The 115,343-nt window shown below is 69.2% G+C and carries 81 protein-coding genes and 2 pseudogenes (1 of these 83 running past the window's edge); 39 read left to right on the top strand and 44 right to left on the bottom strand.

The annotated features are described in order from the left end of the window. The 3 genes and pseudogenes from ENSA7_RS33825 to ENSA7_RS45550 form a co-directional block, all read left to right on the top strand. Positions 1-107, top strand: partial view of a hypothetical protein gene (locus ENSA7_RS33825; protein ID WP_106093540.1) — the final stretch only. 1,219 nt of this gene lie to the left of the window's left edge; only the last 107 of its 1,326 coding nucleotides appear in the window; the start codon falls outside the window, past its left edge; it ends in the stop codon at positions 105-107. Next, positions 107-739 carry an HD domain-containing protein gene (locus ENSA7_RS33820; RefSeq protein WP_219908108.1) on the top strand — a complete coding sequence of 211 codons (633 nt, stop codon included), beginning with the start codon at positions 107-109 and terminating at the stop codon, positions 737-739. The genes ENSA7_RS33825 and ENSA7_RS33820 overlap by 1 nt, the downstream gene beginning before the upstream one ends. A gap of 42 nt (positions 740-781) precedes the next feature. After that, positions 782-1,303: pseudogene (locus ENSA7_RS45550) on the top strand (Uma2 family endonuclease); the annotation flags it as partial. 58 nt (positions 1,304-1,361) lie between these two features. On the opposite strand, the gene ENSA7_RS33810 reads toward ENSA7_RS45550, so the two are convergent. Continuing rightward, positions 1,362-3,239 (bottom strand): DUF2330 domain-containing protein, encoded by a 1,878-nt coding sequence (locus ENSA7_RS33810; RefSeq protein WP_106093539.1) that lies wholly within the window; start codon positions 3,237-3,239, stop codon positions 1,362-1,364. Positions 3,240-3,365: 126 nt separating this feature from the next. Between ENSA7_RS33810 and ENSA7_RS33805 the strand changes: the two genes are divergently transcribed. Next, on the top strand, positions 3,366-4,538 hold the full coding sequence (locus ENSA7_RS33805) for an extensin family protein (RefSeq protein WP_146158453.1): 1,173 nt from the start codon (positions 3,366-3,368) through the stop codon (positions 4,536-4,538). Between the two features lie 14 nt (positions 4,539-4,552). Further along, positions 4,553-6,193, top strand: a complete 1,641-nt coding sequence (locus ENSA7_RS44500; protein WP_181234370.1) for a hypothetical protein — start codon at positions 4,553-4,555, stop codon at positions 6,191-6,193. Positions 6,194-6,244: 51 nt separating this feature from the next. Here ENSA7_RS44500 and ENSA7_RS33795 read toward each other — a convergent pair whose 3' ends face one another. Together ENSA7_RS33795 and icmF are read right to left on the bottom strand one after the other, a co-directional pair. Continuing rightward, positions 6,245-7,825 carry a serine/threonine protein kinase gene (locus ENSA7_RS33795; RefSeq protein ID WP_146158452.1) on the bottom strand — a complete coding sequence of 527 codons (1,581 nt, stop codon included), beginning with the start codon at positions 7,823-7,825 and terminating at the stop codon, positions 6,245-6,247. A 5-nt stretch (positions 7,826-7,830) separates the two neighbouring features. Beyond that, positions 7,831-11,178: a fused isobutyryl-CoA mutase/GTPase IcmF gene (gene icmF, locus ENSA7_RS33790; RefSeq protein WP_106093563.1), complete on the bottom strand. Its 3,348-nt coding sequence runs from the start codon at positions 11,176-11,178 to the stop codon at positions 7,831-7,833. A 381-nt stretch (positions 11,179-11,559) separates the two neighbouring features. Here icmF and ENSA7_RS33785 point away from each other — a divergent pair, with 381 nt between their 5' ends. The 7 genes from ENSA7_RS33785 to ENSA7_RS33755 all read left to right on the top strand — a co-directional run bounded on the left by ENSA7_RS33785 (position 11,560) and on the right by ENSA7_RS33755 (position 19,629). Further along, entirely contained in the window at positions 11,560-12,960 is a 1,401-nt protein-coding gene (locus tag ENSA7_RS33785; RefSeq protein ID WP_181234369.1) for a serine/threonine protein kinase, read from the top strand. Positions 12,961-13,406: 446 nt separating this feature from the next. Next, positions 13,407-14,585, top strand: a complete 1,179-nt coding sequence (locus tag ENSA7_RS33780) for a 30S ribosomal protein S1 (RefSeq protein ID WP_106093535.1) — start codon at positions 13,407-13,409, stop codon at positions 14,583-14,585. A 112-nt stretch (positions 14,586-14,697) separates the two neighbouring features. Continuing rightward, positions 14,698-15,027: a hypothetical protein gene (locus tag ENSA7_RS33775; protein ID WP_146158451.1), complete on the top strand. Its 330-nt coding sequence runs from the start codon at positions 14,698-14,700 to the stop codon at positions 15,025-15,027. Further along, positions 15,024-15,557: a DUF6036 family nucleotidyltransferase gene (locus tag ENSA7_RS33770; protein ID WP_106093533.1), complete on the top strand. Its 534-nt coding sequence runs from the start codon at positions 15,024-15,026 to the stop codon at positions 15,555-15,557. The genes ENSA7_RS33775 and ENSA7_RS33770 overlap by 4 nt, the downstream gene beginning before the upstream one ends. 49 nt (positions 15,558-15,606) lie before the next feature. Then, the gene (locus tag ENSA7_RS33765) at positions 15,607-16,125 is read left to right on the top strand and encodes a DUF1993 domain-containing protein (protein ID WP_106093562.1); all 519 of its coding nucleotides are present in this window, start codon (positions 15,607-15,609) and stop codon (positions 16,123-16,125) included. Between the two features lie 111 nt (positions 16,126-16,236). After that, complete coding sequence (locus ENSA7_RS33760; RefSeq protein ID WP_146158450.1) at positions 16,237-17,043, top strand: hypothetical protein; 807 nt, start codon at positions 16,237-16,239, stop codon at positions 17,041-17,043. A 42-nt stretch (positions 17,044-17,085) separates the two neighbouring features. Continuing rightward, the gene (locus ENSA7_RS33755; protein ID WP_106093531.1) at positions 17,086-19,629 is read left to right on the top strand and encodes a glycoside hydrolase family 31 protein; all 2,544 of its coding nucleotides are present in this window, start codon (positions 17,086-17,088) and stop codon (positions 19,627-19,629) included. A gap of 11 nt (positions 19,630-19,640) precedes the next feature. On the opposite strand, the gene ENSA7_RS33750 is transcribed toward ENSA7_RS33755, so the two are convergent. The 10 genes from ENSA7_RS33750 to ENSA7_RS33700 all read right to left on the bottom strand — a co-directional run bounded on the left by ENSA7_RS33750 (position 19,641) and on the right by ENSA7_RS33700 (position 29,707). Next, positions 19,641-21,278: a hypothetical protein gene (locus ENSA7_RS33750; RefSeq protein WP_106093530.1), complete on the bottom strand. Its 1,638-nt coding sequence runs from the start codon at positions 21,276-21,278 to the stop codon at positions 19,641-19,643. A 168-nt stretch (positions 21,279-21,446) separates the two neighbouring features. Beyond that, complete coding sequence (locus ENSA7_RS33745) at positions 21,447-21,998, bottom strand: alpha/beta fold hydrolase (protein ID WP_106093529.1); 552 nt, start codon at positions 21,996-21,998, stop codon at positions 21,447-21,449. Continuing rightward, positions 21,999-22,268 (bottom strand): hypothetical protein, encoded by a 270-nt coding sequence (locus ENSA7_RS33740; protein WP_146158449.1) that lies wholly within the window; start codon positions 22,266-22,268, stop codon positions 21,999-22,001. A 60-nt stretch (positions 22,269-22,328) separates the two neighbouring features. After that, the gene (locus ENSA7_RS33735; RefSeq protein WP_106093527.1) at positions 22,329-22,922 is read right to left on the bottom strand and encodes a hypothetical protein; all 594 of its coding nucleotides are present in this window, start codon (positions 22,920-22,922) and stop codon (positions 22,329-22,331) included. A 112-nt stretch (positions 22,923-23,034) separates the two neighbouring features. Continuing rightward, positions 23,035-23,670: a hypothetical protein gene (locus ENSA7_RS33730; protein WP_106093526.1), complete on the bottom strand. Its 636-nt coding sequence runs from the start codon at positions 23,668-23,670 to the stop codon at positions 23,035-23,037. An 8-nt stretch (positions 23,671-23,678) separates the two neighbouring features. Next, complete coding sequence (locus tag ENSA7_RS33725) at positions 23,679-24,926, bottom strand: serine hydrolase domain-containing protein (protein ID WP_106093525.1); 1,248 nt, start codon at positions 24,924-24,926, stop codon at positions 23,679-23,681. A gap of 96 nt (positions 24,927-25,022) precedes the next feature. Beyond that, a complete protein-coding gene (locus ENSA7_RS33720; protein ID WP_106093524.1) occupies positions 25,023-26,750 on the bottom strand; it encodes a hypothetical protein in 1,728 nt (575 codons plus the stop codon). 13 nt (positions 26,751-26,763) lie between these two features. Continuing rightward, positions 26,764-28,443 (bottom strand): Ig-like domain-containing protein, encoded by a 1,680-nt coding sequence (locus ENSA7_RS33715; RefSeq protein WP_181234368.1) that lies wholly within the window; start codon positions 28,441-28,443, stop codon positions 26,764-26,766. Positions 28,444-28,604: 161 nt separating this feature from the next. Continuing rightward, the gene (locus ENSA7_RS33705; RefSeq protein WP_244924003.1) at positions 28,605-28,976 is read right to left on the bottom strand and encodes a tetratricopeptide repeat protein; all 372 of its coding nucleotides are present in this window, start codon (positions 28,974-28,976) and stop codon (positions 28,605-28,607) included. Positions 28,977-29,236: 260 nt separating this feature from the next. Then, positions 29,237-29,707 (bottom strand): hemerythrin domain-containing protein, encoded by a 471-nt coding sequence (locus tag ENSA7_RS33700; RefSeq protein ID WP_181234366.1) that lies wholly within the window; start codon positions 29,705-29,707, stop codon positions 29,237-29,239. 102 nt (positions 29,708-29,809) lie between these two features. On the opposite strand from ENSA7_RS33700, the gene ENSA7_RS44495 reads away from it, so the two are divergent. The 4 genes from ENSA7_RS44495 (at position 29,810) to ENSA7_RS33680 (ending at position 34,697) form a co-directional block, all read left to right on the top strand. Continuing rightward, positions 29,810-30,085 (top strand): hypothetical protein, encoded by a 276-nt coding sequence (locus ENSA7_RS44495; protein WP_106093519.1) that lies wholly within the window; start codon positions 29,810-29,812, stop codon positions 30,083-30,085. A 180-nt stretch (positions 30,086-30,265) separates the two neighbouring features. Beyond that, positions 30,266-30,517, top strand: a complete 252-nt coding sequence (locus tag ENSA7_RS33690) for a GlsB/YeaQ/YmgE family stress response membrane protein (RefSeq protein WP_106093518.1) — start codon at positions 30,266-30,268, stop codon at positions 30,515-30,517. Between the two features lie 200 nt (positions 30,518-30,717). Then, the gene (locus tag ENSA7_RS33685; protein WP_106093517.1) at positions 30,718-32,796 is read left to right on the top strand and encodes a S8/S53 family peptidase; all 2,079 of its coding nucleotides are present in this window, start codon (positions 30,718-30,720) and stop codon (positions 32,794-32,796) included. Between the two features lie 746 nt (positions 32,797-33,542). Beyond that, complete coding sequence (locus tag ENSA7_RS33680) at positions 33,543-34,697, top strand: hypothetical protein (protein WP_146158447.1); 1,155 nt, start codon at positions 33,543-33,545, stop codon at positions 34,695-34,697. 203 nt (positions 34,698-34,900) lie between these two features. On the opposite strand, the gene ENSA7_RS44490 is transcribed toward ENSA7_RS33680, so the two are convergent. After that, on the bottom strand, positions 34,901-35,053 hold the full coding sequence (locus ENSA7_RS44490) for a hypothetical protein (protein WP_181234365.1): 153 nt from the start codon (positions 35,051-35,053) through the stop codon (positions 34,901-34,903). 321 nt (positions 35,054-35,374) lie between these two features. Between ENSA7_RS44490 and ENSA7_RS33675 the strand changes: the two genes are divergently transcribed. Together ENSA7_RS33675 and ENSA7_RS33670 are read left to right on the top strand one after the other, a co-directional pair. Next, entirely contained in the window at positions 35,375-36,025 is a 651-nt protein-coding gene (locus ENSA7_RS33675) for a hypothetical protein (protein WP_146158446.1), read from the top strand. A 6-nt stretch (positions 36,026-36,031) separates the two neighbouring features. Next, the gene (locus ENSA7_RS33670; protein WP_219908106.1) at positions 36,032-36,829 is read left to right on the top strand and encodes a radical SAM protein; all 798 of its coding nucleotides are present in this window, start codon (positions 36,032-36,034) and stop codon (positions 36,827-36,829) included. An 8-nt stretch (positions 36,830-36,837) separates the two neighbouring features. Here the strand turns inward: ENSA7_RS33670 and ENSA7_RS33665 are convergent, their stop codons facing one another. Both ENSA7_RS33665 and ENSA7_RS33660 read right to left on the bottom strand, forming a co-directional pair. Beyond that, a complete protein-coding gene (locus ENSA7_RS33665; RefSeq protein ID WP_106093514.1) occupies positions 36,838-39,693 on the bottom strand; it encodes a serine/threonine-protein kinase in 2,856 nt (951 codons plus the stop codon). Next, positions 39,690-40,550, bottom strand: coding sequence for a methyltransferase domain-containing protein (locus ENSA7_RS33660; protein WP_106093513.1), 861 nt, complete (start codon positions 40,548-40,550; stop codon positions 39,690-39,692). The genes ENSA7_RS33665 and ENSA7_RS33660 overlap by 4 nt, the downstream gene beginning before the upstream one ends. A gap of 90 nt (positions 40,551-40,640) precedes the next feature. Between ENSA7_RS33660 and ENSA7_RS33655 the strand changes: the two genes are divergently transcribed. From ENSA7_RS33655 to ENSA7_RS33630, 6 genes are all read left to right on the top strand, one after another. Next, a complete protein-coding gene (locus ENSA7_RS33655; RefSeq protein ID WP_106093512.1) occupies positions 40,641-41,870 on the top strand; it encodes an FIST signal transduction protein in 1,230 nt (409 codons plus the stop codon). Positions 41,871-41,878: 8 nt separating this feature from the next. Then, the gene (locus tag ENSA7_RS33650) at positions 41,879-42,307 is read left to right on the top strand and encodes a hypothetical protein (RefSeq protein WP_106093511.1); all 429 of its coding nucleotides are present in this window, start codon (positions 41,879-41,881) and stop codon (positions 42,305-42,307) included. A 4-nt stretch (positions 42,308-42,311) separates the two neighbouring features. Beyond that, complete coding sequence (locus ENSA7_RS33645) at positions 42,312-43,649, top strand: penicillin-insensitive murein endopeptidase (protein ID WP_146158445.1); 1,338 nt, start codon at positions 42,312-42,314, stop codon at positions 43,647-43,649. A gap of 35 nt (positions 43,650-43,684) precedes the next feature. Further along, positions 43,685-45,094, top strand: a complete 1,410-nt coding sequence (locus tag ENSA7_RS33640; RefSeq protein WP_106093509.1) for an NlpC/P60 family protein — start codon at positions 43,685-43,687, stop codon at positions 45,092-45,094. Between the two features lie 84 nt (positions 45,095-45,178). After that, entirely contained in the window at positions 45,179-47,293 is a 2,115-nt protein-coding gene (locus ENSA7_RS33635; RefSeq protein ID WP_106093508.1) for a DUF1592 domain-containing protein, read from the top strand. Between the two features lies 1 nt (position 47,294). Continuing rightward, on the top strand, positions 47,295-48,695 hold the full coding sequence (locus ENSA7_RS33630; protein ID WP_106093507.1) for a DUF1552 domain-containing protein: 1,401 nt from the start codon (positions 47,295-47,297) through the stop codon (positions 48,693-48,695). Positions 48,696-48,731: 36 nt separating this feature from the next. Here ENSA7_RS33630 and ENSA7_RS33625 read toward each other — a convergent pair whose 3' ends face one another. Then, positions 48,732-49,574, bottom strand: a complete 843-nt coding sequence (locus ENSA7_RS33625) for a hypothetical protein (RefSeq protein ID WP_181234364.1) — start codon at positions 49,572-49,574, stop codon at positions 48,732-48,734. Positions 49,575-49,662: 88 nt separating this feature from the next. Here ENSA7_RS33625 and ENSA7_RS33620 point away from each other — a divergent pair, with 88 nt between their 5' ends. Then, the gene (locus ENSA7_RS33620; protein WP_181234363.1) at positions 49,663-50,901 is read left to right on the top strand and encodes a cytochrome P450; all 1,239 of its coding nucleotides are present in this window, start codon (positions 49,663-49,665) and stop codon (positions 50,899-50,901) included. Positions 50,902-51,029: 128 nt separating this feature from the next. Then, on the top strand, positions 51,030-52,982 hold the full coding sequence (locus ENSA7_RS33615) for a hybrid sensor histidine kinase/response regulator (RefSeq protein ID WP_106093504.1): 1,953 nt from the start codon (positions 51,030-51,032) through the stop codon (positions 52,980-52,982). An 8-nt stretch (positions 52,983-52,990) separates the two neighbouring features. On the opposite strand, the gene ENSA7_RS33610 is transcribed toward ENSA7_RS33615, so the two are convergent. The 4 genes from ENSA7_RS33610 to ENSA7_RS33590 all read right to left on the bottom strand — a co-directional run bounded on the left by ENSA7_RS33610 (position 52,991) and on the right by ENSA7_RS33590 (position 59,883). After that, on the bottom strand, positions 52,991-54,430 hold the full coding sequence (locus ENSA7_RS33610; RefSeq protein ID WP_181234361.1) for a right-handed parallel beta-helix repeat-containing protein: 1,440 nt from the start codon (positions 54,428-54,430) through the stop codon (positions 52,991-52,993). A gap of 30 nt (positions 54,431-54,460) precedes the next feature. Further along, positions 54,461-55,735, bottom strand: a complete 1,275-nt coding sequence (locus ENSA7_RS33600) for a CaiB/BaiF CoA transferase family protein (RefSeq protein WP_106093502.1) — start codon at positions 55,733-55,735, stop codon at positions 54,461-54,463. Beyond that, a complete protein-coding gene (locus ENSA7_RS33595; RefSeq protein WP_181234360.1) occupies positions 55,728-58,289 on the bottom strand; it encodes a M1 family aminopeptidase in 2,562 nt (853 codons plus the stop codon). Before ENSA7_RS33595 ends, ENSA7_RS33600 begins: the two co-directional genes overlap by 8 nt. Positions 58,290-58,431: 142 nt before the next feature. Next, positions 58,432-59,883, bottom strand: coding sequence for a M17 family metallopeptidase (locus ENSA7_RS33590; protein WP_244924002.1), 1,452 nt, complete (start codon positions 59,881-59,883; stop codon positions 58,432-58,434). A gap of 168 nt (positions 59,884-60,051) precedes the next feature. On the opposite strand from ENSA7_RS33590, the gene ENSA7_RS42750 reads away from it, so the two are divergent. Further along, a complete protein-coding gene (locus tag ENSA7_RS42750) occupies positions 60,052-61,245 on the top strand; it encodes a hypothetical protein (protein WP_146158443.1) in 1,194 nt (397 codons plus the stop codon). A 9-nt stretch (positions 61,246-61,254) separates the two neighbouring features. On the opposite strand, the gene ENSA7_RS33580 is transcribed toward ENSA7_RS42750, so the two are convergent. The 3 genes from ENSA7_RS33580 to ENSA7_RS33565 form a co-directional block, all read right to left on the bottom strand. Continuing rightward, on the bottom strand, positions 61,255-63,522 hold the full coding sequence (locus ENSA7_RS33580; RefSeq protein ID WP_244924001.1) for a vWA domain-containing protein: 2,268 nt from the start codon (positions 63,520-63,522) through the stop codon (positions 61,255-61,257). Positions 63,523-63,616: 94 nt separating this feature from the next. Continuing rightward, entirely contained in the window at positions 63,617-64,789 is a 1,173-nt protein-coding gene (locus ENSA7_RS33575) for a pectin acetylesterase-family hydrolase (RefSeq protein WP_146158442.1), read from the bottom strand. Between the two features lie 174 nt (positions 64,790-64,963). Then, positions 64,964-65,401, bottom strand: coding sequence for a hypothetical protein (locus ENSA7_RS33565; RefSeq protein ID WP_146158441.1), 438 nt, complete (start codon positions 65,399-65,401; stop codon positions 64,964-64,966). Positions 65,402-65,526: 125 nt separating this feature from the next. On the opposite strand from ENSA7_RS33565, the gene ENSA7_RS33560 reads away from it, so the two are divergent. Beyond that, the gene (locus ENSA7_RS33560; RefSeq protein ID WP_106093497.1) at positions 65,527-66,672 is read left to right on the top strand and encodes a hypothetical protein; all 1,146 of its coding nucleotides are present in this window, start codon (positions 65,527-65,529) and stop codon (positions 66,670-66,672) included. 117 nt (positions 66,673-66,789) lie between these two features. Further along, positions 66,790-67,386, top strand: a complete 597-nt coding sequence (locus tag ENSA7_RS33555; RefSeq protein WP_106093496.1) for a GAF domain-containing protein — start codon at positions 66,790-66,792, stop codon at positions 67,384-67,386. A gap of 22 nt (positions 67,387-67,408) precedes the next feature. Here the strand turns inward: ENSA7_RS33555 and ENSA7_RS33550 are convergent, their stop codons facing one another. Both ENSA7_RS33550 and ENSA7_RS33545 read right to left on the bottom strand, forming a co-directional pair. Beyond that, positions 67,409-68,560, bottom strand: coding sequence for an AAA family ATPase (locus ENSA7_RS33550; RefSeq protein WP_106093495.1), 1,152 nt, complete (start codon positions 68,558-68,560; stop codon positions 67,409-67,411). Between the two features lie 83 nt (positions 68,561-68,643). After that, positions 68,644-69,741, bottom strand: coding sequence for a formylglycine-generating enzyme family protein (locus tag ENSA7_RS33545; protein WP_181234359.1), 1,098 nt, complete (start codon positions 69,739-69,741; stop codon positions 68,644-68,646). Positions 69,742-69,786: 45 nt separating this feature from the next. Between ENSA7_RS33545 and ENSA7_RS33540 the strand changes: the two genes are divergently transcribed. Further along, positions 69,787-71,631: a UbiD family decarboxylase gene (locus ENSA7_RS33540; RefSeq protein WP_106093494.1), complete on the top strand. Its 1,845-nt coding sequence runs from the start codon at positions 69,787-69,789 to the stop codon at positions 71,629-71,631. A 27-nt stretch (positions 71,632-71,658) separates the two neighbouring features. Here the strand turns inward: ENSA7_RS33540 and ENSA7_RS33535 are convergent, their stop codons facing one another. The 3 genes from ENSA7_RS33535 to ENSA7_RS33525 all read right to left on the bottom strand — a co-directional run bounded on the left by ENSA7_RS33535 (position 71,659) and on the right by ENSA7_RS33525 (position 74,597). Beyond that, positions 71,659-72,567, bottom strand: a complete 909-nt coding sequence (locus ENSA7_RS33535) for a Vgb family protein (protein ID WP_146158440.1) — start codon at positions 72,565-72,567, stop codon at positions 71,659-71,661. Between the two features lie 285 nt (positions 72,568-72,852). Next, on the bottom strand, positions 72,853-73,878 hold the full coding sequence (locus tag ENSA7_RS33530) for a multiheme c-type cytochrome (RefSeq protein ID WP_106093492.1): 1,026 nt from the start codon (positions 73,876-73,878) through the stop codon (positions 72,853-72,855). Next, entirely contained in the window at positions 73,875-74,597 is a 723-nt protein-coding gene (locus tag ENSA7_RS33525; RefSeq protein ID WP_146158439.1) for an OmpA family protein, read from the bottom strand. Before ENSA7_RS33525 ends, ENSA7_RS33530 begins: the two co-directional genes overlap by 4 nt. 164 nt (positions 74,598-74,761) lie before the next feature. Here ENSA7_RS33525 and ENSA7_RS33520 point away from each other — a divergent pair, with 164 nt between their 5' ends. Together ENSA7_RS33520 and ENSA7_RS33515 are read left to right on the top strand one after the other, a co-directional pair. Further along, entirely contained in the window at positions 74,762-76,174 is a 1,413-nt protein-coding gene (locus ENSA7_RS33520) for a cystathionine beta-synthase (RefSeq protein WP_106093490.1), read from the top strand. Then, entirely contained in the window at positions 76,174-77,358 is a 1,185-nt protein-coding gene (locus ENSA7_RS33515) for a cystathionine gamma-synthase (protein WP_106093489.1), read from the top strand. The genes ENSA7_RS33520 and ENSA7_RS33515 overlap by 1 nt, the downstream gene beginning before the upstream one ends. Before the next feature lie 35 nt (positions 77,359-77,393). Here the strand turns inward: ENSA7_RS33515 and ENSA7_RS33510 are convergent, their stop codons facing one another. The 4 genes from ENSA7_RS33510 to ENSA7_RS33495 all read right to left on the bottom strand — a co-directional run bounded on the left by ENSA7_RS33510 (position 77,394) and on the right by ENSA7_RS33495 (position 82,821). Continuing rightward, positions 77,394-78,263: a tetratricopeptide repeat protein gene (locus tag ENSA7_RS33510; protein WP_106093488.1), complete on the bottom strand. Its 870-nt coding sequence runs from the start codon at positions 78,261-78,263 to the stop codon at positions 77,394-77,396. After that, complete coding sequence (locus ENSA7_RS33505) at positions 78,260-79,636, bottom strand: ATP-binding protein (protein ID WP_106093487.1); 1,377 nt, start codon at positions 79,634-79,636, stop codon at positions 78,260-78,262. Before ENSA7_RS33505 ends, ENSA7_RS33510 begins: the two co-directional genes overlap by 4 nt. Positions 79,637-79,733: 97 nt before the next feature. Then, on the bottom strand, positions 79,734-80,984 hold the full coding sequence (locus tag ENSA7_RS33500) for a hypothetical protein (RefSeq protein ID WP_146158438.1): 1,251 nt from the start codon (positions 80,982-80,984) through the stop codon (positions 79,734-79,736). A gap of 97 nt (positions 80,985-81,081) precedes the next feature. Continuing rightward, on the bottom strand, positions 81,082-82,821 hold the full coding sequence (locus ENSA7_RS33495; protein ID WP_106093485.1) for a peptide-N-glycosidase F-related protein: 1,740 nt from the start codon (positions 82,819-82,821) through the stop codon (positions 81,082-81,084). 89 nt (positions 82,822-82,910) lie between these two features. Here ENSA7_RS33495 and ENSA7_RS33490 point away from each other — a divergent pair, with 89 nt between their 5' ends. Next, a complete protein-coding gene (locus ENSA7_RS33490) occupies positions 82,911-83,909 on the top strand; it encodes an NADP-dependent oxidoreductase (RefSeq protein ID WP_106093484.1) in 999 nt (332 codons plus the stop codon). A gap of 73 nt (positions 83,910-83,982) precedes the next feature. Here the strand turns inward: ENSA7_RS33490 and ENSA7_RS33485 are convergent, their stop codons facing one another. Together ENSA7_RS33485 and ENSA7_RS33480 are read right to left on the bottom strand one after the other, a co-directional pair. After that, on the bottom strand, positions 83,983-84,363 hold the full coding sequence (locus tag ENSA7_RS33485) for an AgmX/PglI C-terminal domain-containing protein (RefSeq protein WP_146158437.1): 381 nt from the start codon (positions 84,361-84,363) through the stop codon (positions 83,983-83,985). A gap of 5 nt (positions 84,364-84,368) precedes the next feature. Beyond that, the gene (locus tag ENSA7_RS33480) at positions 84,369-85,091 is read right to left on the bottom strand and encodes an OmpA family protein (protein WP_146158436.1); all 723 of its coding nucleotides are present in this window, start codon (positions 85,089-85,091) and stop codon (positions 84,369-84,371) included. A 286-nt stretch (positions 85,092-85,377) separates the two neighbouring features. Between ENSA7_RS33480 and ENSA7_RS33475 the strand changes: the two genes are divergently transcribed. Next, positions 85,378-86,379, top strand: coding sequence for a hypothetical protein (locus ENSA7_RS33475; RefSeq protein ID WP_106093481.1), 1,002 nt, complete (start codon positions 85,378-85,380; stop codon positions 86,377-86,379). On the opposite strand, the gene ENSA7_RS33470 is transcribed toward ENSA7_RS33475, so the two are convergent. The 5 genes from ENSA7_RS33470 to ENSA7_RS33450 are packed head-to-tail and all read right to left on the bottom strand — an operon-like array spanning position 86,376 to position 94,059. Beyond that, positions 86,376-88,214: a HEAT repeat domain-containing protein gene (locus tag ENSA7_RS33470; RefSeq protein ID WP_106093480.1), complete on the bottom strand. Its 1,839-nt coding sequence runs from the start codon at positions 88,212-88,214 to the stop codon at positions 86,376-86,378. The two genes, ENSA7_RS33475 and ENSA7_RS33470, sit on opposite strands and share 4 nt — an antisense overlap. Beyond that, positions 88,211-89,752 carry a hypothetical protein gene (locus ENSA7_RS33465; protein WP_106093479.1) on the bottom strand — a complete coding sequence of 514 codons (1,542 nt, stop codon included), beginning with the start codon at positions 89,750-89,752 and terminating at the stop codon, positions 88,211-88,213. Before ENSA7_RS33465 ends, ENSA7_RS33470 begins: the two co-directional genes overlap by 4 nt. Positions 89,753-89,762: 10 nt before the next feature. Then, positions 89,763-90,980 carry an AAA family ATPase gene (locus ENSA7_RS33460; protein WP_181234358.1) on the bottom strand — a complete coding sequence of 406 codons (1,218 nt, stop codon included), beginning with the start codon at positions 90,978-90,980 and terminating at the stop codon, positions 89,763-89,765. Between the two features lie 13 nt (positions 90,981-90,993). Beyond that, positions 90,994-92,433: a hypothetical protein gene (locus tag ENSA7_RS33455; RefSeq protein WP_106093478.1), complete on the bottom strand. Its 1,440-nt coding sequence runs from the start codon at positions 92,431-92,433 to the stop codon at positions 90,994-90,996. Positions 92,434-92,439: 6 nt separating this feature from the next. Further along, complete coding sequence (locus ENSA7_RS33450) at positions 92,440-94,059, bottom strand: hypothetical protein (protein WP_146158435.1); 1,620 nt, start codon at positions 94,057-94,059, stop codon at positions 92,440-92,442. Positions 94,060-94,255: 196 nt separating this feature from the next. Between ENSA7_RS33450 and ENSA7_RS33445 the strand changes: the two genes are divergently transcribed. Genes ENSA7_RS33445 through ENSA7_RS33435 form a run of 3 tightly spaced genes read left to right on the top strand, consistent with a single transcriptional unit; the run spans position 94,256 to position 97,711 of the window. Further along, a complete protein-coding gene (locus ENSA7_RS33445; RefSeq protein ID WP_181234357.1) occupies positions 94,256-95,575 on the top strand; it encodes an FHA domain-containing protein in 1,320 nt (439 codons plus the stop codon). A 16-nt stretch (positions 95,576-95,591) separates the two neighbouring features. Continuing rightward, on the top strand, positions 95,592-97,034 hold the full coding sequence (locus ENSA7_RS33440) for a serine/threonine-protein kinase (RefSeq protein WP_106093475.1): 1,443 nt from the start codon (positions 95,592-95,594) through the stop codon (positions 97,032-97,034). Positions 97,035-97,036: 2 nt separating this feature from the next. Further along, positions 97,037-97,711 (top strand): hypothetical protein, encoded by a 675-nt coding sequence (locus ENSA7_RS33435; protein ID WP_146158434.1) that lies wholly within the window; start codon positions 97,037-97,039, stop codon positions 97,709-97,711. Here ENSA7_RS33435 and ENSA7_RS33430 read toward each other — a convergent pair. After that, positions 97,696-98,262: pseudogene (locus ENSA7_RS33430) on the bottom strand (serine/threonine-protein kinase); the annotation flags it as partial. The gene ENSA7_RS33435 and the pseudogene ENSA7_RS33430 overlap by 16 nt on opposite strands. Positions 98,263-99,114: 852 nt before the next feature. Beyond that, positions 99,115-99,456, bottom strand: coding sequence for a hypothetical protein (locus tag ENSA7_RS33420; RefSeq protein WP_106093471.1), 342 nt, complete (start codon positions 99,454-99,456; stop codon positions 99,115-99,117). A 223-nt stretch (positions 99,457-99,679) separates the two neighbouring features. On the opposite strand from ENSA7_RS33420, the gene ENSA7_RS33415 reads away from it, so the two are divergent. After that, positions 99,680-99,955: a hypothetical protein gene (locus ENSA7_RS33415; protein ID WP_106093470.1), complete on the top strand. Its 276-nt coding sequence runs from the start codon at positions 99,680-99,682 to the stop codon at positions 99,953-99,955. An 812-nt stretch (positions 99,956-100,767) separates the two neighbouring features. Continuing rightward, a complete protein-coding gene (locus ENSA7_RS33405) occupies positions 100,768-101,589 on the top strand; it encodes a hypothetical protein (RefSeq protein WP_106093468.1) in 822 nt (273 codons plus the stop codon). Between the two features lie 630 nt (positions 101,590-102,219). Here the strand turns inward: ENSA7_RS33405 and fabD are convergent. After that, on the bottom strand, positions 102,220-105,687 hold the full coding sequence (fabD, locus tag ENSA7_RS33400; protein WP_106093467.1) for an ACP S-malonyltransferase: 3,468 nt from the start codon (positions 105,685-105,687) through the stop codon (positions 102,220-102,222). Beyond that, positions 105,684-115,343 (bottom strand): SDR family oxidoreductase (locus ENSA7_RS33395; protein ID WP_146158433.1); only part of this gene is annotated, 9,660 nt, incomplete at its 5' end. The genes ENSA7_RS33395 and fabD, both read right to left, overlap by 4 nt.

Here is a 115,343-nt window from a genome sequence, read left to right as displayed (position 1 = left end):
TCGGCGGGACCACGATGAACGCCCAGATCGCCGCGGCCGAGATCGACGGCGACGAGCTGGTGCTCGGCCTGCAGCTGTCGCCGGCCCCGGCCAAGCGGGGGCGATGATGAGCACTTCGCCCGATCCTGCGACCCGCTGGGCGACGCTGCGCGGCGGCGATCCGCGTGAACCTGCGCTGCTGCGCGAGGTCGCGGCCCGCTACGCCGAGCCACACCGGGCCTACCACGGCCTGAGCCACCTCGACGCGCTCGCGCGGCTGTACGCGGACGTGGACCGCGGGCCTGGCTGGGTCCACCCCGCCGAGGTCAAGCTCGCGATCTTGTTGCATGACGCCATCTACGAGCCGGGCCGCAGCGACAATGAAGCCCGCAGCGCCGCGCTGGCGGGCGAGCTGCTCGCGGGCTGGCCGGTCGAGATCAGCCGGGTCCAGGCCATGATCGACGCGACCGCGGCCCACGACCGCGCCGACACCAGCGGCGATCCCGACCTCGCCCACTTCCTCGACGCCGACATGGCGATCATCGGGGCGCCACCCGCCGTGTACGACGCCTACGCGCAGGGGGTGCAGCGGGAGTTCGCCAAGATCCCAGCCGCGATGTTCCGCGCGGGGCGGCGCGCGTTCGTGGCCGCCCAGCTGGCCCGGGCGTCGCTGTTTCAGACCGTGTTCTTTCGTGATCGCTACGAACGCCAGGCCCGCGAGAACCTCCAGCGCGAGCTGGCTGCGCTCACGACCACGTGAAGCGCCGCCAGCGTCCCGAGCGACTGAGCTATCATCGCGTTCGTGACTGGCTCCGCGCGCCGCCGCTACAGCTACGCGGCCTATCTCGAGCTCGACGAGACCAGCAACGTCAAGCTGGAGTACTTGAACGGCGAGATCTTCGCGATGGCCGGCGGGACCCCCGAGCACGCCGCGCTCGCCATGAACATCGGCATCGCGCTGGCCGCCGTTCGCGACCACGGTTGTCACATCTGCAGCTCGGACCTCCGGATCCGCGTCCTCGCCACCGGGCTCGCCGCCTACCCCGATGTCACGATCGTGTGCGGCCCGATTGAGCGCGAGCCCGCCAGCCAGACTACGATCACGAACCCCACGATCATCGTGGAGGTCCTGAGCGACAGCACCCAGGACTACGACCGCGGGGCCAAGGTCGAGCACTATCGCCAGATCCCGTCACTGCGGGCCGCCCTGCTGGTCTCGCACGATCGCGCCTCGATCGAGGCGTGGCGGCGTGGCGAAGACGGCAGCTGGTCGCGCTCCGAGCACGGCCGAGGGGCCGTGCTCGAGCTGCCCGGAATTGGCGTGCAGCTGGCCGTCGACGAGGTCTATCGCGGCGCCCTCACGGACGCCCGCGAGTGGACGCTCAGTCGCGGCGACGCCGGCGGACGCCCCGACCGACCGACAGGCCGATCGATCCGAGCAGACCCAGCAGCCCGAGGCCGCCGAGGTCGCGCTCCGAGTTGGTGCCGGTCGAGCACGCGCAGGACGACCCTTCCCCGTTGATCCCCGGGCCGGAGGTCCCGTCATCGTTGCCCGTCCCGCCACCGCCGTCGCCGTCGCCGTCGCCGTCGGTGGAGTCACCGTCACCGCCACCGTCTCCGTCACCATCACCGTCTCCGTCACCATCGCCGCCGGGCGGCCACCCGTTGCTCTGGTTCCAGTCCGCGAGCAGCTCGTTGATGAGATCGGTCCGATCGCTCAGGTTCTGGTTGGGTCCGACCATCACGCCGAGCTCGACGTCCTCTTCCCACGGCATCTCGTCGCCGCCGACATCCGGCCACACGTTCGGGCTCGGCATGTAGATCTCGCGCCCGTCGGGCAGCGTGAACACGGCCCCGCCCTCACACAGCAGCTCGCGCGTGGCGATGCGGGTGTTGTCGACGTCAGCCAGCTCGGTGTTGGTGTGGAAGATCGGGTCGACGGTCATCTCGTTGGGCGAGATCGTCGTGTACATGCGGGTCAGGTACGGCCAGGTGTCGAGCAGCTCACCGGCGTGGATGCCAGGCTGGATCACCCGCTGATCGAGCGCAGCCGAGAACGCCGCGGCGTCCCACGCCATGTCGTCGATCAGGCCGGCGTAGCAGAGCATGCAGCTGTAGAAGTCACCTGGCTCGACGCCGTCGGGCACGGGCAGATACTGGGCCATGAGCCCCTCGACCAGCGGGTGCATGGAGCACTCGATCGCGTTCCCGTCGTTGAAGCAGCTCATCAGCCCCTGCAGCTCCAGCTCGTCGCCGACGGCCTCCGGGGTGTTCTGCATGCCCGCGAACGGGGCCGCGTTCCAGTTGAATTCGACCAGCCCGCTCTTCGAGACCACGCCGCTGCCGCCCGCGTACTCGGTCACGAACGCGTTGCCCTCGGCCGCGAACGCGTCGACCGCGAGCGACACGACCTCTTTGTAGTTCGCCCCCAGCGACAGCCAGTTGATCTTGAGCGGGTTGACCAGCACGTGGCGGTAGTTGGACGGGATCGCCCGGGCGTCGGACAGGAAGAACACCCGCACGTTCATGTCCTCGGCCGCGGCGATCCGGGTCAGCTTGAGCGGCACGCAGGGCTCGTCGCCGTCGTACTTCAGCACGATCGGGTGGATCTCCGACACCTCGGTGTTCATCGCCAGCTTGAGCGCGACGAACAGGTAGCCGGCCTGCAGGTACTCGTCGAGGATCGGCTCGGCCGCTGGATCTTGCTGGTAGTCGTTGTCGCCCAGCCAGGTCATGACCCCGGCCACGTCGCCGCCTTGCAGCACCGCGATCTCGTAGGCGCCGACGACCTCCTGGAAGACCACCATGGGATCGCCGTCACCGTCGCCGTCGCCGTCGCCGTTGTCGCCGTCACCGTCGCCCGTGCCGCCCGGGTCGCCGTCCTCGCCCGAGTCCCCGCACGGCTCGCTGAAGGTGTTGAAGCCGTAGATCGGGACCGTGCCCGCCAGCATGTTCTGAAACAGCGCCTCGGACCCGACAGAGAACTCGGGCACGACCTGCATCGGGATCACCCACGCGAACTTGTCGGCGTCGGCCTCGGGGTCGTACTGGATCTGGATGTGGGCCTCGACGCTGGTCTCATCGATGATGAACAGGATGTTCTCGCCGGTCTGGTCGACGGGCATCGACATCGGGCCGTTGTCACAGAAGGTGCCACCGCAGGCCTCCGCCGTGGGTGCCCCGAGCAGCACGAAGGGCACCGCGGCGAGCATGGCTAGAGGGGTAATCGAGGCCGCGAAGGGTGCGAAGATGCGCTTCATGCTGGAACTCCGGTGAACATGTACCCCGACCGTGGCGAAGCGATCATGGCCACGACGATTTTGTCGTCCCGCTGCTCGAATTCGCGCAGCTGTGTGGGCGGCGCCGCAGACGTCTATGATCCGGAGATGCCGGGTTGGACTCGTTCACCATCGATCGTCGCGTTGCTGGGAGCGACGGGGCTGTGCGCCTGTCTCGAGATCGAGATCCGGCCGCTCGGGGACGATGGCACCAGCTCCGACAGCGGGCCCACCAGCGAGGCCGGCGACTCGAGCGACTCAGTCGGCGACGGAGACGACGGCGACGGAGACGACGGCGACGGCGACGGCGACTCCGGCGATGGTGACTCCGGCGATGGCGACGGCGATCCCAGCGCCTGTGATCCCACTCCGTCGAGCTGGGATCCATGGATCGGCGGACCGTGCGTGAGCGACCTCGACTGTGCCTACGAGGGCAGCGCGTGCCTGCGCGAGGACGAGGGCTGGCCGTGCGGGACCTGCTCGCAGCCCTGCGAACAATTTTGCCCGGACATCGACGGCGCGCCCGAGAGCTTCTGCGCCGATCAGGCCCTCGTGGATCCGTTCGCGCCCGACTCGGGGGCGTGCCTGCAAAAGTGCGATCCCAGCTTGCTCCCTGGTGGCGGCTGTCGGCCTGGGTACGGCTGCACGCTCGTCGAGCGCCACGCCGATCCCGGGGTCTGGGCCGCCGTGTGTCTGCCCAAGGAATTCGCGCCGCCGCTGAGCGAGTGTCAACAAGCCCTCGACGACGCGGGCTTGCTGTGGGTCCCCGCTCACATCCCGCTGGATCACCCCGACACCAACCCCGAGCTGGACTGCGTGATCGATGAGCCGGTGCGCCTGTACTCGCCGATCAACGGGATCGACTACCGCTATGTCAGCAGCGAGAAGCCCAGTCCGCTGCTGGTCTCGTGCGAGATGGCGCTGGCGCTCGACATGCTCAGCGAGCTGCTGCAGAGCAAGGACGCGATCGAGGTCGCCCACATCGGCACCTACAACTGCCGGGTGATCGCCAACACCAACACGCTGTCGGAGCACAGCTTCGCCCACGCGATCGATCTGGGCGGCTTCACGCTCGAGGGCGGGCAATACCTGTCCGTGTTGGATGACTGGGAGGACGGCGTCGCCGAGCCCGTCACCTTCGCGGGCCAGTGGCTGAAGGATCTGACCGACCAGCGCCACGAGCAGGGGATCTTCAACATCATCCTGACGCCTGAGTACAACGCCGCGCACGACAACCATTTCCATGTGGATCTCACCCCGGGCGCCGACTTCTATGAGTGACGTATACTGGCGCGGTGACGCTGGCCTGCCGTTCTCGATCGCTGTTGCTGCTCGTTTGTGCTGGCGTGCTCAGCTGCGCGGATGATCGTGCGGACGTTGGCGAGGCTGACGCGAGCACCGAGACTGGGGATGGCGATGGCGATGGCGATGGCGACGGTGACGGTGGAGATGGGGATGGCGACTCCGGCGATGGCGATGGCGATCCCGGGGACGGCGACGGCGACGGCGACGGCGACGGCGATGGCGATGGCGATGGCGACGGCGACGGCGACGGCGACGGCGACGGCGACGGCGACGGCGACGGCGACGGTGACGGCGACCAGGAGTGTGTCCCAGACGCGCTGATCCACGCCCCTGCCCCGGTCGATCTCGACGGTCTGCACGCGGTCCCGATCGACATCCTCGACCTGGACGCGAGCTTCGAGTTCGATGTCGCGGGCGGCACGGCGTACGTGGTCGGCACCCTCAGCTTCCAGGTTGGCGACGAGGGCGGGCACCCGCTGCTCGATCTACGTCAGACCCACGAGTCGCTCGTGCTCGACGGCGAGCTGATCGACAACGCCCTGCTCGCGCGCCACGACTTTGGCGCTGGCTGGGCGCAGGGCTTCTCGATCCTCGCGGTCGAGCTCGAGGCCTGCTCCGTCCACGAGCTGGAGTTCGGGTACCCGCTCGCGCTGCCCGACGCGCCGTTCGCCTCGGGGCTGAGCTTCGCGCCCGCGCCTGCCCGCGTGTACTTCGACCTGTTCATGTCGGATCTCAACCCGGGCCGCTACCTCGAGTCATGGCTGCCGGCCAACATGCCCTGGGATCGGCACCCGCTGCACATGGGCCTGAGCCTCAGCGGAGCAGGTGAGCCGCATGAGCTGCTCAGCAACGCCGAGGTCGAGCAGCTCGCGCCGCACGAGTGGCAGCTCGAGTACGGCGACGCGACCACCGCGATGGCCCCGATGGTGCTGATCTTCCCGGCCGCGGATCTGGACGTGGCCAGCGGCGTCCACGTGGCCGCCAACGGCCAGGACATCCCCTACGAGATCTGGGTCAACGACAACCTCGGGACCCCGCCCGCCGCCTACGTCCCGCAGCTGATCAGTGACCTCGACGCGTTCGTGACCTCGACCGGCGACTACCCGCACCCGCGCGCGACCGCCTACCTGTACCAGACCAACCGCTCGATGGAGTACGCGGGCGCGACCACCTCCTCGCCCGCCGCGTTTGGCCACGAGATGTTCCACAGCTTCTGGGCCCGCGGCCTCGAGCCCGCGACCTACTCCGACGGCTGGATCGACGAGGCCTGGGACATGTTCAACACCACGAACGGCGTCGCGTTCGTGCCGATCGCGTTCAACTGGAACGCGGGGCCCGTGCAGCTGTTCGATCCCCACCCGTTCGCCCGCGATACCCCGGATGCCTCGTACTCGAGCGGGCGCCTGCTGTTCGCCGGGCTCGCCGACGTGCTCGGGGTCGACGTGCTGCGCGGGTCGATGGCTGACTTCTACGTGGCGGGTCCGGTGCCGCGATCGATCACGACCGCGGAGCTCGAGCGGTTCTTGTACTGTGAGAACGGCGAGCTGCCGGAGATCCGCCAGGCGTTTCACCGGTTCGTGTACGGGCTCGGCGGCGTCGCGGCGGCGCCGGATCTCGACTACTGCGGCTGAGTCTTTCGACGAAGTGCCACGGTCGCTGCTCGGGTCCTGTGGCCCGCTCGATCAGTGCTTGAACGGGTTCTTGAGATCGCTGGCGTCCTCGTCCTCGAACACCGGAGCTGCGTTGCTGCTCTCCGGGCGCGACGACGCGGACGAGCGCTTCGACGAGCGCTTGCCCGGCCTGGCCGGCGCGAGCTCGTAGCTGAAGTGCTTGTCCGCCCGGTTGGGGATGACCTCGATCTCCAGCGTCTGATACCCCTCGGCCTCGAGCCGCAGCGCGACGGCCTGCTCGGACAGCGGAAACTCGATGCCAGCCTCGGCGTCGCTGTAGCCTCGCAGCCCGCCGTCCTTGGCGTCGATGATCCGCGCACGCACGTTGGTCTCGAAGTGGATCGTCGCGCGCCCAGCCACCTCCGGGGTCGCGGCCTCGGCTGTCGGCGCGGGCGAGGTCGGCTCGGCGACGGCGGCAGGCGCAGCGACCACGGCTGGCTGATCGGGACCCGGCTCGGCGACGGGCGTCCGCGCGCCGAGCAGCACGATCGCCGCGATCCCACCCGCGAGCAACAACCCGCCGAGACCCAGCCACAGCCCGCGCGAGCTCCCGCTCGGCGGCGCCGCTGCGACGGTCACGGGCGGCGCCGTCATCGAGGCCGACGCCGACGCGATCGGCCGCGCGACCGACTGCCCCTGATAGCTCATGGCCGCGCTCTGGTCGGGTGCGGCGAGCCCCTCGTCCACGACCCCGACGGCCGCGGCCCCGGTCCCGACCGCCTCGATCGCGCCGATCAGCTCCGCCATCGAGTGAAACCGCAGCGCCGGATCCTTTTGTAGCGCCTTGAGCACGATCGCCTCGGCCTCGGGCGGGATCCCAGCGTCGGGCGCCCGCGCGCGCGGGGGCTTGGGCGCGTTGTACATGTGCTTGGTCAGCACCTCGCCGAAGTTCTTGCCCCGAAACGGCGCGCGCCCACACAGCAGCTCGTACATGATGATGCCGACGGCGTAGATGTCGACGCTCGGATGCCCCGAGTTGCCCATCGCCTGCTCGGGCGCCATGTAGCGCGCGGTCCCGAAGATCATGCCGGTCTTGGTGAGGCCCAGCTCGTCGTTCTGGGCCTTGGCGATCCCGAAGTCGAGCACCTTGATGAAGTCGGGGTCGCCCCCGCGCGTGACCCGAAAGCAGTTGTCGGGCTTCATGTCGCGGTGGATGACGCCGGCCGCGTGGGCCGAGCCTAGCGCCCGGCAGACCTGCACGATCAGATGCCGGACCCGCGCCCACTCGATCCGTTTCTCGCGCTTGAGCAGGACCCGCAGATCCTCGCCCTCGAGGTACTCCATCACGAAGAACACCGAGCCGTCGGGCGTGTCGCCGAAGTCGCTGATCTCGATCACGTTCGGGTGCGAGATCAGCGAGGTCGACCGGGCCTCTCGCAAGAACCGCTCGCGCAGGTCCGGGCGCTGAGCCACCTCGCGGTCGAGCACCTTGATCGCAAACTTCTTGCCGATCGTCGTGTGCTCACCCAGGTAGACCGTGCCCATGCCACCAGCGCCGATCGGCCTCAGCACCCGGTAGCGCCCAGCCAGCACCGTGCCGGTCAGGTCCTGGCTCACGTGGGCTCGTTGGGGATGCGGAGGCGCGTCGGTCATGGCGTTCACATGTTGCGGCGGTACTCGCCGCCCACTTCGAACAGCTTGCGGGAGATCTCACCGAGCGAGCACACCCGGGCGACGTCCATCAAGCACTCGAAGGTGTTGCCGCCGCTGAGCGCGACCTGCTCGAGCTTGGCCAGCGCGGCCTCGCGCTGATCGGCGTGGCGAGCCTGGTACGCGCGCAACCGCTTGATCTGATCGTTCTTCTCGTCGGCGCTGGCCCGCGTGAGCGCGAGCGCGTTGGCGACCTCTTCCCCGCTCTGCTCGGGGTTCTGGAACGTGTTGACGCCGACGATCGGCAGCTCGCCCGTGTGCTTGAGCCGCTCGTACTTGAGGCTCTCGTCCTGGATCTTGCCGCGCTGGTACTGCCGCTCCATGGCCCCGAGCACGCCGCCGCGCTCGTCGATCCGCAGGAATTCTTCGAGCACGGCCTCCTCGACCAGCTCCGTCAATTCCTCGACGATGTAGCTGCCCTGCAGCGGGTTCTCGGTCCTGGCCAGGCCCTGCTCCTTGGTGATGATCATCTGGATCGCCATGGCCCGGCGCACGCTGGCTTCGGTCGGGGTGGTGATCGCCTCGTCGTAGGCGTTGGTGTGCAGGCTGTTGCAGTGATCGTAGTAGGCGAACAGCGCCTGCAAGGTCGTGCGGATGTCGTTGAAGTCGATCTCCATCGCGTGCAGCGAGCGACCGCTGGTCTGGATGTGATACTTGAACTTCTGCGAGCGCTCGTCGGCGTCGTACAGGTCGCGCATCGAGATCGCCCAGATCCGCCGAGCGACCCGGCCGATCACCGTGTACTCGGTGTCGAGACCGTTGGAGAAGAAGAAGCTGAGGTTGCGGGCGAAGTCGTTGACCGCCATGCCCCGCGATCGGTAGTACTCGACGTAGGTGAACCCGTTGGCGAGGGTGAACGCGAGCTGCGAGATCGGGTTGGCCCCGGCTTCTGCGATGTGATAGCCGCTGATCGACACCGAGTAGTAGTTCTGCACCCGCTTGCGAATGAAGTACTCCTGAATGTCGCCCATCATCCGCAGGGCAAATTCGATCGAGAAGATGCAGGTGTTTTGGCCCTGATCTTCCTTGAGGATGTCGGCCTGCACGGTCCCCCGGACCTGACGGAGCGTGGCGTCGCGCAGCTGCTCGTACTCTTGCTCGCTGGGCGCCCTGCCCTGCTTGGCCGTGAACTGCTCGACCTGCTGATCGACGGCCGCGTTCATGTAGAACGCCAAGATGATCGGCGCGGGCCCGTTGATCGTCATCGACACCGAGGTGCTCGGCGCGCACAGATCAAACCCGGCGTAGAGCTCTTTGGCGTCGTCGAGGGTGCACACGCTGACGCCGCTCTCGCCGATCTTGCCCCACACGTCGGGCCGCTCCTCGGGGTCCTGGCCGTAGAGCGTGACCGAGTCGAACGCGGTCGAGAGCCGCTTGGCCGGCTCGCCCTCCGACAGATACTTGAACCGCTCATTCGTGCGCGCCGGGCCGCCCTCGCCGGCGAACATGCGCTTGGGATCCTCGCCCTCGCGCTTGAACGAGAACACGCCGCCCGTGAACGGGAAGTGGCCGGGCGGGCCCTCGAGCAGCATGTAGCGCAAGGTCGCGCCGGGCTCGTCGTCGCTCGGCAGCGCGACCCGGGGCACGCGGCTGTCCGACAGCGTGATCGTGTGGGTCGGGTAGCGGATCTCGCGGTCGCGGATCCGCATGACGTACTCGTCGGCGGCATACTCGGCCCGCAGCTTGGGCAGCAGCGCCAGGGCCTGGCGGGCGTCGCCGTCGAGCTTGGCCTCGGCCGCGGTGATCTGCTCGTCGAGCCAGGTCAGCGTGGCCTGACCCAGCGTGGCTGCAGATCCTGCCGCGAGCTCGCGAACGTGACGCAGGTGCGCGAGCTCCCGGACCGCGGTGATCTGCTGGCGAACCTTGGACTTGTAGGCCCGGACCGTGTGCACGACCTCGGCGAGGTAGTGGATCCGCGCAGGCGGGATGATGTCCCGGGTGCTCGACGCGATCGCGCGCTGATCCGCCGGAATGCCGGACACCCAGTCGGGATCGCCGAGCTCGCTCAGCTTGGCACACAGCGCCACGTACAGGCCGTTGACGCCGCTGTCGTTGAACCGGCTGGCGACCGTGCCAAACACCGGTAGCTGCTCGTCGTCGACCCCATGAAACAGGTTGCGGTTGCGGCGGACTTGCTTGCGGACGTCTCGCAGCGCGTCCTTGCTGCCCTTGTGCTCGTACTTGTTGATCGCCACGAAGTCGGCGACGTCGAGCATCTCGATCTTCTCGAGCTGACTCTGCGCCCCGTACTCCGCCGTCATCACGTACAGGCACAGATCCGCGAGATCATCGATCGCCGCGTCGCCCTGGCCGATCCCCGAGGTCTCGACCAGGATCAGCTCGTAGCCAGCCAGCTTGCACAGCTGCACGGCGTGCTTGGTCGCCGCCGAGATCTCGGCCCCCGACGTGCGCGTGGCCATGCTGCGCATGAACACGTTGCCGTGGCGGATGCTGTTCATGCGGATCCGATCGCCGAGCAGCGCGCCACCGGTGCGGCGGCGGGTCGGGTCGACCGAGATCACCGCGATCTTGCGGTCCGGGTTCTCGCGGGCGAACCGGGCCACGAGTTCGTCGGTGAGCGAGCTCTTGCCCGCGCCGCCGGTCCCGGTCAGGCCCAGCACGGGCACGTTCGGCACCGGGTGCGCCTCGATCGTGCTCAGCAGGGCCTCGCTCGCCTCGGTGGCGCGGCCGTCGATGTGATCCTCGAGCACGGTGATCAGCTGGGCCAGGCGCGGGACCCCCGGATCCGGATCGCCCTCGGCCAGGACCGGCCGGGCGGGCTGGACCAGCAGCTTGAACGCGGCGACCGGATCGGCGGGCGCGGTCGAGAAGTCGGCGCCCGCGATGATCATGTTGATCATCCCGTCGAGCCCGTGGCGGCGCCCGTCCTCCGGTGAGAAAATTCGGTTGATCCCGTACGCGTGCAGCTCGTCGATCTCGCGCGGCACGATGACCCCCCCGCCGCCGCCCCAGATCGTGATGTGGGGCGCCCCCTTCTCGCGCAGGAGGTCATGCATGTACTTGAAGTACTCCATGTGACCACCCTGGTAGGAGCTCACCGCGATCGCTTGCGCGTCCTCCTGGATCGCCGCGTCGACGACCTCGGCGGCGCCCCGGTTGTGACCTAGGTGGATCACCTCGGCGCCCTGGGCCTGTAGGATCCGACGCATCACGTTGATCGCCGCGTCGTGGCCATCGAACAGGGCCGCGGCCGTGACCACGCGGATCTTGTGGTTGGCGCGGGGGCCAGCGCTGGGTTCCGTGGGCGATTTCGCGGAGGCTGCAACCGTGGGCATGGGCACGGCCAGGGTACGGAGCCGGCCAACGCCGTACAAGCGTGAAACCGCGCGGGGGCCCCCTGTGCGAGGGAATTCGCGGTTTTTCGGGTGCCCGACCTCGGGCAGGGGTTCGCGAATGGGGCGCCCGATCTGCCGACAGAGGACTCACGGTGCCAGCGAAAAGCGCGCACTCACGCAAAGAAATACGAGCACTGAGGCCGCTGTGCCCTAAACTCTGCCCCGCTTTCCTGGAATACTTGGGCCAGGGCCAGACACCTGGCATCGATCCCGACAAGTCACGAACTTCGCCTTCCCATGCCTAAGCGATCAGAAGGGCGGCCACCTCAGCGGCGACCGCAAGCAGCCTCGGCCTCGCGTCGCGAAGCGTCGGGTTCGAGCATGAGCATGGAGATGGTGTTCAACGACGACGTCGGTCACAAGATTGCCGGACGCTACGACATCACCCGCGTCATCGGCGAAGGCGGCATGGGCGTGGTCTACGAGGCCTACGACACCCAGGTCGACCGCAGCGTGGCGATCAAGGTGGTGCGCAGTGAGTGCCTGTCCGACCGCAAGTTCCTGACCCGGTTCAAGCGCGAGATGGAGGTCACGACGCGGCTGCGTCACCCCTCCACGATCCGCGTGTTCGAGCACGGCTCCGCCGAAGACGGCCGGCCCTACATGGTCATGGAGCTGCTCACGGGCGAGAGCCTGGCCGAGCGGCTCGAGCGGGGTCGGATCCCCGAGATCGAAGCCCTGCAGTACGCCCGGCAGATCGCCGAGAGCCTGTCGGAAGCGCACGAGAACGGGATCTTCCACCGCGACCTCAAGCCCGACAACATCTTCATCGAGAGCGTCGGGGTCAGCACGGTCGTCAAGGTGTTGGACTTCGGCATCGCGGGCGGTCTCGACGCGACCAAGCTGACCCGCGCGGGCGAGGTGTTTGGCACCCCGCAGTACATGTCGCCGGAGCAGTGCAACGGCCTGCCGCTCGACCACCGCACCGACATCTACTCGCTCGGCTGCATCCTCTACGAGATGATCGAGGGTCGGCCGCCGTTCTCGGCCGAGTCGCCAATGGCGACGATGCTCAAGCACGTCAAGACCAAGGTCCCGACCCCGCGGCACTGCTGCCGCGAGACCGCCAAGGTCCTGATGATGGCGCTGCGAAAAGATCGCGGCAAACGGATCCAAGACTGCGGTCGGTTCGCCGGCCTGCTCGGCGAGTGCATCGGGGCCGCGCGCGCCCGCGACGAAGGCCGGCCCTCGCCCAACCCCGACGGCCCGCTGCGCCGCAGCTCCAACACGACCGGCCCGATCTCCGCGACCGACACCCCGATCGGAACCGGCGTCACCACCCCCGTCCCGATGCCGACGGGCCTGAGCACCGCGAGCAAGCTCGTCATCGGCGGTCTCGGCGTCGCCTTCGTGATCATCGTCAGCGCCATGCTGTTCGGGTCCAGCAAGACCGACGACGGCGATCCCGGCGCGATCGACACCCCGGGAATGGCCGCCTCCGACCCGAGCAAGAGCCCGATCGACGTCGACGACCTGCCCAAGAACCGGGCCATGATCGCCAGCAACGTCGAGGGCTCGAAGGTCTTCCTGGACGACGAGTACAAGTGCGACACCCCCTGCACCCTCGAGGTGCCCGTTGGTGACGCCCGCGACCACGAGATCATCCTGCGCAAAGATGGCTACATCGAGGTCATGACCAAGTGGCGGCCCCGCTCGGTCACCGAGCGCCCCCCGCAGCTCCCCGACCTCAAACCAGCCGACTACGAAGTCGAGCTGCCGTAATAGACCCCCACAGGCGGCTTCGCACTTCGCGGTCACTCGCTTCGCTCGCTCCCAGCGGGGTGGCTGTTTGCGACCGCATGTGTGGCCCCCTGGAAGGGGGCTCCGGTCTCGTGAGCGGGGGCTCGAGTCTCCGGCTTCGCACTTCGCGGTCACTCGCTTCGCTCGCTCCCAGCGGGTTGGCTGTTTGCGACCGCATGTGGCCCCCTGGAAGGGGGCTCCGGTCTCGTGAGCGGGGGCTCGAGTCTCCGGCTTCGCACTTCGCGGTCACTCGCTTCGCTCGCTCCCAGCGGGGTGGCTGTTTGCGACGGCATGTGTGGCCCCCTGGAAGGGGCTCCGGTCTCGTGAGCGGGCGCTCGAGTCTCCGGCTTCGCGGTTCGCGGCCGCGCTCCCCGCTCTCCAACCCGCCGGCTACGAAGCGGGGCTGAAATAGAGTACACACATCGGTCATGGCGCAAGATGAGGATTTCGCGGCGATGTTCGAGACTTCGCTGGCGACGGGCGGGGGCGGGACTTACAAGCGGCTCTCGACTGGCGACAGCGTGCAGGTCACGGTGGTGCAGATCGGTAAAGACGCGGTGTTCGTGGACGCTGGCACCCGGGCCGAGGCAGAGATCGCCCGCTACGAGCTGGAGAACGAGCACGGTGAGCTGACGGTCAAGGTCGGCGATCGGCTGCGCGCGACGGTGGCCGAGGGCGGCGACCACCCCAAGCTGGTGATGCGCTTCAACGCGGGCAGCGGGCTCGCGGGGCTGGAGACGGCGCTCGAGGCTGGGGCGCCGATCGAGGGCACCGTGACCAAGGCGGTCAAGGCTGGGCTCGAGGTTCAGATCGGCAAGATCCGGGCGTTTTGTCCGGCCTCGCACGTGCACATCTCGTTCACGCCCGACATCTCGATCTACGAGGGGCAGACGATGCAGTTCAAGGTGCTCGAGATCCGCGACAACGGCCGCTCGGTCGTGGTCTCGCGCAAGGCCCTGCTGCAAGACGAGCGGGCGATCACGGGCCGCGCGACGCTCGAGAACCTGAGCGTGGGACAGATCGTGGAGGGCACGGTGCAGGCGACCCAGCCGTACGGGGCGTTCATCGATCTCGGCGGCGTCGAGGGGCTGATCCACGTGTCGGAGCTCGGCCACGGCCGCGTGGATCGGGTCGAGGACGTGGTCACGGTCGGCGAGCAGATCCGCGTGAAGGTGCTGAGCATCGAGCAGACCGCCGAGGGGGCCACGCGGATCGGGCTGTCGCTGCGCCAGGCCACGCAGCTGGCCGAGGGCACCCAGACCGCCAGCGCCGGGGGCAACGACAAACAAGTCGTGGACGCCGAGGTCGTGAAGGTCGAGGCGTTCGGCGTGTTCGTCGAGACCGCGACCGGCGGCGGCGTCGTGCCCACCCGCGAGCTTGATCTGCCCCCGGGCGGCGACCCCCGCAGGGCGTTCCCGGTCGGCAAGCAGGTCCGGGTCGTGGCGATCGGCACCGACGAGAAAGGCCGCACGCGGTTCTCGATGCGCCGGGTCGAAGAAGAAGAGGCCCGCAGCAACTACCGGCAGTTCCGGGCCAAGCAGAGCGCGGGCGCGACCGACAAGGTCGGCAGCTTCGGCGACCTGCTCAAGTCCAAGCTCAGCGACTGAGCTGTTTTCAGCTTGGGCGAGGCTGTCTTCAGCTCGGGCGAGGTCTCTCCCCCCACTTGCCGGCGCGGCGAGGAGCCTCGCCCGAGCTGAAAACAGTTCTATGATGCTGCAGGTGGCGATCGACCCCCATCGCTTGGCTGAGGCTCGCAGCTTGGCCGCGCATCGGCTGATCGCCGCGCGACTCGCCGACGAGCCCGAGCTGGTGGACACGGCCCGGGCCCGCGTGGCGGCGTGGCTCGGCGATCGCAGCGTCGCGCGGGCGTACGCCGAGGCCTGGCGGGAGCTCCTCGCCAGGGATATCGCCGGGATCGCGGCGGCGATCACCGATCCCAGCGAGCACGGCCGCGCGCTGCGACAGTGCACGCCCTTCGCCGGGGCCCTCGATCCGCGCACGCGCTGGCAGCTGTGGGCGCGCGTCCGCGAGGAGCTCGAGGCGCAATGAAGCGCGCGCAGCTCGAGCACCTGATCCGAGCCTGCTCGACGATCGCCGAGGACGACGAGATCATCATCATTGGCAGTCAGTCGATCCTCGGCCAGTTCCCCGACGCGCCCGAGGAGCTGCTGATCTCGAACGAAGCCGACGTGTACCCGCGCAACTTCCCCGAGCGCGCCGAGCTGGTCGACGGGTCGATCGGCGAGCTGTCCCCGTTCCACCAGACCTTCGGCTACTACGCCCAGGGCGTGGGTGAGCAGACCGCAACGCTCCCGCAACAGTGGCAGCAACGCCTGATCCCGGTCGCCAACGCGCGCACCCGTGGGGCGACGGGCTGGTGCCTCGAGATCCACGACCTCGTGGTCTCGAAGTACGCGGCCAACCGCGAGAAGGATCGTGAGTTCGTGCGCGCGGTGATCCGCCACTCGCTGGTCGAGCGCGAGACGCTCGACCAACGTCTGCGCCAGACCGAGCTCGACCCCCGGCTGCGCTCGCTGATCCTAGGCCTGGTCGAGCAGGACTTTCGTGACGCCGCGTGATCCCGCTCGGGGATTGACCGACTCGCGCAGACGCTGGATCGTCGCGCCGATGTCCCTCTACCAACACAGTGTCGTCCAAATGTCCTCGATGCTCCGCAACCTCGACGGGTGCCTCGACAAGGCCATCGCGTTCGCGCAGGCCAAGGAGTTCTCAGCTGACGACTTTGTCGGCTTTCGCCTGGCGCCCGACATGCGGCCGCTCTCGTATCAGGTTCAAGTTGCCTGTGACATCGCCAAGTTCGCGGGCGCGCGGCTCGCTGGCGTCGAGGCCCCTTCCAACCCCGACACCGAGACGACCATGGCCGAGCTCAAGGCCCGGATTGCGTCCACGCTCGAGTTTCTGAAGAGCGTCGAGGAGCGCGCGGTCGATGGCGGAGCCGACCGTGAGGTTCGGCTGAGCTTCCTCCCCGGGATGGGGATCAAGGGCGCCGATTATCTGCGCCAGATGGCGATACCCAACTTCTACTTTCACGTGACTACGGCCTACGCGTTGCTGCGCTCGGCCGGGGTCGGTGTGGGCAAGCGCGACTACATCACCGAGCTGGCGCTGTACCCCGTCACCGACTGAGCAGCTCTCAGCTCGGGCCAGGCTGTGCCAGACACTGCGCCCCGTGGCCTGCGGCACTGCGAAATCTTGCGCACGTCCCGCGAGCCATGGCGGCGTGATAATTTGCCCAGCATGGAAAAGGTCATCGCACATTCCAAATGGGTGGTTCTGGCGATCGGCTTGGCGATGTCGACCGTGGTTGGCTGCGGGCTGTTCGACTCTGGGATCACCGATGGCGAGGTCTGCGACGCCGACAAGGACTGCACGTCAGAGGCGTGCACCAGCTACGGCCTGTGCTCCCACAGTCGCTGTGAGTGCCCGAGCGGAAACTGTGCCGAGGCCGGCGAGGTCACGTCGGACTGCCGCGATGGCTGGCGCTGCGTTGGCTACGACTCGATCCTCGACCCGCTGTTCGACCCCGTCAAAGAGTTCTTCGGCGCCAAGTCCAACGAGCACGACGGGTACTGCCAGCCGACCTGCGAGGCGGGCTGCCCCGAGCACTACGTGTGCGGCGAGGGCGGCGAGTTCTGCTCGCCGGACGAGGACTGGATCTATCCCGTGCCAACCGTGACGTGGACCGGCGACGCGACCGGTGAATTCAGCGGGCGCGACCAATCCACCACGGTCGTCATCGAGGAAGGGTCGACGCTGACCTTGACCGGGACCGGCAGCTCGCCGCAGGGCAACGCGATCGTCGAGTACAGCTGGGAGACCGTCTCGGGGGCCGCCGACTACATGGACTTCGCGGGCCCCACGATCGAGACCACCGTGCCGAGCGGGAGCTATCGACGGGTCGAGCTCAGGGTCGTCGACGACGCGTCGCGGTCGGGGATGGTCACCGTGATCTTCGAGTCCTGCCGCGGTGCGGGCACGACCTGCGGGTACGAGGGCTCGGGCTGCTGCAGCAGCTGTGACGACGCGAGCAACACCTGCCTGTGATGCCCGCCCGCGAGCGGGCGAAGAGAGGGTAAAACCACGGGCATGCGCCGCGCGCCGATCGTCCTCACCGTCGTGTTGGTCTCGAGCTTGGGGTGCAACACCGGCCCCGGCCCCGCGGTCGAGTCTGGCGAGACATCCGACACCAGCACGACCGGCGATGGCGATGGCGACGGCGATGGCGACGGCGACGGCGATGGCGACGGCGAGCCAGCGGAGATCACCCTCGAGTGGATCGAGGCCACCCCCGAGCTCCGCCTGCTCCGCGGCGACGAGGTCCTGCTCAGCTTCGGCCCCAACGCGTTCGCGCTCGGCGAGGTCGCGGCGATCAACGACAGCAGCAGCTACGACCCGCTGTTCGTCGAGCCCGACGCGTGGCGGATCGTCGCGTCGGCCCAGACGCTGACCAACACCCCCGAGCAGATCGAGGCCACGCTGACCTACACGAGCGGCGCCACGGCCCAGCTGATCGTCGATCGCCTGGCTCCCGGTCGCTACGAGGCCCGTTGGACCCCCAACCCTGGCGGGCCCGTGCACGCGATGCTGCGCTTGGCGCCCCAGGTCGACGCCGAAGAGGGCTTCTACGGGCTCGGCGAGCTGTTCGACCAGCCGGAGCACCGCGGGACCCTGCGCGCGCTCGCGCTCGAGTTCGATCCAACCCTCGAGAGCAGCAACAACGAGGCCCACGTCCCGGTCCCGTTTCTGACCGGGACCCGCGGCTGGGGCCTGTACATCAACGACGATCACGTCAGCAGCTTCGACGTGGCCAAGACCGCCAGCGACACGGTGATCGCCACGGTCGGCACTGGTCCAGACACGCCGAGCGGGCTGCACTTTTACCTGTTTGCCGCCGACCACCCGCTCGACATCACCGGGCACTACTACGCCGTCAGCGGCTACCCCCACGTGCCGGCCCCGTGGGCGTTGGGCCCGTGGATCTGGCGTGACGAGAACCAAGATCAGGCCGAGGTCGAGGCCGACATCCAGACCCTGCGGGATCTCGATCTCGCGACCTCGGGGATCTGGGTCGATCGGCCCTACGCCAGCGGGGTCAACAGCTTCGACTTCGAGCCCGCGCAGTTCCCTGATCCGCAGGCGATGATCGACCAGGCTCACGCGATGGGCCTGCGCTTCGCCCTGTGGCACACGCCCTACCTCGACGCCGATGATCCGGCCGTCGCCGCGCTCCGGCTCGAGGCCGAGGACAACGGCTACTTCCCGCCCGACACCGCGCTGCTGACCTCGAACTGGGACGAGCCGATCGACTTCACCAACCCGGCCGCGTACACGTTCTGGCAGGACCAGGTCCAGCTCTACACCAGCATGGGCGTGGAGGGGTTCAAGCTCGACTACGGCGAAGACGTGACCGTTGGGATCAACGGCGTGCGCACGGTCTGGAGCTTCGCCGACGGGTCGAGCGAGCGGACCATGCACAAGCACTACGCCCGCCTGTACCACCGGGCCTACCAGGAGCTGCTGCCGGACACGGGCGGGTTCCTGCTCACGCGCACGGGCACCCACGGTGATCAGGCCAACGTCGATGTGATCTGGCCCGGCGATCTCGACGCGACCATGACCCGCCACGGTGAGGTGTTCCAGCGCTTCGGCAGCAGCTACACGGGCGTGGGTGGGTTGCCAGCGGCGATCGTCGCGGGCCTGTCGCTGGGGCCGAGCGGGTTCCCGCTGTTTGCGTCGGACACGGGCGGCTACCGCCACTCGCCGCCGACGCCCGAGACCTTCGTGCGCTGGTGCGAGTACTCGGCGCTGATGCCCGTCATGCAGATCGGCACCAGCAGCAACGACGTGGCCTGGGAGTTCGACGACACGGTGCTCGCCGCCTACCGCGAGCTCACGCGCCTGCACCTGCGGCTGTTCCCCTACTTCTGGACCCACATCGCGGCGCTCAGCGACGGCGGGCGAGCGATCGCGCGGCCGCTGGGGCTCGCGTTTCCCGAGCTCGGCGTCCACCCCAGCTTCGACTACATGCTCGGCGACGCGCTGCTGGTCGCGCCGGTCGTCGACGCTGGCGCGGTCAGCCGCGCGGTCACGTTTCCGCCTGGACGCTGGATCCACTGGTGGACGGGCGAGATCGTCGACGCGGCCGGCCCCGGCCCGACCATTCAGATGATCGACGCGCCGCTCGGCCGCCCGCCCCTGTTCCTGCGGGCGGGCCAGCTGGTCCCGCTGCTGCGTCCGACGATCGACAGCCTCGCGCCGACCACCAACCCTGGCATCGAGCCCGGTCAGGTCGACTCGTACGCGACCGCGCCGGGGCGCCTGACGGTCCGGACCAGCGCTGGGCCCGACGCTGGGCTGACGCTGTTCGACGAGACCGTGCTGAGTCAGGCCAGCTCCGACGCGACGATCGAGCTGGCGGTCTCACCTGGCTCGGAGTTCGCGGCTGGGGTGAGCTTCGAGATCGTCGCGCTGGGCATGGCGCCGAGCGGCGTGTCGGATCAGCTCGGCGAGCTCGAGCAGCTCGACCCGGCGGCGCTCGCCAACGTCGAGCGCGGCTGGGCGTTCGACTCCGGGGTTCTACAGATCAAGCTCGAGACCGGTGCTCACCAGGTGGTCGTGGTTCGACGCTGACGCGGCTTGGGTTAGTTTTTTGTGCCCCGCCTCGTGCCACGACCGAGCATCGACCCGAGTCCGACGAGCCACAGCAGCCACGGTCCGGCCTTCCTGCTCGCCGCGACCCCGCATGTACAACCTGGCGGCGTGCTGATCGGCGTTGGTGCGACGCTCGCTGGAACGATGGGATCCGGCTCCGGCCCCGGAGGGGGCGGGTCACCGAGTGGGCGCAACGGGAGGCGCAGCGCCAGCGTCTGCTCTCCTGCGCTCATGTGCGCGACGAGCTCGAATTCGCTGCGCCCCTGCGGCAGCGGGGGATCGAACAACAGCCACCCGCCGACGCCTCGAGACGACCCGGAGCTCCACCAGCGCGCGACCTGACCGGGCTCGAGCTGCAGCGTTCGCGCGGCGCCCTCGGCAGGTGTCGCCACGACCTCGAGCCCGTCGAGTGACCAGGACGCGGTATCGTCGAACCAGCGCAGCTCGAAGGCTCGACCGCGGCGCTCGGCTGCCACGATCGGCGCGTCGAGACCGAGGTCGATCCCGTCGAGCAGTCCCGCCTCGCGTGCGCGCTGGGCCAGGCGGTAGCGTGTGCAAGGATCGCTCTCGACGTGGAGCCTTTGGACGATAGCCGCCCGCCACTGCGCGCTCGCGCCCGCGTCGCGCATCGCGACTGCGGCTGCGGCTGCGCGGATCCGTGGCTCGGGGTCGCTCAGCAGCGGCACCAGGGCGGCGGACGTGCTCGGCTTGCGCGTGGGCGCGAGATCCTCGGCCAGCAGCTGCAGCGCTGCCACGCGCCGCTCGAGCGCTCGACTCGGCGCGCCCGCGACCTCGAGCAAGACCGCGGGCCCGGGGTCGACCCGAAGCATGAAGAGATCGACGCCACCACGCACGCGGCTGACGCCATCGAGCGTCGCATTCAGGTCACCAGTGCTCCACAGTGCTTCGAGGATCGTGATGCTCGCGCGGTCACGAAAAAACGTGAAGTTGTGGATCTCGTACGGCTCGTCGTCGTCGCGACCCCAGCGCGGACCGACCATGTCGAGCAGTCGAGCCCGGCCCGCGGGCGAGTCGACGTCTGCGAGCGCGTCTCGTACCCCCGCGCCGCACTCGATCGCCTTTCCGAGCTCGGTCTCGAACTGCTCGCGGGTCAAACCCGAGCCGCCGCGTGGATCACCAAAGACGTCCCAGGGATCGTGGCCCTGGACGACGGCGGCGTAGGGGCCCGGATTATCGTGCTGCTCGAAGCGATAGGTCAGACCGTCGGCAAAGATCCGCAGGCCCGAAGGCACGAGGGTCCAGCCGGGGCGCTGGGCATCGGGTGCGTGGCGGAGAAACAAGACGACTTCCTCCGCGCTCGACCACTGCTCGAGCGGCGTCCAGCTGGGCGCGAGGTGGTAGGCGCCGTAGTCGAGTTCGACCGAGTCGCCGCGCTCGAGGGTGCCGGCGTAGGCGTGCAGGACTTCGTGGCGCCGAAGTTCGCTGTAACCCTGCGTGCGGACGCTGACCACCCGTGCCAACACGATCGCATCGCTCTCGAGCGCGAGCGAGCAAAGGTCGTAGTGGGTCATCATCGCCGCGCGGGCCTCTGAACGCGGGACCAGACCCAACGCGAACGCGACGAGTGCCCACCAGACCCACGAGATCCCCGCCACGCGAGCGCTCATCCTCGCGCAAACGTGTCGCACAGTGGGACGTTTCACGCGCGCGCACAAGCACCGGGACACCGCCTGGTACGAGCGAGTGATGGCCAACCAGGAGCTGAGCCCGGCGACCTGGCAGGTGTTGTGGACACATCTCCCTGTGTCCATGGGTCACGCAGCGCGCGGGGAAATCTAGTGATTCGTGGCCAGATACTCGCGCCAGCGCTCGGCCCAGCGCCGGTCGGGATTGCTACCCGAAGGCTCACGAAACCCCAGCGCCCGCTCGACGATCGGCGTGGCCTCGCCGTGGCGCTTGGCGTCGATCAGCGTGACGGCCTTTGTCTCGATGACCGCGATGTCGTCGGGGTGCTGCGCGAGATCACGATCGAGCCACTCGAGCGCCTCGTCGACCCGGCCAGACGCCACCAGCGGGAACGAGATGTTGATCGCCACGCGCCGGTCGGGATTGATCGCGTGGGCTTGTTCGTACGCCGCGAGATCCCGGGCGTGGGCCTCGACCGAGACATCGGCGCTGCGAGACAATGGCTGCGAACGACCGACCCCGCGATAGTCCCAGGCAATGACGCGACGGGAGCGGGCGAAGTGCTCGATCTGCGGCCACAGCCCCGCATGGTCGACGCCGATCCCCGTGGACATGACCAGCGGCGGGCCGTCACCAAACACGTAGTAGGCGACGGGGTGGCCGTCGAAGCTGGTTGCGAAGCGAGCGTTGGTCGCGGTCATTCATTTGCGCAGACGCAAGGCGCCGACCGACTGAACGAGGATGCCGCCGGGGATCAGCAGCATGACCACACACACCAGGTAAGCGAGCACGTGACGGTAATCAGCGTCCGCACCAAACGTGGCGCTGAGCCAGTCGAGCGTCCAATCGAAGGGGTTGTTGTCCCCCACCACCCACACGAATGGCAGTAAGAACACGGTGGTGAACACCACCCCCGCGAGCCAGCCAGGTGCAGCGCGGGCGCGATGTTGCAGATGTTCGAGGGCAGCCATCCCGGGGTTCGGTTGCGAGATGATGATCGCATGTGCCGGCCAGCGCAAGCAAGCACCGGCTCATGCCGATCGAGCGAGCGAACGGGTGTTGGAGCGCCGCCGCCGAACCCCGACGATCAACAGCAACCCAACGATCGCTGCAGCGCCGCGTGGCTCGCCGTCATGCACTGCACAGCTCGCGGCCTTGGCGTTGGCGCCTGCGGTGTAGCGCATGATCACCGGCCCGCCGTCCGTCTCCAAGGTGAGCACCGCGTGCTCGCGGTCTGCCGCGATCTCGATCGTCCCCGGCACAAACGCTTCGTCGTGACCCGCTTCGGGCTCGGCCCTGAAGTCCCCGGGCCACAGCGGGACCCAATGAACGAGCTGGCGGTGACAACCTCGCCTCGTCGTCAGGCGTCGCTTGTCGCGGAGCAGCAGCTTGTTCGCCTCGGGCGTCGGCTGGGTCTGCGACAGCCGAAGGTAGCGCATCGGCCCCAGCCGCAGGGCATGCGCTTCGCCCTGCAGGTCGATCGTCGCGTAGCGATCGATCAGGCTCGACGGCGCCGAGCCCTCGACGGCGAGACGCTCGAAGCGAACCCGCTCGTACTCGAAGTAGGGGCCCGCGGCGCACTTGGCCACGGTCGAGGCGGCGAAGATCGTCAGTGCGCTGAGCATGGCCGGATCCGACGGGCGTACATTCGAGCGGGAGGATCGCACGACTCGACGCCCGAGTGACGGGTTTTTGAACCCGCTGCGGAGCTGCAGCACGAGCTACCGACGGGCAAGCTCAGCGCCCCCGCGACATCGGCCCGCCAAACCGAGCGCCCATATCCAACCCAACACCCTCCTCCCCGATCCGCAGCGTCGCTTCGAACATCCAGTGTTCCACCCAAATCCGATGCGTCAGCGCCACGGCCGGCTCCAGCCCGACCACGGCCAAACGGGTCCCATGCTGGCCCGACCACGCAAACGCGACCCCGACCTCCGGCGTCGCACGCAGCGTCGTGAGCAGGTCCCAGGTCGACCACACTGGCCAGCTGGTGTCGAAGCGAACCCGCCGGGTCCCAGCCTCGAGCGCAAACCCAGGCGTCCACTCGAACGTGCCATTCACGGTGGTTGCGACGCTCCAACCGGCGAGGTTGACGTTGCGGTGCCGGACCGCGAGTCCACGCGCCGTCCAGGTCACGCCCAGCGCTCGGCAGTCGATGCAGCTGCGCCACCCGTTGCCGTAGCCGAGCTCGACACCGGTCCAAAACCGTTCATGTGGGGTCAAGCTGGCGGCCGCGCGCGCGCCCCAGAGCGGGCTAAATCCCCCGAGGGTCCCGCTCAGGTCCGCGCCAACATTCCAGCCGCGCGCGGTCGGGTGGGCCGAGGGTGCCGGTCCAACCTGCCAGGGATTGTTGACAGCCAACACCAGCAACATTGCCTGTATCATTGCGCCTCCCCGAGCGCATAGAGCTGCTCTTGGATGGCCATGGTCTGCTCGCGGACCCGCCCGTCGTTCTCGCCGTCACCAATATTGGCGAGCAACACCACCCCCACGCCGGTTTTCGTGTCGAAGAACATCTCCGTGGAGACGCCGTCGTCATCGCCGTCGTGGCCAACGATCCAGCGATCACCGAGCGTCATCCCGAACCAAAAGAAGTACTGCGCTTCGATGTATTGACGAATGTACCAGTCGTTCAAGCTCGCAACTGGCGGGGTTGTCAGCACCTGCCTCGCCCCAGGCTCGAGCACCCGGACACCGTCGATCTCGCCGTCGCCCATGCCGAGCCGCATCAACCGCCCCAGCTCCGAGGCGGTCGTGCGCAATTGGCCGTCGGGCCAGGTCGAGAAGCCATAGTGTTCGCGAACGTTCCACCCCTCCCAGGTGATCGAGTGCGGTCGGGCGATCGCCTCGGGGTCCGGGAAGTCGGCCAGGAACCAGCCCGTGTGATTCAGACCAAGCGGCTCGAACAGCCGGTCTTCGCAATATTGTTGGTACGGGACGCCCGCCTGGACCTCGACGGCGTAGGCGGCGAGCGCCGCACCAACATTGCTATAGAACCACTCGCGCCCGGCCGGCCATGGATAGAAGTTCTTGCGCCTGGAGAAGTGACGCCCACCCGGAACCAGGTAGTCGTCGAGAAACTGCCCCAGCGGCTCGAGCGGGTCACCCGGTTGGTAAGTTGCGTCGAGCACGTCCCAGTTGTCCTGGATGCCGCTCGAGTGGGTCGCCAGGTGATGTAGACGAATCGGCGGCTGGTCGCCGATGTCGATCCTCGCGTTGCCGACCGACAAGCCAACGAGATCACTGATCGGGTCGTCGAGCTCGAGCAGGCCGTCGTCCCGCGCGGCGAGGATCGCCAACGCGTCGACCGCCTTGGAGATCGAGGCCAGCATGAACGGGGTCTGCACCGTGACCGGGAGAGCATCCTCGAGGTTTGCGTATCCCCACGCGGCGCTCATGATCTCACCGTCGACATCGACCACGGACACCGACAGCGCGGGGATGCAGCCCTCGCGCATGCGCGCCGTGATCTCGGCGTCCCACGCCTCGGTGTCCAGACCCGCTGGGATCACGCCCCAGTCCGACGGGATCGTATCGGGCAGCCCCGGACAAGGCGGGGCCTCCGAGCAGGCTGTCAAGCCCGCGACGGCGCAGGCGAGCGCCAAAAACTTCGCGGTGGGAAGCGGCATGGCACCCCAACACCAACGCCGAACGTTGTTGTCACCCGCTGTCCAAATGAGCCGTGGCTCGACCGTTCGCGGTCGATTCACCCGAGCACCCTCGGGTCACGGACACAGCTCGCCAGCCGCGGGGCACAGCTCGAAGTCCTGGCCCGACCAGCTGACCAGCGCAAAGCTGGGATCGTTCACAGGCCGGTGAAACTCGACCGAGACCCGCGTCGGCCGGCCGTCGACCACTTCGAGCACGGTCAACGAGTAGTCCAAGGTCTGGACCTGGTCACCGACCGCGAACGGCTCGGCGGGGCCACGGACCAACAGGCTGTCGGGTCCACGCAGCCAACCCTGGGGGTCGTGGAGCTCGAGCGTGTGGGGATCGAGCAGCCGAACTTCGAGCTTGGCGGTGGGCTCTGCGTGCAGCACCCAGGTGAAGTTGGGGCGGTTGAGGCCCCGGGCCTGACGCGATACGGGCACCAACGTGGCCGCCAACAGGTTGGGGGTATGCAGCACGATCAGCGACTGCCGGCGCAGCTTGCTGTCATCCAGGGACGACGCGATCGGGTACGGCAAGCTCGAGACTTTGAAGCGCTCCACGTTCGCGGCCACAACCACGCTCGCAATCGGGCTGATGACATAGTGGACCGCGATCATGGCGACGGCGCCAAGCCGCAGCCCCACGCCAGGCTGGCGGTCCGAGTCGCTGGCCGCGTTCAGGACCTCACCAAACAGCATGCACGAGCCGATGGTTGCGACCACCAGCACCCGGTCGTGCGCCGCGGTGGCGGTCATCGGGATCAAGCTCAACACCAGCCCGATCGCCGCGAACGCAATCCGCTGGCGAACCTCGGTCTGGCTCGGCCACCCAGCCGCGACGATCGCCGCGACCACCACGAGCGCGCCAGCGGCCCGACCGATGGCGGCGGAGCCAATCTCGCCGGGCGGACCCAAGCCATAAATCAACAACTCGAGCATGCGCCCCGGCGCCGCCGCCAGCCACACCCCCGGCGCGGCCACGGGATCGAGGTAGATCCCCGACCCCACCACTCCGTAACCAAGCGCGTCGTAGACGAAGCGCCAGACCACCGTGACGCCCAGGTACGGCGCGAGCGTGGCCGCGCGACGGGCCAGCGTCGCGTGATCCAGCGTCAGCGCGTAGGCGAGCACAAAGCCCAGCACCGCGACCCCCATCTCGCCACACAAGAGCCCGGCCAAGTAAGCGAGCGGCCCCAACACGAGCCCCGGCCACCAGCCATCGCGCCGCCAACGATCATGGGCGAGCAGGCAGGCCAGGGCGCAGACCAGCACGAGCACCGCGTTTCGGTGGGCGAGCCAGGCGGTCGCGGACAGGTGCAGGTGTGTCAGCGACAGTCCGATCGCGGCCGCCCCTGCCGCGCACGCCGAGCTCGACACGCGCCGGTACAGCGCCCACGCCAAGCCGCAGGCCAAGCCGTGCCAAGCGAGCTGATGCAGGTGCATCAGCCATGCCTGCTCTGGCCACAGCATATAGTCGAGGTAGTGGGTCGCCGCGGTCAGCGGACGCCAAAAGGCGATGTGCAGCTCGGTGCTGGTCCACCATGGGACCTGGCCCTGGTAGCGCAGCTGGACCAGCTGTTCGGGGCTCGCACCAAACAGCACGAACATGTCCCACCACGGGGCATCGGTCTGCCCGTTCAACGTGGCGAGGATGAACGCGCGCTGGCCAACGTCATCGGCCAGCAGGCCCGAAGTCAGGGCCGGGCTGGCCAGCAACACACCCAAGATCACGCACAGGAACAGCACCGAGCGATGCGCGAGCGCGTGTCGGACCTGCTCGATTGGTGTGCGTCGATCGCCCAATGGGACTCACCAGCTACGGGTTGAGCTTGCGCATCCACCAGTCGGTGCCGGTGTTCATGGTGTACACGATCGCGGTGACATAGATGTATCCGAAGCGATCGATCGCGACCGAAGCATCAAACCCGGGCAGGTTGTTGACCGGCCCCGATAATGTCTGCGCGTCCCACGTCGCCGTCCACATCAGCGTGCCGTCGGCGTCGTACTTGCGTGCCACCAACTCACACACGAGCAAGCCGCCGCCACCAACGTCGCAGCCCTCGGTCGACACGCTGACGATCTCACCCCAGGGATCGACGGCGATCGCCGCGGTCACGCCCGCGCCGGTCTGGGCGGGCGCGGCCGTCCACAGCTCGGCATCGTTGGCGTCGACCTTGCGCAGCCACGAAGCCAGGTCGCCGTTGGTCTCGACCCCGCCACCGATCACCAGCGCCCCGTCCTTCGCAGCGGCGATCGCATGACCCTCGCTCGCGCTGCCCTCGGCCAGGGTGAGCTCGCTCAGTAGCAGCCCATCCGCGTCCCAACGGCTCATCCACAGCTCACCGCTGGTGACGTTGGTTCCGACCGCGGCGAGATCCCCGGTAGGCGCCACCGTGAGCTCGGTCAACAGGACCGCCCCGTCGATGTCGGGGCTCTCGGTCGGCCACCGCAGCCACTCTTGGTCGCCGTTCGGCGTCACGGCCAACATGTAGCTGGATTTCATGCCGATCAGCGGCCCGGACTGGGGTGTGTAGGTCCCGATCGCGTAGAGCCGGCCGCTGCTGTCACGCTCGAGCCCGCTGGGCAGATCGCTGAGCTCGGGGTTGCCAAGCTCTGGCTTCGAGCCGTCGAATAGCCACTGGTTCGACACGGCTCCAGCTGTGTCGTAGGCGTAGAGCATGGTGTTGATCTCCATGTTGGCGAACTCCGAGCCCGCGACGACAAAGGTCCCGTCAGCCCACACCACGCCCGAGGCGCTGATCGAGGTCAGCTCGAGCTTGTCTGCCCAGGCTTGCCCGACCACGCGATCGACGCGCTGACCGCTGCCGTTCATCGTCGAAGTCTGCCCCGCGAGCACGACCTGGTCGCCATCCGGCGAGACCGCGACGTCGTAGACCGCGTCGAGCAGCCCGCCATCGTAGGTCCACTGGTCTAGCTCAGTCCCGCCATCGGGCATGCTGACGCCAAGCTCCAGGCTGACGGGCGCGCTCGCGTTGTCCGCCGCGTCGTAGGCCGTCACGGTGACGGTGTGTTGGCCGTTGTGCTCGGGCCCGCTCAGCAACCACTCCAAGTCGAATTCAGGGCCCGCGCCGCTGACCGACCCGAGCAGCTGGTTGTCGGCTTCGAACTCGACACGCGCGAGATCACCATCGGGGTCCGACGCGATGACCTGAAGGGCGACGCCGCCGGCCGCCTCGACCAGAAAAACAACCTCGTCGCCGTTGATCGTGAACACGTCAATCGATGGCGGCTGGTCGTGGTCGCCGTCGCCATCGCCGGTTTCTGATCCGTCGCCGTCGCCGTCGCCGTCCCCTGATCCGTCGACGTCGCCGTCGCCGCCGGTCCCTGATCCGTCGGCCACCAAGCAATCCTGACTATCCGGCACGGCGTCACAGAACGGCACGAGGGTGCACCCGAGGGTCTGGGTGAGAGCCAGACACGGGGCAAGCCACACCGCCAAGTCGAGCACCCGGTGCCGATTGATGAGCAGAGTCATCGCTACTCCAGAGTATCATCCACGTAGCCGCTCTGCGGGGTACATCAGCCATCTCGAGTCGCACCCGGCGGAAAGGACATCCGATGGGGGTCGCGGCACCCGTACCTATCTGGGCCTGCTGCGCGACCCCTTTCGTCGGATCGCCAAGTCGTCCCGCTGGGTCAGTGAGCGTCCAGCCACGCGCGCACGTTGGCGTGGAGCGACTCGGCCCCCTCGCCTGCCTCGGCGAGCTCGGCCTCGGCCTGCTCGATCAGCAACCGTGCGCGCGCGCGCTGCTGGCTGCGTGACCTCCCCGCAGCCCACAGCGCCTTGCCCAGCTCGAAGGCCAGCTTGGCGAGGTGCTTGGGATCCCCCGCCTGCGCGCTGCGGATCACCAGCGCGCGCTCGAACGGCTCGATCGCCCGCGCCGGCTCGCCCATCAGCATGCTCACCTCGCCGACGGCCTCGAGCGTAAAGGCCAGCTTGGGGTGATCGGGACCGAGAGCCTGCTCGCGGATCCGCAGCGCTCGCGCGAGCAGCTCGCCAGCCTCCACCAAGTTGCTCAGCTACGCCTCGGTCAGCGCGAGGTTGGTCAGCGGGCACAACAAGTTGGCCCTTGTAGATTTCCGAACCCCTGCGCGCAGAGATCGAGCAGCTCGTCACCAGCTGGGGCTCGCTCGCGACCTCCGGTCGCGGGTTGGCGTGAGCCGCGAACACGCCGTGGTCGGGCAACGTGTGGATCATGTCGGCGATCAAGCACAGCGACGCGACTGCTGCCGGGGCAGCTCCCGTGGAGGTCGTGCGACGCTATCGATCAGCCCGTCTTGGGGACCGAGTCCTGCTCGGCAGTGAACTCCCGCTTGGCGGCGAGGAATTGTTTGCCGATCTCGATCGCCTGCTCGCGGTCCAGCACCTTCTTCGCCTTCTTGAACATCTTGCCCTCCTCCTCGCGGACGTGGTGCTCGATGTTCTTCTTGAGCACGTGAAAACGGGCCTTCCACAACTCGTTGCTGGGGCTCAGGCGTTGGAGCTCACGGATCACGTGGGTGGCGGCCCGGTGCTCCTCCTTGGCGTCCAGCGCGATCTCCCGGGTGTCGTCGTCCTCGCGGAGGACGGCGTAAAACACGCTCTCCTCACCGTGCATGTGCGGCAGGAGGTCGCCCTCGAGGCGCTCGAGGAGAGTCATCCGGTCGGCCTCGCCTTCGGTCTCGTCGAGCTCGTCGAGGATCGCCTGGACGGCCTCGTGGTCGCGCTTGAGAATGTCGTAGATGGGTTCGTCCTTCATGTCGCAACAGCTGACATGGTTTGTGCGAGTGGACCAACGCGGATCGATTCGCGAGTCCATGAAAATGTTGCACATCGACATCTCGCGCCATGCGGTGAAGGGATGGCGTTGATTCGTCGCTGGGTGGGCGGTCGCAGCCCGACCCTGCCCAAGGCGGTCATGGCTGCAGCCAAGAAAAACGGCAAGGTCGAGGTCGACCACGGCGACACGGCATCCAAGACCCCGGACGCGGGACCCTACGACGAGAAGATGTGGGGTACGCCCGCGCCAGGAACTTCGTCTCTCCGGCAGCGCAAGAGCGCGCCCGAGAGCCACAGCGAACCCGCTGCTAGCGATCGGCCAGCAGCCTCGCGCGAGCCCTCGCCCAGGCAGGGCTGACGAGGGTGCTGCCGTCGAGAGTTGGGTCGCTGGGCTGCCCCAAGTGCCATTTCATTTGATCACCAAGTGTCGTCGGAATTCAACCATAGCACCGGCAATTGTTGCGTCGCCGGTGATCAGGCACACCAGGCTCGCATGCGCCCTGGCGGATGCCACAAACCGACCTAGCATGGAGGCATCATGGGCATCCTCAGTTGGATCATCCTCGGTCTGCTCGCGGGCGTCATCGCAAAATTCTTGATGCCGACCAAAGACGATGGTTGGGTGTTCACCATCGTCCTGGGCATCGCGGGAGCGTTCGTCGGCGGCTACGTCGGATCCTTCCTCGGCTTCGGCTCGATCACCGGCTTTGACCTCCGCAGCCTCGGGATCGCTACCGTGGGGGCGTTGCTCCTCCTGTTCGTCGGACGGCTGGTCAAGGACAGGGCCTGACCTGTCGGGCATCATCGTGGTGTAGCCGTTCAGTGGAGATTTCGGCGCCTGGGCACCCAAGTACGCCGGAATATCCACATGATAGCCGCCTGTTAACTTGTGCGTAGGCTCACAGGTCGCGATGGTTAGAAATTGGGCGCACGCTTAAACCCACACGGGTGGCTTGGAACCACACCGCCGTGCGACGGAAAATATGCAAGATGAACTACTCGAGCTGCTTGATCTGCTTGATCTGCTTGATCATGGGATCTTTGCTGCTTGGTGGCTGCGACCTCGACGATACCCAACCAGAGCTTCTCGACGACGTCACCCACGAAACCGACGGCCCCGCGCCCTTCGGATCCATCGCCGACGGCGAGGCGGGACCCGAGGCCGAGCAGACCTGGTCGCCCACCAATCTGCCAGTCGATCCTCGCAACGCGTGCTTCACCCAAGGTCGGCTCCCCGTGATCGCGCGTGGGAGCGCGCTTGGGGTCTGTACGTTCGCCGGCCTCCCCTCCGGTTGGTCGGTTACGAGCCTCAAGGACAAGCTCCCGGTCGGGCTGCAAGGCTTCATCGCGCCCGCGGACCCGTTCGGCACCTACTGTGAGTACGTCCTTGACGAGAACGTGGCTGAAGAGGACGCCGCCGACTACTACGACGAATTGGTGTGGGCGATGGACGCGAGCCCACTTATCGTCAGTCCACGCACCGCTGGCGTCAGCTGCCTGAGCGCGATGCCAATGAGCGGCTTGGGCGACAATCTCAAGCTCGAGCAGGAGTTCGCCGACACCTTCCTGGCCTCCGTGGGTCGCGTAAACCCGGCGACGCTCGCACTGGCCAGCGGCCACGACGTCAACATCTTCCTGGTCGACAACTGGGCCGGGCCCAACCTCCCGGCCCTAGACGAGCACGGCGAGAACCTCGCGCGCCTGCTGGAGCTCCTCACCGAGGGCGCCGAGGCGGCCATCGACATCATCCCGATCGTCGGGCTCCCGCGCATGGACGGCGACGTGAGTGTCGTCCACCCAGGCGGAGGCGTCAAAGGGACCGCCCCCGATCTCAGCGTCGCGTTCATGACCGCAGCAACGTTGCACCTCGCGGGAAACTACAATGCGTTGAACCAAACGCGATCGATCGTCAACGCGTCGCTCGGCGGCCCCCCGCTGAGCGTGGACGAGTACGCCTCCGAAGCCACCCAGTCGCTGATCGCCGCGATGCGGACGCTGGCCTGCCTCGGGATCCCGGTCAACATCGCCGGCGGTAACGCGCTCCCGCACGAGGTCGTGCTGGGGGAAGAGCCAGATGGGCTGCTGTTCCCCGGTAACCTCGACGACGCGTTCCCTGCCCCCAGCGAGGTCGAGTGCATCTCGATGGGCTACGGCCCGGCGTTGCTCGACACAATCTATGGCTACGACGGTTGGTCGACCGACTACGGCAGCTGGCAACCCAACGCCATCAGCGGCGTCGATGCCACGGGCGATCCACTGACCAACGGCCGCTCGACGGGCTCGCAAACCATGATCGCCGCCAACGGCGTCGCCGCCCACAACTTCGCCCTCGACAGCTTCATGCTCACTGGGACCTCGGTCTCGACGGCGGTAATGTCGGCGGCCTCGGCCCTCGAGTGGTGGCTCGATCCATCTCTCAGCCCCGTGCAGCTGAGCGATGCGATCGCCGACTCCGGCATCGCGCTCGGCCGGACCGCGGACGCCGGGGTGAATTCGGGTGAGTTCATGCGGATGGTCAACATCTGCATGGCGATCCAAGCGAACCTCGCAACGCAGAGCATCATTGTTTCCTGCTCGACGCCCGATCCAGATCCCTACTTGTTCATCGGCTCCAGGGTCCCGCAGATCGCCGCCGCAGCCGACCTGCAGTCCGTTCTGTTCACCTTCGACCTCGGCGACGCAGCCGGTTCGCTCAACAACGACTTTCCGATGTACTTCGACATGACGGACGCGATGGTCAATCCGTCCCCCACGCGGCCGGCGTGTGACAACTGCACGGCGGGCAAGGATGTCCAGGGGCCTGGCCAGCACACCGCCTACCTGGGCATGAGCCTCACGCCATGGACCGTCATGCTTGCGATCAACGAAGCCTACCTGATCGTCTACAACACCAACCACGAGTCGAACCTCATCACCCTCGACGAGACGATCGTCGCCGCCATGAACAACCAGAATACCGCGACCGTGGTCCAGGTCGACTTCGAGTACCCCAATCTCAAAGGCGCGGAGCTGCAGCTCAACTACGACGACGACATCACGATGACGGTCACCAACTTGCCGATCTGGTAGTCCAGCGGCGTTTGGGGCCCATTAGTGGGCCCGAGCGCACACGAGTCTCCATCTCGAGGAATATGGAGACGTATCAATCGACGAATCGGATCATGAGCGGCTCATCCATGAGCCACTCCGACTCGCCTATCAGGTCTCGCCGTTCGCGGTACCCTCGCGGGCCTCGACTTCGGCTTGGTCTGCAACCTCGGCGCTGTCTCCCTGCGGGTGTTCGCGGTCGACATCATGACCTGCCCGCGCTGCCGCGGTGCGATGCGCTTGCTGAAGATTGCCGACAAGCCCGACGACATCGCGCCTGTATGCGGCGTTGGTCCGCGGAGATGGGCCGCTAATGGAGCTTGGCCCGCGTGAGCGCGAGCTGCTGCGGGGTGTGGATCCGCGGGCGCTCGCAACTGACGAGATGCGGAGGGCTCGCGCGCTGCATGTGATCCTGGACGCGATCCAAGGCGCGGCCGCGATCGAGACCGCGCTGGCCCGCGCGCGCGGGCCGATCGACCACGCCCCGCCGGGCTCGGCTGCGCCCCCTACATCCACGCTGCTTCGCGCGCATCAACCACCAGCAGCCCATTCGCTACGCCCCCGCCTAGGTGCAGGGACTTCGCCGGGAGCGCGCGCGCCGACAGCTGAGTGGCGCGCGGTGAGGTCGAGTTTCCGTGATCCGGCGGGCGGCTGCTGGAACTACGCTTGCGATGACAAAACCAGACTCCTACATCCGCTCCCTCGCATTTCCCGCAGCGCTGTCATGCTTGACACTGCTCGCAATGGTCGGCTGCGACAGCGATGAGCCAAACAACGATGTCGCCGATGCCCTCGAGGCCGAGGCCAACGCCGACCCACTCGGCGATGTCGAGTACGGCTTTCTCGAGATCGACGCGACCCCCGATGACGAGCCAGAGATCGAAGCGCCGCGCGCACCAGCGCTGCTCGCCCGCGTCGAGCGGCGCACTTCGTCGGTCGAATGGCGAGACTCGGGTAACGACAATGAGGTGTTGCTCCTGATCTCGGGGACGGCCGAGGATACTCCGCTCCTCGACATGGACACGGCCGAGTCACTCTCGCCGATCCAAGCCTGGGTGGCGATCGCGGACGAACCGACCACGGTTCCGCAACGGTTGCTCGAGCGTGCGACGCCAGCAGAGTTGGCATTGCTCGCGGATCCCGATCAAGTTGACTCGTTGCGGGCAGATGTACGACAGAAGCTCGACCACGCGACCCAGATCCAAGCCCAGCCGCTCGAGCCCCACGCCTACGGAACCTGTACGGCCACGCAGATCTCGACGGCGCGCTCGGTGTTTGGGCTGGGCTATACGTCGGCGTCCACCTGCGGTGACGCGCTCGGGTTCCAGAACACGGTCCGTGACTATTGGTACTGCAACGCTGGCGACTGCGACTACCCCCTGGCAACGCAGGAGGGATCTTGCATCCCCGCGGTGAACAACAACTCGGCCGTCAAAGGCAGGTTGGCCGCGCTCACGATGCGCTCGAAGACCGCGGGCAATCCAACGTTCGTGACGGGGGGGGCCCACCGTATTCGCGGGTTCGCCTACAATTGCCACGGCAACGGCTCGATCAACGTTCATATGGACTACGGGGCGGGGAACTGGGACACTGCGTTGGCGAGCGGCTACTACGTTGGTGCCGTCTGGTTGGGCTCGGACATGCTCCCCGCGAAGGCGTTTGCAATCCACTATGTCAGCTATGCTGGCTGGGACAATGGAATCGGCGCATCCGGGCCCAACTACCAAGCCTCGGAGTTCTCGATCACCGGTAACGCGGCCGCGGGCGACTACGGCATCTTCTGCTCGGACGCGCAAAAAAGCCTGACCATGATCGCGGGCCCGACCGGGAACCAACACAGTTGGTGCACCGGGACGTGCAGCGTCGGGAACTGCTGGGACTGACGAGCGCGACCGGTGATCGTCGGGACTCGCGGCCGATCAGCATCCGTTGGTCGGCTGCGGTCGTGCGTTCGCCTACCGAGTGAAACAGCCGCCAGCAAATCTGGGGTCGCTCCTGCAGACCCAGGGATGGAGCGCCGCGAAGAACTTTGAGGGTAGTCGGCGTTAGGCCTGGGACGCGACCACGCGCAGCAGACCCTCGGCGATCAGATCATCAAGGAGCTCTCGGGTCCCAGGCGCTCGCGGGCGCGCTGGTACCAGGCCATCGTACCGGCGGGGACGGTCACCGGCGCCAGCCCAGGGGCCCAGTTTGTCAGCCTTGGGATCTGTGTGAGCGTGTAGCTGGGCAGGAAGCTCAACAACCCCAGGTACTCGTCGCGCGTGGGCTGCCCTGTGGACTGGTAGGTCGTGAAGATCTGCTGGCTGCCTCGCGGTATGTATCCGACCGGCTCATGGGTGGCGAGCAGATCGCCAAGCCCGCGGCTTGCGTGCTAGCGTGGCGCTCGAGCGCTGGAGTTGCGAACGTGACACGACCCGAGTCCATCCTCCACGCGTGGGACGCCGCCACGAACTACTCGGCCGCCCACAGCATGGACAGCGGTTGGTTCGCGGTAGACCGCGACGGACAGCTCGCGCACTTCGACACTGGCGAAGCCGGGGCCTTGCCCGCGTCCGCCAAGTTGACCACCGGCGAGGCCGGTGGAGCCGTCGACCCGTGGACCGAGTACGTCCTGCCGTGGATCGCCCGTCAGACCGGGTCGGACACTTCGCGCCTCGATCGGAGCCAGCCCTTCGCCGCGCTGTTCGAAACCGCAGCGGACGCGGCGGCGGCGATCAAACCGCTCGGCCAGGCGAACACCTACCCACGCAACCCGCGACTCGTCGAAGTCGTGCCCGGGCCCGACCGTGACCGCTTCGCGCTCATGATGGAATCGTCGGGTTTCATTGGGTTCGCGCCCGCGTTCGAGGACCTGTTCGAAGACACGCAGATGCGCGAACGCCTTCCGGTCGCGTTCTACGCCCACGGCGACTGGTCCATCCCCGGTCACTACGTGCGCGAACCCTTCATCGCCAGCGAGTCGAAGGCCTCGAGTGAGCTGCTGGCGATGGCCGAGCACATGGACGTCCAATTCTCGCGCGCCGAGTCGATCCAACTCGCCGACCACTATGAAAACGACGAGTGTCAGTCATGGAGCGAGGCCGACCTGCGAACGGGCGAGACACCGGGGCGTCTGGACACCGCAGCAACCCAACATCCGAGGAGCAGGCTGCTCCTGGTCACGGCGCTGGTCATCGTCGTCATCGCCGTCGTCTACCTCGGGCTGCGCTGAGGCGCCGTGGGCTTGGAAACCCCAGAGCGTGTGTCGCTCGAGTTGTCCCGCCGCTGCGCCAAGGCGTGCGGGTTTTGTTACAACGCGAGCGAACCGAGCGCACGCGACGAGTGGCATCCCGACGAGGTCATTGGGTTTGCCCGCAGTCTCGTTCGACACGGCACGAAGGCCCTCTCGCTTGGTGGCGGAGAGCCCCTTCAATACGAAGGCCTCGGCGCCGTCTTTGCTGCCCTGCGCGGCGCGGTGTTCCTCTCGATGACGAGCAACGGCCTGCTCCTCGACGAGCAGATCGCCCGCGTCTCCAAGCTGAACCCGGACAAGCTCCATATCAGCATCCACTACCCGGCTCGCACCACAGAGGTCACTCGCGTGATCCGACAGGTGCGAGAGCTGCGACGACTCGGGATCCGAAGCGGAGTCAACCTGCTCGTTCGGCGCTCCGAGCTGGATGAAGCGTCGAGCGCCCGCGCCCAGCTCTGGGGCGCCGGCATCCACAATGACGCGATCATGTTCCTCCCGATGCGCGGCACGGACACCCCGACCCCCGCCGACGTCGCGCGTGTCGCTGGTGCGCCCTTTCAATCCATGACCTGCCTGAGCGCTTGTGGGCCGAGCCCCCGGTTCTGCTCAGTCGGCGCGGACAAGACCGTGGGGCACTGCAGCTACACGGTCGCGCGCCGCCGGTTGCCGTCCCTCGACGCTGCGGGCCTGGTCGCCGCGCTCGACGGTCTCGGCCTCAGCTTCTGCGGGGACACGACCCCGCTCATGCCGGCGCAGTCGTTGCGGCGTCGCGGGACGAGCTAGTGCTAGTGTCAGTGCGCGTCCAGCCACGCGCGCACGTCGGCGCGGAGCGACTCGGCCCCCTCGCCTGCCTCGGCGAGCTCGGCCTCGGCCTGCTCGATCAGCGACCGTGCGCGCGCGCGCTGCTGGCTGCGTGACCTCCCCGCAGCCCACAGCGCCTTGCCCAGCTCGAAGCGCAGCTTGGCGAGGTGCTTGGGATCCCCCGCCTGCGCGCTGCGGATCATCAGCGCGCGCTCGAGCGGATCGATCGCCCGCGCCGGCTCGCCCATCAGCATGCTCACCTCGCCGACGGCCTCGAGCGTATAGGCGAGCTTGGGGTGATCGGGACCGAGGGCCTGCTCGCGGATCCGCAGCGCTCGCGCGAGCAGCTCGCTGGCGTCCACGAAGTTGCTCAGCTGCGCCTCGGTCAGCGCGAGGTTGGTCAGCGCGCTCACCAAGTTGGGATGCTCGGGACCCAGCCCCGCCTGCTTGACCTCGACCGCCCGGCGAAACAGCTCACGGGCGCCCTCGACGTCTCCTGCGTCGAGCATGACAGCCCCAAGGTTGCTCAGGCTCGCACCCACGTCGGGGTGGTTCGAATCCAAGACGGCTTCACGAATGCCGAGCGCCCGCTCGAGCTGGGTTCGCGCGGCCGCGAGGTCGCCACGCTCGGCGTTGGTGTTGCCGAGGTTGCTGAGCACGGCGGCGACCTCGGGGTGACCGGGTCCTAGCGCCCGCTCACGGATCGCGAGCGCCTCCGAGAACAGCCGCGCGGCCTCACCCAGATCACCGAGCGCATACGCGGCGTTGCCCAGGTTGTTGAGTACGTCAGCGACCTCGGGATGATCCGCGCCAAGCGTCTCGCGCAGGAGCTCGAGCGCCTGCTCCTGATGCCGCATCGCCGTCGCGTGGTCACCGTTGGCCCCCGCCGCGGTTCCCAGGCTCGACCAGCTGCGCGCGACCAGGCGATGGCGCGGACCGAACACCTGCTGGCGCAGCTCGAGCGCGCGCTGGTGGGCCTCCAGCGCCGCTTGGGGCTGGCCAGCGGTATTGAGGATCTCCCCTCGCGCCGCGTGGGCGGCCGCGAGCAGGGCGTCGTCTTCGGCGGCTCGCGCGAGCGCCTCGGCGTGCCGCGCCCAGGTCAGCCCCTCGGTGTGGCGCGCCAGGTCAAAGCCGATCAGCTTGGCGGCGTACGAGGCGACCTTGCTCGCCTCGGCGGTCATGTTGTGGGCGACGAACAGCATGTAGCCCTCGTCGAGCAGCGCGGCGGCCTGCTCGTTCGGCTCGATCTGCTGACGTAGGATCCCGAGCACAGCCAGCGACCGGGCCACAAACGGCGGGTGCCCGAGCTCGCGGGCCTGGGCGAGGATCGGCTCGGCCAGGGCCACGCCGTGGCCGTACTTGCCCGCGCTCAGCGAAGCCCACGCCCGCGCGAGGTCGCCCTCGAGCTCGGCGATCCGGGCCGCGATCTCCGGGTCGCTCGGCGGCGGGACCCGGGCCCGCAGACGCGCGACGTCGGCACACTCGTCGATCGATCCGAGCGCGCCGACGACCTCGACCGCGCGCCGGGCCACGACCGCGTCGGCGTCCGCGAGCAGCTCGACCGTCGCCCGCAGGTCACGCAGGCGCGCGTCGAGGCACTTGACCCGCAGATCCAGGACCTCCTCCGACTGCTCCTTGCGCACGTGCGTGGCCCGGCACGCGTCGCTTCGGTGCTCGACCCACGCGCTGCTCCACGCGTCGAGCCCGGCCTCGACCCGCTCCCAGGTTGCGCTGGCGTAGGGGAGATCCGTCGCGAGCAAGGCCGCCCGGGTGGCCGCGCGCCGCTCGGGATCCCAGACCCCCACGAGGTGCTGGTCCAGGTCCGCGCAGAACTGCACGGCTCGCTCGGCCGGCATGCCGCGGTCGCTCGCCTGATACTGTCCGAAGATCGCCACCCCGACCGCGAGGCCCACGGCGGTCACGGTCAGCCAGCGCGTTCGCGTGATCGCGGGGTCGCGCTCGAGCGCGGCGAGCAGCTCGCGCATCGAGGGCCAGCGCAGCGCAGGATCGCGGTTGAGGCCGCGCAAGATGATGCGGTGGATCCAGATCGGCACGCCGCTCCCGACCGGCCGCGGCGCGATCTCGGCGAGCGTGACCGAGGCTGCGATCTCGGGCACGGTGTCGCCGCGAAACGGCCGCTGCCCGTAGAGCAGCTCGAAGCAGGTCACACAAAACGCGAACTGATCGCTCGCGGCGTCGGCCGGGTGGCCGGCGAACTGCTCGGGTGCCATGTACGCGGGCGTCCCCGTCAGCGCGCCTGGCCGCGCCGTCGACTCGCCGTCGACGACCTCGCCGTCGATCCGCGCCAGACCAAAGTCCATCACCCGGACCCGGCCCTTGGTGCTGACCATCACGTTTTGCGGCTTGAAGTCACGGTGCACGAGCCCGGCCTCGTGGGCGGCGGCCAGACCCCGACCGGCCTGGATCAGCAGATCGACCGTCGCCTTCCACGGCTGATCCGCGCCCACGCGGGCGTCCAGGGTCACGCCGCGCACGTGCTCCATGGCCAGGAACACCTGCCCGGCGTGCTCGCCCACGTCGTGCACGGTGACCACGTTGGGGTCGGCGAGCTTGGCCAGCACCTGCGCCTCGCGGACCAGGCGAGCCCGTGCATCCGCCTGATCGCGCCCGCGCGGGCGCAGCAGCTTGACGGCCACGCGCCGATCCAGCTCGGGATCGTAGGCCGCGAACACGACCCCCATGCCGCCCGCACCGAGTCGCTCCAGCACGACGTAGCGGCCGATCTCGTCGCCCCGGCGCGGCTCGGCGAGATCGGGACCTGGCTCGGTGGTCGCGGTCGTCGGGCCGAGCGTCGCGTTGAGGGTCTCGTCGGTGGAGCTGCTCATCCGCGCCTCACCAACACGAACTTGACCCGGCGGTAGTCGCCCTCGGCCGCGCCAAACAGCGCCCGCGCGTCACCGCTGGCGCCCTCGAGCAGCTGCGCGGTCGCAAACGACGGCGGGACCTTGGCCCACAGCGCGGCGTAGTTGCTTGCGAGCGGGACCAGGTCTGCCAGCAGCGGGAGCGAGGCCAGGTCACAGCCGCTGCGGCTCCAGTCGGCGCCCCACGGTGGATCGACGAACAAGATCGCGCCAGGATCGGCCTGAGCCGCGACCCAGGCTCGCGCGTCCGCGTGCACGAACTGGATCCGATCCGAGACGCCATAGACGCCAGCGTTGTGACGCGCGAGCTCGAGTCGCGCCAGATCCTGGTCGATCGCGTGGACCCGACACCCCGCCCGCGCGAACGCGATCGCGTTGCCCCCGGCCCCGCAGCCCGCGTCGACGACCGGGCGACCCGCCGCCAGCTCGGCGACCTCCATGGCGAGCAGCTCCGGGGTCAGCGACATGCGGCCAACCTCGTCGAGCCGCGTGCCCGCCCGTGAGAAACCCGGGGTGCCAACGCGACGGCGGCGGGCGTCCTCGGTCCGCGCGCGACGAACCTGGGAGCGGCGCAGCGGCGGCTGGATCTCGCAGACCAGCGGCTGGCCCTCGAAGCCGAGCCCGCGCAGCCGCGCGGCCAGATCGGCCGCGCGCGCACCGTCGAGCTGCGCGCGCGCCACGACGCTCGCGTCGGGCTGAGGCTCGAGGTGCCACCCCCGCGACGCGTCACCAGGATCGGACGCGGGCCCGGCCGGACCTAGCAAGCGCCCGGCGTCGAGCCAGATCGGCAGCGGAGCGATCCGAAGCTCGTGGACGGCCACGCCCCAGCATAGCCGCTCGGACTCGGTTTTGGGGGGCGCCCCGAGATCAGCAGCGACGCCGAAGCTCGACAGTCCTGATACCCTCGCGCGATGCGCTGGTCCTCCAGCATCAGTGACGCGGCCGACTTCGCGACGGCCCTCAGTCGAGCGAGCGGCGAGCTGCGCGAGCAACTCGACGGGGACTCGGCCGATCTGGTGCTGGTGTTTGCGTCGCGCGAGCACCAGCACCGCTGTCACGAGCTGCCGACCGCGCTGGCCGGTCTGTTCGAGGGCGCGCTGGTGATCGGCTGCTCGGGCAGCGGTGTGCTCGCCAACGGCACCGAGCTCGAGGGCAGCCCGGGCCTGGCGATCGCGGCGGCGCAGCTGCCGGGCGTCGAGCTGACCGGGTTTCACGTGCCGACCGAGCGGACCCCCGATCCGGCCGAGCCCGGCGATGACCCCGCCGACGAGCGGGCGCGCTGGAACCACGCGCTGGGGCTGGCCGACGGTCCCGATCCACACCTGCTGCTGTTCGCTGATCCGTTCACGTGGTCCGGGCCCGAGCTGCTCGACGGCCTCGATCGGGCGTACCCAGCGGGCGTCAAGATCGGCGGTCTGTGCTCGGGTGGCGGGCGTCCTGGCGAGCACCGCCTGTTTTGCGATCACACCACCCACCACCGCGGCATGGTCGGCGTGGCGATGCGTGGCAACCTCGAGATCGACGCCGTGGTCGCGCAGGGCTGCCGGCCGATCGGGGTGCCGATGTTCGTGACCCGCCACCAGGGGCAAGTGATCTTCGAGCTCGACGGTCGCCCCGCGGTGCAGGTCCTGCAGCGCCTGTTCGACACCCTGACCCAGGCCGAGCGGGCCAAGGCGCGCAACAGCCTGTTCCTCGGGGTCGTCATGGATCCGCAGCGCGAGGTCTACGACCAGGGCGACTTCCTGGTTCGCAACCTGGTCGGCGTCGATCCCCACAGCGGGGCGATCGGCACCGCGGCGCAGCTGCACGAGAACGCCGTGGTCCAGTTCCACCTGCGCGACGCCGAGACCTCGGCGGCCGAGCTCCGCGCGCTGCTGGCCGAGCACGCCAGGCTGCGCGCCGGCGACCCCAGCGTGGGCGCGCTGTTGTTTCCCTGCGTGGGTCGCGGAACGGGCCTGTACGGCCAGCCCGATCACGACAGCGCGCTGACCCGCGAGCTGCTGGGCCCCGAGCTCCCGCTCGCCGGGTTCTTCTGCAACGGCGAGATCGGCCCGGTGGGCTCGGCGCAGGCCCGCACCTTCCTGCACGGCTACACCAGCGCGCTGATGCTGTTTCGCCCGGCCCGCACCCTGTTAGTCTGAGCGCGTCCATGTCCTACCAGGTCTACAACCTCCTCCACATCCTCGGCATCGTGCTGGTGTTCATGGGCCTCGGCGCGCTCGCGTTCCATGGCGCCAACGGTGGCGACAAAGCCAGCAACAAGGTCCGCGGCATGGTCATGGGCACCCACGGCCTGGGGCTGTTGCTGATCCTCGTCGCCGGGTTTGGGATGCTGGCCAAGACCGGGGCGATGGCCAACGGCCTGCCCGGCTGGCTGCACCCGAAGCTGTTGATCTGGGTGCTGCTCGGCGCGGCGCCTGTGGTCCTGATTCGCAAGCCGAGCGCGGGCAAGCTGGTGTGGTTCGCGGTGCCGCTGCTGGCCGCGACCGCTGCCTACTTTGGGATCAACCACTCGCCGACTACCCCCGCGCCTGCCACCGACGCCGAGCCAACCCAAGCGGAACCCAAGACCGAGTAGCCCGGTGCGTGCCCGTCCCCAGCCACAGCCGCGCCCGGTCAGCCGCGAGGGACGGCGACCCAGGCGGTCGGCGCTGGCGGCTGCGGTGCTGGTCCCGCTCGCCTGCGCCTATCCGCTGCTCGACCCGTCTTTCGACGACACCAGCGAGCAGGGCGAGCAGCTCGAGCACGCCACCCGCGACGGCGAGCTGTCGCACCTGAGCGAGGCGACCCTCGAGCTCGCGGCTGCGTTCGTGCCCATGCAGGCCGTGGTCGCGCACGCGGCTCGCCCGGTCGAGGCCGAGCCGGTCGCCCCGCCACCGCCACCGCCACCACCCACGCCCGAGGAGCTCGCGGCCCTGCTCGACGACGCCGCGACCACGCTCGTCGACCTGGAGATCAAGATCGATCCGCGCCGCGGCCCGCGGGGTCCGCTGCCCGCCGCCTCGGGCTTGCAGCAAGCCTACGACCACGGCCGCGCGCTGGTGCTCGAGGGTCGCTTCGAGCAGATCCGCCAGTGGATGGCGCTCGCGCAATTTGGCAGCCGCGAGCCCGGTCCCCACTGCGGGTACTCGCCGCTGTCGCGCTACGACCTGGTGGTGACGCGCCCCGCCAAGCCGGCCAAGAAGGGCGCCAAGGAGCTCGCGTACTTGCACGTGGTCGTACCCGCGCGCGGCCTGCCCAAGCCCGGCGAGCGCGGCACTCATGAGGCGTGGATCGGCGACGCGCGCTGGATCAACCTGGCCGACAGCCTCGACCCCACCGCCGACTACCTGCCGTTCAAGACCAACGGCAACGAGTCGCTGGCCCGCCAGTGGGCCCAGGCCGATGTCGTGCACGCGATCGTGGACATCGCGGGCGAGTATCACCAGCGCACGGGCACCGTGCTGGGGATCGGCGACCTGAGCCACGTGACCGGCGGCAAGATCGAGGATCACTGGACCCACCAAAAGGGCGTCGACGTCGATCTCTACCTGCTCGATCACGATCACCCAGACAAGGCCGGGCGCCCGCAGGTCTGGTGGAACCACATCAAGCGCGGGGCCTCGCTGTGGACGGCCGAGCCCAAGGGCAAGGGCGCCCGCGAGCCGCTGGTGGACCCGGCGGACGAGCTGTCGGGGACCCGGTCCAGCGCGCGGTTGGAGGTGCTCGCCGAGATCGTGCTGCTCGTCGACGACATCGCCTACTTTGTCCACAACGATCCAGTGGTGCTCGACCCGTTCGACGACCAGGCGGGCCTACGACGCCCCGGTCGCCGGTTCCTGCACGCTGACAATCGCGGGTTTTGGCCCGCCCACGCTGATCACATCCACCTGCGCTGGGTCGCTGGCGAGCTGCCGGTTGGCGTCGCGCCGCGGCCGTAGGAATCATGCCCAGGGTTGCCACGTGTAGGAGCGCCGTGTGGTTCCGTGCTTCGCTGATCTCGATCTCGCTATCGGTTGCGGCCTGCAACACGGGCGGGGGCAAGCCAGACGCCCACGCGGGCGCCGATCCGACCCTGCCCACACCCGCGCCGAGCGAGTGCCCGACCGGGCAGCTGCGCGAGGACAAGGCGCCAAACGTTGCGCCCGAGCTCGAGCGGGCCGAGTACTGGCTCGCCAAGCTCCCCGCCGCGACCGTCGACGCCGAGCTGCTCGACCCAGCCGAGCGCGAGTACCTGGCCGCGCGCGTGGCCGAGCTGCCCGGCGGCTGGCGAGACCCGCTGGGTCGAGCGGGCGCGGATCCGCAGCTGGTCGAGCGCGAGCTGAGTGAGCGGCTCGAGTGGCTGCGCGGGCGGGTGAGCGCGGGCGCCTATGTGGAGACCAGCGCGGGCGCGCTCGAGCAGGCCGCGGCCCAGATTCAGGCTGCCGAATTGATCGAGGGCCCCCAGCTGCGCTTCGTCGTCGAGGAGACCCAGCTGTGGTGCGTGCCCTCGACCGAGGGGCTGTACACCGACCCGATCGATCTCGACTTCGATCGCAACCGCTGCGCCTCGCTGCACCCTGGCGAGCTGGTTCGGGGCCTGCGAGCCACACCCGATCAGGCCTGGATCTACGTCGACGCCGGGCACTCGGTCGGCTGGGTCGAGCACCCCGCCGCCGCGCTGGGACCCGCGATCGATCCCGCCACCGCGCGCGCGCAGCTGGGCGTCGAGCCAGCGGCCCCGCGCGCGTGGGTCACCAACGACTTCGAGCACCTGCGCGCGGGCTCGAGCTTCGTGTTGCTCTCGCAGGACGAGGCTCGCTCGACCTTGTTGGTCCCAGGCCCCACCGGACCGATCGAGCGCGAGCTCCCGATCGACGCGCCGCTGAGCACGACGGCGCTGCGCTTCAGCCAGCGCGCGGTGTTCGAGCAGGCGTTCGCGCTGCTCGACCAGCCCTACGGTTGGGGCGGGCGCGAGGGTCAGCGCGACTGCTCGCGCTATCTGTTTGATCTGTTCGCGCAGTTCGACCTTCGCCTGGCCCGCAACTCGGGCGTGCAAGCGCAGCTCGGCACCCGCAGCGTCGATCTCTCGCAGCTCGACGAGGCCAGCAAGCGCGCGCAGGTCCGTGCGGCCGCGCGCGAGGGAGTCGTGCTGCTCTACATGCCTGGGCACATCATGCTGTACCTCGGCGAAGATGGTGGGCTCGACTACGGCATCTCGGCGCTGAGCGAGTACCTGGTCCCCTGCCCCGGCGGTCCCGACACCGTGCACCGCCTCGATCGAGTCGCCGTGACCACGCTCGAGCTCGGGCGCGGTACCGAGCGCACAGCCTTCATCGAGCGAATCTCGCGAATGGCTGTATTTGGACCCGCTCCCGAACTGCCGTCGATCGAGTCATCACCCTGACACCGAATACCGCCAGTAAGCCGCCCATTGGAACCTGGGACCAAGGCCGGCACAATTGCGTCGATGCGACCCGTACGACGCGCAATGAACTGGCCGGCGCTCTCGCTGATCGGGCTCAGCCTCGGTCTTGGCGTAAGCCTGAGCCTTGGCGGCTGCAAGGGCGACGACGTCCAGGCCGACGACGGCGATGATGGGACCGACAGCGACACGGGCGACGGCGACGCGGGCCCAGGCGACGGCGACGGCGACGGCGAGCAGCTCCCCGATCCTGGGCGCGTGACCGTGCACCGGCTCAACAACGCCGAGTACAACAACACCGTCCAAGACCTGTTCTTCTCGATGGTCGACTGGGCGCCCGCGCTCGAGTTCCCCTCGGACGATCACAGCTTCGGGTTCGACAACATCTCGGCCGTTCAGAACCTCTCGCCCCTGCACTTCGAGCTGTACTCGCGCACGGCCGAGACCATGGTCGCCGACGCGCTGCGGGTGGCCGCCAACCCCGAGCTGAACTACTGGGAGGCCGAGGGGATGGAGGTCAGCGCCACGGCCGGCGGCGCCAGCGGAGGGTTTTGGAACCTGTACTCCAACGGTGAGGTCTACGCGACCTTCGAGGCCGGCGGCGACGGGACCTACGTGTTTGCGACCCGGGCCTACGCGCAGCAGGCTGGCCCCGATCTCGCGCACCTGGTCATGACGATCGACAACGTGGTGGTCTACGAGACCGACATCGCCGCGACCGTGTCCGACCTCGCCGAGCCGCACGAGGTCGAGCTGCAGCTCGACGCGGGCATCCACAAGGTCTCGGTCGGCTTCACCAACGACTACTACGACGCGGATCTCATGGAAGATCGCAACCTGCTGGTCGACTACCTGCAGATCGAGGGGCCCACGGATCCGATCCCCAACCCGCTGCGCGACATGATCGTCACCTGCGATCCGATCGCCGACGGCGAGGACACCTGCCTGCGCCAGATCATCGATGAGTTCGTGACCCGGGCCTGGCGACGCCCGCTGACCCCGTCCGAGGTCGAGGCGCTGATGGGCCTGTACGCGGTCGTGCAGGATCAGGGCGGCGACTTCGAGGACGCGGTCCACGTGATCCTGGAGGCGGCCCTGACCTCGCCGCACTTCCTGTTTCGCGTCGAGGTCGACCCCGATCCCACCAGCCTCGATCCCCACCCGGTGAGCGACTACGAGCTGGCCTCGCGCTTGAGCTACTTCTTGTGGAGCTCGATGCCCGACGCCGAGCTGTTCGCCCGGGCCGCCGACGGGACCCTGGCCGAGCCGGCCGTGCTCGAGCAGCAGGTCGATCGCATGCTCGCGGATCCCCGCTCCGTGGCGCTGGTCGACAACTTCGCCGGGCAGTGGCTGTACATCCGGGCCCTCGATGACGTGTTCAAGGACACCCAGACCTTCCCGCAATTCAACGACGAGCTGCGCGCCTCGATGCGGGTCGAGATGCAGGAATTCTTCCGCTCGTTCATCACCGAGGCCCGGCCCATGAGCGACCTGCTCAACGGCACGACCACGCTGATGAACGACCAGCTCGCGGCGGTCTACGGGGTCGAGCCGGTCGGTCCGGGCTGGGTCGAGGTCGATCTCGCCGGGCTCCCGCGCCGCGGGCTGCTGACCTCGCCGGGCCTGATGAGCGTGCTGGGTCACCCGATCACCACGTCGCCGGTCAAGCGCGGCAAGTGGGTGCTGGATCAGCTGCTGTGCATCCCCCCGCCACCGCCGCCGCCCGAGGTCGACATCCCGCCGCCAGATCCCAGCGCGACCACGACCATGCGCGAGCAGCTGGCCAAGCACCGCGAAGATCCGGTGTGCGCCTCGTGCCACGACATGATCGACCCGATCGGCCTCGCGTTCGAGAACTACGACGCGATCGGGGGCTGGCGGACCATCGACAAGGGCTACCCGATCGACGCCAGCGGCGAGCTCCCGACCGACGGCGAGGCGTTCGCCGACGCCGTCGAGATGGCCGACCTGCTCGCTGCCGACGAGGAATTCCCCCACTGCACGGTCCGCAAGACCTTCATCTACGCGCTGGGCCGCGCGCTCACGCTCGACGACGTCGACTACCTCGAGGCGATCGAGGCCGACTTCGTGCTCGCCAACATGCGGTTCCCCGATCTGGTCAAGCTGATCGTCACCAGCGAACCCTTCACCGCCCGCCGCGGCGAGCCGGAGGACAACTGACATGCGCCTGCGCAAACGACATCCCGGAGCCCACTTCTCTCTCGTCGCCGACCGCCACGCCCAGGCCCGGCAGCCGCGCGGGTTCACGCGGCGCGCGTTCCTGGGCGGCGCGGGCGTAGCTCTGGGCCTGCCGATGCTCGAGTCGCTCGCGCCCCGCAGCATCCGGGTCGCTCAGGCCGCCCACGACGGCCCGCTGCGGCTCGTCAGCTTCTACGTGCCCAACGGCATCGACATGGCCGGGTTCACCCCGATCACGACCGGGCCCGACTACGCGCCCACGCCGATCTTGCAGCCGCTGTTCGACATGATGCTCGAGCAGAACGTGCTGATCTTGAGCGGCCTCGACAACGCCCCGGCCAAGCCCGACGGCGCGGGTGATCACGCCGCAGGCACGGGCGGGTTCATGACCTGTCGCCACGTCAACAAGTCCGAGGTCGACATCGTCAATGGCATCTCGATGGACCAGGTGTTTGCCCAGCACCTCGGCGACACCACCTCGATCGCCAGCTTGCAGCTGGGGATCGAGGGTGGCGCCAGCGTCGGCAACTGCGACAGCGGGTACTCGTGCGCCTACTCGCGCAACATCTCGTGGGCCAACGAGTCGACCCCGCTGCCCAAGCTGACCTCGCCGCAGGTCGCCTTCGACCTGATGTTTGGCGGCTATGATCCAGCCGCGACCGCCGAGGAGATCGCCCGGCGCCGCGCGTATCGGCTGAGCATCCTCGACTACGTCGAAGAAGACGCGACCGCGCTGCAGAGCAAGCTGGGCATGAGCGATCGCGTCAAGCTCGAGCAGTACCTCGACGGCGTCCGCGATCTCGAGCTGCGGATCGCTAGCGAGGGCGACGGTCCCGTGTGCGACACGGGCAGCTACTCTTATACGTTCGCTGACTTCCCCAGCCACGTGCGGGTCATGCTCGATCTGATCGTGCTCGCGCTCAGCTGCGACACCACCCGGGTCGTCAGCTTCATGCTCGGCAACGGCGGCAGCGGGCGGACCTACGACTTTCTGGGGGTCCCGGGCGCGCACCATGACATCAGCCACCACGGGTCGGATCCGGTCAAGCTGGACCAGCTGCGCACGATCGACACCTGGGAGGTCGCGCAGCTGGCTTACCTGCTGGATCGTCTGCGCGCGGTGACCGAGGGCGACTCCAACATGCTGGAGAACTCGTTGGTGTTCTTCTCGAGTGAGATCGAGGACGGCAACAGCCACTCGCACTACAACATGCCCGTGATCTTGGGCGGGAGCGCGGGTGGGCATATGATCAACGGGCAGCACATGAACATGGACGACGGCAAGGTGTCGGAGCTGTTCGTGTCCATGCTGCAGCTGCTGGGGGCCGACATCGGCAGCTTTGGGGATGACGGCAACGGGCCGCTCGCGGGGATTACGGTCTAGCGCTAGGTCGGCGGGCTGCGAGCCGTCACGAGCCGGTCACGGCTCGGGCTCCTCGCAGACCCCCATGTTGCACACGAGCGGGTCGCTGCACTGCATGTCCGGATCACACGCGCAGCCGAGCTCCCCCTCCACACAGCAAGACCCCATCATGCAGGCCAGCCCCATGTTGCAGGTCATGTTCGGATAGCACTCGCAGCCATCGTCACCGAGCGGACACACGGGCGCCTCGCAGGTGCCCATCTCGCACAGCAGCCCAACGTTGCAGGTCATGTTGGGGTAGCACGCGCAGCCCTCCTCCCCCTCGGGACAGTTCATCACGCACACGTCGGCCTCGCACACGAGCACGTCGTCACAGGTGTCGTTGCCGTAGCAGGGGCAGCCCTCCTGCCCGTCGGGGCACGCAGGGTCCACGCAGGTGTCCGCCTCGCACACCAGGCTGCCCTCGCAGGTCATGTTGCCGTAGCAGGGGCAGCCAAGGGTTCCCTCGGCGCACACGATCTCGACGCAGGAGCCCGCCTCGCACATCAGGCCGTCGTCGCAGGTGTCGTTGCCGTAGCACGCACACCCGAGCATCCCCGCCGGGCACGGATCGCCATCGCCATCGCCATCGCCATCGCCATCGCCGGTCTCGGTCTCGGCCTCGGTCCCCGTGTCAGCGCCCGTCTCCGTGTCCTCGGTGGTCCCCGTCTCGGCCCCGCCCGGAAACACGCAGGTCCCGTCGACACACTGCAGGTTGACGTCGCACGAGCCATCACTCAGGCACTCGCACATGTGCTTGCCGATCGGGCACGAGTCGCCGTCGTCCGACGCCGCTGGCACGCCACAGCCAAGCAACATGCCGAGACCAAACCCCATGAGCGCCTCGAGCTTCAGGTTCATCCCTTCACAGTACACCCAAGCCCACCAGGCCGGCACTGGCCTGGATCGGCCAGCCCCCCGGCCCCGCAACCGCGCTACCCTGGCACCCATGACCGACGCCGCGAGCGATCCCTTCGGCCTGCTCGACCCAGGCTTTCGAGCGGACCCCTACCCCGCGTTCGCGCGGCTGCGCAGCGAGGCGCCCGTCCACTACAGCGAGGTGTGGGGCTGCTGGGTGATCACCCGCCACGACGACGTGACCGCCTGCTTCCGCGACGACCGGCTCTCGGCCGATCGCGCCAGCAGCTACGCCGCCAAGCTGCCGCCGCCGCTGCAAGCCAAGCTCGCCCCGCTGATCGGCAACCTCGGCCGCTGGGCGCTCATGAAGGACCCACCCGATCACACCCGGCTGCGCGGCCTGGTCAGCAAGGCGTTCACGCCCAAGCTGATCGCGGCGCTGCGTCCAGCCGTGGACCTGATCTGCGAGCGCGAGCTCACCGAGCTCGAGCGCCAGCGCGACGAGCACGGCGGCTTTGATCTGATCGCCAGCTACGCCCTGACGATCCCGGTGCTGGTGATCGGTGACATGCTCGGGCTCCCGGCCGAGCACGCGTCCAAGCTCAAGGACTGGTCGGCGGCGCTCACCGGGTTCCTGGGCGCCGCCAGCATGACGCCCGAGATCGTGGGCGCGGCCCTGAAGGCCGTCGTCGAGCTCGAGAGCTACTTCCGCGAGCAGATCGAGCAGCGCCGCCGCGCGCCCGGTGACGACCTGCTGAGCTCGCTGCTCGCCGCCCACGAGCAAGACGATCGCCTCGACGAACAAGAGCTGCTCGCAACCTGCACGATGGTGCTGTTCGGCGGTCACGAGACCACGACCAACTTGATCGGCAACGGCGTCGAGGTCCTGCTCGGGCACCCCGAGCAGCTGGCCTGGCTCCGCGACGATCTCGACGGCCGGATCGTCGCCGCGGTCGAGGAGCTGCTGCGCTTCGAGTCGCCGATCATGCGGATGGGGCGAGTCGCTCGCGCGCCGATCGAGCTGCGCGACGCAACAATCGCGGCCGGGGACCGGGTCTACATGATCCTCGCCGCAGCCAACCGCGACCCGCAGGCGTTTCCCGATCCCGACCGCCTGGATCTGAGCCGCGCCGACAACCGACACCTGACCTTCGGCCATGGCCGCCATTTTTGCTTGGGCGCGGCGTTGGGCCGACTCGAAGCCCAGCTGGCGCTGGGCAAGCTGTTCGCGCGCTTCCCCACGCTTCGCGCTCCGGAGGGCTTCACGCCCACGTGGCTCGACAACCTGACGGTGCGTGGTCTCGAGCGCTTGCCGCTCGAAGCTCGATAGCGACCACCCACCCGCACCTGCCGCGATCACGACTCGTTCGGGCCCCGCCCGATGCGCGCCAGCGGGGTCTGGCCGCGATCGCAAACCCTGGGCTGCAGACAACTGGCATCAGGTGCGGCCACGCAAACATGGGACAATCGCTACGACCCCTGGGATTGGGGGTACTGCCATTGTCCACCTCACTGCCCGCATTCGATGACCGTGTACGCGCCCTGCTCGACGTGAGCAGCGACGCGATGCTGGTGACCACGCCCGAGGGGCTGATCCTCGACTGCAACCAGGCCACGCTGGGCCTGTTTGGCTACACGCGCGACGAGCTGCTGGGGATGCACCGCAGCGATCTGGTCGCGCGCACGGACGCCCGCCTGGCCCAGGCCGTCGAGCGCCGCGATCGGGTCGGCACCGTGCGTACGCCGCTGCGGCTGCGCCAAAAGAGCGGCAGCGAGTTCAACGGCGAGGTCGCCAGCGTGGTCGGTCGCTCGACCGACGGCGCGCCCCAGGTCTGGGTCGTCGTCCGTGACCTGTCGGATCGAACCCGCGCCGACCAGGCCGACAAGGATCTGCGCGAGTCCAACCAACTGCTGCGCGCGCTGTCGGACGCCGCGTTCGAGGCCGTCATCATGCATCGTGACGGGGTCATCCACATGGCCAACCGCGCGGCCGAGGTCTACTCGGCGGTGCCGCCGGGGCAGCTGGTCGGCAGGCAGCTCGCCGACTTCATCGCGCCGCAGTCCAAGGACATGGCCCTGGCCAAGGTCGCCGCCGGCGACGATCAGCCCTACGACGCGTTCGCGCTGCGGAGCGATGGGACGACCTACCCCGTGGAGGTCCAGTCCCGAACGATCCCCGTCGAGCTCGACGGCGGCGCGGTCCGGGTCGTCGCCATGCGTGACGTCACCGTGCGCCGTCAGCTCGAGGATCAGCTGCGCCAGGCCCAGAAGCTCGACGCGATCGGCCGGCTCGCTGGCGGGATCGCCCACGACTTCAACAACCTGCTCTCGGTGGTGCTCAACGCGACTGAGCTCGCGACCCTCGGCCTCGCCGAGGACCACCCGATCCGGTCCGAGCTCGACGACGTGATCTGGGCGGCCGAGCGGGCCGCGGACCTGACCCGTCAGCTGCTCGCGTTCGGCCGCAAGACCGTGCTTCGGCCCAGGATCATCGACGCGGGCGAGGTGCTCGAGAACATGCGCTCGATGCTTCGGCGGCTGCTGACGGAAGACATCGAGCTGATCCTGGCGCTGCCCGGCGACCCCGCCCGCCTGCGCGCCGACCCAGCCCAGCTCGAGCAGGTCGTGCTCAACCTGGTCGTCAACGCCCGCGACGCCATGCCCAACGGCGGTCAGCTGCGGCTCGAGGTCGAGCCGCTCGCGCTCGACGAGGCCTTCGCCCGCACCCACGTCGGCGTCAAGCCCGGGGACTACGTCAAAGTTGCGATCACGGACTCCGGGATCGGCATGGAGCCCGAGACCGTGGCCCGGATCTTCGAGCCCTTCTATACGACCAAGGGTCCCGGCCACGGCACCGGTCTCGGGCTCGCCACCGTGTTCGGCATCGTCAATCAGAGCGGCGGCACAATTTGGGTGCAGAGCGAGCCCGACGTCGGGACCACGTTCACGATCTATCTGCCCGCGAGCGACGAGGCGGAGTCTGGCCCCGAGGCCCCCGCGACCGCGCCCACGATCGACGCCAAGGACCACCGAGTCCTCGTGGTCGAGGATGAGCCACGGGTCCAGCGCGTGGTCGTCGAGCTGCTGCGCCGGGCCGGCTATCGCGTCGACGCGGCGACCGGTCCCGTCGAGGCGCTCGCGCTCGTGCGTGAGCAGCCGGGCGTGTTCGATCTGCTGTTGACGGACGTGATCATGCCGGACATGAGCGGCAAGCAGCTGGCCGAGCAGGTCGTCGCGGCCGATCCAACGGTCCGCGTGATCTACATGTCGGGCCACTCCGAGGAGATCATTGCGACCCGGGGCGTCCTGGATCCCGGCGTGCACTTTCTGCCCAAGCCGATCGTCGCGGCGGCGCTGCTCGAGCTGCTCGCCGAGGTACTGGCCGGGCCCGGGCCCGGCGACGCCGAGTAGCCGGCGGATCAACGGCGCTCGTCGGCCCCGACGTCGGGCGCCGCATCGCGGGCCTGGTTGTCGAAGTCCGTGGCCGCCCAGTCGAGCCCGCTCGGATCCCCGGCGTCGATCGCCGTCGCGCCCTCGCTCAGATGCAGGTCCCCACCGGGCCCGTCGACGAGCTGATCGAGCCCCTGATCGACGAGGTTCCCGGCCAAGCTGGCCTGCCCGCCGTCGCGCATGACGATCGCGTGGGTGGTCAGGTTGTTCACGATCGTCGCCGACGTGTTCGCAAACCGATACTCCATCGACACGAACGGCGGCTGCAGCGACACGACGCTGTTGTGGGCGACCACGGCCCCGCAGGCCTGCTCGAGCGAGACCCCGGCGTCAAACCCAGACTGCGAGGCGAACAGCTGCTCGCGCCCGGCGAAGATCATGTTGTTACGAATGATCCCGTCGACGTGGCCGAGGTAGTCGGCGCCCGGGCATGGATCGTCGTCGTAGACCCGCTGCTTGCCGTTGCCGTTCTGGCCCAGCCCAAACCCGATCCCCCGCGCACAGTCGACGATCGTGTTGCGCTCGACCACGGTGTCGCGCCCGGTCACCCAAAAGTGCACGGCGTGCTCGGACAGCCCCGCGCCACACCAAAACCCCTCGAAGTAGTTGTCGCGCACCTCCCAGCCCCAGGCCGAGTGGGCGTCGATCCCCCCGGTATAGCAATTCTCCACCTGCGAGCGCCCGGCGTCGGTCATGGTCACGCTCGAGCACGCCACGGTGCCGTTGTCCGAGTAAAAGCCCTGACCCGACGCGTTGATCTTGATCGCCTGCTGGCCCGGATCGATCACCGCGACGTCGTAGATCAGCGTGTTTTCGGTGTTCGCGGCGGCGCCCCCGGTCACGTGAATTGGGTGCCAATAGGCCCGCTGCACGGTCATGTGCGCGATCGTGGTGTTGGACGCCGCGACCAGGAAGATCTCGCCGATCCCGTAGTCGGCGTCGAGGACCACCGCGTCCCGATCATGGCTCGCGCCGACGAAGCGCAGCCCCGGCGTGGTCACGTGCAGCAAGTTTCCGCCCGAGAGGTCGTAGGTCCCATCGGCGAACATGAACGTGGTGTTCGGCTCGGCGTCGAGCACCAGCTGGGGCAGCATCGCGGCGTCGGCGGGCGCGACCATGACGATCGGGCCCAGCGGCGGTGGCTCCCCGATCGGTCCGCAGTCGCTGTCGCCGTCACCGTCACCCGGGTCGCCGTCGCCGTCACCGGGGTCGCCGTCACCATCGCCGGGGTCACCGTCACCGTCACCATCGCCAGGGTCGCCGTCGCCATCTCCAGGATCCCCGTCGCCGTCGCCCGTCTCCCCGGTCCCGTCACCATCAGCGGGCGACTCGCCGCTGCAGGCGACCGGTCCAAGCACCAGGCACGCGCCGATCACAGCCACCAAGCTCAGTCGAGATTCGTCAGTCACGGCGCGAAGCTATCACGCCTCGCGCGGCGCTCACCCGCGGTCCGTGTCGTCGATGATCGGACGCACAGGCCCCTGCACGACCCCGGCCTCGGCCAGATCGTAGAGATCGTCGTCGGCGAACCCAAGCAGCTCGCGCAGCACGGCGTGGGTGTGCGCGCCGATCTCGGGGCCGATCCACGCGGTCCCGCCGGGGGTGTCCGACAGCTTGGGCACGACCGCCGGGATATCGAGCTTGGCTCCGTCCGGCAGGGTCACCGCGTCGAACATCTGGCGGGCCAAGAACTGCGGATCCGCGGCGATCTCCGCGATGCTCTGGATCGGCCCGGCCGCGACCTCGGCCGCCTCGAGCTCGCACAACGCTTGCTCGGGCGAGCGCTCGCTGGTCCACGCGGCGATCGCCTCGTCGAGCGACGCCTCGCGAGCGACGCGACCATCGTTGTGGCGCAGGGCGGGATCGTCGGCCAGGTCCGCGCGACCGATCGCACGCATCAGCCGCTGAAACATCGAGTCCGAGTTGGCCCCGATCGCTACCCAGCGGTCCTCGCCGCTGGGCCCGACCTGACACGGGTAGGTCCCCGTCGGCACGATCCCCTCGAGCTTGCTGCCCGATCGCTGGCGCACGTGACCAAACATGGAGAACTCCGGCAGCAGCGACTCGAGCATGTTGAACACGCTCTCGCTCAGCGCCACGTCGACCAGCTGGCCGACCCCGGTGCCCCGCTGACTCGGCCCACCGTCGCGGGCGCGGACGGCCGTCAGCGCGCCAAAGGCCGCGTGCAGGCCCGAGATCGTGTCGCCGAGGCTGACCCCCGAGCGCACGGGCGCGCGCCCGGGCTCGCCGCTGAGGTACCGCAGCCCGCCGACCGCCTCCGCGATGTTGGCGAACCCTGGCTGCTGCGCGCGCGGACCGGTCTGGCCGTAGCCCGAGATCCGAACCATGATCAGCCGGCGATCGAGCGCGTGCAGCTCGTCCCAGCCCAGCCCCCACGCCTCCATTCGGCCAGGGCGAAAATTCTCGATCAGCACGTCGATCTGGCCGGTTGCGACCAAATTGCGGATCAGCCAGCGGCCCTGCTCGGTCCGCAGATCGATCGCCACCGACTGCTTGTTGCGGGCCATCGTCCGCCACCACAGCGAGGTCCCGTCATGCATCCGCCGCCAGCGTCGCAGCGGATCGCCCAGGCCCGGCGGCTCGACCTTGATCACCTGGGCGCCAAACCCCGCGAGCATCGCCCCGGCGAACGGCCCGGCGATCAGCTGGCCGAGCTCGAGCACGCGCAGCCCCGCGAGCGCCTGCTCACTCATCGACGTGTACTCGCGCATACAGCCGCTCGAACCGGCCCTCGAGCTTGCGCAGCTTCTCGCGCAGCTCCTCGAGGTCCTTCTCGGCCGCGTTGAGCCGCGGATCCTCGGACTTGCGCAGGTTCGCAAGGATGTGGTCGATCCGGACCTGCTCTTGCTGGGTCTGGGTCGCGCGAAACGCCTCGAGCTCCGGGATCGCCGAGCTCGCGTGGGCGAGCTCGAGCCCGTGCGCGGCGGCCAGCTGGACCCGCCCCACTCGATCTCGCAGCAGATCCACGAGCCGCTCGATCGCCCGCTCGCGGGGGCGTTTGTCGAGCCGTCGCGCGAGCTGCCCGAGCGCGTGGGCGGCAGCCGGCCGGGCGCGATCGCTGGTCTGTCCGGCCTCGCAGCGGGTCAACAGCAGCTCGAGCGCCCGCGGGTCGCGGGTCCCGGCCAGGCCCCGCAGCGCGCCCGACTGCTCGAACCCGTTGTAGCTGTCGCGCTGCGCCGCCGCGGCGATCTGCTCGAACGGCGCGTCCTCGCGCTGGGCCCCGAGCAGCTCCCACGCGACCATGGCGGCGCGATGCGGCAACCCGCTGCCCAGCCGCTCGAGCACCGCGGCCGCGAGGCTGGGGTCGCGCACGTCCATGCACGCGCGCAGCAACCCCTCGAGCACCCGATGATCCCGCTCGACGCCGATCGCCTCGGTCAGGGCCTCGATCGCGTGCACGGATCCGGCCTCACCCAGCGACTTGGCCCACTCGAGGCGCACGCCCCAAAATGGTTCGTCGGCCCACCGCTCGCTGACCTTGCTCAGCGTCTTGCGCTTGCCGGCCTTGATCAGCTCGCGCCCGGCGAGGATCCGCCCGAGCACGTCGGGCGCCTCGACCAGCTGGGTCTCGAGCTTCTCGGAGCCGGGATCGAACTCGAGCTTGAGCAGCACCTCGAAGTCCGGGTCGACGCGGACCATGTCTGGCTCGGCGTCGAGCTCGAACGCGAAGCTGTGACGCTCGCGCTCGATCTGGACCTGGCGACGCTGGGTCTCGCCGTCGGTCGTCCACGCCAGCGTGAGCGGGAACGAGAACAGCCAGCCGCCCGGGCTCGCGCCAGACCCCTGCCCCGCGCCTGGACCCGCGCCCTTGGCCTCGACCTGGGTCTGCTTGATCGTGAAGGTGCCGCGCCCGCTGGCGTCGTCCCACTCGAACTCGGCCTCGATCACCGGGTAGCCGCCGCGGTGGAACCACTGGTCGAAGAACTTGCCGAGCGAGCGTCCGCTGACCCGCTCCATGATCCGGCGAAAGTCGTCGGTCTCGACCACCTGCCCCGCGTACTCGCGCAGGTAGGTGCGGGCGCCCTCCCAGAACAGCTCGTCACCCAGGGCGCAGCGCAGCGTGTGCAGCCGGGCCGCGCCGCCCGGGTACAGGTGCATGTCGTACATCTCGAACGAGTTGTGGAATTCGCGGGTGACGATCGGCCGGCAGTAGCGACTGTCGGCCTCGCGAAAGTAGGCCCGGGCGTTGAGCCACAGCTCGTAGAGCTGCTCGTCGCGCCCGTGCGCGTCCTCGAACCAGCACACCTCCATGTACGTGGCCCAGCTCTCTTTGAGCCACGCGTGGGCGTAGTCGCGGCAGACCACCAGATCGCCGAACCAGCTGTGGGCCATCTCGTGCACGTTGATCTGATCGACGAGCCGGCCCCACTCGCCCGCCAGGGTCTCGTCGAGCAAGAACTGATCATCCCAGCTGACCAGCGAGATGTTCTCCATTGCGCCGCCAAAGTGGGGCAGCGCGAACTGGTAGTACTTTGGAAACGGGAACGGCATGCCCAGCTTGGCCGTCATCCACTCCATGATCGCGGCGGTGCCACCAAAGCTGCGGCTGAGGTGGTTGATGTCGTGCTGCTTGCTGGCGAAGTAGGCCAGGGCCACCCCCTCGCCGTCACCGAGGTGATCGCCGTCGTCACACTTGGTGAAGTCGCCGATCGCAAAGCAGGTCAGGTAGCTCGGGCACGGCTGGTCGAGGCCCCAGTGCGCGGTCTTGGTCCCGTCGTCGTGGCGCTGCTCCGAGTGCAGCACGCCGTTGGCGAGGATCGTGAGATCTTCGGCGGCGCGCAGATGGAAGGTCAGGCTTGGCCGCACGCTGGGGAGGTCGATCGTGGGGAGCCAGTGGCGCGCGCGCTCGGTCTCGTGATCGGTCGCCGCGAACCGAGCCGCGCTCGGAGCCGCGGCGCTTGGGGCCGAGAAGAACAGGCCCGAGACCGGATCCTGGACCCGGTAGCGGATCGCCAGCTTGCGGGTCTCGCCGCGCTTGGCTCCGGCGTTCCAGCTCACCCGGATCCGCTGGCCGTCGTAGCGCCAGTTGATCTCGTTACCGCCCAGATCTTCGAGCGCGAGCGCCTCGAAGTCGAGCGCATGCAGGACCAGCTGGGTCGCCCCCGCGCGGCGCCAGATCAGCGTGTGGGTGACGACCCCGGCGGCGCTGCGGTCGTCGATGTCGACGTGCAGATCGACGTCGAGGTGAACGGGCTCGATCTCGAGGTCGGGCGGATAGTGAGCTTGGGCGCCTGGCAGCGTGAACACGGCTGCCCGACGATGGTGTGCACAGCAGGCAAAGCGATGGGTCGAATCGTCAGCAGCGGTCACGGGGGCTTGACTGAGCCTACCGCAAGCGGCCGGGCCGTGATCGACGAATTGCGTGAGCCATGCTCACAAGCTCACAAGCTCACAAGCTCGCAACCAACGCGGCCAGCAGCGCCACGCCGTACCCGGTGCCTCGATCTTTGCGGAACGCCGGCCCCGCCAGATCCACGTGACCCCAGCGCAGCTCGACGCCGTCGAGATGGTTGTAGACAAACTGCGCGGCGCAGGCGGACTGCGCGTTCGCCCGGTTTCGCACGGAATTGCACATATCCGCGACCTGACTGGAGAACTCTTGCTTGAACAGCTCCGGCGCGAACAGCATCGGGTGCACGACGTCGCCGCTGAGCTGACCGGCGGCGACCATGGCCTGCTCGAGCTCGGCGTCGTTGCTGACGATCCCGGCGTGCACGACCCCGGTCGAGATCAGCTGGGCGCCCGTGAGGGTCGCAGCGTTGATCACGGTGTCAGCCTGGAGCTCGCGGGCCGCCCAGCTCACGCCGTCTGCGAGCAACAGCCGGCCCTCGGCGTCGGTGTTGTTGATCTCCACCGTCTTGCCCGAGTGCATGGTCAGGATGTCGTCGGGCTTGTAGGACGTGGGGCCGATCGCGTTCTCGGCCACGCACAACAGCAGCGAGACCCGGTGGCGGCAGCGCCCCTGCACGAGCACCCGAAACGCCCCGAGCACGGCCGCGGCCCCGCCCATGTCGCACTTCATGCCCTCCATGCCGCCGCGCGGCTTGAGGTGCAGACCGCCGGTGTCGTAGGTCACGCCCTTGCCGACCAGCGCGACGTGGCGCTGGCCCTCGAACTCATCCGGCGTATAGCTGGCGATGATCAAGCGAGGAGCCGAGAGCGCCGCGCGACCGACCGCATGAATGCCCCCGAGCCCGCGCTCGACCAGGTCGTCGCCGATGATCTCTTCGATCTCGACATCGAGGCCGTCGAGCTGCGCCCGCGCCCGGGCGGAGAAGGTCTCGGGGTCCAGCTCGCTGGGCGGCGTGTCGACGAGCTCCGCGCTGTCTCGCACGGCGGCGATCGTGCCGACGACCCCCGCGTCAGGCTTGATCATCTCGCCCTTGCGATCCACGGCAAACAGCTGCACACGTCGCTGCTTGCCGCTGCTCTTACCGCTGAACTGCGGGAAGCAGCGAGCCACCGCGATCGCCTGCGGGAGGATGTGGGCTGGATCGTCGACGACCAAGATGATCGCCAGCTTGCCCTTTCCGGCCTTGAGCCCGCCGACCACGCGATGGACGCTCACGGCCCGGCTCGCGGCGTTGTAGCGCGAGACCGTGTCTGGCAGCACACCAACGCCCAATTGCGCCGGATCGGCGCCGGTCAAGGTCGTGGCCGAGGCCCCCAGATCCCCCGCGTCGATCGTCTGGGCCAGCTCGACCGCCAGGCCGTCGAGCTTCTTGCCCAGCAGCTTGGGGAACCGACGCTTGTTGAAGACCGACGCCGCGCCGATCACCGCGATGGTCTTTGCGCCCTTGAGCAGAGTCTTGGTGGACGAAGCAAATCCGATTGACGACACCGCCCGCGAGTATGCCGAAAACTCGAGCGATGAGCGACCCTTCTTGGTTTTTGTCGGTCGTTCAATCGCCAACTCAGCATTGACAACCGGGCACCCGGACCCGGATGCTTGTGCACCCGCACCCGGTGAAATTTGGGTGCATCCCTCGTTGTTCGCGCGTTGCTGGCCATGACGACTCCAACCTGCCGCCTATCGATCTCCGCCGTTTCGCTCGGGCTGACGGCCCTGCTGTCGCTGTCATCTTCGCTCGCCCACGCGGCTCCGCCTGCCGACGAGCCGCCCGGCGCCGACGCCCCCGAGCCTGAAGCGGTCGAGTCCGAGCTTGCGCCCGAGCCCGATCTTGCGCCCGAGCCCGAGCCCGAGCCCGAGCCTGACCCGATTGACGAGACCGACACCAACAACGAGATCAAGACGCCCGTCGACCCGGCGCCCAACGAGGGGGCCGCCGCGCCGGACCCCGAGCCACCGGCCGCGCCGCCCAGCAACATCGGCAGCAAGCACAGCATCACCTACACCAGCTTGTTGGCCCCTCGTATCAACCCACTGGGCCTCGAGGAGCGCCTGTGGATCGGCTACGAGTACCGGCTCTACGACAAAGACAAGACGATCCTCAACGGCAGCAACCTCGCCATCTACTTCCGCCCGATCGTCAACCCAGCGATCACGCTGATCGGCGCCACGGTGCAGGTCCAGCCCGCCGCGGTCTTGCGGCTGCGCGCCACGTACAGCTACGTGCAGTGGTTTGGCACCTTCCAGTTCATGCAGACCTACAAGTCGCCGCACGACGACTACTCCGAGACCCGGCTCGACGCGCAGGCCGACGCCGGTGAGAACTACGTGACGGGCGGCCACCAGGTCGAGCTCGAGGCCCTGGTCCAGGCTCGCTACAAGGGCCTGGTGTTCCGCAGCGGCACGTTTGGGATCTACAACCACTACAGCAACCTGCGCGGCGACGACGATCTGTTCTACGCGGTCCGCTACGACATCCTGGCGCCCGCCCAGGGCTGGCTCCTCACCAACGACACCGATCTGCTGTGGCTGCAAGACATCAAGGGCCCGCGCCACGCCACCGCGATGTTCGGCGCCCGCGCGTCCACGGTGATGCCCTTCTACAAAGACGAAGTCTACGAAGAGGGCGACGTCATCGAGAACCCCAACGGTCCACAGTTCAAGCTGGGGCCGGCGCTGGGCTACGTATTTTACGATCGGCCCGAGCGCCGCTTCAACAAGCCGACCCTGCTCATGATGCCGCAGTGGAACCTCAAGCATCGCTGGCGGACCGGCCGCGACGTGAGCACCGCGTTCCCCACGATCGTGATCGCGTTCGTGTTCAGCGGCCAGCTCTGGGGCAGCAAGCGGTAGCTCGGGCGACTACTCGCGGCGGCGCAGGGTCGACGACAGGCCCAGCAAGCCCAGACCCAGCAGCGCGAGCGGTGCCCATGGGCCACCGTTCGGGCTGCCATCGCTGCTGACCGCACAGTTGCAGCCGCGCCCGAGCAGGCCGGCGTCGTTGCCGAATCCGAACCCGGCGGTACCGGACTCGTCCTCTGCGGTCCCCCCGTCTGGCCCGCCGTCTGGCCCGCCGTCGTCCCAGCCGTCGTCGGCGCTGTCCCAGCCGTCGCCCTGGTCCGCGGAGTCCCAGCCGTCCGAGGTGCCGTCGCCGTCGGTGTCCCAGCCGCTGTCCGAGGTGCCGTCGCCGTCGGTGTCCCAGGTGGTCGAGCCGTCGTCGGCGGTGCCCCAGCTGTCCGAGGTGCCGTCGCCGTCGGTGTCCCAGCCCGTGTCGCCGTCGCCGTCGCCGTCACCGGAGCTCGAGCTCGAGCTGGTGAACGTGCTCATGCCGGGATCGGGCTCGTTGGTGGTCGGCTCGGGGTTCTCCGAGCAGTCATTGAACGCGCAGCACGGATCAAAGGAGATGTCGGAGATGATCGCCGCGAGCGCGGCCTCGAGCTCCATCTGGTTGTCGGCGTCGAAGAACGGCTCTTGCCCGCCCGAGCCCCAGCTCGCCATGCTGGCCAGCTGGGCCTGGGCCTCGGGCGTGGCGAGCCCGTCGCCAAACCCGATCACGTAGGTCTTGACCCCGGCCTCGAACATCACCTGCATCGCGCCTTGAACCTGCGCGTCGGTCGAGTACCCGTTGTACTGGCCGTCGGTGATCAGCACGTTCATGTACTGGGTGGTGTCGTCGGTCGGGTACAGATCCGGCGGGTTGGCCTGGTAAGCCAGCAAATTGTCGAACACCAGCTCGAACCCGCGGTGCGTGTAGGTGCCCGATCCCTGACAGATCCCCGAGCCGCTCGGCAGACACGCGGGCATGTGGCTGAGCGTCTGCTGATCGAAGAAAGGCGGGACCGCGCTGCCGTCCTTGAAGGTCCACGTGATGCTGGGGCCGCCCCACGGATCGTCGCAGCCGGGCTGGTCACACGAGGTCGTGGGATCCAGCGCCCACCCAAAATTGTCCTGCATGCAGGGGCCGTACTGGACCAGGACCTTCTCTTCGGCCGGGGCGTCACCGCCGAACACGGTGAGCCCGAGGTGGATCAGATCCTCGACCGGGCGCCCGATCCCCTCGACCTCGACGTCGAACAGCGAGTTGTTGCCCGAGGCCAGGGCCGAGCGCGCGCGGTCCCAGCCGGTCTCACCGGGATCGCCAGGCGCCATGCCGACGTTGAGCATCGACGACGAGGCGTCGAGCAGCACCATGACACGCGGCAGCCCAGCCGTGCACTCGGGCACGATCACCTGATCGGCGATGTCCTGCACGACCTGCCCGATCGCCTGGAACAGCTCCGGCGGGTTGTCGGCCGCGATCGACTCGGTCGTGCCGCCGGCCGCCGCGAGCTCGTTGGCGAACGGCAGGTCGCCCGCGTCGGCGACCGCGATCACGTAGGTCGGGATCTCCTGCATGTCGAACAGCTCGGCGGCCGTGATCGCGGGGTTGTCCTGCGGCGGCGACAGCTGCGGGAACCCAGTCTGCGCCGTCCAGGCCCCGTCGGTCACGACCATCAGCCCGTAGAACCGATCTTGGCCCGGGATCACGTCCTCGGGGTGGTGGACCTTCGACGCACCGATCACGACCTTGGCGTGGTCGAGCGCGCCCTTGGTCCAGGTCCCGATCCCCGAGCAGTTGCCGGGCCCGTTGGGGCACAGCGGCGGCGGCGTGGCGGCCAGCGAGTCGATGATGTCCTGCCCGTTGCACTCGAAGTACGCCTTGTCGGGCGCCTCGGGGTCGTACCAGCCCACGTCCAGGCTCTGGCCGTCGACGATCCCCGACATGTCGCCCGGGATCCCCGTCCCCATCGCGCCGGGGTCGGGATCGTGCCCGTAGCGCATCAGCGCCACGTGCATGTTCTCCTGGAAGTAGCCCTGGTTGGTGGTCATCAACGCCGAGATCGCGTCGACGGCCACTTGCCAGCGGGTCTGGCCCATCCCGAACGGCTCGCTCATCGACGACGAGTAGTCGAGCACGATCATGAAGTTGGGCTTCTTGAACGTGCAGTCGTTCTCCTCGAAGCAGTCGTTACCGCCACCCGCCACGGCGACCGGATCCTGCGACGTCATGAAGGCCAGCCCGATGCCGCCGAGCAGCCCAAGCTGCAGCGCGAGTCGCCGATGTGCTGGTGAAATTGCGAGTCGTCGCATGGTCGTTCTAGTTCCCCGAGTTCACATCGTTGCACGAACCACCGGGTTCGATCACCCGCGTTGGCAGCGCCGCAGCGCTGGGGTGGTCACCGGTTCATGGCGCAACGTGGGCGGTGTCGCCCGCTATCACGTCCGCGACCCAGTCGACCAGCAGCACCCCGTTGACCGAGAGCGTGTAGTAGTCCGACTTGCTCAGGTAGGTGTGGCTGCTCCCGGTCTTGAAGTAGGTCGCGAACTCCGGGCCGATCAGGACGTTGTCCCGCAGGTCGTAGAGCGCCTCTTGGAAGTTGTTGAAGCTGGGTAGGATGGCCGTGCACTCGTTGGCCCCAAACCCGAAGAAGCTCGAGATCGTGCTGTCGTCGTGCGACGAGATCAGCCCCTTGGGCGCGTTGGGGTAGTTCTCCTGGACGTAGGTCAAGTAGTTGTAGAGCCCGCCACCGTCGGCCCCAAAGCACTCGGCGCAGTCCTGCGGCAGCGAGGGGTCGACGTTCCACACGTCACGGAACTGCTGTTGCAAGCACGGCGCGAGGTACTCGTCGCGAAAGATCGGACCCGAGTCGTCGATCAGCACCACGTCGTTGTTCGGGAACGCGTCGGCGATCGTGGCGTAGTTGGCGGCCGCCCCAAACCCACCGCCGCTCTCCCCGGTCGCAACCACGTCCGCGGCGTTGGGGAAGGTGTCGGCGATCCGCTCGAGCGCGATCAACATGTTGTCGTGGCCCACGAACATCTGGTTTTGGGGGCCGCCGGGCACGTTGCCGTCGGGCTGGCTGCCAAAGAACACGTCCCCCGTGCAGTAGGGCATGTACACGAAGTTGTAGTCCATCAGCGGGTTGTCGGGGTTCTCGTTGTCGAACAGGCCGCCGTAGGGGCCGGGACTGAACTTCCCCGGGGCGACGCTCGCCGGGTTGGCGAGGCAGCTGAATTGGTTGAAGCACGCGCCGCCGCCCTCCATGTAGATCGCGAGCAGGGAGTCGTTGTCGGAGTAGCGAACCGCGAGCCCGGCGGGCGAGCCATCCCGGCAGAACATCCCGTCGATCTCGAGGTAGTGCCAATCGCCCACGGGGGCCGGCGGCAGCGGGTTGCCCGGATCTGGATCGCCATCGCCATCGCCGGGATCGCCATCCCCGTCGCCGGGGTCCCCGTCGCCCGTGTCCTCGGTGTTTGCCCCGCTGGTGAGCGAGGTGACCTCTCCCGGGTCGTCCCCACAACCCACCAACACGAGGGGAGCCAGTAATCCAAGTAACGGGAGCTTTTTCATGCGCATGTAAAGGATGCTACGGGTGTGATGCACTGCACTCAAGCCAATTCTCAACAGGTTTGCGGTCTGCTGCCCACACATGTGAAATGCGTTCAGTAATACTGACCGCACCAATATCTGGTTGTAAGAGCCGGGAGTGTTCGGCGTAGCCTCACCTGGGTGGGCCGGCTCATCGAACGCTCAGAATCGATAGGCGAAGGTCAGCGTGAAACGCGGCCTGAAGCCGTCGGCCGCGAAGATGCATTGACCCGGGACCGTGCAGATCTGCGTGGCGTGCTTGACCACGCCCATCCGCCGCAGCCCGCCGGAGAACGCGACGTTCACGTGCCGCGTCAGATCCCACGACCAGCCCATCGACGCGCCGCCTCCCAGCGCGACCGTGCTCAGCATCGGCAGCGAGACCGCGAACTGATGGCCAACCGTGAACGTCGCGGCAAAGTACACACCCGTCCAGGGCCGCTTGATCCAGCCCACCACCTCGAGCGTGTGGCCAAACCCGACGAGGTGCCCGTAGCCAGGGTTGGGGTACGCGTACTCGAGCTGCGCGCCGAGGCTCATGTGCCGCCCGAGCCCGCGGCGGTAGCCAATGTCGACCCCGGCGTGATCGCCCAAAGTCATCGCGTCGAGGAACACCTGGTTGCCGTCGCGCGGATCCAGGAACTCCCAGCGATCGCGAATCGGGTCGATCGCCTGGGCAGGGCGTGGGACCAGACACGCGACCGCGACCAGGAGCGAGAGGCCCCATGCGACGCGGCTTGAGCCGGTTCGGCGCAGCTGGCCTGGGCCTCGCCGCCAGCCTTGGCCTGGCAGCTGGCGGGTGCACGGAGATCCCGGACATCGCGTACGAGACCGAGCACTTCGAGATTGCGCCTGACTTCGACTATCCAATCTGCGCGGGCACCTTAGCCTACTTCGAAGCGCACCTGAGCTCTGTCGAGTCGTCACTCTCGCGGACCGTCCCGTTTGGCGAACGCATCAGGTTCTACTGGATTACAAAAAATCTCGATAGCTGGTGCAGCGAGCGCGCGCTGGGTTGCTACTACCCCGGGACGCGCGTCATCATTGGCACCGGCGAGAGCGTCAGCCACGAGATCGTCCACGCGGTGCTCAACGCCGAGGCGCAGACCAACTACTTCCTCGAAGAGGGCATCGCCGAGCTGTACTCGGGAGTCGGGGCCTACCGTCGGGCCTCGCTCGACTCCCGCCCCGATCCCAGCGAGCTGCTGTGGCTGTCGCCCACCGACTACCGGTTCGGCGAGCTCGACTACGCCGTGGCCGCCCACTTCATGGCCTACATCGAGCACGAGTTTGGCGACGGCTCGACCCGCGGGATCGCCGACGTGATCGTGACCGCCGCCGGACCCCCAGAGCTCGAAGCCAGCTTCGAGCGCTTCACCGGGATCAGCTTCGCGCAGCTCGAGCGCAACTACGACCACTTCGCCAGGAACCACTACCAGGGCCTTCACGACCAGGACATCACGCCGATCGAGACCAAGCGCTGGATCGACGTCTCGCTGCGCTGCGACCAGGACGACACGTTTGGCCCGCTGACGGATGGCTCGCCGGGCATGTATCGCAGCCTTCGGCTCGAGCTCGATGATCCGCAGACCGTCGACGTCGAGCTGCGCGCGCCCGAGCGAGTCAGCGTCGAGATCGTCGATGTTCGGCGCGAGCGGGGATCGGGCGTCGTCCTCGACTTTCGGCATCCGAAGCCAAGCGGCGTGAACGAGCACCCGGTGCTGCGCGGGGGCGAGTCGAGCGCGGTGCACCTGCGGGCGGGCACCCACCTGCTGATCATCTCGCAGCCGGACTACGACTACAGCGACGCGTTCTTGCACGTGGTCCCGCGCCAGTTTCCGCGCAGCAACGACGACCAGCTCCCGCCGTAGTGGCCCCGCGCGTGACGCCGGTTCGCCTCGCCAGGCCGCTCGTGAACAGGCTGTGATTGGGCGCCGTGTGTGCCTGCGTCGCGGACACGGTTGCGAAGCCAGCGTAGGCAGCTGGGCATGAGCACCCACCACGACCTGGCGAGAGCGCAGCTCGATCCGATCGCTCGCGCCGCGCCGCCTCGACTCGTATGCGACCGCAGCTGCTGCGAGCGGCCGAGCCACCCCCTGCTCGACCGCGCCCGGATCCGCGAGCTCGCCGCCCTGCGACTCGGTGAAGCGGTCGCCGATCCAAACATCCAGGCGCTCGTCGATCGGGTCGCGAACGAGCTGCAGCTGCCTTTTGCAGCGGTCTCGATCGTGCTCGACGCGACCCCGTACTTCATCGTCAGCCACGGACTCGAGCGCTGGCGAGGCGTCGCGCGCGGCTCACCGCTGGAGTGGCCGCTGTGTCGCCAGGCGATCGACTCGAAGGTGGCCGTGGCGATCGAGGACGCCTCCACCCACCCCGCGGTTTGCGACAACCCGCTGGTCCGCATCGACGGGATTCGCAGCTATCTCGGGATCCCGCTGATCACCAGCAAGCGCCACGCGATCGGGACCCTGTGCGTGTTTGGTCGCCAGCCCCGGAGGTTCTTGGTCTTGGAGATCGCGAGGCTGCACGAGCTCGCTAGGCGGGTCACCAGCGAGCTCGAGACGCGCCGCATCCAGCGCTGACTGACACGATCGTGCAGGGAGATCAGCCCAACTCGTCACTGCTCGATCTTCGTGAACTCGTCCACGCCAGCTGGCCCACGAGTCCTCGGGCGAGCTGCGCTGACGCCGAGAGTCCGCTCTCCCGATCGAACACAGCGGGCTGAACGCGAACGGGTCCACCGTCCGGTCGCTCGAACACGAACGGATCACTCGCAGCCAAGTAGTCGACGACCTCGGGGTGGTGCGAGGCGAGGAAGAATTGGCCATGGCTCTCGAAGCGACCGTCCATTTCGACGAGCCACGGTTGGATCTCCGACAGCCCGACATGAAGCTCCGGCTCGTCGAGCAGCAGGCACCCGCGACCCGGGCGAGCGCTCTCGAGCAAGGCGTACAACACGATGAGGGCGCGCTGGCCATCGGACAGCTCCTCGAAGTCGAGATCGTACTCGGTCCCGCACGCGGTCATTCGCACCACGAGATCACGGACTCGGCCCTTCCCGCCCGAGCTGACCAACGCGATGGCTCGAAAGCCTGGAACGATCGGCTCGAGCGCCGAAAACAGCGCGCGCAGGCGGTCGGGATTCTCCTGGCTGAAGTGGCGATACCACGAGGCGAAATTCGAGCCGTCGCGGGCGAGCGTCTCGTCTTCCTCGGGGCTCACGCTGCTCATGTTTCGGGCGTCCAACCGCCCGGCCCAGATCCCGCGGATACCCTCCAGCCAGATCATCAAGTCCCGCGTCTCTGGGCGAGCCTCGATCTGCGCGAGAAACGACTTGTTGCCGCCAAACGCAAATCGTGCGGCCTCACTGCCGTCGTTCTCGTGCAACCGGACGTTGCCCTTCTCGAACGCAAACAGGGTCTTGTCAGCGAGCGTCACTTTCTCGCTGAGGATCGACGAGCGCTCGAGATCCAGATCGTGCTGCACGACGAGGACGTAGTGATAGTGCCGGTCCCCCTCCTCCAACTTCAGCTCGACCCGCTGCGTTGGCCGGCGATCCCATCGCGTCAGGCTGGATGAGGGGAACGCTTCGGCGATGTCCGCACCGCGCACCACGAGGTCGCCGATCGCCGTCATCAGGTCAAAGAATGACGACTTGCCCGCGCCATTGGCCCCAAGCAGCAGGTTGAGCCGCCGCGGCGCGAACTCGAAGTTCGTGAAGCAGCGGTAGTTGTCGATGAAGATGTGCGTGATCACGGGACTCCTGGCTCGTACGCCGAAGCACCACGGCGGTGTCCGGGTACCTTGTCACGCGCGCTCCGCCAAGCGCAAGGCGCGGCTCACTCGCTGGATTTCGGCGACGTCGGCGGGTCGCCGGGGGCGGCGAGCTCGGAGTCCGCAGCGCGGACCATCACGATCCGGCTGGCCTGCTCGAGGTCGGCGGCGCAGCGAAACCCGAAGTGATGAAACGGCTCGTTGCGGGGCACGTGGGGCCGGCGAAAGTAGGTCATGGCCCGATCCGGGCCCCAGTACCAGCTGCCGCCGCGCACGACCTTGTGCTTGTGGGTCGTGCAGTCGTCCTCGCCGTCGCAGGGGCCTCGCGGGTTGACACCAAAGCAGGCGTCGCCGCACTCCGCGTAGGAGCTCGAGTACCAGTCGTTGACCCACTCGAACGAGTTGCCGGCCATGTCGAACAGCCCGTACTGCGTGGGCGCGCGCGAGCCGATCTCCCACACGCGGCCCGTGTCGGGCTTGTCGCCGGCCTTCTTGACCCCGCAGCCCCGGCCGAGCTCCTTGGTCTTGATGATCGCCCGCTCGCAGGTCGCCTCGTCTTCACCCCACGGGTAGGTCCGCCCGTCGGTGCCGCGCGCGGCCTTCTCCCACTCGGACTCGGTCGGCAGCCGCTTGCCCTGGGCGAGACAGTAGGCGCGCGCGTCAAACCAGCTGACGCCGTTGACCGGCTGCTGGGGACGATCGAAGTCCAGGTACTGCGGGCCAGACTTGGGGCACGCGCCGGCCTTCTCGCACGCCTTGTACTCGGCGTAGGTGACCTCGTTGCGATCGATCCAGAAGGTCTGAAGCCAGATCTCGGCGCGCGGGCGGGCGTGCTCGGGACCCTCGTCGGCGCCGCGGATGAACGCCCCGCCGGGGACGCAGGACATCTCGTCGGGGCCGGCGTCGCAGGCGAGCATCGGCGTGCCGTCGGGCGCCGCGGGCGGGACGTCGGGCTCGCCGGTCTCGCCGCCCGTCTCGGCCCCGGCCTCACCCGACAGCGTGCCCTGCGGCCCAGGCTCCTGCCCTTCATTCGGCTCTAGCGCGGGGCCCACGTGCTCCGCCGGATCAGGCGTGCTCGGCCGCGGCTGCGCGTCACCACACGCCACGACCGCAGGCAGGACGACAAACGAGACAGCGAGCACGACCGCGGGCTTGGGACCCATGGGGGCGGTCCATACCATCCCCCGACATGCTATGACAGCGCGGCCTTGGGCTACCGCAGCCTCCGCGAGTGCGTCGTCGATCTCGAGCGTCATGGACGACTGGTCCGGATCGCGCAGCCGCTCGATCCCAAGCTGGTGATCCCCGAGATCCAGCGCCGGCTCTACGCGGCGGGCGGGCCCGCGCTGCTGTTCGAGCGGGTCGCGGGCAGCCCCTTCCCTGCCGTGTGCAATCTGTTCGGGACCCCCGAGCGGGCCCGGTTCATGTTTCGCGACAGCCTGGCGCTGGTCGAGGCCGCGATCGCGGCCAAGGCCGATCCCACCGATGTCCTGCGCGCCCCGTGGAAATTCTGGCGGCTGCCGTTCGCGGGGCTCCGCTCGCTGCCGCGGACTCGCTGGGTTCGGGCGCCGGTGCTGGCCCACCGCACCAGCCTCGATCAGCTGCCCCAGATCGTCAGCTGGCCCGACGACGGCGGCGCCTTCATCACGCTGCCGCAGGTCTACAGCGAAGACCCGAGCGACCCCCGACCGCTGCGCTCGAACCTGGGCATGTACCGGGTCCAGCTGTCGGGCAACGACTACGCCGCCGACGAGGTCGGCCTCCACTACCAGATCCACCGCGGCATCGGGGTCCACCACAGCGCCGCCGCGCGCCGCGGTGAGCCGTTGAAGGTCAGCATCTTCGTGGGTGGCCCGCCCGCGCACACCTTCGCGGCCGTGATGCCGCTGCCCGAGGGGCTCTCGGAGCTGGTGTTCGCGGGCATGCTCGCGCGTCGGCGCGTGCGCCTGTGCGAGCGCGACGGGTTTCGGATCGCGGCCGACGCGGACTTTTGCATCGTCGGCACGATCGATCCGCAGGCGACCAAGCCCGAGGGGCCGTTCGGCGATCACCTCGGCTACTACTCGCTGCGCCACGAATTTCCGGTCATGCGCGTGCACGCGGTCTGGCACCGCGAGGGCGCGATCTGGCCGTTCACCGTGGTCGGGCGCCCCCCGCAAGAGGACACCAGCTTCGGCAAGCTGATCCACGAGCTCACCGGGCCGATGGTCCCCGCGTCGATCCCCGGCCTGCATGCGATGCACGCCGTCGACGCGGCCGGCGTGCACCCGCTGCTGCTCGCGGTCGGCTCCGAGCGCTACGTGCCGTACCGGCCCGATCGCCCGCAAGAGCTGCTGACGATCGCCAACGCGATCCTGGGGTTCAACCAGGCGTCGCTGGCCAAGTACCTGATGATCGTCGCGCACGGCGATCGCGGGCCCAGCGAGGCCGCGCTCGACCCGGGCGACGAGGCGGCGTTTCTGGCCCACCTGCTGCGGCGGGTCGACTGGTCTCGGGATCTACACTTTCACACCCAGACCACGATCGACACCCTGGACTACTCGGGCTCGGGGCTCAACGCCGGGTCCAAGCTGGTGATCGCCGCTCGCGGGGCGCCGATCCGCGAGCTCGCGCGCGAGCGGCCGCAGCTGTCGTTGCCGCCCGGGTTTGGCGAGATCGAGCTCGCGCTGCCAGGGGTCCTGGCGATCTCGGGGCCGGCCTTTGTCGACGCCGACACCGGCTACGCCAGCGCCGAGCAGCTCGCGTCGGCGCTCGCGCCAGCGCGGGCCCACCTCGTGGGGGTGCCGTTGATCGTGCTGGTCGACGACGCCGCGTTCACGGCCCGCTCGCTGCATAATTTTTTGTGGGTCACGTTCACCCGCAGCAACCCCAGCCACGACGTGCATGGGGTCGGCGCGAGCGTGCAACACAAGCACTGGGGCTGTACGGGGCCGCTGATCATCGACGCGCGGATCAAGCCCTGGCACGCGCCCCCGCTCGTCGAAGATCCAGCGGTCAGCGCCCAGGTCGACGCGCTCGCGGCCGCTGGCGGGCCGCTGCACGGCCTGTTCTGAGCGGAGCTTCCCCCGCTCAGCCCCCGCTCAGTTGCCGGCCGGGTGCTTCGAGCTCTTCTGCCCGACCTCGATCTTCAGCAGGCTGACGGGCGCGTCTGGACCCGCGCCGAACCCGAAGTTGACCACGAACAGCGACTTCTTGTCGGGCCCGTATTGGCCAAACGCGGCGGTCGAGGGGAACATCAGGCCATCGCTGGCATCCGCGATCGTGGTGGCCGCGCCGCTGTCACGGTCGATGCGCAGCACCGACGAGTGGAAGTTCGAGACCAACATGACGTCGCCCCTCTTGTCGATTGCGATGCCATCTGCGCCGCGAAGATGTTCGCCCGCGGCGATCACGGACAGCACGCCCGCTTGGCCGCAGTTGTCCTCGATCTCGATCAGCGCCGGGACCTGCGAATTCGCGACGAGCACCGTGCCCGTCTCCTCGTCGTAGGCGATGCCGTTGACCCCGATCGGGAACGGCACGGGCGAGGCCTCTACATCACCGACCAGCAGTTGATCTTGAACCCACAGCTGCGGGACGTTGGAGCCCGCGTCGACCTTGTAGACCGAGCCGCTGATCGACTCGGTCACATACATGTTGCCGTCTTCGTCGAAGGTCAGATCATTGGGGAACTGGTCACCACCGAACGCCACGACGCGAACCGTGGTGCCGTCGTCATCGACATGCCAGATCCCGGAGGTCGCCGGATCGAACGAGGCCAGCGCGGCGTACAGCTCATCGCCGTCAAACGCCATGCCAAGCAAGAACCCACCCCCGGGATTTATCCAGGCGTGGGTGCTGCCCACCTTGGTCTTTCGGTCGATACGGCGGATCTCGCCGGTCCCCGCCAAGGTCACGTAGATGTCGCCATTGGGCGCGACCGCGACCCCTTCGGGCAGTTCACCCACGGCGGCGTCGTAGGACTCCACCACCTGGACTTGTGCTGCCAATACCGGAGTTGATACCAATAACACGAGGGATGCGATTGCGTACTTCATCGGACCAGAATCCCATGCTGTAAACCCAGCGACACCGCGAAATGCGAGGTCGTTCAGATAGTGCATTGACAACCTGAATTGATCAAGCCAGGCCGTGACTTTTTTGTACTGCACGATGCCGGCCAGCGCGTGAGCCTCCAATTTGAAATTCAAATATTCGGTCGACGACAATGATCCGCCGGTCACCAGATTATCGATAGCAGTCGGCGCGGCACGAATACGCCCCTACCCGATCGCCTATTCGATCGCCACGTCCCCGGCGGCCACCCGGGTGCGCGGGTCGTCAGGCCGCGGCGGATCGCTGGTGGTCGCGCGCAGGTCCAGGCTCCAGCCAACCCGCTGCGCCGCCGGGCTGCGCAGTCGAAACACCACCCGAGGCAGCTCACCGACGCCCGGCGGCGGCACGCGGGTATCCGCAACTTGGACCATGTAGCCGCCCGAGCCATCAGCGTGGCGAGGTTGCGCGGCGAACCGCCGCTCGAGCACGAACTCGTCGACCGCGGACTCGCGCTCGTCTGTCCACACCCGCAGCACGCCCTGCCGAAACAGGTCGCCGGTCGGGAACGCGTGACCGATCGCCCCCGGGCGGAGGGTCACCTCGACGATCACGCTCCCCCCTTCGCGGCGGGCCTCGACGCCAACCCGCACCGCCGAGGCGACCAGCGCCTGATCGTGCATCCCCGCGAACGCGTGACTGCGATGAGGTTCCCCTGCTTGGTCGACCAGGGGCATGTGACAGTCGCGGCAGCCGATCTGGGCCGCCGCGGCCCGACTCCGCGACCACTCGCCGTAGGTGTCCTGCAGCCAGGCCTCGGGGTCGTAGGCGAGACCCGCGGACGCGTCGACCGGCAAGAACCGAAACTGATGGCAGCCCGCGCACGCCTCACTGCGGGCCAGGCTGGGCGCGGGCACGAGCGCGTCAGCGACGACGTGACAGCTGACGCAGTCGACCCCGTCGTGGGCCGCGCGAGCTTCGGGTTGCTCACCAGGCGGCGTGCGCGGGGCGTGGCAGGCCACGCAGCTGGGATCGGGATCGGCCGCATACTCGCGTGCGACCAGCGGGTCGAGCCACGCGCGCGCGTGACCCGAACCCCGCCATTCCCGAGTGATCGCGCCGTGGCAACCCGCGCAGTCGCTGCTGGTCGTCGACTCGAGCTGTTCGTGGGTTGCGCTCGAGCGCGGCTCACCGCTGCGCCGCTCGCCGCGACCGCAGCCGACCCCCGCGACGATCGCGAGCGTGGCCGCCACGGCCCGCGCGCTCATCCAGGCTCCGCACCCGGGGCTGCGTCGCAAGTCGGGTCTTCGGCCCACGGCGGCTTGATCGGCACGAGCTCCACGCGGCGGTTGAGGGCGCGCCCCTCGGCCGTGCGGTTGTCGGCGCGCGGACGATCCTCGCCATAGCCGACCGCCTGCAGCCGCTGCGGATCAATGCCCTGGTGGATCAGATAATCGCGCACGGCCTCGGCGCGGCGGCGACTGGGCTGGCGGCGGCGCAGCGTCTGCGACTGCCCGGCGTCGACGTGACCCGCGATCTCCAATTCGATCGTCGGGTAGCGGGCCAACACCTCGGCCGTGCGATCGAGCACGGGGCGCGACTCGGGCTCGATGTCCCACCGGTCTGGCCCAAACTCGAGGCCCTCGATGACGCCGATCACATCGGCGAGGTCGTCCGGCAGCGCGTCGGGGCAGCCGTCGAGATCATCGAAGCCATTGACGCACTCGCGCTGATCGGGGCACGCGTCGTCGGGATCGAGCACCCCGTCGTGATCGCCGTCGCGCAGCGGGCAACCATCGGGCGGCAAGCCCGGCTCGTCCGGGCACTGATCGCTCGCCAGGGCGACGCCGTCTCGGTCGGGATCCGGGTCGGGGTCAGTCTCGACGGCGGCGAGCGCAGGCGTGGGTTCGGGCGCCGCCGCGGCCTGGTCCGTCACACAAGACGCATGGCCCAGGACCAACACGAGCGACACCGAGCGGACCAGCATGATCTCATGGTACGCCGATACGCCGATACGCCGGGCATTGGCTGGCTCGGGCCCGTCAGCGCGCGCGTCGGCCGGCGCCAGGTCACAGACCACGCGCGAGCCCGCTCACGCGTTGGCCGAGCGCCGACCTTTCCGCGGCTCCGCGCGCGGTCTATGGTCCGGCCATGGCAAGCCTCATGCCGGGCGCGGTCCCGTCGATCATCGAGGCGATCGGAAACACCCCGATCGTCCGCCTCAACGCGGTCACAGCGGACCTCCAGTCCGAGATCTACGTCAAGGTCGAGTACATGAACCCGGCCGGGTCCATGAAAGACCGCGTCGGCCTGAACATCATCCGCGACGCCGAAGAGCGCGGCATGCTGGGCCCGGGCGGGACGATCATCGAGGCGACCTCGGGCAACACCGGCGCGGGCCTGGCGATGGTCGCGGCGATCCGCGGCTACAAGTGCATCTTCGTGATGCCCGACAAGATGTCGCAGGAGAAGGTCTCGGCGCTGCGCGCCTACGGGGCCAAGGTCGTGATCTGCCCGACCGCGGTCGAGCCCAGCGACCCGCGCTCGTACTACTCGGTCGCGCGGCGCCTGGTCGAGGAGACCCCCGGGGCGTTCTACGCCAACCAGTATCACAACCCCGCCAACCCCGAGGCCCACTACGTCAGCACCGGGCCCGAGATCTGGGAGCAGACCCAGGGCCAGTTCGACGTGTTCTGCTCGGGCATGGGCACCGGCGGCACGCTGTCGGGCTGCGGTCGCTACTTCAAGGAGAAGAACCCCGACATTCAGATCGTCGGCGTCGATCCGGTCGGCTCGCTCTACTACGAGTACGTCAAGACCGGGCGCATGACCAAGGCCTTCTCGTACTACGTGGAGGGCATCGGCGAGGACTTCCTGCCCTCGACCATGAACCTCGACATCCTCGACGACATCGTGCAGGTCGACGACCTCGAGTGCTTCATGATGACCCGCGAGCTGGTTCGCCGCGAGGGCATCTTTTGCGGGGGCTCGTGCGGCGCCGCGGTCATGGGCGCGATCAAGTACGCCCGCAGCCTCGAGACGCCCAAGCGGATCCTGGTGCTGCTGCCGGACAACGCCCAGAAGTACCTGTCGAAGATCTTCAACGACGAGTGGATGCGCAGCAACGGGTTTCTCAACGAGCACGAGAACGAGGGCACGGTCGCGCACATCCTCAAGCGCAAGCCGCAGAAGCTCATCACGATCAGCTCGACGGCGACGGTGCGCGAGGCCGTGATCGCGCTCAAGGAGCACGGCATCTCGCAGCTGCCCGTGCTCGACGAGAAGGGCCGCCACTTTGGGATCGTGGCCGAGATCGACCTGCTGAATTTTCTGGTCGAGCACGAGGGCCACGCGCTCGACACCCCGGTCGCGGACCTGGTCGAGAGCGACTACGCCACGGTCACCCCGCACACCCGCATCACCCTGCTCAAGCGCATCTTCAATGACGCGAAGGTCGTGCTCGTGACCGAGAACGACAACCTGCGCGGGCTGCTCACCAAGATCGATCTGATCGACTACCTGGCCCGCGACGCGGCCGCGATGCGCAAGAGCAAGGACACCTGATGGCTGAGTACAAGCGCGAGCACGACCACTGCGGGCCGCAGGCCCACATCGAGACCCTGGTGATCCACGGCGGCCAGCACAGCGAGCCGATCACCGGCGCCGTGATGCCGCCGATCTTCCAGACCTCGACCTACGTGCAGAAGTCTCCGGGCGAGCACACCGGGTTCGAGTACAGCCGCACCCAGAACCCGACCCGGTTCGCGCTCGAGCGCTCGATCGCGGCGCTCGAGGGCGGCACCCACGGGCTCGCGTTCGCCTCGGGCTGCGCCGCGACGACCGCGGTGATCCAGCTGCTCGACGTCGGCGATCACGTGATCGCCGGCGACGACATCTACGGCGGGACCTTTCGCCTGTTCGACAAGGTCATGAGCCGCCGCGGGCACAGCTTCAGCTACGTCGACCCGCGGGATCTGGCCGCGCTCGAGGCCGCGTTCCAGCCCAACACCAAGCTGGTCTGGCTCGAGACCCCCACCAACCCGATGCTCAAGCTCGGCGACATCGCGGCGATCTCGGCGATGTGCAAGACCCGGGGTGTGCTGCTGGCGGTCGACAACACCTTCATGACCCCGGTGTTTCAGCGGCCCTTCGAGCTCGGCGCCGACCTGGTCGTGCACTCGACCACCAAGTACATCGGCGGCCACTCGGACGTGGTCGGCGGCGCGGTTGCGATGCGCAGCGCCGAGATGCACGAGCGCCTGCACTTCATCCAAAACTCGTGCGGCGCGGTCCCAGGCCCGCAGGACTGCTACCTGACCCTGCGCGGGATCAAGACCCTGGCGCTCCGGATGGAGCGGCACGCGAGCAACGCGATCGCCGTCGCGCAGTTCTTGGAGGCGCACCCCAAGATCGAGCAGGTGATCTACCCCGGGCTCGCCAGCCACCCCCAGCACGAGCTCGCGACCCGGCAGATGTCGGGGTTCGGCGGCATGGTGAGCTTTTATCTCAAGGGCGGGCTCGACCAGGCCAGGCGGTTCCTGGAGGCCGTCCGCGTGTTCACCCTGGCCGAGAGCCTCGGCGGGGTCGAGAGCCTGATCGAGCATCCGGCGATCATGACCCACGCCTCGGTCCCGAAGGAGAACCGCGACAAGCTCGGGATCGCCGACGGGTTCGTGCGCGTGAGCGTGGGCATCGAGCACCTCGACGATCTGCTCGCCGACCTCGACCGCTCGCTCGGCGCGGTCTGAGTGAGCCGGGCTCGGGCCCGGTTCAAACCCGGCGCTCAGGTCTCGGGCTCGGTGTGCGCCAGCCGGCGCAGCAGCTCTACCGCCTCCTCGGCCGCGGCCAGCGCTTCGTCTCGCTGACGAACCGCAAACAGCCGCGCCCCGAGGTCGCTCAGCGCCGCCGCGAGCCGGGACGAGTACGCCTCGGGCTCCTCGCGTGCGAGCGTTCGATAGTGCTCGACGGCCTCCTGCCCGGCCGCGAGCGCCTCGTCGGGCTCGCGCAGGTCGTCGAGGGTTTCACTCAAGGTGCGCAGCGCGAGCGCGAGGTCGGCGAGCGGTCCCCCGTCGGCGAGCTTTCGCCGCGCTCGCTCGACCGCCTGGCGGTCGAGTTCGAGGTCTCGCGTCGACTTGCGCCGATGGTCCTCGATCCGCTCGAAGCTGGGTCGGTCGGACGGGTCCGTCGAGCGAGTCGCCACCCGCAACAACAGCGCGCGGACCGTCCATAGATCGGGAGCTACAGCCGGCGTGGCATCGAGCCGGTCGAGCGTGGTCGCAAACACAATCCCGCCGGTCCCCCAGCGCCTTCGCAGCAGCTCGCGACGCTCATTGAGCTGCGCGCACAGCCGCTGCCAGGCCTCGCGCCAGTCCGCCTGCCCCGGCGCGTCGTGCCGCACGTAGTCGACCCACGCGACCTGGTCGGCCCGCCCTTGGAGCAGCACGTCGCGCACAGCGGTGTCATCTGGCGCGCTCGGTCGCAGGTTCACGAGCTGCCGACCGCCCGCCTCGAGCTGGGATTGGGCGCGCTCGCGCAGCTGCTGGTTCGCTCTCGGATCGTCGGTAAACACGAACAGCAGCCAGAAATCCGACGCCCACTCGAGGTGAATCGACAGCCTCGCCCACGCCCACTCGACTGACGTTGGATCGCTCAACGCTCAGCCTGCCCACGTTGAGCGCGGTGCCAGGCCGCCGCGCGATCGGCCACGAGCTCGCGGATCACCGGATGCACCGCGTACCAGTCCTCGCCGTTGCGGTAGGCGAGCAACACGTGAGTATCGAGGAACCGGGCGATCGTGTGCTGGTCATCGAGATCGGGGATATCGAGCCGACCGCTGTCCTCGATCGCCTGCAGCCACACCGCCTGGCGATTGGTGAAGCCCTGATAGGCGCTGCGCAGCTCCTCGATCGCTAGCCGGCAACGATCCCCGGCCACCGGCACGCCGTGGAGCGCAGCGTGGGCGGTCAGGTCCGTCAGCATCCGAAACAGATCACGCAGGTAGCCGCCGCAGGCGAGCGCCAGCTCGTCGAACGCGGCCCGATCACGGAGCAACCACTGCATGTCGCCACGCTTGCCTGCGACCCGCCACAGCACGTCGAGGCCGGCGGGATCGGGCTGCACCTGTCCGCCAGGATCTGGCGCGCGCTTGCGAACCTTGATGCACGGGATCTGGCAGTAGCTATCAAACCCGTCGGTCCCGGCGTAGTGCAGCCGCAGCCACGGCGGCACCGTGTAGATCGTGTGCACATGTGGAAACCGCAGCGCGTCCCCGTGTCCGCGGAACAGACCCTCGACCGACTCGGCGACGGCTCGCTCGTTGGTCGTGATCCCGCGCAGATGCTCGATGCTGTCGTAGATGACGACCAGCTGGGTATCGTCGCCATGTTCAGCCCGCAACCACTTGACGCAGTCTTGCGCGAACCCGTGGACCTCGGCTCGAAACGCGCCGACGTGCAGCTTCATGCGCTCGCGCACCCGCTCGCGAAACGCGGCGTCGCTCTTGAGGTTGGCCTTCACGTTGAACCGCAGCTCCGCGCCGGGCCCGACGGGAACCTTGGCGTCGAGTCCAAGCTGTTCGACGTCGATCCGCTGGCCGCGAAGCCAGTCGACGAAGCGGGTCCAGTAGTCCCCCTTCGAATCGCGACCGAGCAATCCGGCGTCCACGAGCGCATCCGACAACGCCCCCGCCGCGCCGAGCATGAAGTCGACCTCGTCGACCGCGTCGGTCATCGGCAGGTAGTCCTCCATGTCACAGATCACGACCTTGTAGGTTGGGTCGCCCTCGAGCTCCCGCTGCAGCTTGCGCAGCTGGGTGCTCTTTCCGGTGCCGCGGTGGCCGCTGAACAGCTGCGACGACTCGATCGCCGAGAACCGAATCCGCGTGGCCAGTCGTGCGACGGGGTCGAGCGCGGCCCACCCCGGATCGGCGTACAGGTCGACGTAGCGGGGATCGTCTGGCCAGAGCGGCTGGTCCACCAAGTTTTGGTAGAGCTGGCGCAGCTGCGTGGTCGTGGCCGGATCGATCACGACCGAAGCTTACCCCTTGCCGCTCGCGGCCGCGAGAACGCGCAGACACGAAGCGGCAGCAGTCGGCGAAGTGCCAAGGTCCCTGTGGGGGTCTGAACTAGTAGCTCCTGAGCCACTGGATGAGGGGCGGCTCCTGGTTCGGTGGGCCGTCCTCCTCCGCGCTCCCGGCCACGTAGACCTCGCCCGCGGTCCCGATCGCGACCGCGCTCGCGTCGCCGTGCGCGGAGATGCGGTCGCTCCACAGCGCGTTGCCGTCGGCGTCGGTGGCGAGCACGATCGGCTGGGTCCCAAACCAGTACGCGTCGCTGCCATCGAGCAAGTTGGTGCTGCCGACCACGACGACCTCGCCGCCCGCGACCGCGATCGCGCGACCCTGGTCGTTCACGGTGGCCCGGTCGTAGGTCTGCAACCACCGCTCGGTGCCGCCGCTCGAGTAGCGGCCGACCGACAGATCCCCGTTCGCGCCGCCGGTCATGTAGAAGTCGTCACCCCCGCCCACGACCATGGTCGGACCGCCGACGCTCGGGGTCAGGCTCCCGACCACGGCGCCGTTGTCGAGCGAGACCAGGAACCCGGGGAAGCTGCCGAACATCGCGGTGCCGCTGGCGTTGACGGCGAGGATCTGGCCGCCCGCGAGGTTGGTCGACTTGCGCAGCACGACCTCGCCCGCCGGGTTGATCCGCATCAGCAGCTGCTCGTACGAGCCACCCATGTCTTCATCGAAGCCGCCGAGCACGATGTCCTGCCCAAACGTCCTGACGGCCCAGAGGTTGGGGTACGAGCTGTTCCATGGGATCGCCACGGGCCCGAGCTCGCCGCCGTCGGCGTCGTAGCGAACCACCTCGATGTCGTCGTTTTGCCAGGTGTAGGTGGCGAACACGATCGTGCCGGCCTCGTCGACGGCCAGGTAGGGCTGGGTCTGCGGCGAGGCGACCTGGTCGAGCGCCCACAGCTCCTCCCCTTGCGCGTCATAGCGGGCCAGCGAGCCCGCGGCCGCGAGCACGACGCCACCGTCGGGGTGCGCCTCGAGGCCGACCCCCGCGAAGAAGAAGTCGTCATCGACCTCGCCGAGCTGGATCGTCCACTTCGGGTCCTTCTGCGGCGCGTCGGTGCCCCAGCCGTTGGTGCACGTGAAGGTCGAGCTGTTCGGCAGCGGCACCTTCGCCGGCTTGGCGTTCGGCAGCAGGACCGTGCCCGGATCGATGCAGACCTGGGCCTCGCCAGTGTCCTCGGTGTCGGAGGTCTCGTCGGCCGCATCATCGTCGCCGTCTGCACCGGGGCAGGCGGTGAGCAGCGTGAGCGCGGCGAGTATGGACAACGAACGGGGGGAGACGCGTAGGTAAGTCATGGCGAGTACCCTGGGCGTACCACGGGCGCCTTGTGTCGATCGATCGGGCCATCAATTGCCCGAGGAACGCGGTCCCGCGCACACTCTGGCAGCCCGTCTACTCGTAGTAGACGACGTAGCTGCTCAGCAAGATCCGCCCGCGGTTGCCCGTGACCGGCACGCCGCCAAATTTACCGACGTAGTCGATCGTGTTGAGCTGGCCCAGCGTGACCTCGTCGGTGATGTCGACGATCCACGGCTGGACGGGCTGCCCGGGGCACCACCCTGCCCGGCCTGGCGTCCAGTTGCCCCACTGCCCGGGGACCACGCCCTGGTCGACGGCCTCGCCGCAGCGCTGGTTGGCGACGTCACCCGAGAACTCGCGCATGTGCACGCTCGCGCCGTTGATCGTGAATTCGTGCTGATGGTTGCACCACTCGGCGCAGTTGCTGGTGTCCTGACCGTGGCCGGAGATCAGCGCGACGAACTCGACCTTGGTCGCGTTGGCTGGCGGCGTGAACTCGACGCTGGCCCAGTCGTTGTAACCGTCGTTGAAGCCCTTGTTCCCCGTGAAGGCCGGGACCAGGGTCTTGCTGGCGCCCGCCTGGTCACTGTTGCGCAGGCGAAACCGCATGTCCCAGGTCGAGGGGTTCATGTTCCAGCGCATCCCGAACCGAAAGTGTTGATCGCCGCCCGCGGCGACCAGGCCGAGCATCGGCGTGGTGTCGAACACCCACTTGCGCACGCCAGCGCGCGCGTAGGGGGTGATCCAGCGGAACACCTCGTTGACCTGGCCATCGCAGGCCTCGGTGTCGCACCAGTGCACGAACGCCTCGTAGTCCCAGTGCCCGCAGTCGTCACCGGGGCTCGGTCCGCACTCGCCCGTCACGACCATGTCCATGGTGTCGAACCCGGCCATGATCGCGGCGTCGGGGAACGTCGCCGTCCACACCTGATTGTTGAAGTTGTTGGCGAACGGCCCGTCCTGCCCGCCCGGTCCGTCGGGCGGAAACTCGACCTGGTCGAGCAGCGCGACCTCGGTGACGTCGGCCTGGGCCGCGAGCTCGAGCTCTTGGGCGTGGCGAAAGTTGTAGTAGCGCGGCGTGTAGGCCAGGACCGGGGCGGTCTGAGCGAAGCTGCCACCGCCGGTGTCGCTCGTCGAATTGGGGTATTCCCACCGCTGAAAGCGATCGATCGCGGCGACCATGGCGTTGGGGTTGGCGGCGTAAAACTGGCCAAGGCTGCCGGCTGCCGCGGCGGGAGCCTGGGTCACGAAGTGCACGCGCTCGGACCAAAAGTCGATGTCGGCCTGCTCGAGCGACGCGAGCGACTGGCCGATCTTGGTCTGCCACACCTGCGCGCCAGCCTCGGGATCCGCGTCGTCGTTGAGGAAAAACCAGTGCACGTTGCGGGGGGCCCGGGTGAACAGCTCGGCGTTGAAGCTGTTGCGCAGCGAGTCGCTGGTGCTGTCTTTCAGGTGGTTGACGAACACGTAGCTGTCGCAGCCCGAGAAGCGCTGGGCCAGGTCCCACGGGCCAAACGTGGTCTCGACGCTGAAGTCGCCCGCGACGTCGCCCCAGCCGGAGCCGGTGCCCTCGAGGCGCAGATCGATCGGCAGGCCCAGCTCCTCGCACAGCTCGCTGGGCCCGTCGCCGTCGCCGTCACCGTCGCCAGGATCACCGTCACCGTCACCGTCACCGTCACCGTCACCGGGATCGCCGTCGCCGTCGCCGGGATCTCCGTCGCCGTCGCCCAGGGTCTCGTCCGTCGGCCCACCTTCGGTCGTTGCGCCACCCCCACACCCCAGCAGCGCAATTGGCACGAACAACAGCAATGGACGCAGCCGGACAAGCATCATGCTGCGACGATAGCGGAGCAGCAGCCGTTTGACGAGCGGCGTGGCACCGTGAGACTCAGTTCAACGGCGTTCAAAACGTCGTCGCTCGCATGCGCGCACAGGTCTATTCGCGGTACGGCGGCCCGGAGGTGCTCGAGCTGCGCACGGATCTGCCCGAGCCCCACCCGGGCCCGACCGAGGTGTTGGTCGAGGTCCGCGCGTCCTCGGTCAATCCCGTGGACTGGAAGCTGCGCCGCGGCAACCTGCGCAAGGTCCTGCGCCGATCGTTTCCGATCGTCCCTGGTCGAGACTTTTGCGGCGTGGTGCTCGAGTGCGGAACCCAGGCGACGACCGTCGCGCGCGGGGACGAGGTCTTCGGGCTCACGCCGATGCGTGGCCCGGGCAGCCACGCCGATCGGATCTGCGTGCCCGAGCGCTATCTGGCCCTCGCGCCGCGGCGGCTGCACGGGTTCGAGGCCGCCGCGGTCCCGCTCGCCGGGCTGACGGCGATCCAGGCCAGCGAGGCTGCGCAGCTGTCTGCAGGTCAACGGGTGTTGGTGCATGGTGGCGCGGGGGCGGTCGGGGCGTTGGTGGTCCAGTACCTGGGTCACCTCGGGGTCGCCGTGACCGCGACCGCGAGCGCGCGCAACCTCGACTACCTGCGATCGCTCGGCGCCGATCCGATCGACTATCGGAGCGAGCGCTTCGAGGATCGCGTGGATCAGCTCGACGCCGTGATCGACTGTGTGGGCGGCGAGGTCGAGCGTCGCTCGTTCGCGGTCCTGCGTCGGGGTGGCCGGCTCGTCAGCGTGGCCGGGCCCGATCCAGACGCCGAGGTCAGCCTGGTCAACGCGGTCAAGCTCGGTGGGCCGACGTCGGTGCGGCTGCTCGGGCAGTTCGCCCGCGGCCGGCGCTATCAATTCGTGAGCGCGCGGGTCAATCACCAGCGACTCGCCCAGCTCGCGCAGATCGTCGACGCGGGCGCGATCGAGGTCCGGATCGACCACGAGATCGGCGTCATGGGGCTCGCCCAGCTCGGCGAGGCCCACACCGCCAGCGAGCGCGGCGAGGCCCAGGGCAAGCTGGTCATCGACCACAGCCGCGACTGACCGGGCATGGAGCAGGGCAAACAAAAAGGGAGCGACCGAAGCCGCTCCCTGGTTGTGCCGCGTCAGCTCGAGCTCAGGCCGCGGGTGCGGCGGGCTTGGCTTCGAACTTCCAGCGGAACGTCGCCTGACCCTCGCGGGCGTCGGGCGGATCGAGCTGCAGGCCGTCGATCGCCGTGATCACGCACGACGACAGCTCGGCCGGGGCGTTGCTCTGCGCCTCGTCGACGACGGGGTTCATGATCTTCCCGGTCTTCTTCTCGACCGTGAAGTTGACGACCACGGTGCCGCCGACGGACTCGTCGGTGCGCAGGGCCACGTCGTAGCAGTCCTCGAGGTCCGCGCCGCGGGTCTCGACCAGCTCACGCGTGACTTCGCGGTAGCTGTCGGGGTCGCGGGCGATGAACGTGCAGCCGACGCTGAGCAGCAGCGGCGCGATGACGGCGAACTTGATCATGCCCTTCACTTTGGACCTTCCTTCTTGGCGGCTTCGGGCGCCGCGACAGAGGCATCACCGGACGCAGCCTTGGCCGGCGGGCCAGCTTTCCTGGCGGACGGCGCGGCCTTGGTCTCGACGACCTTCTCGGCGCCGGTCTCGGGGTCGATCTCGACCACGTTCTTGACCTCGTCTTGCTCGACGATCAGGAACTCGACCCGGCGGTTCTTTTCTTTGTTCTCGTCCGAGTCGTTGGGCACCAGCGGCACGTCTTCGCCGAAGCCGACGGCCGTGAGGCGCTCGGCCTCGATGCCGTGCTCGACGAGGTAGGCCATGACCGAGTCCGCCCGCTTCTGCGAGAGCTTCTTGTTGTACTTGTTGGACCCGTCGTCGTCGGTGTGCCCCTCGATCGAGATCTTCTTGATCCGGGGGTTGTCCTGCACGACCTGCGTGATCTCGTTCATGAGGTCGAACGACTCGGGCCGAATCACGGCCTTGTCGACCTCGAACAGGATCTTGTCGTTGATGACGATCGCGGCCGCGGTGACCTCGACGCGCTTGGGCTTTGGCGGCGGCTCGGGCTCGGGCTCGGGCTCGGGCGGTGGTGGTGGTGGAGGTGGCTCGCCGACAATCGTCAGCGCGCTCGTGTCCGCGAAGATGGTCGGGCCACAGGCCATGGCCGGCGCGAGCAAGAGCGCCGTAGCCAGGGTGACTCCGACATTGCGGTAATGTTTACGATGTTGGCGCATTGGGGGACGTCCTCTTGTCGCAACGCGAAGGTCGGCGACAACCGCGACATCATTCAAGCCGTTCGCTCATTTGGCAACCCTCGAGCGCCGTCTCGTCGACCCATGCAAAAGCCGTGTCCCGGCCCGCGCTGTCGACTGATTCACCGCCTCGGAGACCGCGTCACTTTGCGTCAGTTGCCCCGTTTTCCCGCTCGCGTCGCGCCCCAAATGGGACTTGGCGTGGGCCCACGGGCGGCTTCTCGCGGCAGGGGTCGCGCCAGCCAAGCATCGAGAGTAGCCTCCGCGAATGGCTGTCCGCCGCTTGGCTCCGCTGTGCCTGACTTTGCTGCTGCCGAGCCTCGCGTTCGCAGCTCCAGCCGCGGATGGGCCTGCCGTCCAGCACCCCACCAAGGCCCCCGATCCCAGCTCGATCACACCTGTGGAGACCCACGTTCCCACCACTGCGGGTCCCGAAGCGAGCGAACAAACGGTGACCGAGGACACGCAACCGGATGTCGCCGATCCAGGGGCGAACCCGGCCGCGGATCCAGAGGCGAACCCGGCTCCAGATGCGGCCCCGGGCCCAGGGGCGATGCCGCCCCCCGAACATCCAGGCGACGCCACCCAGCCGCCAGCCGAGCAAGAAGATCTCTCCAGCCTGCTGGTCAGCGACGAGCCCGAATCCGCGCCCCCGCGCGTGCGGGTGTCAAATTCAGCCACCCCCAACCGCGTCGATCGAAGCGAGCGGCTGCGCAACTACTATTCGCGGATCTACCGGCCCGCGCACAACCCCGCGCGGATCTACTTTGCGGCCCGAGCCGCGTACGCGCTGTCGGGCACCAGCAGCGGGACCGGGGGCGGTCGCATGGGCTCGGCCAACGTCGAGCTCGGCCAGACCTGGAATTTCATCGGCTACGGGATCGGAGCGGCTGTCTACGGCGGCGACCTGACCTTCGGCGAGGACGGGGTCGAGAAGTTTGGCGGCCTGCTCGTCGGCGGCGGCCCGAGCCTCGGGCTGGGTCGGCTCGGGCTGTTCGGCCGCGGCTACCTCGACGTCCGCGCGGGCTACAATTTTTTCTACGCGCCGGTCTCGAGCACGCGCGTGGGCGTGATCGATCCCCCGGACGCCGCCCCGCACGGCCCCAAGCTGCAGCTCGACGCGGGCCTGCTGTTCCACGACTCGGAGAGCCGGCGGTTTCGACACGGCATCGGGATGAGCCTGGGCTGGCAGCTGTTGGTCCACAGCTTCGCGGGCGAGTACCCGACCTTGAACACCTTCAACGTCGGGCTCAGCTACTTCTTCGGCTAGCCGCCGAGCTGTTGAATCGCGTCCTCGAGCACCGAGCGATACGCGGGCGGGACCAGGTCGAGCTGCTGGCGCAGGTACGGGACCAGGTCCGCGTTGCTCAGCGCGCTGATCGCCGCGATCACGTGGCTGACGTAGCTCTCGTCGGCCTCGCGCAGCCGGTCGCACAGGAAGTCGAGGGCCTCGACGGTGTTGATCCGGCCGATCGCCCGGACCGCGGCCGTGCGCGCGTCGACGGCGTCCGGCAGATCCCGAGCTTCGAACACGCGCCGCAGACGATCGAAGGCGTGCGGGAAGTACAGGTTGCTGATCGCGTCGGCGGCCCGATGCCGGACCTCGGCGTCGTCGCTGCGCAGCGCCTTCGCCAGCGTGGAGAAGCTGCGCTTGAACCGGAGCACCCCGAGCGCCTCGGCGACCTCGCGCCGGACGGCGACGTCGCCCGTGTCGTACATGCGCTCGAGCGCCGCGATCACCGGGTACGCGCGAATGCCCTTGAGACGATTCACGATCTCGACCCGCGACGACTTGCCCGCGCGGGCCTGCTCGGCCAGCTCGAGCACCAACAGCAGCGCGTGGCGGCGCACGTAGTCGGGGAACCGCCGATCGGCCATGACCCCCGCGGCGATCAGGGCCGGGTCACCCTCGAGCTCCCACTCGGCCAGGTCCACGTACCAGACCTCCTCGTAGTCGGGCAGCCGCTTGAGGAACTCGGGGACCGGGACCGGGCGCGGGGCGTCCTCGGGGTTGCTGCCGAGCCGTGATAGCAGCCGGCGGTAGCGATCGCGGCCCTTGATGTCGAGCTGCGCGACCCGGGCGTAGACCTCGGCGGCGTGGCGAAACGCCCGGACCGACACGTACGACTCGGCGGCGGCCAGGTAGGCGTTCTCGACGATCTGAACCGGGTGCCCGTGAGCGCTGGCGTCCTCGCCGGCCTTGAGCCAGGCCTCACCCGCGCGCAGGCGCAGATCGTCGGCGTAGGGCAGCCCCGCGCGGGCGCAGTAGTCAGCCGCCTCGCGCAGGATCCCAGCGACGGCGTGGTGCTCGCCCGACTGCCGCGCCAGGGTCACGAAGGCCTCGTAGAGGCGCAGGGCGTCGAGCTTGAGCGCGTCGTCCCGCAGGATTCGCACGCTGTTGAGGCAGCCCTCCGCGACGTTCTCGAAGGTGCCGGTCTCGGTCCCGATCCGCGCGAGCAGCTGGTAGCAGTCGAACGCCCGCTCGCGCAGTCCCTCGGTCTCGAATCGATCCGCGACCTCCTCGACGGCGGTGGTCGCCTCGGCCAGCGCCTGCCGAGCCCGATCGGACTCGAGCCGATGCAGACACAGGCCGTAGTTGATCCGCGCGAGCGCCTGCTCGTAGGGGCGCTCCGCGACCAGGGCCATCCGCTCGGCGTTGCGGCCGTCGATCAGCTCCGCCCACAGCTGCGCCGCCTCGGCGTCCTGACCGGCTCGCTCGAGCTCGATCGCGCGGTGGATCGGCATGTTCGCGAGCTCGAACCAGGTCGCCGCGTCACGGTGGTGACCGGCGCGCGACAGGTAGATCCCAAACAGCCGGATCGCTTGTTGATCCGCCTCCCCTGCTTCGATCTCGGCGCGCAGTCGATCGAGCGCCGCCTTGCCGGGGGCCTCGGTCGCGCCGAGGTAGGCCCAGCACGCGGCGGCGTCGCGAAACTGCCCGAGCGCCCGCAGCGACTCGGCCATCGCCCGCAGCCACTCTTCGTACTCGAAGTCGATCCGATCGACGACCTCGATCAGCTTGCGCAGGTGGGCCAGCGCCTCGCGCCAGCGGCCGCCTCGCATCGAGGCCTCGGCCCGAACCCACAGCACCGCGGTGTCGATCAACCGAGCCTCCCCCCGACGTGACTGCGCGCGGCGCCGTCGAGGTCGCTCTCGACCTCCGAGATGATCTGCCGGGCCCGCGAGGCCCGACGACCGTGGCCGATCGCCTCGTCGTCGATCACGTGGACCCGATGCAGCGCGTCGAGATACCCGAGCTTGAGCGGCCCCCGCGGGAGGATGAAGACCCCGTAGATCGGCGCGCGGCTGGCCAGCAGCTGGACCTCCGAGGCGGGGAACTGGGCCTCGCCGTGGGTCAGGATGTAGACCAGGGACTGGGCCGCGTCGCGGCGCGGGGCCGCGAGCTCGGCGTTGAGCTGACGCAGGACCGCGGCGTAGTTGCGCCCGCGCTCGGCCCGGAACTGCAGCACGTAGGGCACCTCGACGTGGCCCCCGGCGCCGACCTTGACGCCCTCGTACAGGCGGCTGTCGAAGAACCGCAGCACGACCTGCTCGCCCAGCAGCGCCAGCCGCTTGCACAGCGCGAGCGCCAGCCCGCGGGCGAACACCTCACGAACGCCGCGCATCGAGGCGCTGCCGTCGACCAGCACGTGGTGGACCCGGCGCTCGTTCTCGTACTGCTTCTCGTGGGTGTAGTAGAACAGCTCGTGATCGACGTATTTTTGCTCGAAGACCTCGTCGTCGTAGGCGAGCTGGGTCAGGACCATGCTGTCGATGTTGCCGACCCGCTCGATCGACGCGTAGCCATCGACCCCGAACGTCTGCTGGCCCATCTCGCGGCGAACCTCGAGCAGCGAGGGCAGCAGCTCCAGCGAGAAGTCGATCACGTCGGCCAGCTGTGGCGACAAGATCACGTTGTAGAGATCCGCCAGGTCGACCCCGGCCACGCCGTCGGTGCCCGTGCGAAACAGGCCGAGCAGGCGCAGCGCGTCGACGTCGATCTGCTCGGTCTCGAGCAGCGGCAACAACCGATGGCCGACCATGGTGCGGATCCAGGCCACGGCCAGCTCCTGGTCGTAGCGGGTGTAGGCCGAGCGTGGATCGATGCGCGCGTACTGGAGCACGTCGACCGGCAGCTCCTGCGGCCGCGCGACCCGGGCGTCCTCGGGCAGCTGCGGCGCGACGCTGGCCATGACCCGCGCGAGCACGACCCCGACCATGGGGTCGCGGTGCTTCCAGGCCGCCGGCTGGCGAAACAGCTCGGTCTCGCCCAGATCGACCAGCAACTGGCGCCAGGCCTCGCCCAGGCGCGGATCCCCGACGCCCTGGCTGACCGAGGCCGGCCGCCCGAGCCCACACATCAGGCAGCCGACGTCGTGGACGATGACCAGCGGGACCGCGATCCCGAGCCGGGCCAGCACGTTGTGCCACGCGACCGCCCGCATCAGCGCCATCGGGCCGACGCCGTCGAGCTCGCTGAGCGCGAGGCCGCCCATCTGCCGCTCGAGCACGGGCATCGGCACGCGCGCGGGCGTGGGCAGCCCACCACGCTCCCCGAGCGGCCGCTCACCCGAGGGCTCGGTCGCGTCGTCCCGGGCGCCCGCTCCCGCCCCTGCGCCCCCGTCGGTCTCGAACTCGGCCACGCGGTCTCCCCTATACGAACCGGCTCGACGCGAACATCGTCTCGAGCAGCTTGTCGACCTCGCCGATCATGCGCTCGGCCGCGGGGTTGTCTTTCATGCGCTGCAGCGCGGCCTTGATGTCGCCGAGGTTGCGCAGCTGCGAGAACAGCTGCATGTCCGAGAGCACCTCGGAGCTGGCCAGGGTCTCACGGATGATCCGCAGCTCGGCGAGCAGATCCTGCAAGCTGGTCGGCGTGGCCCCGATCCGCTGCTGCTCGGGGTGCTGCTCGTACCACGCGTCGAGGATCGGCCCGACGATCTCCTGCAGGATGTCCTGCTGCTCGGGGGTGTTCCACACGTGGCGGAGCACGAAGAAGTCCGCGTCGTTGACCTGGGTCCGGCCGTCGAACACGGCCGAGGCCGCGAACAGCTTGAGCATCTTGACGACCCGACGATCCGACAGGCCGATGCCCTCGGACCGGATCTGGAACACCAGGCCCTTGTAGGTGGCGAGGAACTCTTCGTCCATGCTCTCGAGCAGCGAGCCAAACTCGCGCTGCATCGCCACGAGCTCGCTGGCGCTGACGGTCGGCTTGATCGCCGACTGGCGCCCGTGGGCCTCGAGGGCCTTGGACTCGAGCGCGGCGCCCTTGTGCAGCAGCCCGCGAAATTGATAGCTGTCGAGGTAGTCGACCCGGACCCGGAGCAAGAAGCGATCGAACAGGGCCGAGAGCGCGTCGTCGTTGGGGACCTCGTTGCTGGCCGCGAACATCGAGATCAGCGGGACCGCGAGCGTGGTGTTGCCGTGCGAGAACCGGCGCGAGTTGAGGACCCCGAGCAAGCTGTTGAGGATCGCGCTGTTGGCCTTGAAGATCTCGTCGAGGAACGCGATCTCGGCCTCGGGCAGCATGCCCTCGACCCGGCGCTTGTAGGCGCCCTGGCGAAACGCCTGGATGTCGACGGGCCCGAAGATCTCGTTGGGCTCGGTGAAGCGCGTGAGCAGGTAGTCGTAGTAGTGCGCGTCGATCGTGTCGGCGAACGCCCGGACCAGCGCGCTCTTGGCCGTGCCGGGCGGGCCGACCATGACCATGTGCTCGCCAGCGACGGCCGAGATGAACAACAGGCGGATGATCTCCTCTTTGCCCAGGAACTGGGCCTCGAGCCGACGCGCGCCGTCTTGCAAGCGTCGAGCGAGTTCGGGGATCGCCACCGGTTTGGTCGCGACGGGCGGTTGCAGCGGTTGGGTCATGCGGGCTGTCTTTCTACTCTTCGCGTATTCGCCGGACCAGGGTCGCGTGCAGGTTGTCCACGACGTTGCGTGGGACCAGCCCGGCGAGGTGTTCGCCATACTCGTCCCAGCGGCGCGCGAAGCCCTCGTCGACCACCCCTGCGCCCCCGGCAAACAGGGCCCCGGCCGTGCTGGGCAGGGTGTCCCCGCGCGGGGCGTCGAGGTCAAAGGGGCGCCCGAGGGTCCGCTCGAGCGCCGGTAACAACAAGGGCAACGCCAGGAAGCTCTGCACGGCCCAGTCGCGGGCCCCGACGCCGATGCTGATCCGCGCGTCGAACTCGAGCACCTTGAGCACGTGCAGGTGGATAAGCGCCCCTACGACCGCGCCGATGTCCGCGGGTGCGCTGGGGATCGCGGGCGCGGGCAAGGCCGCGAGCACGCCGCTCGGCTCGTCCTCGAACTCGCGGGCGACCTGGTCGAAGGCGTCGACGCGGTCTGGATCGTCGGAGTCATCGGAGTCATCGCCAGGATCATCGCCAGGATCATCGCCAGCCCGACCCGAGCGAGCACTCGACCCAACGCCTGAACCAAAGCCGACCTCCATGTGCGCGGCCTTGGCCGCGCGCTGCATCGCGGCGGCGCTGCCAGGGACGCCAGCGCCCGGCACATCGCCGAACACCCGCCCGTGGAGATCGAGCGAGCGCAGCAAGCTCCCCGCCACGACCCCGCCGATCCGCAGCCACTCGCGCTCCTGCGCCCACGCGTGGCAGACCGCCCGCGCGTAGGCCCGGGCCTGCAGGAACTCGACGGCCATCAGCGGCGACCACCCAGGCGGCGCCCAGGCTGGCCGCAGCAGCGAGGTCAGCGGGCTGACCCACATCACGTCGGGCAGCAGGCGATCGACGATCGTCGCGTGCGGTTGATCGATCCACCGGACCACCTCCGTGCGCACGTCGGCGAAGCTGGGTGAGAGGAACCCAAATCGCCGGCGCGGCGGCGTCTGTCCGCGAAACCGCAGGTCACCCGCCGGGCCCGAGACCACGTGGTCTTCGCGGCGAAGCTGCAAGAACGCCCCGACCGCGAGCTCCCGCGCGAGCGCGCTGGCCATGTCGGCCGGCCGCGCGAACGCCAGCAAACTTCGGGTCTCGGTCTCGACCCGCCGCCAAGTCGACGCGCGGGTCCACACCCGCTCGGTGTCCGGGTGATCGAGGGCCAGCACGTCGTGAAGGCCGAGCCACAGCGACAATTCGTCGGCCCCGGGATCGGGCAGCGCTGGTTCGGCGACCAGCCGTCGGCCGATCCGCATGCGCAGGTGCAAGAAGCTGGGGTGCATGAGCGGCCCCGCGTCGCTCAGCATCTGCTGACGATCGTGGGCCGACAGCGGCGCCTCGACCTCCACGGACCCGCCCGCGAGCAGCGGCTCGACAAAGCGCGCCAGGAATCCGGCGGTCGTGTTGAAGGGCGGCGCGACCACGGACTGCTAATCGGATTGGCTGCGAAAGCCCCACAGCGCGAAGCGGCCGAGGCGTTGATTGGTGATGGTGCCCGGCTCGAGCGCGGGGAGCGAGGGCTCGACCAGGTCGGCCTCGCTGGCCTCGAGCGTGCCGATCGAAGCAGCGTCGAGCGACAGCATGCGATCGTCGGCGATGTGGATGGGATCGCTGCCCGGGGCCAGAAACAGCGCTCGGTCCTCGCCCTCGAGCCCGAGCAGCTCACGAACCAGCTGCGGGCGCAGGCGCGGCCACAGCTCGAACCCGTCGGGCACCAGCACGCCCGGAGCGACCTCGCAAAACCGCTGACCCAGCGGAATCACGGTGCCGACCGACAGCGCCCGGCCGTCCCGGCCCAGGCGCGCGCCGCCGGCCACGATCAGCAGCCCGGCGGTCAGCGGGACCAGGCGCGCGGCCGCGAGCGCGCTCGGGGGAACCAGGTAGATCAGTCGGCGCAGCAGCTCGAGGTCGGTCCAGGCGATCAGCGACGCCCGCGGCTCGCGGGCCATCGACGAGGCCTGCAGGCGCAGGTCGACCTCGAGCGGCCCGCTCTCTTGCATGCGCACGGGCTCGACCTCGAACTCGGGCTCGCGCAGCCGGACCTCGGTCTGGACCAGGTAGCGCCCGTCGACGAAGCGCGGCGCGCCGTCGATCCGCTCGACCCGGCCCGCGCGGCCACGAAATAGATACATCTCGTCGCCCGGCAGGCACGAGCTGGCCGACGCCAGGTGGATCGGGTGGGTCCAGCCGACCTCGACCGCCGCGCGGGGCGAGACCGGGACCAACAGCTCGACCCCGGGGATCGGCCGCAGCACGTCGAGGATCCGGCCCGGAGGGTTGCGCAGGCGCAGCAGCAGGCTCGCGCGGCGATCCTCGGCCAGCGCGACCCGGATCCCGGCCATGCTGATCTCTTTGCGCCACAGGTACGCGAGCACGCGCTCGGCGATGCCCGGGGCGACCAGCACCAGCGCCATGTCACGCATGCCACACAGCTCCGGGTCGCTGGCGATCCCCTCGAGCGGCAGCGCGACCGGGCGCAGCTGCAGACGCTGGATCAGCTCGATCGGATCGATGCGGTCGCCACCGGGGCCGCGCGTCCCCTGCCCCGCGCCGCCGCGCCGATCGTCGCTGCGAAACCGCGACAGGAATTCCCGATCCACGACCAACACCTCGTCGACCGAGAGCCCCGCGCTGTTGCCTTCGCGGGCCAGCAGCTCGCCGATCGGCAGCGCGAGGTCATAGCCGAACGGCGCCTGCGACTCGCGATAGCGGACGAACACCGAGCCGGCCCCCGGGTACAGCTGACTGCGCGCGGCACCAGCGAGCCGCGCGAGTCGATCGAGCACGTATCCGTCGCCCGCCTCGCAGCGCAGCAGCAGCGCGGTCCCGCCACCGCTTCGGCGGGCTCGCTCCAGGGTCATGCTTGGCAACAGATCGTCGAGGCTGGCCTCGACGCTGTAGGCGCCGAGGAACGCCACGCAACGATCGAGCGACTCGAACACGATCAAGGCCTCGCGCCCGACCGCGATCCCGCGCGCGTCTGGGGCGAGGCCTTGCATCCGAAACCTGGTCTGGCCTGCCGCGACCGGCTCGAGGATGCTCTGCGCCACCGCGGGAGGATGCGGGACATGCCTCGCGCGGGCAAGACTGACCGGCCGACCGTGGGCGAAATCGTGGGGAGACGCACGAACTGCGATCCCGCTGGCCTCGGCGCCCGACGATTCCCGCTATAACTGCCGAGTGAAGCCACGGCGCCAGGGTGAGAGCGGAGGGCCAACCCCAAACGCGAGCCAAGGCCTGGTCCGCGTGCGCCGGCCGACGGACCGGGCCCAGCTGCGCGCCGCGCTCGCGCTGGAGGAGGCCGGCGAGCTGCAGGAGGCCGCGCGGATGTTCGAGTACGTGGGCGAGCACGCCCAGGCCGCGAGCCTGCGCCTCGAGCACGCCGACACCCTGCGCGACGAACAGCAGCGGCTCGCGGTCCTGCGTGAGGGGTGCGCCCGCAATCAGGCCTCGACCGCGCAGGGCCAGGCGCTGCACCGCGCCCTCGGGGAGGCGCTGCTGCGGGTCGCGGAGGGCCTCGAGCCCGGCGCCCGTCGCCGTGCGCTGGCCCTCGAGGCCGCGCAGGCGCTCGAAGAGGGCCAGCGCGCCGGTCAGGCTGGGCGGCTCTACGAGCAGCTCGGCCTGCTGTCGCGCGCCGCCAAGGCGTTCACCGAAGCTGGCGACATCGAGCGGCTCGAGGCGATCCACGCGATCCTCGAGCAGCGCGTCCAGCAGCAGCGAGAGCAGCGAAGCCTCGAGCTCGAGGTCGACGCCGCGCTCGCCACCGGCCGCCGTCAGCTGGCCCACGCGCTGCTGCTCGAGCACGTGCGCGACGCCCAGCGCGACGGCCAGACGCCCCTGTCCTCGCTCGCCCAGTCACTCTCGCAGCTCGAGCACAGGCTGATCCGGGGCCGCGCGCTGGTCCTGCGCGTGCAAGCGCACGGCGCCGCGCAGCCGACCGTCGTGCGCGTGATCGGACGCTCGGCGCTGCGACTGGGTCGGGGTCCGCAGTGCGAGCTGACCGTCACCGGAGCCGCGATCTCGCGTGAGCACGCCGAGCTCGCCCTCGCCTTCAGCGACGACGGTGAGCCCCACCTGGTCGTCCGCGATCTCGGCTCGCGCGCGGGCAGCTTCCTCGACGGCGAGCCGCTCGCGCCCGGCGAAGACCATGCGCTGTTCGATGACGGGGTCCCTGGAGCGCGGTCGCTCGCGCTGGGGATCGCGTCGAGCTTCGACCTGTGGTCATGCCGGGGATCGGGCAGCGACGAGGATCAGCGCCCGCTCGCGCTGCTGCGCGAGGCCGGGCTGAGCCACCCTCCCGATCGCCTCAACAGCGCGTGGACCTCGTTCGCCCCGCTCGGCGGCCCGCTGTGGATCAGCCCCACCGAGCACCTGCCGATCGCGCTCGGGTTCGAGGGCGACCAGGTCGTGGCCCGCACGACCCCCGACTGGATGGTCTCGCTGGCTGGCGGTCCGCTCGGCGTCGGCGAGCCGGTCGAGCTGCTCGTGCACGACCGAGTCCGCTTCGACCCGACGCACGACGGGGCCGGGCCGGCGTTCGAGTTCGAGGTCACCCCGCTGGTCTGATGAGGTATCCATCCCCATGACCGAGACCCTGGTCCGCGCCCCGACCCCGTTCGCCGCGCCCGATACCCCGCTGGCGAGCGCGATCTCGGCGGTCCTGCGCCGGTTTGGCGAGGGCGCGACGACCCCCGACGAGCTGCCCGAGCTGCAGCTGCTGGTCGATGAGCTCGAGGCCGAGCAGCCGCTCGCGATGATCGACGCCCGGCTGCGGGCCCTGTCCCACGCGGGCTACCTGCGCGGGGCGGTGCTCGCGATCGCCGATCACCTGGCCCGAAACCCGCGCCTCGACCTCGCGCTGCGCCTGGCCAGCGAGCTGCTCGACGCCCTCGATCCCGAGCTGGGTGTGGCCCTCGCCCGCGCGATCCTGGCGGTCCCAGCCGACGCCGCCAAGTCGGTGGGTGACGACCGCGACCGGGCTCGTGCTCGCGCGGCGCGGTTCGAGCTGGAGATCTCGACCAACCTCATGCTCGCCGATCACCTGCTCGAGCGCGGCGACGTCAGCGGCGCCCAGCGTCACTACGAGGCCGTGCTAGCGATCGACGTGGACCACACCCGCGGCCTGCGGGGCTGGTCCAGCTGCGTGCGCGAGCTCGAGCGGCGCGGGCTCTCGACCGAGCACCGCAGCCGGGGCCTGTCGCTGCTCGACGGCCTCGAGGAGCTCGAGCTCGCGGGCGGGGTCGGCCTCGAGCGCTACGAGCTCGGTCGCCCCCTCGGTCGTGGCCGCCACGCCGTCGTCTATGAGGCCTACGATCGCCGCGTCGGTCGCTCGGTCGCGATCAAGCGGCTGCTCGGCGACGACGCCCGTCGCGACGGGGTGCCCGCGCGGGTCGTCGAGGCCCGGTTCTTCGCCGAAGCCCAGACCCTGGCCAAGGTTCGCAGCCCGCACGTGGTCGCGCTGCTCGACGTCCAGCCGCGCCATCGCTTCGTCGCGCTCGAGCTGTGCCGCGGCGGCAACCTGCGCCTCGCCATGCGCAAGCGCCTGCTGACGCCCGCCGACCTGCCAACGGTGACCGAGCAGCTGCGTCTGGCGCTGCGAGCCGTGCACGCGGCCGGGGCCGTCCACCGCGACGTCAAGCCAGCCAACATCTTGGTCCGCGAGGCTCGGCCCGGGTCCCCGGTGGCGCTCGCTGACTTTGGCCTGGCGATCGGCAGCGAGCCACGCGGTGAGCCCCCGTCGGGCGGGCGCAACCCCAGCGTCCGCGCGGGCACGCTTCGCTACCTCGCGCCCGAGATCAAGCTCGGGATTCAGGCCAGCCCCGCCAGCGATCTCTACGCCGCTGGCGTCGTCGTGCTCGAGCTCGCGATCGCCCCGGCCCCGCTGCCCGCGGACTTCGACCGCGTCGACCCCAACTTCGATCCCCGAGCCATGCTCGACGAGCTACTCCCGGACCAGCTCGGTGAGCCGTGGAACGCCCTGCTCGAGCGCCTGCTCAGCCCCGATCCCGACCAGCGAAAGTGGTGATCATGCCGTCCCGAACGCGCCCCTTTCCTACGTCCTCGACGCTCTCGACGCTCTCGCTCGTGGCGCTGCTCACCGCCTGCGAAGAGGTCCCGCGGACCTACAGCACCGCCAGCGACGGCGCGCGTGTGATCTTCACCGACGACTTCGACCGCGGCGTGATCGGCCAGGACTGGCTGACGACCGGCAGCGGCGTCACGCTGGATCGCGGCGCGCTGCACCTCGCCGAACTCCGCAACCACCCCGTGTGGCTGCGCCAGCCCCTGCCTGACAACGTCCGCGTCGAGTTCGACGCCTGGGCCGAGACCGACGAGGGTGACATCAAGGTCGAGCTCGCGGGCGACGGCAGCAGCTTCGCCAAGGCGGCCAGCTACACCGCGACCGGCTACGTGTTCATCCTTGGCGGATGGAACAATTCGCTCAACGTGATCGCCCGCCGCAACGAGCACGGTGATGACCGGGTCGCGGTGCCGACGGATCCGCAGCTCGAGCCCGATCGCCGCTATCACGTCACGATCACCCGCCGGGGCGGCGAGCTGCGCTACGAACTCGACGGGCGGCTGGTCGCCGAGATGGTCGACGATGCCCCGCTGACGGGGCCGGGGCAGCAGCACTTCGCGTTCAATAATTGGGAGGCGGGGACGCGCTTCGACAACCTGGTGATCTACGCGCTCGAATAGCGCTCTGGCGACGCAACCGTCGCCAATCCGGTTGTTGACGTTGCATCGGCGCCCGCGGGCGGATCCCCGAATGGTGGCCGCCCAAACAGGCACGCCCAACTGCAACACGCGAACGCAAACACATCGCCCGCCGGCCCTTGTCGTCCATCGGCCACCTCCGGCGCGATGTAGCCCGGCGTCCCAACGACGCGGGCCGTCACTCCTGGCGATGTGACGAGCCCGAAGTCTCCGAGCTTCGCAGCCCCGTCTTTGACGAGCACGTTCGCGGGCTTCACGTCGGCATGCACGAGCCCAGCCGCGTGCACTCTCGACAACCCAAGTCCGAGCTCGAGCACGCGATCGAGCACCGCCGTCCACGGCTGGTCGCGGCTCCACATCTCGAGGTCCGCGTCGCACAGCTCCATGGCCGAGTACAGCCAACCATCATGGTCGCCGACGTCGTGCACATGCACGATGTTCGGGTGTATGCATCGGGTCATCGCCTGAACCTCGGCGAGCAGCCGCCACGTGGTGTCGTCGTCGCGGTCGTGGTGCACCTTCAGCGCGACCTCCCGCGCGAGCTGACGTCGTCGAAGTCCTCACCGCGAAGCTGCTCTGCTCGCTGCTTGCGGTGCAGGTCGATGAGCGGGCCCCGTCGGTGGGCATACGCAGCGGGAGCGTGCTCGAAGCGCTGATCAGTTCGCCGATCGTCACATTCCTGAGCGCGGCCGCCTCTGGCCCACCGTCGCGCAGGATCTGCAGCAAGTTGTTGAACGACCAGCACGGGTTCAAGCGCAGCACACGAACGATTGTTCGTTTCTGAACCTCGGCAGAGAACGCGGCGAGTTGATGGGTCTCCACCCCCCCCTATCCTCATGACTTGGTGGTGTGTTCACCGAAATTGACGCGGGTAGAGCACCGAGAGGGAGCGCAGAGAGTACTTCGCTTGCCGACGGGTCGGCAGTCGGACAGATCTCGTGCTCGGGCAACGCACGCCAGCGACCCGTCCACGCAGCCGTCGCAGCTCGCGCTGATCGAGAGGTCCGCTGCTGTTTTCTTCAGCTCGGGCGAGGGCTTCTCGCCGCTTTCGAACACCTCCGAATACGGGCCTCCCAACATCGCTCCCCAACCCGGGCAACAGTGACACGACCCTGAAGCATACCTCGCCATATGTCCCGTCCGCGCAGGCGTTCTCGGCACACGTCGAGCCCACGGCCTCGCACTGGCTTGGCAGGTCGAGAACTCTGTGTTCTCGAAGCACTCCATGAATGTCGGGGTGCAGCTGCCAGCCACACACTCGCCGACCCCGGGCAGCCACGGCCCCTAGGGAGCACACGCGGGTTCGCAGACGGCAGCGGGGCCGTCTTCAGCGCAGGCCGTGGTCAACCCCACGGCCACGATTGACATGAATGAGAGGAGTCGTTTCATCCGTAGAGTCCGCTTCCGATCGGGAAACCGTCCGGCGGTGCTTCCACCGGGGGGTCACAGGCGAAGGCGTCGCCGCCGACGCACCGCCACAGCGGGCTGACGCGGTCGGGGTCCGCCGGGTCATGCCAAAGTATGTCGCTGCATCCGTCGTCGTCAAAGTCACCGACGACCGGGGCGTAGTCGCCGTTGATCGAGAAGACCCGCGGCGTGTGCCCGCCCCCTTCGTCGAACTGCCAGATGACGCTGAGGCACCGCCGTTCGAAGCGGTCGAAGATCACGGTGATCAAACCGCTGACCGACAGCCACAACCAGTCGGTGGGGACCCCGGTGCGTGCCAAAACAGGTCCGTCCGATCGTCGTCGTTGAAGTCGCCGATCAGCGGCATGAGACCAGGCCAAGACTGATTCGTTCGTCCTGGATGCCAGCCTGCTCGACAGCGGCGACATCTTGCTGGCAGCGCTGTTCTCGGATGCATATCTGTAGCGACGCTGGGTGACTCGGCGGCAAGGGTTGCACCGCGAGGCGCGTTGTTCGGCTGGCGTTCGTGCCCAGCATGGGCGCATGCTGAGCAAAGCAATCCTGTTCACCATCCTTGCCGCCGCGTGCGGCGTGCAATCGAGCCCAGCCCCAAGTGCCGCGCCGGAAGAGCCCGACATCCGTCCGCCCGAGGACGACCAAGACGACCAACTATTCTGCTGCGAAACGGTCGACCTGAAGGCAATGACCGGTGAGGGCTGCAAGTTCCTCCCTAAGGAGCAAATCCTGTTGTGCCAGACCATCCTCGCGTGCGGTGATGTCTGGGCGCTCGACAACGGCAAGGCCGCTTGCGGGAAGTGATGCGCGACGCGGGGCGCGGCTGAGCCTCACTTGGCGGTCGCGCGGTGGCGGCCGTACAAGCGGCGCATGGGCATCACAGCCGCTCCTGTCACAGCGATCCCCGTCAACGGCGACGGGGCACGGGCCCGCGATGGAAAGGAGCCCGCGATGGAAAGGAGCTTGCGATGGAATCTCGGGCCGGTCCTGCCACCTCGAGCGCGCGCGGGACCTTCTGCCTACGCACATGGGCGGCAAGCGCAGGCACAGGCGCAGCCCAGCCCAGCCGCAGCCGCAGCCGCAGGGGGCAGTGAAGAAGAAGCCGTGGCTTTGTCGCCACGGGCAGCCTCGAGGGTCTCGGCGTCTGCGACGAGGTCTACGACAGGGGCATACGGTGCTGAGAGACCGTGAAGCCGAAGCAAGGACCCCGATTGGCACCGCTTCGTGGTCGTGGCGGCACGCGCTGGGCTGCGCGTCGCGCTGCGCTGGCGCGAGGATGTCTCGACCGCGGCCGGCTCACGGTCCAGCGCTCCTACCGTGCCCAAACTGCGGATGAACTTCATTCGGCTCGGGCAGCGCCAGGCGGTCGACCACGAGGCCGCGGTGGGCGAGGCTTGGAGATCCGGCCGTCGCGGGTCTGGGACGATCGGCAGCCATGACGCCACCACGCACATCACGGGCCGCTCCTGCCCTCTTCGGTTGGCGCTCTGGTCGAGGGTCGACATCCTCGACCTCGTTGGATATCGTCAGTAGCCATGCTCAACGTGGCTCTCGATCGTGCTCGCTATTTCTTTGTACCCCGCACCTCGGGCCGCCGGTAGCTCGCCCTCGCTCGATTGCTTCGCAAGCGCAAGCCGGAAGCCGGCAGCTTGGATCTCGAGCAGGCCGCCGCGATCCTGAGCGTAGCAATCGACACAATCACCCAGGCATACGTCGATCGCCACCTTGAGACCACCGCGTCCAGCCCGGCCGAAGAGGCCGAGCTCGATCGCGTGGTCGACCTGCTGTGGGTCGCGTTCTATGAGCGGATTGGCCATTGGGAGGTGTTCGAACGCGACGGGATCAAGCGCCTCGCAGGGATCCAAAAGCCCAACGAATTCGACTACGAGGCCGCGGCGGAGCAGGCCAAGCTGGTCAGCATCATCCGCGCGCGTCTGTTCGGCGCGACCGGGGTCGAGTTCACGCGCCTCGCGTATCTCGAACAGAACGAGCACATGCTGACGCTGTGGAAGGTCATCGAGCAAGAGAACGCGGGCGAGGCCCTCAGCGGCTGGGTCGGCGCCGAGTTCTATGAGGCACTGCAGGACTCACAAGCCCACTACGAAGCGATGACCGAGAGGCGCGCCGCTCGCGAGCGGGGCTCGAGCGTCAACCTGCGCGAGCTTGGCTTGGATCTCCAGCGCTCGATTCAGAACTACCTCATCGCGTTGCTGGCGATGATCCGCGACGACGATCCGAAGAAGGTTGCCATGATCCGCGCGGCGTTGCGGCCGATCGACTCGGTCGGCGAGCAGCTCGAGCGCGAGCGCGGCAAGAGCCCAAGCGGCGAGCCCCAGCAACCCACGGACGAGTCCGAGCAAGTGGACGTCAGCGAGTTGATCGCCGAGGAGGAGGCGGTCAACGCCGAGATCGGCCTCGAGTCCAGCGACGACCTGTAGCCCCGCGTGCCTAGTAGCCCCGCGTGCCTATAGGTTGACGGTGCCCCCTCCCCTCGTGGGCCTCCAGTGACGACCCGTTGCACGCAGAAGCCAACGCATACCCCGCGGCTTCTACCGGTTGACTACCCGTTGAGCCCACAGGGGCGACATGCTCGCCCGCAGCTTCTATCGGTTGACCCCGCGGAGGCCACCATCCGCCCACGACGACTACCCGTTGATGACCAGAGCGCCGCCCAGGTGCCCGCGGGTTCTACCGGTTGACCCCGCGGAGGTCGTCACGGGCCCACGACGGCTCCCCGTTGATGACCAGAAGACGCGCAGGTCCCTTGTTCTCGAGCATGGCTAGGCAGCCCCGCGCGACTTATGCCGCCTCGCCCGATGTTCTCCTCTGCTGGTCTTTTCTGCCCCGTTTGGTTGGTTTTTGCGGGCGCCTAAGCTACCGCAGAAACACTGCAACTATCCTGACAGACGGCGCTGAGGGTCGAGCGCGGGATGTCGATCACCTTGCATGCTTCGCGGATCGAGCCCGCGTCGGCGATGATCTGAGCGAGCAGGCTGTCCCCCATGGCCCCGGAGCCGGACCCGGATCGCGCCGGTCCAGCCCGCCTACGAGGAGCGTCGCTACGACCTTCAGCTTCCCCGAACGTCCCAGGCTCGACGCAGGTGGGCGTCGGCCTCGTCGAGCAGCCGAAGCCCGAGCTCGTCGACGTGGCGGTCCCGCCAGCGCTCGAGCCCGGTATTGCGAGCCCAGCGATTGAGCGCCCCCATCGCGGCGCTGCAAGGGACCTGGAAGTTGACCTTGTCGTAGACGTTGCCCTCGATCGCGTTGCGAGCGGAGCGCTCGAGGTAGGTGCGGAACACCAGCGCCATCTGACGCTTGGGCGTGAGCGCCTCCCCGACGCTCAGCTCATCGGCGTAGCGCATGCGAGCGTAGTCGATGCTCTGCTCGAAGCTGGCGCGCAGATAGTTGTCCTGAAGCTCCCCGGCGGTCCGCCGATCGAGCTCGTCGAGGGCGTCGTGCTGAAGGTAGAGCCGGTAGAGCCGGTTGGCGCGGGCAGGAAAGAACACCCCGCGCTTGAGCACCTGAACCTGCCCACCGAGCTCGAAGCCCGCCGCGGCCGGGGCGTAGTCGGTGTGGTGGATGTCGACGGTCTCGAGCATGTCCTTGACGACCTCGCTCGTCGCCGCCTCGACGCTGCACTGGTTGATGCTGCCCGTGACGATGAACTCGGCGCCGAGCAGGCGCGCCGCGGCGACGGCCTGTGGACAACCCAGGCCCCCGGCGGCGCCCAGCCCGACGTGCTCGGGGTAGCGGTGGGCAGCGGCAGCCTCATCGCGCATCGCCGCGAGCACGGGGAGGATCGCACCGAGCACGCCTCGCTCGGTCCCGCCACCTCCGTCGGCCTGGGCGCACAGATCGTCGGCCATCGGCACCCGCGCGAGGCAGTGGGCCTCGTCGTCGGTGATCGAGCCCTCGGCGAGGAGCTCCTCGACGAGATATGCAGGCGCGGGCGACAGGAAGCTCGCGGCGGTCTCCGGCCGTGAGACCCGGGCGAGGATACGGTGACGAATCTCGAGGCCCGCGCCGCGCCGCGCGAGGCCCTTGGCTCGATACCAGACCAGCGCGGGGGTCATGGACGTGAAGCCGCTGACGTCGAGCACTCGGACGCCGCGCGTGAGGCAGGTCGCGACCCGAGCTCGCTCGCGCGCGTCGGACAGCTCGTGGACGAGGCTGACCCCGAACGAGCCCGGCGCCAGCTCGGCGTGGAGCTCGTCGAGCATCGCGCCGAGCTGGACTTCATCGAGGCCGTGGGCGCCGAGCAGACCGAGCAAACCCGCCCCCGCCATGCGACGCACGAGGGCCGTCGACGCCACGCCACCGTGCATCCCGCCGCCGCCGGCCGCATAGGCTCGACGAAGGCCGTAGCGCGCGCAAAACCGCTGCTGCTCGAAGTCCGGCGAGCTCGCCGGACCCGACGCGAGGCTCCGCACCCAACCGGGCGACGCCGCGGCTCGGGACGCGGGCGTGACCACAGCTGGCGTGGGCGCGGGCGTGACCACAGCTGGCGCGGGCGTGACCACAGCTGGCGCGGGCGCGGGCGCGACCACAGCTGGCGCGACCACAGCTGGCGCCGTCCCGAGCGACGCCGCCGACCCTGGCTGGGCGTCCGCTCCCCAGGGCGCGGGCAAGGGCGTGGCGCCGGCGCGGATCCGCGTGACCAGCCGAGACAGCACCTCTCCGGGGCCGAGCTCGACGAACTCGAAGGCCCCGAGGCTCATCAGCCGACGCACGATCTCCGTCCACCGCACCGGCGAGTGGATCTGAGCGATGAGCTTGTCGGCGACGGACGCCTGCGTGTAGGGGGCCGCGTCGACGTTGGCGATCACGGGGATCTGCGGCGCCATGAACTCGAACTCGGCGACGAAGCCCGCGAACTGCTGGGCCGCGCTCCGCATGTAGCGTGAGTGAAAGGGGGCGCTGACGGCGAGACGCACCGCGCGGATGTCGGCGGCCTCGAAGCGGTCGCAGGCCTGGTCGATCGCCGCGCCGGGACCCGAGAGGACCAGCTGATCGGGCGCGTTGTAGTTGGCGAAGTCGAGCTCGCCGATCCCGGCCTCGGCGAGCAGCTCGGCGATCGTGGACTCGTCGACGCCGAGGACCGCGGCCATCGCCCCGCCGCTCTCGGCCGCCATCAACCGACCGCGACGCTGGACCAGGCGCAGGCCGGTCTCGAAGTCGAACACCCCCGCGGCGAACAGGGCCATGTACTCGCCGAGGCTGTGACCGATGAGGTAGTCGGGTCGCGGCGCTCCGCTGGCGATCGCGTCGAGGTAGCTCAGCGCCCCGACCACGTAGAGCGCGGGCTGCTGAAACTCGGTGTCGCGCAGGCGTCGCTCGGGATCGTGCACGCACAAGCTCTCGATCGAGTAGCCGAGGACCGCGTCGGCCCGCTCGACGTACTCGGGATAGCGGGCGAGCAATTGCTTGCCCATCCCCTTGCGCTGTGAACCTTGACCAGGGAAACCGTAGATGTTCATGGGATCGACTCGCTTGCGCTTCGAGGGGCGGGAGCTCCGGCGGGAGCCGAGCTTGCGAACCTCGTCGAATGCGGCGGGTTCGTAGCCAAACGGGCTCAGCAGCGCGCGCGAGCACGAGCGGGAGCCTGGCGGGAGGTTGCTGCGCACGAAATTGTGCAAGGTGCCCGAGGGCCCGAGGTCGAGGTAGATGAAGTCGCCGCGCGCCCGCATCTTGACCATCGTCTCCTCGAACTCGATCGGCTCGCGGGCGACTCGCCCGAAGTGCTCGGCGCTCGCGCGCGCGACCAGCTCGCCATCGACGCACGACACCCACGGAGTCTGCGGCGGCCGGAACGAGGTCGCGCGCAGCGGCGCCTGGCAGCCCGCGAGGACCTCGTCCATCAGACTCGAGTGGTAGGCGTACTCCACGGGCACGCGCTGATGCAGGATCCCGGCGTCGCGCAGCTCGAGCTCGGCGCGATCGAGGCTCGCGCACGGGCCCGCGACGATGAAGTGCCCCGGGTAGTTGCGGGCCGCGACCTCGCACCCACGCAGCGCGGGGATCTGATCCATGACCGCGATGTTGGCGAGCACCGCCAACATTCCGCCCGGCGGCCCAGCGTGGAGCCGCTGCGCCTGTCCGACGAGCAGGCGTAGACAGGAGACCGCGTCGATGCAGCCCGCGACGACGGCGGCGCTGTACTCACCGAGGCTCTGGCCAAGCAGGTAGTCCGGGCGAACGCCGTCAGCGGCCAGCGACTCGGCCAGCGCGAGCTCGACCATGACGATCGCCGGGTGCGTGACGCTCGTGTCGGCGAGCCTATCGCTCCGGCGCATGGTCGGATCGAAGATCCGCGCGAGCACCGAGCCACCCGCGAGATCGGCGATCGCCGCGTCGTAGCGCTCGAGCGCCGCGCGGAACACCGGGTCGCGCGCGTAGAGCTCGCGGCCCATGCCCGGGTACTGCGAGCCCTGGCCCGAGAACATGAACACCACCGGCAGCTCGGCCGCGAGCGCGTCGAGCCGAGCCCGCGGCCCCGCCGTCACAGCTGGGGCCGATGCGGCGCGTCGTTCGATCATTGGAACGCATCCCAGAACATGGGGGGCGACGCAGGCCTCGCGCCGGTGGTCATGGCTGGGCGAGGCGTCGACGGAGGGTCCGACGCCTGGGCCAGGCCCGCTCGCACGACGACCCTCGGCGCCTGGGCAGGCAGCGCGAGCGGCCCACGGCTGGGGCTGTAGCCCGCGGGGCTCGGCCCGAGCACGACGTGGACGTTGGTCCCGCCGTCGGCGAAGCAGTTGAGCCCCGCCGCCGGCGCGCGGCTCGACCACGGCTCGGCCGCCCGCGGGAAGTACAGCGCGGAGGCCTCGAGGTCGAAGTGCTCGAGCGGCTGTTCACCGGACAAGAACGGGGCCTGCTCGCGGTGATGGAGCATGAGCACCAGCTTGATGAAGGCCGCGATCCCCTCGGCCGCGAGCGGATGGCCGATGTTGGGCTTGATCGAGCCGAGCGCGACCGGCTCGCGCGAGCGCTTGCGGTAGACCGACTCGATCGCCTTGAGCTCGAGCAGGTCGGTGACCATCGACCCGGAGCCGTTGGCCTCGATCCAGCCGACGTCGTCGGGGCCGAAGCCGCTGTGGGCGAGGGCCTCCTCCATGACGGCCTTTTGGGCCTGCAGGTTCGGCGTCGCCGGACCGGCCGTGCGCCCGTCGTTGTTGACGGCGATGCCCCCGACGACCGCGAGCACGCGGTCCCCGTCGGCCTGGGCCTTGGCCAGGGGCTTGAGCATGACCACCCCCACGCCCTCGCCGAGGATGATCCCCTCCGCCCGACGATCGAACACGTGAAAGCGCGAGCCCGAGTTGAGCAGCCCGCGCTGACCAAACACCTGGTGGGCGCGGTCGTCGGCCAGCAGGCTGACGCCCCCGACCACCGCCGCTTCGATGTCGCCAGCGCGCAGGGCCTGGACCGCCATGCTCATGGCCACGAGCGGCGACGAGCAGGCCGTGTCGACCACGAGGCTGGGGCCGCGGAAGTCGAAGAACTGCGAGACGTTGGCCGCGAGGTAGTTTTGGCCGGTGACGACCACGGGGTTGCGGGCCGCGTCGAGGCGCTCACGATCGGGCGTGTGGTTGGCCCGACCGCCGATATAGACCCCGACGCGCCGACCCTTGAGCTCGCGCGGCGTGTAGCCCCCCTCGTGAATCGCGGCGACGACGGCGTCGAGCAACACGAGGGCCTGGGGATCCATGGCCGCGACGTCGGTGTCGGCCAGCAAGTAGTAGTCGGGGTCGAAGGCCAGCTGCTCCTCGATCAAGCCCGCGTGGTAGCCGAGCGCCCGACCGAAGCGGGCCGCCGGGACCGGGCGCAAGGCCGAGCGGCCCGAGCGAAGCAGCTCCCAGTAGGCGCTCAGCGTCGGCGCGCTGGGGAACTTGGCCGACATGCCGACGACCGCGATCTCGCGGCCGCTCGGCTCGCGCGCCCCGTTGCCCGCCCCGTTGCCGACAGCGACGGCGTCGGTGCCCCAGGTCCAGGTGCTCTTCGGCGTCGCTGGCGTCGGTGGTGACGCTGGCGGCACCGCGCGTTCGGGCGACGCTGGCGGCACCGCGCGTTCGGGCGACGCTGGCGGCACCGCGCGATCGGGTGACGCGCTCGGTTCGGGCTCCAACTTCACGTCCGCGTCCGCCGGGCCAAACGCGCGGACCAGCGCCTCGCTGTGCTCGTCGGCCAGGTAGTTGGCGAACTCCTCGGCCGTCGGATACTCGAGCAAGGCCGAGGGGTCGACGCTGACCTCGACGCGCTTGGCCACGGTCTGGACCAGCTGCGAGACCATGATCGAGTCGATGCCATAGTCTTGAACGGGCACGCTGACGCTCAGGCGATCCCGATCAAAGCGCAGCTCCGCCGCGAGCTGGTCGAGGAACCACGACGCCAGGGCCTCGGCGGCCGCGGCGACCCGAGCGGAGCTCGGCGCGCCCGAAGCCGAACCCGAACCCGAAACCGAATCCGGCTTCGCGCGGGGCGGCGGGGAGCTGGCCGCGCCAGCCTCGAACCGACGCGCGGACAGGCGCGAGACCTCGAACGATGGACCGACCAAGGTCGGCAGCACGACCCGCGCCCCGCTGGACAGCGCGCGCTCGAGCAGCGCGAGGCCCTCGGCATCGGGCAGGGTCTCGAGCCCCGAGGCCAGGTAGGCGGCGCTGCGCGCCTCGCCCATGCCGGTGTCCTTCCAGCTCGGCCACTGAACGCTGACGAGGGGCAGCCCATGGGGGCGCGCCTCGGCCACGACGTCCATGTAGGCGTTGGCCATCGCGTAGTCACTCTGGCCCACGGCCAGCGCCGGGACGACCGCAGCGACCGAGGAGTAGAGGACGAAGAAGGCCAGCGGTTCGGCGGCGAAGCTGCGCACGAGGGCGTCGAGGCCAGCGACCTTGGGGCTGAGCACGCGGGCGAGATCGGCCTTGGGCTTGCGCACGAAGGCCGGGTTCTCGAAGTCCGTGACCCCGGCGCTGTGGACCACGGCTCCGATCGGCCCCAGCCGCCGCTTGACCGCGGCGATGCTGCGCGCGAGCGCGGCCGCATCATCGAGCGCGACGCTGAGGATCTCGAGCTCGACGCCACGGTCGACGAGCGCGGCGAGGGGCGCGAGGCGCTGGCCGAGCTCGTCGGCCGCCGCGATGTGCCGCGCCCACTGCTCGCGCGGCGGCAGCTCGCGGCGCCCCGTCAGCACGAGCTTGCGGACGCCGTGGTGGGCGACGAAGTGCTCGGCCGTGAGCAGGCCGATGCCACGCGTACCGCCGCTGACCCACAGCACGTGGTCCGCGGGGAAGCGCAGCGGCCCTGGGTCGGCCTCGCGCAGCTCGGCGAGCTCGCCGCGGGCGCGCACGCCCCCGCGGTAGGCGACCTCCGCGGGCTCGTCCGCGGCCCGGAGCTCGTCGAGGATCCACCGGCACAGCTGCGCGTCCGAGGCCTCCTCGCCGGCGCTGACGTGGCCCGAGCGCAGGTGGCGATACTCGCTCTGCAGCATCCGGTACAGGCCCACCCGCGCCGCCCCGCCGTGGACCTGCGACGCAGGCCCGCGCGAGATCAGCAGCGCGGACAGCTGGGCGCGAGCGTCGACCAGGCGCTGCATCCAACCCAGCCAAATGTCGAGCTCTGCGTGCGGGTCCGAGCTCGCCGCTGGCGTGCAGCCGGCGAGATCGATGAGCGCGTCGAAGCGATCCCAGCGCGTCGCCGGGTCGTCGAGATCAGTCCGCAGGCGCGCGGCGTCGAGGCGCTCGGCGCCCGGCAGGCGCGCGGCGAGCTCGGCCGCGAGCCGCTCCGTGCCGGGCGCGACGAGGACCGCGACCCGCTCGGGGCTGGAGCCCTCGAGCTCGACCTCGGCCTCCACCCACCGGCGCGTGAGCAACACGCCGCCACGGACCGCGCCCGGGGCTTCGGCGAGCGCGGGCGCTTCGCCGGGTGCAGGTGCCTCGCGACGCCCAGCGCCGAGGGCCGCGAGCTCGAGGTCGGCCGCCGCGAGCCAGACCCGGTCCCCGGCGAAGGGATAGCCCGGCAGCGACACGGGCCGCGGCGCGCCCTCGGGGTGAAGATTGGTCCAGTCGACGCGCTGCCCGGCGATCCATGCCTCGGCGTAGGCCGAGGGCCGGGGCTCGGGCGCCTCGCCGCCGACGCGCTTGCGGAGATCGACGATCCCCGTCCAGCTCGCTGCCGGCGGGTCCCCGGCGGCGTAGCTGCGCAGCCCCTGGCCGAGCTCGGCGAGGGTCTCGAAGCGCAGCGCGAGGCGATGGCTCATGGCCTCGCGCCCCGCCTGCAGCGTCCAGGCCACGGCCGCGGGCGACCACCCGGACTCGGGCGAGCTCAGGCGCTGGGCCAGACGGCGAGCTTGCGCGACGAGGCCCTCGCGGTCGCGGGCCGAGAGCACCGCGAGCTGCGGTCCCCCGTCACCGACCTCGGCCGCGGCCTCGGCCTCGGCGACCGGCGCCTGGAACTCCTGCAAGATGATGTGGGCGTTGGTCCCGCCCGCGCCAAACGAGCTCACCCCGGCCGTGCGCGGTCGCGGTCGGCCCCGCTCGTCGACGAGCGTCGGCCACGGCCCGCGCGCTTGCTGGACGTGAAACGGCGTCGAGTCGAAGTCGATGTTGGCGTTGAGCTCACGCGAGTGCAGCGAAGGGACGAGCTCGCCGTGGCGCATCTGCAGCAAGACCTTGGTGATCGCCGCGATCCCAGCCGCCGACTCGGCGTGTCCGATGTTCGACTTGACCGAGCCGATCACGAGCCGCTCGGGCATGTCGTCGGCGAACGCCCGCAACATCCCGGTGACCTCGATCGGATCGCCGAGCGCCGTGCCCGTGCCGTGGGCCTCGAGGTAGCCGAGATCGCTCGGACGCAGCTGCGCCCGCTCGAGCGCGGCGCGGACGAGCTCGCCCTGGGCCTTGGGGTTGGGCACGCTGTAGCCCGCCCCCGCCCCGCCGTGGTTGACGGTCGAGGCCTTGACCACGGCGAGGATCCGATCGCCGTCGGCGATCGCCGCGCTGAGGCGCTTGAGCAGCACCGCGCCCGAGCCCTCGGCCGGCACGTAGCCCGTGCCGCCGTCCCCGAAGCTGCGACAGCGCCCGTCCTCGGCCAGGAAGCTGCGCTGGGCCAGCTGGAGGAGCTTGATCGGGTGGCTCGAGATGTTGACGCCCCCGGCCACGGCGAGGTCGCAGTCGCGGTTGCGGATCGCCAAGCACGCCTGGTGAATCGTCACCAGCGACGACGAGCACATGGTGTCGAGCGCGACGCTCGGCCCGGTGAAGTCGAAGAAGTACGACACCCGGTTGGCGACCGATGCGTAGGACGACGACGTCGCGAACCCCTCTCCGTGGAGGGCCTCCCGCGCGCCGTAGAGCTGGTAGTGGCCGTACATCATGCCGACGAACACGCCGGTCTGGTGTCCGCGCAGGCGCTCGCGGGTGTAGGCCGCGTCCTCGAGCAGGTGCCACACGGTCTCGAGGAACACCCGCTCTTGCGGATCGGTGTGCTCGGCCTCGAGCGGCGACATGCGGAAGAACATCGGGTCGAAGCGATCAGCCCCGCGCACGAAGCCGCCCCAGTTGCCGTAGGTCTTGCCGAACTCGTTCTTGTCGGCCGAGTAAAAGCGCCTGTGGTCCCAGCGATCGCGCGGAACCTCCTCGACGCTGTCGCGCCCGGCCCGAAGGTTGCGCCAAAACTCGTCGACGTCGTCGGCCTGGGGGTAGCGCCCGGCCACGCCAATGATCGCGATGTCGTCGAGCTCGCCGCGGGTGAGCTCGACGACGGGCGCGGGCGCGCCCGCGGGCCGGGGCGCGCGGACCCAGTCGCGCTGAGCCTCGGTGTTCGTCTCGGTGTTCGTCTCGGTCGCGAGCTCCGTCTCGACCTCGACCGCCGGCTCGACCTCGACCGCCGGCTCGACCTCGACCGCCGTCTCCACTGCGGCCCCACCCTCGGGGGCCGCCAACACGTCGGGGTGGGCCGCGACGAGGTGCGCCGCGAGCTCGCGAATGCTGACGTGCTCGAACAGCAGGGTCTTCGACAGCGGCCCATAGTGCTGCTCGAGACCCCGGATGATGCTCATGGTCAGCAGCGAGTCGACGCCGTAGCGATCAAACGGCTCATCGACGTCGATCTGGGCCGCGGGCAGCCCGAGCTCGCTGGCGACGAGCTCGACCACGAAGGCCTCGACGGAGCCGGGCGCGTCGGTCGGAGGCTTGGACGGGGCGTCACGTGTCGCCCCCGCGGTCCCCCTGTTGGCGGGGGCCGAAGCCGGGGCCGGGGCCGGCGCGAGCGCGGCGAGGATCCGGGCGGGGCTGCCCGCGCTCAGCAGCAGGTGGGGAGCGTCGGCCGCGAGCGCGCGCTCGAGCGCGTCGAGGCCCGCCCGTGTGGGCACGGGGCGCATGCCGAGCACGCGCTCCATGTAGGCTTCGGCCCGGCTGTCGATCCGCATCCCGCCCTCGGCCCACACCGGCCACGCCGCGGCCAGGCTCCGGCCCCGGCGGGCACCCGCCCTGCGCAACAGCTCGCGCTGGGCCGCGAACGCGTCCATGAACGCGTTCGCGAACGCGTAGTCGCTCTGACCGACGTTGCCGAAGGCCGCGGCCGCCGACGAGAACATGACGAAGTAATCGAGGGCGTCGTCGCGCGTGGCCTCGTCGAGGTGGACGGTGCCCTGGACCTTGGCTGCGAGCACCGCCTCGACGTCGGCCGCGGACTTGCGGACCAAGAGGCCGTCGCGCAGCTCGCCCGCGGCGTGGAGCACTCCGCGGATCTGTCCGTGGCGGCGGCGCGCGTCGGCGACGAGGGCGTGCACGGCCGCGGCGTCGCTGACGTCGGCCTGGACGATCTCGGCTCCGATCGCGGCGGCTCGCGCCCGTACTCCCGCCGAGGGCTGACGACGAGCGATCAGCACGATCCCCGCCGCGACCACCCCCTGCGCACGATGGACCCCGGCGATGTGTTCGGCGAGCAGCAGGCCCAGGGCTCCGGTCCCGCCGCTGATCAAGTGGGCCCCCGCGCGGGCGAAGCTCGACGCCTCGGCCCGCGGCAGCTCGACCTCGGCCCAGCTGGGCCGAGTCCGACCGCCCCGCCCCACCCGCAGCTCGACCTCGGGCGCGGCCTTCAGCTGCGCGACCACGGCCGCGACGAAGCCGGCCTCCGCGACCGCCACGACGCCAACCTCGATCTCGGGGTGCTCGAGCTGGACGCAGCGCCCGAACGCCGCCATCGCCGGGGAGGCCGGCGAGGCCGCGAGCTCGCGGTAGGCGTAGAGGTAGCGCAGCGGACCCCGCCGCCCTCGCTGCCAGGCCTGAACCAGCGCCATCGCAGCGTGCAGGCCCTGGTCGACGGCCGCCCGCGTGTCGGGGTGGTCGCCGGCGAGATGCACGACGTGCACGGGGCCCGCGGGCAAGCTCGCCAACAGCGGCTCGAGCTCGAGCTTCGGCCCGAGCACGACTCGACGAGCGTCGAGCCCGAGCTCGCGCAGCGCAGCGACGAGCGCGTCGCCCTCGGAGCCCGCGTCGAGGACCAGCGCGGCCCCCTCGAGAGGAGTGGCCCGCGGGTCCGCGGGCGCGGGCGCCCAGCCGCGCTCGAACGCGTGGACCCCACTCGGGACCGCGCGAAGCGTGAAGCGTTCAATGCTCGCGCACACGCCCCCCTCGCTGTCGAGCAGCGTGACGTCGAACGCCAGCACGCCCTTGCGCACACCCGTGGACGCGACGCGAACGTGGGCGTGGACGTCGTCCGGCAGCGGCGCGTAGCGACGGACGGCCCCGAGCGAGAAGGGCATGAAGGCGAGCGCGCCCGAGCCCGCGCTCGCCCCGGGCGCGAGCCGACCCGCAGCCTGCAAGGCCGCGTCGAGCAGCGCCGGATGGAAGGCATAGTCGCCGACCTCGGCCGCGGACGATCGCGGCAGCCGGAGCGAGGCCAAGGCCTCGCCCTGGCCCTCGGCGTAGCGCTCGAGCGCCCGCAGGCTCGGGCCGTAGGCGAAGCCGAGCCGGGTGAAGGCCTCGTAGCAGCTGGCCCCGTCGTAGACCTTGGGGCAGCGCGCGCGCACCGACTCGAGATCGACGGGCGCGGGCCGGGTCGCGGTCGCGGCGAAGCGCAGCTCACCGCTGGCGTGGACGCCGACCTCGCTGCGGACCTCGAAGCGGGCTCCGTCCGCGGTCTCGGTCACGCCGACGGTCAGCTCGAGCTCGGCCGCGTCGTCGTCGTCGAGGCTCACTGGCGTGGCCCACACGAGCTGCTCGACCTCGCGGACCTCGCTCGCGGCCGCGAGCTCGCCCGCGAGCCGGGCCATCTCGAGGTAGACGACCCCGGGGAGCACGAGCCGACCCGCGACGACGTGATCGCGCAGGTAGAACTCGCGGCGCGTGAGCGTCTTGCGGAACGCGTGCTCACGGAAGGTCGAGACGTTGGCGTCGATCAAGGTCGGGTGGAGGCGCGGCGTGCTCGCCCGCGCGGGCGCGAGCGACTCCCCACGGACCCAGTGGCGAGTCCGGGCGAACGGGTAGCTCGGCAAGTGCACGCGGCGGCGGACGGCCCCGTTGTGGAGCGTCCGCCAGTCGACGGACCCCCCGCGGATCCAGGCATCGGCGAGGTCCTCGTCCGCAGCCTGAGCCTGGGGCTCCTCCCCGTGACCTCGACCATCGTCCTCGCCGACTCGCACGCGGCTCGGTCGGCCGTCGAGGTGGGCGCGCAGCTCGGCGCCCAAGCCCGCGAGATCGTCGACGACGAGCGCGAGCCGATGGCGCATCGCGTCGCGCCCGACCTGCAGCGTGTGGGCGAGATCCGCCAGGCTCGGCGGCTGCTCCTCGTCCGCGCAGGCGTCGAGGTGCGCGAGCAAGCGCGCGGCGGTCTCACGCAGGGCCTCGGGCGTCCGCGCCGACAGCACGACGATCTCCGCTCGGCCGCTGCGCTGCGGCGTGGGCCGACGTGGCGCCTGTTCCAGGACCACGTGGGCGTTGGCCCCACCGAAGCCGAACGAGCTCACGCCCGCGCGGCGGGCCAGCTCGCGGCCCTCGCGATCGCGCGGCGCCGGCCACTCTCGGATCGAGTCGGCGAGCTCGAAGCCCGCGTCGAGCTCGAGCATGGGGTTTCGCGTCTCGATGTGCAGGCTCGCGGGGATCGTCGCGTGGCGGATGGCGAGCACCGCCTTGATGAGCCCCGCGATCCCAGCGGCCGCCTCGAGGTGGCCGATGTTGCTCTTGACCGAGCCGATCACGCAGGCGCCCGAACCCGCGCTGCGCTCGACCTCGAGCCGACGGAAGGCCTCGCTCAGCCCCATGGTCTCGATCGGATCGCCGAGCGCCGTGCCCGTGCCGTGGGCCTCGATGTAGCCCACGGTCTCGACCGGCACGCCGGCCTCGCGGTAGGCATGGACGAGGAGGTCGGTCTGGGCGTCGGGGTTGGGCGCGGTCAAGGATGAGGTCCGCCCGCCGTGGCTGATCGCCACCGCCTTGATCAGCGCGTGCACGGGGCTGCCCACGCGGGCCGCTCGCTCGGCGCGCTCGAGCACGACGACGCCCGCACCCTCGCCGCGGACGTAGCCGTTGGCCCGGCTGTCGAAGGCCCGACAGCGACCGTCGGGGCTGAGCATCTCGCCGCGGCTGAGGGCCTCGTAGATCGTCGGCGAGAGGATCAAGCTGACGCCGCCGGCGAGCGCGAGGTCGCAGCTGCCGTCGCGCAGCGCCGCGCTGGCCTGATGCACGGCGGTCAGCGAGCCCGAGCAGGCCGTGTCCACCGCGACGCTCGGCCCGCGCAGGTCGAGCACGTAGCTCACCCGGTTGGGGATGATCGACAGCGCGGCGCCCGTCAGCGTGTGGCCCTCGGGCCCGCGACCGTGGCTGCGCTGGACCTCGAGATAGTCGGAGTTGGTGACCGCGAAGAACACCCCGACCCGCTGTCCCGCCAGCGCGCGCGGGTCGTAGCCCGCGTCCTCCAGCGCCGCCCAGCTCAGCTCGAGCATGAAGCGTTGCTGCGGGTCCATGAGCTCGGCCTCGCGCGGCGAGATGCCAAAGAAGGCCGCGTCGAAGCGGGCGACGTCGGGCACGAAGCCGCCCCAGCGCGAGCGCGATCCGGCGACCTCGCGCCAGTCCCAGCGCTCGGCCGGAATCTCGGTGACGAGGTCCGCCCCCGCGACGAGCTGACGCCAAAAATCGTCGAGGTCCTCGGACCCCGGCAGCCGCCCCGCCATGCCGACGATCGCAATGTCGTCGTCGCC

Source organism: Enhygromyxa salina (assembly GCF_002994635.1).
GTDB classification, from domain to species: domain Bacteria; phylum Myxococcota_A; class Polyangia; order Nannocystales; family Nannocystaceae; genus Plesiocystis; species Plesiocystis salina_B.
The sequence above is the reverse complement of the archived record's forward strand: the minus strand, read 5'-3'. Positions and strand labels throughout refer to the sequence as shown.

What these genes read in the sequence shown, in the direction of transcription:
- ENSA7_RS33820 (WP_219908108.1), top strand. Translation starts at nt 107, where the DNA reads ATGAGCACTTCGCCCGATCCTGCGACCCGCTGGGCGACGCTGCGCGGC.
- ENSA7_RS33810 (WP_106093539.1), bottom strand. Translation starts at nt 3,239, where the DNA reads ATGAAGCGCATCTTCGCACCCTTCGCGGCCTCGATTACCCCTCTAGCC.
- ENSA7_RS33805 (WP_146158453.1), top strand. Translation starts at nt 3,366, where the DNA reads ATGCCGGGTTGGACTCGTTCACCATCGATCGTCGCGTTGCTGGGAGCG.
- ENSA7_RS33795 (WP_146158452.1), bottom strand. Translation starts at nt 7,825, where the DNA reads ATGACCGACGCGCCTCCGCATCCCCAACGAGCCCACGTGAGCCAGGAC.
- icmF (WP_106093563.1), bottom strand. Translation starts at nt 11,178, where the DNA reads ATGCCCACGGTTGCAGCCTCCGCGAAATCGCCCACGGAACCCAGCGCT.
- ENSA7_RS33785 (WP_181234369.1), top strand. Translation starts at nt 11,560, where the DNA reads ATGAGCATGGAGATGGTGTTCAACGACGACGTCGGTCACAAGATTGCC.
- ENSA7_RS33780 (WP_106093535.1), top strand. Translation starts at nt 13,407, where the DNA reads ATGGCGCAAGATGAGGATTTCGCGGCGATGTTCGAGACTTCGCTGGCG.
- ENSA7_RS33770 (WP_106093533.1), top strand. Translation starts at nt 15,024, where the DNA reads ATGAAGCGCGCGCAGCTCGAGCACCTGATCCGAGCCTGCTCGACGATC.
- ENSA7_RS33765 (WP_106093562.1), top strand. Translation starts at nt 15,607, where the DNA reads ATGTCCCTCTACCAACACAGTGTCGTCCAAATGTCCTCGATGCTCCGC.
- ENSA7_RS33760 (WP_146158450.1), top strand. Translation starts at nt 16,237, where the DNA reads ATGGAAAAGGTCATCGCACATTCCAAATGGGTGGTTCTGGCGATCGGC.
- ENSA7_RS33755 (WP_106093531.1), top strand. Translation starts at nt 17,086, where the DNA reads ATGCGCCGCGCGCCGATCGTCCTCACCGTCGTGTTGGTCTCGAGCTTG.
- ENSA7_RS33750 (WP_106093530.1), bottom strand. Translation starts at nt 21,278, where the DNA reads ATGAGCGCTCGCGTGGCGGGGATCTCGTGGGTCTGGTGGGCACTCGTC.
- ENSA7_RS33745 (WP_106093529.1), bottom strand. Translation starts at nt 21,998, where the DNA reads ATGACCGCGACCAACGCTCGCTTCGCAACCAGCTTCGACGGCCACCCC.
- ENSA7_RS33740 (WP_146158449.1), bottom strand. Translation starts at nt 22,268, where the DNA reads ATGGCTGCCCTCGAACATCTGCAACATCGCGCCCGCGCTGCACCTGGC.
- ENSA7_RS33735 (WP_106093527.1), bottom strand. Translation starts at nt 22,922, where the DNA reads ATGCTCAGCGCACTGACGATCTTCGCCGCCTCGACCGTGGCCAAGTGC.
- ENSA7_RS33730 (WP_106093526.1), bottom strand. Translation starts at nt 23,670, where the DNA reads ATGTTGCTGGTGTTGGCTGTCAACAATCCCTGGCAGGTTGGACCGGCA.
- ENSA7_RS33725 (WP_106093525.1), bottom strand. Translation starts at nt 24,926, where the DNA reads ATGCCGCTTCCCACCGCGAAGTTTTTGGCGCTCGCCTGCGCCGTCGCG.
- ENSA7_RS33715 (WP_181234368.1), bottom strand. Translation starts at nt 28,443, where the DNA reads ATGACTCTGCTCATCAATCGGCACCGGGTGCTCGACTTGGCGGTGTGG.
- ENSA7_RS33700 (WP_181234366.1), bottom strand. Translation starts at nt 29,707, where the DNA reads ATGAAGGACGAACCCATCTACGACATTCTCAAGCGCGACCACGAGGCC.
- ENSA7_RS44495 (WP_106093519.1), top strand. Translation starts at nt 29,810, where the DNA reads ATGGCGTTGATTCGTCGCTGGGTGGGCGGTCGCAGCCCGACCCTGCCC.
- ENSA7_RS33690 (WP_106093518.1), top strand. Translation starts at nt 30,266, where the DNA reads ATGGGCATCCTCAGTTGGATCATCCTCGGTCTGCTCGCGGGCGTCATC.
- ENSA7_RS33685 (WP_106093517.1), top strand. Translation starts at nt 30,718, where the DNA reads ATGAACTACTCGAGCTGCTTGATCTGCTTGATCTGCTTGATCATGGGA.
- ENSA7_RS33665 (WP_106093514.1), bottom strand. Translation starts at nt 39,693, where the DNA reads ATGAGCAGCTCCACCGACGAGACCCTCAACGCGACGCTCGGCCCGACG.
- ENSA7_RS33655 (WP_106093512.1), top strand. Translation starts at nt 40,641, where the DNA reads ATGCGCTGGTCCTCCAGCATCAGTGACGCGGCCGACTTCGCGACGGCC.
- ENSA7_RS33650 (WP_106093511.1), top strand. Translation starts at nt 41,879, where the DNA reads ATGTCCTACCAGGTCTACAACCTCCTCCACATCCTCGGCATCGTGCTG.
- ENSA7_RS33635 (WP_106093508.1), top strand. Translation starts at nt 45,179, where the DNA reads ATGAACTGGCCGGCGCTCTCGCTGATCGGGCTCAGCCTCGGTCTTGGC.
- ENSA7_RS33630 (WP_106093507.1), top strand. Translation starts at nt 47,295, where the DNA reads ATGCGCCTGCGCAAACGACATCCCGGAGCCCACTTCTCTCTCGTCGCC.
- ENSA7_RS33625 (WP_181234364.1), bottom strand. Translation starts at nt 49,574, where the DNA reads ATGAACCTGAAGCTCGAGGCGCTCATGGGGTTTGGTCTCGGCATGTTG.
- ENSA7_RS33620 (WP_181234363.1), top strand. Translation starts at nt 49,663, where the DNA reads ATGACCGACGCCGCGAGCGATCCCTTCGGCCTGCTCGACCCAGGCTTT.
- ENSA7_RS33615 (WP_106093504.1), top strand. Translation starts at nt 51,030, where the DNA reads ATGGGACAATCGCTACGACCCCTGGGATTGGGGGTACTGCCATTGTCC.
- ENSA7_RS33600 (WP_106093502.1), bottom strand. Translation starts at nt 55,735, where the DNA reads ATGAGTGAGCAGGCGCTCGCGGGGCTGCGCGTGCTCGAGCTCGGCCAG.
- ENSA7_RS42750 (WP_146158443.1), top strand. Translation starts at nt 60,052, where the DNA reads ATGACGACTCCAACCTGCCGCCTATCGATCTCCGCCGTTTCGCTCGGG.
- ENSA7_RS33580 (WP_244924001.1), bottom strand. Translation starts at nt 63,522, where the DNA reads ATGCGACGACTCGCAATTTCACCAGCACATCGGCGACTCGCGCTGCAG.
- ENSA7_RS33575 (WP_146158442.1), bottom strand. Translation starts at nt 64,789, where the DNA reads ATGCGCATGAAAAAGCTCCCGTTACTTGGATTACTGGCTCCCCTCGTG.
- ENSA7_RS33565 (WP_146158441.1), bottom strand. Translation starts at nt 65,401, where the DNA reads ATGACTTTGGGCGATCACGCCGGGGTCGACATTGGCTACCGCCGCGGG.
- ENSA7_RS33560 (WP_106093497.1), top strand. Translation starts at nt 65,527, where the DNA reads ATGCGACGCGGCTTGAGCCGGTTCGGCGCAGCTGGCCTGGGCCTCGCC.
- ENSA7_RS33555 (WP_106093496.1), top strand. Translation starts at nt 66,790, where the DNA reads ATGAGCACCCACCACGACCTGGCGAGAGCGCAGCTCGATCCGATCGCT.
- ENSA7_RS33545 (WP_181234359.1), bottom strand. Translation starts at nt 69,741, where the DNA reads ATGGGTCCCAAGCCCGCGGTCGTGCTCGCTGTCTCGTTTGTCGTCCTG.
- ENSA7_RS33530 (WP_106093492.1), bottom strand. Translation starts at nt 73,878, where the DNA reads ATGAGCGCGCGGGCCGTGGCGGCCACGCTCGCGATCGTCGCGGGGGTC.
- ENSA7_RS33525 (WP_146158439.1), bottom strand. Translation starts at nt 74,597, where the DNA reads ATGCTGGTCCGCTCGGTGTCGCTCGTGTTGGTCCTGGGCCATGCGTCT.
- ENSA7_RS33520 (WP_106093490.1), top strand. Translation starts at nt 74,762, where the DNA reads ATGGCAAGCCTCATGCCGGGCGCGGTCCCGTCGATCATCGAGGCGATC.
- ENSA7_RS33515 (WP_106093489.1), top strand. Translation starts at nt 76,174, where the DNA reads ATGGCTGAGTACAAGCGCGAGCACGACCACTGCGGGCCGCAGGCCCAC.
- ENSA7_RS33500 (WP_146158438.1), bottom strand. Translation starts at nt 80,984, where the DNA reads ATGACTTACCTACGCGTCTCCCCCCGTTCGTTGTCCATACTCGCCGCG.
- ENSA7_RS33495 (WP_106093485.1), bottom strand. Translation starts at nt 82,821, where the DNA reads ATGATGCTTGTCCGGCTGCGTCCATTGCTGTTGTTCGTGCCAATTGCG.
- ENSA7_RS33490 (WP_106093484.1), top strand. Translation starts at nt 82,911, where the DNA reads ATGCGCGCACAGGTCTATTCGCGGTACGGCGGCCCGGAGGTGCTCGAG.
- ENSA7_RS33485 (WP_146158437.1), bottom strand. Translation starts at nt 84,363, where the DNA reads ATGATCAAGTTCGCCGTCATCGCGCCGCTGCTGCTCAGCGTCGGCTGC.
- ENSA7_RS33480 (WP_146158436.1), bottom strand. Translation starts at nt 85,091, where the DNA reads ATGCGCCAACATCGTAAACATTACCGCAATGTCGGAGTCACCCTGGCT.
- ENSA7_RS33475 (WP_106093481.1), top strand. Translation starts at nt 85,378, where the DNA reads ATGGCTGTCCGCCGCTTGGCTCCGCTGTGCCTGACTTTGCTGCTGCCG.
- ENSA7_RS33460 (WP_181234358.1), bottom strand. Translation starts at nt 90,980, where the DNA reads ATGACCCAACCGCTGCAACCGCCCGTCGCGACCAAACCGGTGGCGATC.
- ENSA7_RS33440 (WP_106093475.1), top strand. Translation starts at nt 95,592, where the DNA reads ATGACCGAGACCCTGGTCCGCGCCCCGACCCCGTTCGCCGCGCCCGAT.
- ENSA7_RS33435 (WP_146158434.1), top strand. Translation starts at nt 97,037, where the DNA reads ATGCCGTCCCGAACGCGCCCCTTTCCTACGTCCTCGACGCTCTCGACG.
- ENSA7_RS33415 (WP_106093470.1), top strand. Translation starts at nt 99,680, where the DNA reads ATGCTGAGCAAAGCAATCCTGTTCACCATCCTTGCCGCCGCGTGCGGC.
- fabD (WP_106093467.1), bottom strand. Translation starts at nt 105,687, where the DNA reads ATGATCGAACGACGCGCCGCATCGGCCCCAGCTGTGACGGCGGGGCCG.